The 113,950-nt window shown below is 45.3% G+C and carries 118 protein-coding genes, 1 tRNA gene, 1 other RNA gene, 1 pseudogene and 1 riboswitch (1 of these 122 cut by a window edge); of the genes and pseudogenes, 45 read left to right on the forward strand and 76 right to left on the reverse strand.

What is annotated here, in order from left to right:
* Positions 1-145: 145 nt before the first annotated feature.
* Both hemN and AOC20_RS06090 read right to left on the reverse strand, forming a co-directional pair.
* A complete protein-coding gene (gene hemN, locus AOC20_RS06085) occupies positions 146-1,561 on the reverse strand; it encodes an oxygen-independent coproporphyrinogen III oxidase (protein ID WP_215359340.1) in 1,416 nt (471 codons plus the stop codon).
* A 17-nt stretch (positions 1,562-1,578) separates the two neighbouring features.
* Complete coding sequence (locus AOC20_RS06090) at positions 1,579-3,192, reverse strand: NAD(P)/FAD-dependent oxidoreductase (protein ID WP_215359342.1); 1,614 nt, start codon at positions 3,190-3,192, stop codon at positions 1,579-1,581.
* 121 nt (positions 3,193-3,313) lie between these two features.
* On the opposite strand from AOC20_RS06090, the gene AOC20_RS06095 reads away from it, so the two are divergent.
* Both AOC20_RS06095 and AOC20_RS06100 read left to right on the forward strand, forming a co-directional pair.
* Positions 3,314-3,859, forward strand: coding sequence for a YaeQ family protein (locus AOC20_RS06095; RefSeq protein WP_215359344.1), 546 nt, complete (start codon positions 3,314-3,316; stop codon positions 3,857-3,859).
* Positions 3,860-3,868: 9 nt separating this feature from the next.
* A complete protein-coding gene (locus tag AOC20_RS06100) occupies positions 3,869-4,285 on the forward strand; it encodes a putative toxin-antitoxin system toxin component, PIN family (protein ID WP_215359346.1) in 417 nt (138 codons plus the stop codon).
* On the opposite strand, the gene AOC20_RS06105 is transcribed toward AOC20_RS06100, so the two are convergent.
* Positions 4,280-5,278: an LLM class flavin-dependent oxidoreductase gene (locus AOC20_RS06105; RefSeq protein WP_215359348.1), complete on the reverse strand. Its 999-nt coding sequence runs from the start codon at positions 5,276-5,278 to the stop codon at positions 4,280-4,282. The two genes, AOC20_RS06100 and AOC20_RS06105, sit on opposite strands and share 6 nt — an antisense overlap.
* Before the next feature lie 33 nt (positions 5,279-5,311).
* On the opposite strand from AOC20_RS06105, the gene AOC20_RS06110 reads away from it, so the two are divergent.
* Genes AOC20_RS06110 through AOC20_RS06120 form a run of 3 tightly spaced genes read left to right on the forward strand, consistent with a single transcriptional unit; the run spans position 5,312 to position 6,156 of the window.
* Positions 5,312-5,533, forward strand: a complete 222-nt coding sequence (locus tag AOC20_RS06110; protein WP_215359350.1) for a hypothetical protein — start codon at positions 5,312-5,314, stop codon at positions 5,531-5,533.
* 15 nt (positions 5,534-5,548) lie between these two features.
* Complete coding sequence (locus AOC20_RS06115) at positions 5,549-5,749, forward strand: SlyX family protein (RefSeq protein ID WP_215359352.1); 201 nt, start codon at positions 5,549-5,551, stop codon at positions 5,747-5,749.
* Positions 5,750-5,808: 59 nt separating this feature from the next.
* A complete protein-coding gene (locus AOC20_RS06120) occupies positions 5,809-6,156 on the forward strand; it encodes a phage holin family protein (RefSeq protein WP_072583858.1) in 348 nt (115 codons plus the stop codon).
* A 37-nt stretch (positions 6,157-6,193) separates the two neighbouring features.
* Here AOC20_RS06120 and AOC20_RS06125 read toward each other — a convergent pair whose 3' ends face one another.
* Positions 6,194-7,993, reverse strand: a complete 1,800-nt coding sequence (locus AOC20_RS06125; protein WP_215359354.1) for an AsmA family protein — start codon at positions 7,991-7,993, stop codon at positions 6,194-6,196.
* A gap of 66 nt (positions 7,994-8,059) precedes the next feature.
* Between AOC20_RS06125 and AOC20_RS06130 the strand changes: the two genes are divergently transcribed.
* A complete protein-coding gene (locus tag AOC20_RS06130; RefSeq protein ID WP_215359356.1) occupies positions 8,060-8,404 on the forward strand; it encodes a zinc ribbon domain-containing protein YjdM in 345 nt (114 codons plus the stop codon).
* Positions 8,405-8,455: 51 nt separating this feature from the next.
* Here the strand turns inward: AOC20_RS06130 and AOC20_RS06135 are convergent, their stop codons facing one another.
* Positions 8,456-8,671, reverse strand: a complete 216-nt coding sequence (locus AOC20_RS06135) for an HP1242/YdcH family protein (protein WP_215359358.1) — start codon at positions 8,669-8,671, stop codon at positions 8,456-8,458.
* Between the two features lie 216 nt (positions 8,672-8,887).
* Between AOC20_RS06135 and AOC20_RS06140 the strand changes: the two genes are divergently transcribed.
* Complete coding sequence (locus tag AOC20_RS06140; RefSeq protein ID WP_215359360.1) at positions 8,888-9,766, forward strand: hypothetical protein; 879 nt, start codon at positions 8,888-8,890, stop codon at positions 9,764-9,766.
* Between the two features lie 31 nt (positions 9,767-9,797).
* On the opposite strand, the gene AOC20_RS06145 is transcribed toward AOC20_RS06140, so the two are convergent.
* The 5 genes from AOC20_RS06145 to AOC20_RS06165 all read right to left on the reverse strand — a co-directional run bounded on the left by AOC20_RS06145 (position 9,798) and on the right by AOC20_RS06165 (position 12,481).
* The gene (locus tag AOC20_RS06145) at positions 9,798-10,061 is read right to left on the reverse strand and encodes a hypothetical protein (protein WP_215359362.1); all 264 of its coding nucleotides are present in this window, start codon (positions 10,059-10,061) and stop codon (positions 9,798-9,800) included.
* A gap of 98 nt (positions 10,062-10,159) precedes the next feature.
* Positions 10,160-11,203 (reverse strand): ACR3 family arsenite efflux transporter, encoded by a 1,044-nt coding sequence (arsB, locus tag AOC20_RS06150; protein WP_215359365.1) that lies wholly within the window; start codon positions 11,201-11,203, stop codon positions 10,160-10,162.
* The gene (locus AOC20_RS06155; protein ID WP_215359367.1) at positions 11,200-11,679 is read right to left on the reverse strand and encodes an arsenate reductase ArsC; all 480 of its coding nucleotides are present in this window, start codon (positions 11,677-11,679) and stop codon (positions 11,200-11,202) included. The genes arsB and AOC20_RS06155 overlap by 4 nt, the downstream gene beginning before the upstream one ends.
* Before the next feature lie 17 nt (positions 11,680-11,696).
* Positions 11,697-12,158, reverse strand: coding sequence for an ArsI/CadI family heavy metal resistance metalloenzyme (locus AOC20_RS06160; RefSeq protein WP_215359370.1), 462 nt, complete (start codon positions 12,156-12,158; stop codon positions 11,697-11,699).
* On the reverse strand, positions 12,155-12,481 hold the full coding sequence (locus tag AOC20_RS06165) for an ArsR/SmtB family transcription factor (protein ID WP_215359372.1): 327 nt from the start codon (positions 12,479-12,481) through the stop codon (positions 12,155-12,157). The genes AOC20_RS06160 and AOC20_RS06165 overlap by 4 nt, the downstream gene beginning before the upstream one ends.
* A 162-nt stretch (positions 12,482-12,643) precedes the next feature.
* On the opposite strand from AOC20_RS06165, the gene AOC20_RS06170 reads away from it, so the two are divergent.
* A complete protein-coding gene (locus AOC20_RS06170) occupies positions 12,644-12,934 on the forward strand; it encodes a serine/threonine protein kinase (RefSeq protein ID WP_215359374.1) in 291 nt (96 codons plus the stop codon).
* Entirely contained in the window at positions 12,934-13,707 is a 774-nt protein-coding gene (gene ppk2 / locus AOC20_RS06175) for a polyphosphate kinase 2 (protein WP_215359377.1), read from the forward strand. The genes AOC20_RS06170 and ppk2 (AOC20_RS06175) overlap by 1 nt, the downstream gene beginning before the upstream one ends.
* 4 nt (positions 13,708-13,711) lie before the next feature.
* Here the strand turns inward: ppk2 (AOC20_RS06175) and ppk2 (AOC20_RS06180) are convergent, their stop codons facing one another.
* The gene (gene ppk2 / locus AOC20_RS06180) at positions 13,712-14,617 is read right to left on the reverse strand and encodes a polyphosphate kinase 2 (RefSeq protein ID WP_215359379.1); all 906 of its coding nucleotides are present in this window, start codon (positions 14,615-14,617) and stop codon (positions 13,712-13,714) included.
* Positions 14,618-14,667: 50 nt separating this feature from the next.
* Positions 14,668-15,462 carry a lysophospholipid acyltransferase family protein gene (locus tag AOC20_RS06185; protein ID WP_215359381.1) on the reverse strand — a complete coding sequence of 265 codons (795 nt, stop codon included), beginning with the start codon at positions 15,460-15,462 and terminating at the stop codon, positions 14,668-14,670.
* A gap of 104 nt (positions 15,463-15,566) precedes the next feature.
* Here AOC20_RS06185 and AOC20_RS06190 point away from each other — a divergent pair, with 104 nt between their 5' ends.
* From AOC20_RS06190 to AOC20_RS06205, 4 genes are all read left to right on the forward strand, one after another.
* Positions 15,567-16,376: a UDP-2,3-diacylglucosamine diphosphatase gene (locus AOC20_RS06190; RefSeq protein ID WP_433915449.1), complete on the forward strand. Its 810-nt coding sequence runs from the start codon at positions 15,567-15,569 to the stop codon at positions 16,374-16,376.
* Complete coding sequence (locus AOC20_RS06195; protein ID WP_215359383.1) at positions 16,373-17,401, forward strand: glycosyltransferase family 4 protein; 1,029 nt, start codon at positions 16,373-16,375, stop codon at positions 17,399-17,401. Before AOC20_RS06190 ends, AOC20_RS06195 begins: the two co-directional genes overlap by 4 nt.
* A gap of 11 nt (positions 17,402-17,412) precedes the next feature.
* Positions 17,413-17,817: a diacylglycerol kinase gene (locus AOC20_RS06200; RefSeq protein ID WP_215359386.1), complete on the forward strand. Its 405-nt coding sequence runs from the start codon at positions 17,413-17,415 to the stop codon at positions 17,815-17,817.
* 204 nt (positions 17,818-18,021) lie between these two features.
* Positions 18,022-18,786, forward strand: a complete 765-nt coding sequence (locus AOC20_RS06205; protein WP_251373183.1) for a GNAT family N-acetyltransferase — start codon at positions 18,022-18,024, stop codon at positions 18,784-18,786.
* Positions 18,787-18,846: 60 nt separating this feature from the next.
* Here AOC20_RS06205 and AOC20_RS06210 read toward each other — a convergent pair whose 3' ends face one another.
* The 8 genes from AOC20_RS06210 to AOC20_RS06245 form a co-directional block, all read right to left on the reverse strand.
* Positions 18,847-20,328: a Ppx/GppA phosphatase family protein gene (locus AOC20_RS06210; RefSeq protein ID WP_215362228.1), complete on the reverse strand. Its 1,482-nt coding sequence runs from the start codon at positions 20,326-20,328 to the stop codon at positions 18,847-18,849.
* 193 nt (positions 20,329-20,521) lie between these two features.
* Entirely contained in the window at positions 20,522-20,734 is a 213-nt protein-coding gene (locus AOC20_RS06215) for a GDCCVxC domain-containing (seleno)protein (protein WP_251373068.1), read from the reverse strand.
* Positions 20,735-20,789: 55 nt separating this feature from the next.
* On the reverse strand, positions 20,790-21,506 hold the full coding sequence (locus AOC20_RS06220) for an MgtC/SapB family protein (protein WP_215359389.1): 717 nt from the start codon (positions 21,504-21,506) through the stop codon (positions 20,790-20,792).
* Between the two features lie 4 nt (positions 21,507-21,510).
* Complete coding sequence (locus AOC20_RS06225) at positions 21,511-23,256, reverse strand: alkaline phosphatase (protein ID WP_215359391.1); 1,746 nt, start codon at positions 23,254-23,256, stop codon at positions 21,511-21,513.
* 96 nt (positions 23,257-23,352) lie between these two features.
* Positions 23,353-24,699, reverse strand: a complete 1,347-nt coding sequence (locus AOC20_RS06230) for a DUF2252 domain-containing protein (RefSeq protein ID WP_215359393.1) — start codon at positions 24,697-24,699, stop codon at positions 23,353-23,355.
* A 146-nt stretch (positions 24,700-24,845) separates the two neighbouring features.
* On the reverse strand, positions 24,846-25,286 hold the full coding sequence (locus tag AOC20_RS06235; RefSeq protein ID WP_215359395.1) for a tautomerase family protein: 441 nt from the start codon (positions 25,284-25,286) through the stop codon (positions 24,846-24,848).
* 21 nt (positions 25,287-25,307) lie between these two features.
* A complete protein-coding gene (locus AOC20_RS06240; protein ID WP_215359397.1) occupies positions 25,308-25,808 on the reverse strand; it encodes an arsenate reductase ArsC in 501 nt (166 codons plus the stop codon).
* 27 nt (positions 25,809-25,835) lie between these two features.
* Positions 25,836-26,012 carry a hypothetical protein gene (locus AOC20_RS06245; protein ID WP_215359399.1) on the reverse strand — a complete coding sequence of 59 codons (177 nt, stop codon included), beginning with the start codon at positions 26,010-26,012 and terminating at the stop codon, positions 25,836-25,838.
* 345 nt (positions 26,013-26,357) lie between these two features.
* Here AOC20_RS06245 and AOC20_RS06250 point away from each other — a divergent pair, with 345 nt between their 5' ends.
* Positions 26,358-26,837 (forward strand): MgtC/SapB family protein, encoded by a 480-nt coding sequence (locus AOC20_RS06250; protein WP_215359401.1) that lies wholly within the window; start codon positions 26,358-26,360, stop codon positions 26,835-26,837.
* A gap of 82 nt (positions 26,838-26,919) precedes the next feature.
* Complete coding sequence (locus AOC20_RS06255) at positions 26,920-27,120, forward strand: hypothetical protein (protein WP_215359403.1); 201 nt, start codon at positions 26,920-26,922, stop codon at positions 27,118-27,120.
* Here AOC20_RS06255 and phoR read toward each other — a convergent pair.
* The 8 genes from phoR to AOC20_RS06295 all read right to left on the reverse strand — a co-directional run bounded on the left by phoR (position 27,117) and on the right by AOC20_RS06295 (position 34,937).
* On the reverse strand, positions 27,117-28,430 hold the full coding sequence (phoR, locus tag AOC20_RS06260; RefSeq protein WP_215359406.1) for a phosphate regulon sensor histidine kinase PhoR: 1,314 nt from the start codon (positions 28,428-28,430) through the stop codon (positions 27,117-27,119). The genes AOC20_RS06255 and phoR overlap by 4 nt on opposite strands.
* 57 nt (positions 28,431-28,487) lie before the next feature.
* Complete coding sequence (gene phoB / locus AOC20_RS06265; RefSeq protein ID WP_215359408.1) at positions 28,488-29,201, reverse strand: phosphate regulon transcriptional regulator PhoB; 714 nt, start codon at positions 29,199-29,201, stop codon at positions 28,488-28,490.
* Between the two features lie 17 nt (positions 29,202-29,218).
* Positions 29,219-29,926 carry a phosphate signaling complex protein PhoU gene (gene phoU / locus AOC20_RS06270; protein WP_215359410.1) on the reverse strand — a complete coding sequence of 236 codons (708 nt, stop codon included), beginning with the start codon at positions 29,924-29,926 and terminating at the stop codon, positions 29,219-29,221.
* Between the two features lie 13 nt (positions 29,927-29,939).
* The gene (gene pstB, locus AOC20_RS06275) at positions 29,940-30,785 is read right to left on the reverse strand and encodes a phosphate ABC transporter ATP-binding protein PstB (RefSeq protein WP_433915471.1); all 846 of its coding nucleotides are present in this window, start codon (positions 30,783-30,785) and stop codon (positions 29,940-29,942) included.
* Complete coding sequence (gene pstA, locus AOC20_RS06280) at positions 30,785-31,651, reverse strand: phosphate ABC transporter permease PstA (RefSeq protein WP_215359412.1); 867 nt, start codon at positions 31,649-31,651, stop codon at positions 30,785-30,787. Before pstA ends, pstB begins: the two co-directional genes overlap by 1 nt.
* Entirely contained in the window at positions 31,648-32,637 is a 990-nt protein-coding gene (pstC, locus tag AOC20_RS06285; RefSeq protein WP_215359414.1) for a phosphate ABC transporter permease subunit PstC, read from the reverse strand. The genes pstA and pstC overlap by 4 nt, the downstream gene beginning before the upstream one ends.
* A gap of 81 nt (positions 32,638-32,718) precedes the next feature.
* Entirely contained in the window at positions 32,719-33,741 is a 1,023-nt protein-coding gene (gene pstS / locus AOC20_RS06290) for a phosphate ABC transporter substrate-binding protein PstS (protein WP_215359416.1), read from the reverse strand.
* A gap of 182 nt (positions 33,742-33,923) precedes the next feature.
* Positions 33,924-34,937, reverse strand: coding sequence for a CorA family divalent cation transporter (locus tag AOC20_RS06295; RefSeq protein WP_215359418.1), 1,014 nt, complete (start codon positions 34,935-34,937; stop codon positions 33,924-33,926).
* Between the two features lie 111 nt (positions 34,938-35,048).
* Between AOC20_RS06295 and AOC20_RS06300 the strand changes: the two genes are divergently transcribed.
* From AOC20_RS06300 to AOC20_RS06310, 3 genes are all read left to right on the forward strand, one after another.
* Positions 35,049-35,879 (forward strand): hypothetical protein, encoded by an 831-nt coding sequence (locus AOC20_RS06300; protein WP_251373070.1) that lies wholly within the window; start codon positions 35,049-35,051, stop codon positions 35,877-35,879.
* An 83-nt stretch (positions 35,880-35,962) separates the two neighbouring features.
* Positions 35,963-36,382 (forward strand): MAM33 family protein, encoded by a 420-nt coding sequence (locus AOC20_RS06305; RefSeq protein WP_215359420.1) that lies wholly within the window; start codon positions 35,963-35,965, stop codon positions 36,380-36,382.
* Positions 36,383-36,486: 104 nt separating this feature from the next.
* Entirely contained in the window at positions 36,487-37,359 is an 873-nt protein-coding gene (locus AOC20_RS06310) for a hypothetical protein (RefSeq protein WP_215359422.1), read from the forward strand.
* Positions 37,360-37,681: 322 nt separating this feature from the next.
* Here AOC20_RS06310 and AOC20_RS06315 read toward each other — a convergent pair whose 3' ends face one another.
* Positions 37,682-39,370 (reverse strand): amidohydrolase, encoded by a 1,689-nt coding sequence (locus AOC20_RS06315; RefSeq protein ID WP_215359424.1) that lies wholly within the window; start codon positions 39,368-39,370, stop codon positions 37,682-37,684.
* A gap of 106 nt (positions 39,371-39,476) precedes the next feature.
* Positions 39,477-39,566 (reverse strand) — tRNA-Ser (locus tag AOC20_RS06320).
* 134 nt (positions 39,567-39,700) lie between these two features.
* On the opposite strand from AOC20_RS06320, the gene AOC20_RS06325 reads away from it, so the two are divergent.
* Together AOC20_RS06325 and AOC20_RS06330 are read left to right on the forward strand one after the other, a co-directional pair.
* Positions 39,701-39,946 (forward strand): AbrB/MazE/SpoVT family DNA-binding domain-containing protein, encoded by a 246-nt coding sequence (locus AOC20_RS06325; RefSeq protein WP_215359426.1) that lies wholly within the window; start codon positions 39,701-39,703, stop codon positions 39,944-39,946.
* On the forward strand, positions 39,946-40,371 hold the full coding sequence (locus tag AOC20_RS06330; protein ID WP_215359428.1) for a type II toxin-antitoxin system VapC family toxin: 426 nt from the start codon (positions 39,946-39,948) through the stop codon (positions 40,369-40,371). Before AOC20_RS06325 ends, AOC20_RS06330 begins: the two co-directional genes overlap by 1 nt.
* On the opposite strand, the gene serS is transcribed toward AOC20_RS06330, so the two are convergent.
* Genes serS through AOC20_RS06345 form a run of 3 tightly spaced genes read right to left on the reverse strand, consistent with a single transcriptional unit; the run spans position 40,372 to position 44,721 of the window.
* Complete coding sequence (gene serS / locus AOC20_RS06335) at positions 40,372-41,682, reverse strand: serine--tRNA ligase (RefSeq protein WP_215359430.1); 1,311 nt, start codon at positions 41,680-41,682, stop codon at positions 40,372-40,374. It lies immediately after the preceding gene.
* A gap of 36 nt (positions 41,683-41,718) precedes the next feature.
* Positions 41,719-42,402 carry an outer membrane lipoprotein periplasmic chaperone LolA gene (gene lolA / locus AOC20_RS06340; protein WP_215359432.1) on the reverse strand — a complete coding sequence of 228 codons (684 nt, stop codon included), beginning with the start codon at positions 42,400-42,402 and terminating at the stop codon, positions 41,719-41,721.
* A 6-nt stretch (positions 42,403-42,408) separates the two neighbouring features.
* Positions 42,409-44,721, reverse strand: a complete 2,313-nt coding sequence (locus AOC20_RS06345; protein WP_433915450.1) for a DNA translocase FtsK — start codon at positions 44,719-44,721, stop codon at positions 42,409-42,411.
* A gap of 39 nt (positions 44,722-44,760) precedes the next feature.
* Here AOC20_RS06345 and trxB point away from each other — a divergent pair, with 39 nt between their 5' ends.
* The gene (gene trxB / locus AOC20_RS06350) at positions 44,761-45,717 is read left to right on the forward strand and encodes a thioredoxin-disulfide reductase (RefSeq protein ID WP_215359434.1); all 957 of its coding nucleotides are present in this window, start codon (positions 44,761-44,763) and stop codon (positions 45,715-45,717) included.
* An 84-nt stretch (positions 45,718-45,801) separates the two neighbouring features.
* On the opposite strand, the gene vapC is transcribed toward trxB, so the two are convergent.
* The 4 genes from vapC to AOC20_RS06370 all read right to left on the reverse strand — a co-directional run bounded on the left by vapC (position 45,802) and on the right by AOC20_RS06370 (position 48,858).
* Positions 45,802-46,200, reverse strand: a complete 399-nt coding sequence (gene vapC / locus AOC20_RS06355; RefSeq protein WP_215346719.1) for a type II toxin-antitoxin system tRNA(fMet)-specific endonuclease VapC — start codon at positions 46,198-46,200, stop codon at positions 45,802-45,804.
* Positions 46,200-46,433, reverse strand: coding sequence for a type II toxin-antitoxin system VapB family antitoxin (gene vapB / locus AOC20_RS06360; protein ID WP_215359436.1), 234 nt, complete (start codon positions 46,431-46,433; stop codon positions 46,200-46,202). Before vapB ends, vapC begins: the two co-directional genes overlap by 1 nt.
* 62 nt (positions 46,434-46,495) lie before the next feature.
* Positions 46,496-46,693 (reverse strand): hypothetical protein, encoded by a 198-nt coding sequence (locus AOC20_RS06365; protein WP_215359438.1) that lies wholly within the window; start codon positions 46,691-46,693, stop codon positions 46,496-46,498.
* A gap of 104 nt (positions 46,694-46,797) precedes the next feature.
* On the reverse strand, positions 46,798-48,858 hold the full coding sequence (locus AOC20_RS06370) for a sodium-translocating pyrophosphatase (protein WP_215359440.1): 2,061 nt from the start codon (positions 48,856-48,858) through the stop codon (positions 46,798-46,800).
* Between the two features lie 183 nt (positions 48,859-49,041).
* Between AOC20_RS06370 and ppa the strand changes: the two genes are divergently transcribed.
* The 3 genes from ppa to glnK all read left to right on the forward strand — a co-directional run bounded on the left by ppa (position 49,042) and on the right by glnK (position 51,653).
* Complete coding sequence (gene ppa / locus AOC20_RS06375) at positions 49,042-49,578, forward strand: inorganic diphosphatase (RefSeq protein ID WP_215359442.1); 537 nt, start codon at positions 49,042-49,044, stop codon at positions 49,576-49,578.
* 44 nt (positions 49,579-49,622) lie between these two features.
* The gene (locus tag AOC20_RS06380; RefSeq protein ID WP_215359444.1) at positions 49,623-51,242 is read left to right on the forward strand and encodes an NAD+ synthase; all 1,620 of its coding nucleotides are present in this window, start codon (positions 49,623-49,625) and stop codon (positions 51,240-51,242) included.
* Between the two features lie 72 nt (positions 51,243-51,314).
* Positions 51,315-51,653 carry a P-II family nitrogen regulator gene (gene glnK, locus AOC20_RS06385; RefSeq protein ID WP_215359446.1) on the forward strand — a complete coding sequence of 113 codons (339 nt, stop codon included), beginning with the start codon at positions 51,315-51,317 and terminating at the stop codon, positions 51,651-51,653.
* A 58-nt stretch (positions 51,654-51,711) separates the two neighbouring features.
* Here the strand turns inward: glnK and AOC20_RS06390 are convergent, their stop codons facing one another.
* Together AOC20_RS06390 and AOC20_RS06395 are read right to left on the reverse strand one after the other, a co-directional pair.
* Complete coding sequence (locus AOC20_RS06390) at positions 51,712-52,773, reverse strand: helix-turn-helix domain-containing protein (RefSeq protein ID WP_215359448.1); 1,062 nt, start codon at positions 52,771-52,773, stop codon at positions 51,712-51,714.
* A 78-nt stretch (positions 52,774-52,851) separates the two neighbouring features.
* On the reverse strand, positions 52,852-53,481 hold the full coding sequence (locus tag AOC20_RS06395) for a response regulator transcription factor (RefSeq protein WP_215359450.1): 630 nt from the start codon (positions 53,479-53,481) through the stop codon (positions 52,852-52,854).
* Positions 53,482-53,701: 220 nt separating this feature from the next.
* Here AOC20_RS06395 and ilvD point away from each other — a divergent pair, with 220 nt between their 5' ends.
* Positions 53,702-55,393 (forward strand): dihydroxy-acid dehydratase, encoded by a 1,692-nt coding sequence (gene ilvD, locus AOC20_RS06400; protein ID WP_215359452.1) that lies wholly within the window; start codon positions 53,702-53,704, stop codon positions 55,391-55,393.
* A gap of 86 nt (positions 55,394-55,479) precedes the next feature.
* Here ilvD and AOC20_RS06405 read toward each other — a convergent pair whose 3' ends face one another.
* The 16 genes from AOC20_RS06405 to AOC20_RS06480 all read right to left on the reverse strand — a co-directional run bounded on the left by AOC20_RS06405 (position 55,480) and on the right by AOC20_RS06480 (position 70,170).
* Complete coding sequence (locus tag AOC20_RS06405; RefSeq protein ID WP_215359454.1) at positions 55,480-55,968, reverse strand: copper chaperone PCu(A)C; 489 nt, start codon at positions 55,966-55,968, stop codon at positions 55,480-55,482.
* An 80-nt stretch (positions 55,969-56,048) separates the two neighbouring features.
* Positions 56,049-56,636: a hypothetical protein gene (locus AOC20_RS06410; protein WP_215359456.1), complete on the reverse strand. Its 588-nt coding sequence runs from the start codon at positions 56,634-56,636 to the stop codon at positions 56,049-56,051.
* 72 nt (positions 56,637-56,708) lie between these two features.
* Positions 56,709-57,086, reverse strand: a complete 378-nt coding sequence (locus AOC20_RS06415) for a DUF2946 family protein (RefSeq protein ID WP_215359458.1) — start codon at positions 57,084-57,086, stop codon at positions 56,709-56,711.
* A 24-nt stretch (positions 57,087-57,110) separates the two neighbouring features.
* Positions 57,111-57,527, reverse strand: a complete 417-nt coding sequence (locus tag AOC20_RS06420) for a DsrE family protein (protein ID WP_215359460.1) — start codon at positions 57,525-57,527, stop codon at positions 57,111-57,113.
* A gap of 68 nt (positions 57,528-57,595) precedes the next feature.
* A complete protein-coding gene (locus AOC20_RS06425; RefSeq protein WP_215359462.1) occupies positions 57,596-59,572 on the reverse strand; it encodes a TonB-dependent receptor in 1,977 nt (658 codons plus the stop codon).
* A gap of 12 nt (positions 59,573-59,584) precedes the next feature.
* A complete protein-coding gene (locus AOC20_RS06430) occupies positions 59,585-60,064 on the reverse strand; it encodes a copper uptake system-associated protein (protein WP_215359464.1) in 480 nt (159 codons plus the stop codon).
* Positions 60,065-60,144: 80 nt separating this feature from the next.
* On the reverse strand, positions 60,145-60,516 hold the full coding sequence (locus tag AOC20_RS06435; protein WP_215359466.1) for a DUF2946 family protein: 372 nt from the start codon (positions 60,514-60,516) through the stop codon (positions 60,145-60,147).
* 12 nt (positions 60,517-60,528) lie between these two features.
* The gene (locus AOC20_RS06440) at positions 60,529-60,876 is read right to left on the reverse strand and encodes a hypothetical protein (protein ID WP_215359468.1); all 348 of its coding nucleotides are present in this window, start codon (positions 60,874-60,876) and stop codon (positions 60,529-60,531) included.
* 60 nt (positions 60,877-60,936) lie between these two features.
* On the reverse strand, positions 60,937-63,120 hold the full coding sequence (locus tag AOC20_RS06445; RefSeq protein ID WP_215359470.1) for a TonB-dependent receptor: 2,184 nt from the start codon (positions 63,118-63,120) through the stop codon (positions 60,937-60,939).
* A gap of 35 nt (positions 63,121-63,155) precedes the next feature.
* Entirely contained in the window at positions 63,156-63,335 is a 180-nt protein-coding gene (locus AOC20_RS06450) for a hypothetical protein (protein ID WP_215359472.1), read from the reverse strand.
* Positions 63,336-63,416: 81 nt separating this feature from the next.
* Positions 63,417-63,788: a DUF2946 domain-containing protein gene (locus AOC20_RS06455; RefSeq protein WP_215359474.1), complete on the reverse strand. Its 372-nt coding sequence runs from the start codon at positions 63,786-63,788 to the stop codon at positions 63,417-63,419.
* Positions 63,789-63,891: 103 nt separating this feature from the next.
* The gene (locus tag AOC20_RS06460) at positions 63,892-65,391 is read right to left on the reverse strand and encodes a tripartite tricarboxylate transporter permease (protein ID WP_215359476.1); all 1,500 of its coding nucleotides are present in this window, start codon (positions 65,389-65,391) and stop codon (positions 63,892-63,894) included.
* A 41-nt stretch (positions 65,392-65,432) separates the two neighbouring features.
* Positions 65,433-65,960, reverse strand: coding sequence for a tripartite tricarboxylate transporter TctB family protein (locus tag AOC20_RS06465; protein ID WP_215359478.1), 528 nt, complete (start codon positions 65,958-65,960; stop codon positions 65,433-65,435).
* Positions 65,961-66,044: 84 nt separating this feature from the next.
* A complete protein-coding gene (locus AOC20_RS06470) occupies positions 66,045-67,043 on the reverse strand; it encodes a Bug family tripartite tricarboxylate transporter substrate binding protein (protein ID WP_215362238.1) in 999 nt (332 codons plus the stop codon).
* Between the two features lie 305 nt (positions 67,044-67,348).
* On the reverse strand, positions 67,349-67,816 hold the full coding sequence (locus AOC20_RS06475; RefSeq protein ID WP_215359480.1) for a cyanophycin metabolism-associated DUF1854 family protein: 468 nt from the start codon (positions 67,814-67,816) through the stop codon (positions 67,349-67,351).
* On the reverse strand, positions 67,813-70,170 hold the full coding sequence (locus AOC20_RS06480; protein ID WP_215359482.1) for a cyanophycin metabolism-associated ABC transporter: 2,358 nt from the start codon (positions 70,168-70,170) through the stop codon (positions 67,813-67,815). The genes AOC20_RS06475 and AOC20_RS06480 overlap by 4 nt, the downstream gene beginning before the upstream one ends.
* 205 nt (positions 70,171-70,375) lie before the next feature.
* On the opposite strand from AOC20_RS06480, the gene AOC20_RS06485 reads away from it, so the two are divergent.
* Complete coding sequence (locus AOC20_RS06485; protein ID WP_215359484.1) at positions 70,376-72,568, forward strand: cyanophycin synthetase; 2,193 nt, start codon at positions 70,376-70,378, stop codon at positions 72,566-72,568.
* On the forward strand, positions 72,569-75,139 hold the full coding sequence (cphA, locus tag AOC20_RS06490; protein WP_215359486.1) for a cyanophycin synthetase: 2,571 nt from the start codon (positions 72,569-72,571) through the stop codon (positions 75,137-75,139).
* Positions 75,140-75,231: 92 nt separating this feature from the next.
* On the opposite strand, the gene AOC20_RS06495 is transcribed toward cphA, so the two are convergent.
* A complete protein-coding gene (locus AOC20_RS06495) occupies positions 75,232-76,236 on the reverse strand; it encodes a class 1 fructose-bisphosphatase (RefSeq protein ID WP_433915451.1) in 1,005 nt (334 codons plus the stop codon).
* A 163-nt stretch (positions 76,237-76,399) separates the two neighbouring features.
* Here AOC20_RS06495 and AOC20_RS06500 point away from each other — a divergent pair, with 163 nt between their 5' ends.
* Positions 76,400-76,603 carry a type II toxin-antitoxin system VapB family antitoxin gene (locus tag AOC20_RS06500; RefSeq protein ID WP_215359488.1) on the forward strand — a complete coding sequence of 68 codons (204 nt, stop codon included), beginning with the start codon at positions 76,400-76,402 and terminating at the stop codon, positions 76,601-76,603.
* A 2-nt stretch (positions 76,604-76,605) separates the two neighbouring features.
* On the forward strand, positions 76,606-76,989 hold the full coding sequence (locus tag AOC20_RS06505; protein ID WP_215362242.1) for a type II toxin-antitoxin system VapC family toxin: 384 nt from the start codon (positions 76,606-76,608) through the stop codon (positions 76,987-76,989).
* Positions 76,990-76,992: 3 nt separating this feature from the next.
* Here the strand turns inward: AOC20_RS06505 and pepN are convergent, their stop codons facing one another.
* From pepN to AOC20_RS06530, 5 genes are all read right to left on the reverse strand, one after another.
* Positions 76,993-79,602, reverse strand: coding sequence for an aminopeptidase N (pepN, locus tag AOC20_RS06510; protein ID WP_215359490.1), 2,610 nt, complete (start codon positions 79,600-79,602; stop codon positions 76,993-76,995).
* Positions 79,603-79,647: 45 nt separating this feature from the next.
* Positions 79,648-80,223: a TMEM165/GDT1 family protein gene (locus AOC20_RS06515; RefSeq protein ID WP_215359492.1), complete on the reverse strand. Its 576-nt coding sequence runs from the start codon at positions 80,221-80,223 to the stop codon at positions 79,648-79,650.
* A 104-nt stretch (positions 80,224-80,327) separates the two neighbouring features.
* A complete protein-coding gene (gene ald / locus AOC20_RS06520; protein ID WP_215359494.1) occupies positions 80,328-81,446 on the reverse strand; it encodes an alanine dehydrogenase in 1,119 nt (372 codons plus the stop codon).
* A gap of 12 nt (positions 81,447-81,458) precedes the next feature.
* On the reverse strand, positions 81,459-82,841 hold the full coding sequence (locus tag AOC20_RS06525; protein ID WP_215359496.1) for an amino acid permease: 1,383 nt from the start codon (positions 82,839-82,841) through the stop codon (positions 81,459-81,461).
* Positions 82,842-83,087: 246 nt separating this feature from the next.
* Positions 83,088-83,837: a tRNA threonylcarbamoyladenosine dehydratase gene (locus AOC20_RS06530; protein WP_215359498.1), complete on the reverse strand. Its 750-nt coding sequence runs from the start codon at positions 83,835-83,837 to the stop codon at positions 83,088-83,090.
* 22 nt (positions 83,838-83,859) lie between these two features.
* Between AOC20_RS06530 and pdxH the strand changes: the two genes are divergently transcribed.
* Positions 83,860-84,495, forward strand: coding sequence for a pyridoxamine 5'-phosphate oxidase (gene pdxH / locus AOC20_RS06535; protein ID WP_215359502.1), 636 nt, complete (start codon positions 83,860-83,862; stop codon positions 84,493-84,495).
* A 12-nt stretch (positions 84,496-84,507) separates the two neighbouring features.
* On the opposite strand, the gene msrA is transcribed toward pdxH, so the two are convergent.
* Positions 84,508-85,080, reverse strand: a complete 573-nt coding sequence (msrA, locus tag AOC20_RS06540) for a peptide-methionine (S)-S-oxide reductase MsrA (RefSeq protein ID WP_215359504.1) — start codon at positions 85,078-85,080, stop codon at positions 84,508-84,510.
* Positions 85,081-85,129: 49 nt separating this feature from the next.
* Here msrA and AOC20_RS06545 point away from each other — a divergent pair, with 49 nt between their 5' ends.
* A complete protein-coding gene (locus AOC20_RS06545) occupies positions 85,130-86,527 on the forward strand; it encodes a coniferyl aldehyde dehydrogenase (protein ID WP_215359507.1) in 1,398 nt (465 codons plus the stop codon).
* A gap of 5 nt (positions 86,528-86,532) precedes the next feature.
* On the opposite strand, the gene leuE is transcribed toward AOC20_RS06545, so the two are convergent.
* Positions 86,533-87,210, reverse strand: coding sequence for a leucine efflux protein LeuE (gene leuE, locus AOC20_RS06550; protein WP_215359509.1), 678 nt, complete (start codon positions 87,208-87,210; stop codon positions 86,533-86,535).
* 241 nt (positions 87,211-87,451) lie between these two features.
* On the opposite strand from leuE, the gene AOC20_RS06555 reads away from it, so the two are divergent.
* Positions 87,452-88,981, forward strand: coding sequence for a DEAD/DEAH box helicase (locus AOC20_RS06555; protein WP_215359511.1), 1,530 nt, complete (start codon positions 87,452-87,454; stop codon positions 88,979-88,981).
* A gap of 2 nt (positions 88,982-88,983) precedes the next feature.
* The gene (locus tag AOC20_RS06560) at positions 88,984-89,556 is read left to right on the forward strand and encodes a chorismate--pyruvate lyase family protein (RefSeq protein WP_215359513.1); all 573 of its coding nucleotides are present in this window, start codon (positions 88,984-88,986) and stop codon (positions 89,554-89,556) included.
* 16 nt (positions 89,557-89,572) lie between these two features.
* Here AOC20_RS06560 and AOC20_RS06565 read toward each other — a convergent pair whose 3' ends face one another.
* Both AOC20_RS06565 and hemC read right to left on the reverse strand, forming a co-directional pair.
* Positions 89,573-90,397: a uroporphyrinogen-III synthase gene (locus tag AOC20_RS06565; RefSeq protein ID WP_215359515.1), complete on the reverse strand. Its 825-nt coding sequence runs from the start codon at positions 90,395-90,397 to the stop codon at positions 89,573-89,575.
* Positions 90,398-90,411: 14 nt separating this feature from the next.
* Complete coding sequence (gene hemC, locus AOC20_RS06570) at positions 90,412-91,377, reverse strand: hydroxymethylbilane synthase (protein ID WP_215359517.1); 966 nt, start codon at positions 91,375-91,377, stop codon at positions 90,412-90,414.
* Between the two features lie 43 nt (positions 91,378-91,420).
* On the opposite strand from hemC, the gene argH reads away from it, so the two are divergent.
* The 3 genes from argH to AOC20_RS06585 are packed head-to-tail and all read left to right on the forward strand — an operon-like array spanning position 91,421 to position 94,922.
* A complete protein-coding gene (gene argH, locus AOC20_RS06575; protein ID WP_215359519.1) occupies positions 91,421-92,839 on the forward strand; it encodes an argininosuccinate lyase in 1,419 nt (472 codons plus the stop codon).
* Positions 92,840-92,844: 5 nt separating this feature from the next.
* Entirely contained in the window at positions 92,845-93,396 is a 552-nt protein-coding gene (locus AOC20_RS06580; protein WP_215359521.1) for a TRAP transporter small permease subunit, read from the forward strand.
* Positions 93,393-94,922 carry a TRAP transporter large permease gene (locus AOC20_RS06585; protein ID WP_215359523.1) on the forward strand — a complete coding sequence of 510 codons (1,530 nt, stop codon included), beginning with the start codon at positions 93,393-93,395 and terminating at the stop codon, positions 94,920-94,922. Before AOC20_RS06580 ends, AOC20_RS06585 begins: the two co-directional genes overlap by 4 nt.
* A 46-nt stretch (positions 94,923-94,968) precedes the next feature.
* Here the strand turns inward: AOC20_RS06585 and AOC20_RS06590 are convergent, their stop codons facing one another.
* From AOC20_RS06590 to AOC20_RS06605, 4 genes are read right to left on the reverse strand one after another with little or no spacing between them, the layout of a single operon-like run.
* Positions 94,969-97,236 (reverse strand): arginine/lysine/ornithine decarboxylase, encoded by a 2,268-nt coding sequence (locus AOC20_RS06590; protein WP_215359526.1) that lies wholly within the window; start codon positions 97,234-97,236, stop codon positions 94,969-94,971.
* A complete protein-coding gene (locus AOC20_RS06595; protein ID WP_215359528.1) occupies positions 97,233-98,147 on the reverse strand; it encodes an ion channel in 915 nt (304 codons plus the stop codon). Before AOC20_RS06595 ends, AOC20_RS06590 begins: the two co-directional genes overlap by 4 nt.
* 13 nt (positions 98,148-98,160) lie before the next feature.
* On the reverse strand, positions 98,161-98,727 hold the full coding sequence (gene dcd, locus AOC20_RS06600) for a dCTP deaminase (protein ID WP_068948880.1): 567 nt from the start codon (positions 98,725-98,727) through the stop codon (positions 98,161-98,163).
* 39 nt (positions 98,728-98,766) lie between these two features.
* Positions 98,767-99,609 carry a formate dehydrogenase accessory sulfurtransferase FdhD gene (locus AOC20_RS06605; protein ID WP_215359530.1) on the reverse strand — a complete coding sequence of 281 codons (843 nt, stop codon included), beginning with the start codon at positions 99,607-99,609 and terminating at the stop codon, positions 98,767-98,769.
* A gap of 153 nt (positions 99,610-99,762) precedes the next feature.
* On the opposite strand from AOC20_RS06605, the gene metG reads away from it, so the two are divergent.
* The 4 genes from metG (at position 99,763) to panC (ending at position 103,453) form a co-directional block, all read left to right on the forward strand.
* On the forward strand, positions 99,763-101,433 hold the full coding sequence (gene metG, locus AOC20_RS06610; RefSeq protein ID WP_215359532.1) for a methionine--tRNA ligase: 1,671 nt from the start codon (positions 99,763-99,765) through the stop codon (positions 101,431-101,433).
* Positions 101,434-101,536: 103 nt separating this feature from the next.
* Entirely contained in the window at positions 101,537-101,725 is a 189-nt protein-coding gene (locus AOC20_RS06615; protein ID WP_215359534.1) for a DUF3460 family protein, read from the forward strand.
* Entirely contained in the window at positions 101,718-102,605 is an 888-nt protein-coding gene (locus AOC20_RS06620) for a segregation and condensation protein A (protein WP_215359536.1), read from the forward strand. Before AOC20_RS06615 ends, AOC20_RS06620 begins: the two co-directional genes overlap by 8 nt.
* A complete protein-coding gene (gene panC, locus AOC20_RS06625) occupies positions 102,602-103,453 on the forward strand; it encodes a pantoate--beta-alanine ligase (RefSeq protein WP_215359538.1) in 852 nt (283 codons plus the stop codon). The genes AOC20_RS06620 and panC overlap by 4 nt, the downstream gene beginning before the upstream one ends.
* 20 nt (positions 103,454-103,473) lie before the next feature.
* On the opposite strand, the gene AOC20_RS06630 is transcribed toward panC, so the two are convergent.
* The 7 genes from AOC20_RS06630 to AOC20_RS06660 form a co-directional block, all read right to left on the reverse strand.
* The gene (locus AOC20_RS06630; RefSeq protein WP_215359540.1) at positions 103,474-103,659 is read right to left on the reverse strand and encodes a hypothetical protein; all 186 of its coding nucleotides are present in this window, start codon (positions 103,657-103,659) and stop codon (positions 103,474-103,476) included.
* A 31-nt stretch (positions 103,660-103,690) separates the two neighbouring features.
* The gene (locus tag AOC20_RS06635; protein WP_215359542.1) at positions 103,691-104,623 is read right to left on the reverse strand and encodes a methionyl-tRNA formyltransferase; all 933 of its coding nucleotides are present in this window, start codon (positions 104,621-104,623) and stop codon (positions 103,691-103,693) included.
* A gap of 1 nt (position 104,624) precedes the next feature.
* Complete coding sequence (gene frc, locus AOC20_RS06640) at positions 104,625-105,872, reverse strand: formyl-CoA transferase (RefSeq protein ID WP_215359544.1); 1,248 nt, start codon at positions 105,870-105,872, stop codon at positions 104,625-104,627.
* Positions 105,873-106,012: 140 nt separating this feature from the next.
* Positions 106,013-106,441, reverse strand: a complete 429-nt coding sequence (locus AOC20_RS06645; RefSeq protein WP_215359546.1) for a PAS domain-containing protein — start codon at positions 106,439-106,441, stop codon at positions 106,013-106,015.
* Between the two features lie 105 nt (positions 106,442-106,546).
* Positions 106,547-107,797, reverse strand: a complete 1,251-nt coding sequence (gene frc / locus AOC20_RS06650) for a formyl-CoA transferase (protein ID WP_215359548.1) — start codon at positions 107,795-107,797, stop codon at positions 106,547-106,549.
* Between the two features lie 82 nt (positions 107,798-107,879).
* Positions 107,880-109,589, reverse strand: coding sequence for an oxalyl-CoA decarboxylase (gene oxc, locus AOC20_RS06655; RefSeq protein ID WP_215359550.1), 1,710 nt, complete (start codon positions 109,587-109,589; stop codon positions 107,880-107,882).
* Positions 109,590-109,794: 205 nt separating this feature from the next.
* Positions 109,795-110,412 carry a Crp/Fnr family transcriptional regulator gene (locus AOC20_RS06660; RefSeq protein ID WP_215359552.1) on the reverse strand — a complete coding sequence of 206 codons (618 nt, stop codon included), beginning with the start codon at positions 110,410-110,412 and terminating at the stop codon, positions 109,795-109,797.
* 82 nt (positions 110,413-110,494) lie between these two features.
* Positions 110,495-110,709: riboswitch (cobalamin riboswitch) on the forward strand.
* 143 nt (positions 110,710-110,852) lie between these two features.
* On the opposite strand from AOC20_RS06660, the gene AOC20_RS06665 reads away from it, so the two are divergent.
* The 5 genes and pseudogenes from AOC20_RS06665 to AOC20_RS06685 form a co-directional block, all read left to right on the forward strand.
* Positions 110,853-112,985: a TonB-dependent receptor gene (locus AOC20_RS06665; RefSeq protein ID WP_215359554.1), complete on the forward strand. Its 2,133-nt coding sequence runs from the start codon at positions 110,853-110,855 to the stop codon at positions 112,983-112,985.
* 104 nt (positions 112,986-113,089) lie between these two features.
* A complete protein-coding gene (locus AOC20_RS06670; RefSeq protein WP_215359556.1) occupies positions 113,090-113,377 on the forward strand; it encodes a serine--tRNA ligase in 288 nt (95 codons plus the stop codon).
* Positions 113,358-113,585: pseudogene (locus tag AOC20_RS09795) on the forward strand (cell division protein ZapA); the annotation flags it as partial. The gene AOC20_RS06670 and the pseudogene AOC20_RS09795, both read left to right, overlap by 20 nt.
* Positions 113,586-113,672: 87 nt before the next feature.
* Positions 113,673-113,891: non-coding RNA, 6S RNA (gene ssrS, locus AOC20_RS06680), on the forward strand.
* Positions 113,892-113,950, forward strand: the 5' end (the start) of a protein-coding gene (locus AOC20_RS06685; RefSeq protein ID WP_215359558.1) for a sulfite exporter TauE/SafE family protein. It continues 760 nt past the right edge of the window; only the first 59 of its 819 coding nucleotides appear in the window; it begins with the start codon at positions 113,892-113,894; the stop codon falls past the right edge of the window.

Raw genomic sequence — 113,950 nt, forward strand, 5'->3', positions numbered from 1 at the left:
TATCGATGCAATCATTTTCGAATTGATACAGACTGGGCAATTTGATGCAAATCAAAAGACAAGCATCTGAGAAATTTTTATTGGCTAAAAAGCAACAGAGTTTTTGTGCTTATTTGATCTAGATCAAATCGCCACTGTTTTAACTCTAAAGAACCTTGGAGTAGGATCCTTTTGCTTGAGATTCTCTAAGATGTCGATCAAAGGTCATCGCCACACGTCTTGCTAAGAGACGGCCTTTAGTGGGAACCAAAATACTTTCACCTTCCCAATCCATCAGCCCAGCATCCTCAAGATTCTTAAGCTCTTCTATCTCGACTTTAAAGTAGGTCGGGAAATCAATTTGATGTGATGCTGCGAAAACCTTGGTATCCAAAGAAAACTGGCACATCAACTCACCGATGAGTTCGCGGCGCAGAAGATCATCTTTATCAAGCTGCAACCCTCTGAGCACTGGCAGGTGATTGCTATCCAATGCCTCGTAGTACTCGTCTAGAGTACGAACATTTTGTGAGTAACAGTCATCTACTTTGCCAATCGATGAAATTCCAAACGCTAAAAGATCACATTCTGCCTGTGTGGAGTAGCCCTGAAAGTTGCGATGGAGCTTTCCTTCTTTTTGGGCAATCGCCAGCTCATCATCCGGCTTAGAAAAATGATCCATGCCAATAAAGACATAACCAGCGTCAGCTAAACGGGCAATCGTATTCGAGAGAATATCCAGCTTATCAGCAGCAGCTGGTAAGTCAGCTTCAGCAATGCGGCGTTGTGGCTTAAAAATATGGGGTAGATGTGCATAGTTATAGACCGATAAGCGATCTGGATTCATAGCCAATACTGCGTCTACAGTTTCTTTAAAAGTTTCTGGCGTTTGCTTTGGTAGACCATAGATCAAATCGACACTTCTCGATTTAAATCCATATTTTCTAGACCAGTCCATGACTGCTTGAGTTTCCTCAATTGTTTGCACACGGTGTACGGCTTCCTGTACAGCCAAGTTGAAGTCCTGTACACCCAAACTGATGCGGTTAAAGCCTAAATCCGCTAAGAGCGCAATATCTTGCTCAGTCACACGGCGCGGATCAATCTCGATTGAATATTCACCGCCAGGTAACAACTCAAAATGCTCTCGGGTGTGATGCATTAACTCAGTCATCTCATCATGCGACAGAAATGTCGGCGTACCACCACCCCAATGCAATTGAGTAACTGGAATCCTTTTCTGAGCACCCATGGCTTGAGTAACCATTGTCATTTCCTTAGCAAGGTACTTGATGTACTTAGCGCTACGTCCATGATCCTTGGTAATAATCTTGTTACAACCACAGTAGTAACAAATATTCGGACAGAATGGCAAATGAAAATATAAGGAGAGAGGCTCGTTTGCTTTAGCAACTCGATTGAGGGCGCCTAAATAGTCAGCCTCAGAAAAATTACTGTGAAAACGATCTGCGCTGGGATAAGAGGTATAGCGCGGTCCATTGATATCAAACTTTTTCAACAACTCTGGATGAAATAAGACTTCTTTTTCTTCCGCTGCTAAATGGTTGGTTGCTGAGCTCATGAAGTGCTTGTGTGGGTTTACTTTGACAAATAGTCGAGCGCTACTGCTTCAGCCACTTTAATCCCATCTACACCTGCAGACAAGATTCCACCAGCATAGCCAGCGCCCTCACCCGCTGGATATAGACCTTTGATATTGAGACTTTGGTAATCATTGCCTCGAGTAATCCGTAATGGAGAGGATGTGCGTGTCTCTACCCCAGTTAGTACGGCGTCTTTCATTGAGAAGCCTTTAATTTGCTTTTCAAAGGCAGGAATCGCCTCCCGAATCGCCTCAATGGCATACGCTGGCAAGCTATCTGCCAAGTCGGTTAAATGAACGCCAGGTTTGTAAGAAGGCAAAACGCTACCAAATTCTGTCGATGGCTTGCCTTCCAGGAAATCACCGATCAGTTGCCCTGGTGCCTCATACGTTCTGCCGCCTAATTCAAATGCCTTGGATTCTATTGCTCGCTGAAACTCGATGCCAGCCAGTGGACCCCCTGGGTAATCCTCTGGAGTAATTCCCACAACAATGCCAGCATTAGCATTACGCTCATTACGAGAGTATTGGCTCATGCCATTGGTTACAACACGATTGGGTTCGGAGGTGGCAGCCACGACTGTTCCGCCTGGACACATACAAAAGCTATAGACCGAACGGCCATTTTTAGCATGATGAACCAGTTTGTAATCTGCTGCACCAATCAGCTCATTGCCAGCATGGGGGCCAAGGCGTGCTTTATCAATTAATGACTGCGGATGCTCAATCCGAAAGCCTACTGAAAATGGCTTGGATTCCATAAAGACACCTGCTTGATGTAAGACCTCAAAAGTATCGCGCGCACTATGCCCCAGTGCTAGGATGACATGGCTAGCAGGTAGGTCAGGTTGCCCCTCTATCTTCACCCCAGTGATGTGCTCGTTCTCGATATCAAAGCCGATGACTTTTTGCGAAAAACGAATCTCACCACCAAGGTCAATAATTTCTTGGCGCATCTTCTCGACCACGCCTACCAAGCGGAAGGTTCCGATATGGGGTTTGGCTACATAGGTAATTTCTTCTGGTGCACCTGCTTTCACAAACTCGTGAATAACTTTGCGTCCATAAAACTTCGGATCTTTAATTTGACTCCAAAGCTTACCGTCAGAAAATGTACCAGCCCCACCCTCACCAAACTGCACATTGGATTCTGGATTCAGCACATTTTTACGCCACAAGCCCCAAGTATCTTGTGTACGTTCACGTACTTTTTTGCCACGCTCAAGAACGATGGGTTTAAAGCCCATTTGCGCTAAAACAAGAGCGGCAAAAATTCCGCAGGGCCCAAATCCTACGATCACTGGGCGAAGTGCCTTTCCGTCAGCAATAGATTCAGGTGCTTTTGCAACAAAGTGATAGCTCGTATCCGGGGATGGTCTTACATGTATATCGCCAGAAAATTGCTTCAGTAGCGCTTCTTCATTTTTGACTGACAAATCCACTGTATAAATAAATGACAGCGCCACATTTTTACGAGCGTCGTAGCTACGCTTAAAAACCTGAAATTGAACTAAATCCTTGGCTGCCAAATGGAGGCGCTTCAGAATGGCCATCTCCAAAGCTTCAGGAGCATGGTCAATTGGCAGGCGCAGTTCAGTAATACGGATCATGGGTTCTACGATACACAGTAATTTGAGGCTTTTTCAGGCTCATCAAGAGCCATAAGGCAAATAATACTGGTTGTGGACCCAGGTGATGCTATATGCCCAGTCATAAAGGCGATAATGCGTCATGGCTCTACGCGCAACTATTCACAAAGCCGACCTTCACGTCGCAGATTCTGACCGTCATTACTATGGCAGTCACTCCCTAACCATTGCTAAGCACCCCTCAGAAACTGAGCAACGCATGATGATTCGGATCATCGCCTTTGCATTGCAAGCCCATGAGGATCTGGTATTTACTAAGGGTTTAAGTGATACCGATGAACCCGATCTTTGGATTAAGGATCTCACTGACGCCATCAAACTATGGATTGAGATTGGCCAACCAGATGAGCGCCGCATTCTCAAAGCCTGTGGTCGCGCCGATCAGGTCATCGTCTATTGTTATGGTGGCCACACCAGTAAGATTTGGTGGGATGGCATCGCCAATAAACTGACGCGTGCACGTAACTTACAAGTAGTTTCGATTCCAGCAGAGCAGGCAGAAGAACTCAATAAGCTAGTTGAACGCAGCATGGTTCTCCATGTCAATATTCAAGATGGTGAAGCATATGTTTCTTCAGATAAAGGGCAAGTCACTATTACCCCTGAGATTTGGCGTAACAATCAATAGACTTGGAATATGAAAGTAGTTATTTTTGATACCAATGTCTTATTGGATCTATTTGTCTTCAATGACTTTAGGGCGCTTCATTTAAAGCAAGCACTTATCGCAGGAGAAGTGACGGCTCTAGCCACTCAAAGCACTTTGGAGGAGTTCGCAGATGTGATTGCACGCCCTTTGTTCTCTCTTGATGAAGCACTACAAGAGCAAATACGTCAGCAGTGGCATGGTCTAGCGCAAATACAGGACGATAAAAACTTAAACAAGGCCCCCTGGGTATGCCACGATCTTGATGATCAGGTTTTCTTAGATCTCGCCTATACAGCTAAGCCTTGCATCTTGATGAGTAAAGACAATGAAGTCCTCCGATTTGCTAATCCGGCAGCAAAAGAACAAGTAGTAATCACTGCGGACTACTCAGCGCTAGAGTTATAGCCCCTGCGCAGCCTGCGCGGCAATCTCAAAAGATTTGAGGCGCGCCTGATGATCAAAGATTTGACCAGTGAAGATGAGTTCATTCGCACCAGTAAGATCCAACCAACGTCGCATTCCCTTTTGAATAGTTTCTCGTGATCCAACAACGGAGACCTGAAGGGTATGATCTGCTGCTGCCTGTTCATGAGGCTCACAAAATTCATTCATGTCAGCGATGGGGGGTGGTAACTGCCCTCTCGTATTCCTACACATTCTGACGACGTTCTGCTGCAGCGTGGTGAATAGATGTTGAGCCTCTTCATCAGTATCAGCAGCCACGACATTCATTACGAAAGCTGAATACGGCTTAGCCTGCTGAGCAGACGGCTTAAACAGATCACGATACATTTTCATCGCCTCTAATAATTGCTCTGGCGCAAAGTGGGAAGCAAACGCATAGGGCAAACCAAAGTGCGCTGCCAGCTGAGCGCCATATAAGCTCGATCCCAAGATCCAGATGGGCACATTGGTATTCAACCCCGGAATCGCCTTCACCGACTGCCCTTCTTGCAGGGGGCCAAAGTAATGCTGTAACTCACGGACATCTTGAGAAAAGCGATCATCACTACCCAATAAATCTCGACGCAAAGCCCTGGCAGTCATTTGATCAGTACCGGGCGCCCTTCCCAATCCAAGTTCAATACGACCAGGATATAAAGACTCTAAGGTGCCAAATTGCTCAGCAATCACCAGGGGAGCATGGTTAGGTAACATCACGCCGCCAGAACCCACTCGAATATGATTAGTACCAGCGGCAATGTAGCCGATGAGCACAGCAGTTGCTGAGCTCGCATTACCGGTCATATTGTGATGCTCTGCCACCCAATAACGGGTATAACCGCATTTTTCAGCATGTCTTGCCACATCCAAAGAGTTCCGCAGCGCATCCGCAGCAGTAAATCCTTGTGGGATAGGAGATATATCTAGAATGGAGTATGGGATGGGATTTGCCATCGCTAGATCATACCGAGAAAGCACAATGTTGACATGAGTAAACCCAAAATGGCCGATCCTGATGATGGCCTCTTTAAACCAGGTAGCAAACTTAAGCACATTAAAACTGGCGGCTTTTATAAAGTCATCTTTTTAGCTAACGTAGAGGCGACATTGGAGCCAGCATATGTTTATGAGTCCATGCAGTCCCATGATTTTTGGATTCGACCTAAAACGGAAATGGAAGATGGGCGCTTTGAGCTCATCTCAGAATAAGAAAGACAAGCGTAAATGTCAGAAGAACGAATTACTAATCTCGAGATCAAGTTGAGCTTTACTGAAGACCTCATCGAAAAGCTCAATGAGACTGTTTACAAACAGCAGCAGCAAATTGAATTTCTGTATCGTGAACTAAAAGCAATCAAAGAGCAGGCTAGCAGTAGTGGCGGCGGGGGTGGTAATCTCAAAGATGAAATCCCACCCCACTATTAATCAACTGCTAATATAGTCACAGTGCAAAGGCCGTAAATAACCTATCTGAGGAATTACTCATGAGTAACTTAACGCTATTTCTAGTCCAATGGGGCTTAACTTCTTTATCCCTTTGGGTTGCTAGCTATATCTTTAGCGGCTTACGTTTTGCAGATGGCGGCTCACTGTTGATCGCTGCCCTGCTCTTGGGGTTTGCCAATGCCATCGTTAAGCCATTGCTGGTTCTCTTTACACTGCCACTTACGGTAGTAACAATGGGTCTGTTCTTGCTAGTAATTAATGCCTTGGTATTGATGCTAGTTTCTGCAGTGGTCAGCGGCTTTACGATCTCTAGCTTCTGGACCGCTTTCTTTGCCAGTATCTTTATTTCTTTATTCAGCCTCTTTGTGAGTGGCTTGGTTTTCTAAGAAATATTGTCCATGGGATGGCTATTACTAGCCGTCCTTAGTTGCCTGTAGGATAAATATCAGACCAAGAATGCAGCGCTGTTTTACAAGGCTGTACTTTGGTCGCTAGTGATTTAGCATTCTCAGCAGCAATGCTAAGGCCGCCAGTTAAAAAGCCTAATCCAATAGAGACGGCACTATTAACTACCCCAGTCTTATTCACTCCAACTTGTGGGTTTTGCAGAGTTCCCTCAACTTTTACAAGCCCGCCTAGATCAATTCCTGTTGTTAGGCCAGATTTTTCTGTTGGGCTGATATTGATATCTAGCGCCTCACTGTTGAGATTAATCGAGCCCGATAGAACGATATTCAAACGATCCGTTACAAACCCGACCGAATCCTTGATGTTCACTATGCCATTCTTGATTGGTAAATAGGCAACGGCACACTCCAAAGTAGTCTGGGTAGATTTTTTATATAGCGGATTCACTGCATCAAACACTGTAATAACGAAGTCCCCGCCCTTGTTGATAAACTTTGCATCTAATGCGCCCTGGCCTACCGAAACCTGAATCGCTCCAGAGGCTCGACTTACAAATTGATGGGGGCTTATGCCACTCCCTTTCACATTCCAAGCAACCTGCGTAGCGGCACCAGAAACTCTTGCATGCGAATCTGTAAGCGGAACGATTTGCTCTAAGCTAAAGTCCTTGGCCATTCCTCTAAAGGAAATTTTAGGTGATGGGCTGCTAAATTCCGATATTGAAAGTTGCCCCTGAGCTTTGCCTTTACCCACATTGAAACTCAAATCATTTGCGTCAATTCTGTCGTTCTTAAATTGCAAGGTAGTTTTAAAATTCGTAAATGGCGCTTGATCTGGCACACCAAGTTCAGCAATATCGATCTTGATAGAGCCGTCAGCTAGCGGCAGCATATCAAAGGGTAAGGCATCGTCGGAGAAAAAATACTTGCCCTGCGCCTGATGTGTAGTAGTGGGACCGGCTTTTCCGGCAGCGCCAGCAACTACAGCCGATCCCGCTAAAGGAGCTAAATCAAAAGATTTGGAATTTAAATTAATTTTAAATTGCGCCATTGTTTGAGGCTGCTTGTCTACCTCTCCTGTAATCGCGAGCGACTTTCCATTCAAGGTGAGAATGAGGTCTAAATCCATTTTTACTGGAGCCTGGCCCCAAGCAAAGTAAGTATTGCGAATAGAACCTGACTTCCCTTTGAGATTAAGGGTGTAGTTAGCATACTGCGCATCGATATTGATCGTAGCCTTTCCATAACTATTACCTATAGATGCTTTGGGCAAATTAATTACCTTTACTGCTTGATTAACATCTTGATAGCTTATGCGTGCATCCATAACATCTAAAGTCTTTAATGCCACAAAGGTGCTGCCAGTAGAGCTGGAATTACTAGCCTGATTTGGAGGGCTACTCGCTGCCAGTGCCGGGGGAGTCAAATTCCAATTTCCCTCACCTGCTTTATTGGTTTGTAAATTCATCTCTAGGCCAGATACGCCAATTCTATTGATCTCAACATTACCGCTTAAAAGTGGCCATATGCTGATGTCGAGCTCAATCTGCTTGAAAGTAAGGAAATTGGGATTGCTTGCCCATGAAGCATTACCAATAGAAATCTGCTCAGCTTTGACGCTGATGGACGGAAAAAGACTCAGACTTACCGGTCCGGTGATTTTCAAATCCCGCCCAGTAGATTCTTTGACCGATGAGCTCAGGAGCTTAGTTAATTGCGCGGGGTTAATAAAAGACGCAGCATACCAAGCACCTAAGGCTGCAATAGCAAGGCATGCCATCAAGGCAATTAGCGAAATTTTGAGTGTTTTATTCACATGCCCATTCTAAATCTTATAAAGATGAGTAGTGGAGTCTGGTGGGCCCTAGACTAAAATACGCCAATGAGTACAGATAACTTGCCGAAGTGCCCTGCTTGCCAGGAAGATATGACCTATCCCGATGGGGAAAATTACGTTTGCGCCCAGTGTGGCCACGAATGGCTAATAGCAGGTGCTGTTGAAGAGGTAGAGACCGGTTTAATCGTCAAAGATGCCAATGGCAATCTCTTGGCCGACGGTGACACTGTTACCTTGGTTAAAGATCTCAAGGTGAAAGGTTCATCTACCACCCTTAAAGTTGGTACCAAGATTAAAGGGATTCGTTTGGTGCCTGGAGATCATGAGGTCGATTGCAAAACAGAAGCAGGCAATATGCTGCTCAAGGCCTGCTTTTTGAAAAAAGCCTAGTTCTTCACGAATCTAGGCTTTTCATATCCGAATGAATGATCACCCCTTGATTTAAGCGCTCGCCTTTTTTAAGACCGCATAAATCTGATCCTTTAGTAAAAGCTTTTCTTTTTTCAAGGTCTCAATTTCTTCTGGGGTACTTGGCTCGCTATGCGCCTCCATTCTTTGAATCTTGTGATCTAAATTATTGTGCTTATCAAACAAATGAGAAAAGTGCCGGTCTGAAGTTTTCAACTTAGTAATGAGTTCACGATATTCTGGAAACATAGATCCTCTGGATATTTAGGTTGTACAAAACTGCCTGTTTTTAGTGTAGCAACTGTGCCATCCAAGAACAATGGCAAAGATCATTTTTTTATTCGCCCCCTACTCTTGTAATCCGCAGGAAAAACCCCATATAGGAAAGGCGAATTCCCTTAGGAATTTGCAGTAATATCAGCTAGTGCATTAGGCACATAACTACCAAAAGAAGGGTAATAAACCATGGCTACAAAGAAGTCTCCAGCAAAAAAGAAAGTAGCTACCAAGGTGGTAACAAAAGCCCCTGCAAAGAAAGCTGTTAAAAAAGTTGCCGCTAAAAAAGTTGCAAGCAAAAAGACAGCCCAAAAGGTAGTGAAAAAACCAGTAGCCAAGAAAGTGGCTACAAAGAAGCCTGCCACTAAAAAAGTAGCGGCTAAGAAAACAACGGCAAAGAAACCTGCAGCTAAAAAGCCAGCAGCGAAGAAAGTTGCCAAGAAGGCTGTTAAATCAACTTCATCTAAAGCAACAAAGGTAGACCAATACGGTCTAGAACAAGATGATGAGTTTTATGGCCTGTATTTTGCAAAGTCCACTAACAAAGGATTGGTTGAAGTAAAGCCGTGCACCTTCTCCTTGATGTATTGGTGGAAAGGTCTACTCGGCTATCCTGACATGATCGAAATCTCTAAAGGAAGCAATACTGCCATGCTGCAGTTTGAATCTACTTTTGGTGGCGGCGATTCTGGCGAGACTGAGTTAACCGAAAAGGATGTGCTGGACATCGATCACATCATTGAAGTGGATGAAGAGGAAATGATGATCTCCCTCTACTCCTATGTTCCTATTCCAGTACCAGAGAAGCTGGTAGGAGCCCTGAGCCTTGCGGTTCTCAATATCAACCCAGAAACTCGCTATGGCAATCTAGAAATCTGCCCTACCGAGAATGAAGAAGGTGTAACAGAGCATTTCTTGCGCTATCGTGCAGCAACCTATTTGCGCGGGATCAAGTCTGGCAAAGTAGAAGCGATTGAAAGCATGGTAACCAATGGTTCTGAATTCTTTGGCCTTGCTTTAGATGCAATGTGTGTCAATAAGTCTATTAAGAAGTGGTTGCTGAGCTAACAAGTTCAAAACTAGCAATCCACATGAGGGCTTATCTACACAAGTAGATGTATGTCAAAGGAAAACGGTCATTGACCGTTTTCCTACTTTCCAGAATTGTCACGGTTCTCTTGCCCTGCTTCTTGCACTCCACTAAAGCAGCTTCCTGAGCTTCAGATTCTTTTGCAGCCTTAGGCGCATGTACCCCAATGGTGCCATCAGATTGTTGATAGACGCCAAACTCACTATGTGGGGTTGAGCAGGCGATCAAGCCAAACACTAATCCCAATGCGGCAACGATTTTTACAATTTGCATTCTGATTCCAGTTCGATAGAGGGCAACCCTTCTGTAATGCCAATCTTAGCATTTTGAAGGATATGCCTATCTCTTCGAACGATATTGCCTGCGGCTGTTCAAGCTTTAAAAACCCTATCTTGAATCCACAGTGCAACTGACACCAACCCCACCATAATCGGAACCTCTACCAGAGGACCAATAACGGCCGCAAATGCTGCCCCGGAGTTAATGCCAAATACCGCGATCGCTACAGCGATAGCTAATTCAAAGTTATTACTAGAGGCAGTAAACGACAAAGTACAGCAGCGCTTGTATTCAATACCCATCTTGATGGTAATAAAGAATGTCAGCAAGAACATCACTAGGAAAAAGATGAGCAATGGGATGGCGATGGTAATAACATCCATCGGCAGCTGCAAAATCAACTTCCCTTTCAAGCTAAACATGACCACAATGGTAAAGAGTAAAGCTATCAAAGTCAGCTTACCGATATTAGGCACAAAGACATCCTGGTACCAAGTCCTTGACACAAACTTCAGCATGACATAACGCGTCAAGAACCCAGCTACGCAAGGAACTCCAAGATAGATAGCCACTGTTTTAGCAATCTCTCCAACAGTGATATTGACAACGGAACCTTCAAACCCAAAGTACGGCGGCAACACAGTCAAGAAAACGTAAGCGTATAGACTAAAGAACAGCACCTGGAAGACAGCATTAAACGCTACTAGTCCTGCCGCATACTCAGTTGAGCCTTTAGCAATGTCATTCCATACAATCACCATGGCAATACAAGGCGCTATTCCAATTAATATCAACCCGGCCATGTACTCTGGCTGATTCGGAACAAAGATCAGAGCCAAGAAAAACATCAAGGTAGGTGCCACAATCCAATTGAGCAAAAAAGCGATACCAAATATTTTCTTATCCCTAAATACATCGGGCAACTCTTCATACTTCACCTTGGCAAATGGTGGATACATCATCAATATCAAACCAATGGCGATCGGAATATTCGTAGTGCCCGATTGAAATGAATTAATGAACCCCTCTACTCCAGGAATAAAGTATCCAAAGCCAATACCTACTGCCATGGCAGAAAATATCCACACTGTGAGGTATCTATCTAAAAAGGAAAGCTTACTAGTAACGGTACTCATGACTTGGTATGGATTTCTTTTAGGCTCATTGAGTCTAATTTTTCCAATGGCATTGCAGCAAGAATATCAATACGCTTCTTGAGTCCGTTCATGACTTCAACAAAAGCAGCCTTCTTCTCCATATCGGTGCCCTCAACTTTGGATGGATCAGGAAAGCCCCAATGTGCAGTTGCCGGAGTACCAGGCCAAAATGGGCACTGCTCACCAGCTGCGTTATCACAAACGGTAATAATGAAATCCATCTTCGGGGCATCAGGGAGACCAAAAACGTCCCAACTCTTAGACTTCAACTTTGCAGGGTCCATACCCATCTCGACAGCCATTTGCCCTGCAATGGGGTTAATGCTGCTGCCAGGGGTTGAGCCAGCCGAATAACCGACAAACTGACCACTGGGATGAGTAGATGCCAGTGCCTCACCCAGAATTGAGCGAGCAGAATTATGCGTACATAAAAATAAGATGTTGTATTGCTTCATTACTAGTCCTTAATTAATTAACAGCAAGATTTTTTTGCGATAGATGAAACTGCAACAGTAGCTAAGGGTGTCGGCACACAGCATGCCTCATCCTCGCTTGGGGCATTATTAAAAACGGGGATTGTATTTAGAGTGTGAAATGTTTCCCAAGGAATACCAGCTGGGTCATTTACCCAATACTTATCAGAGTTTGCATAGCAACAGCTTGTCCCAGTCTCCTCTATTACCGCACCATCAATTACATCTAGTCGAGCTTTCATCTCCTTGAGCTCAACGTCGCTTTCTACCTGAATACCTAAATGATTAATCCCCACCGAGGCACCACGAGCCGAAATAGCAAAATTTACCTTAGGATCTTCTAGCTGCCATTTAGCGTAATCACTTTTAACAACGGATGGTACGCAGCCAAACATCTTTTCGTAAAAAGGAATGGAGGATTGGATATCGGCTACACCCACATGAATATGAATTCTCTTCATTTGCAAATCACTTTCTTTTTATTAGTAGCTTCACAAGAATTTCCACCACAGCAGTTTTCTAGCAAGAATCCACTCAACTCTTGCACCAAGTTAGCATTTGGACGGTAAATCAGATTACGACTTTGGCGCTCTACCGCTAATAGCTCAGCACCAACCAATTCCTTTAGATGAAAACTCAGTGTGGCATTCGGAATTCCTAGCTTTTCGATAATTTGGCTAGGCGTTAATCCAATATCACCTCGCTGAACAACCAAGCGAAATATGTTTAAACGGGTTTCTTGGCCTAAGGCTAGAAAGGCTTTGATGGCATTTGAATTTTTCATATTTCTAATTATATAGAAATATATATTTCAGGATTATGACAAGCCACCCCATTTAAGAGGCATATAACTGTCATAAACGCTTGAAAGTGCTGCAAATAAAACGTAGGATTGGCTCAAGGGTTTGTAAATAGCGCAAATCCATCAATTTACCCAGGAACCGTCATGAGCCAAAAGAAGTTAGTGAAGCAGTTATTAAAGAAGCTCGATAAATTAGAGTCCGATAGAGAGAAGCTCATCGATAAGCTTGCAAAAGCATTAGACAAACTGGATAAAAAAGTAGCTGCGAAGAAGGCGCCTGCAAAAAAGGCAGCAGCTAAAAAGGCTCCTGCAAAAAAAGTACCGGTGAAAAAAGCGGCTGTGAAGAAGGCTCCCGCCAAAAAAGCTCCGGCCAAGAAGGCAGCAGCTAAAAAGACCCCTGCCCCTAAAACGGCAAACACTAGTACAGCTAACTAATGGGTCAGAAAGCTAAGGAAAAACAGGAGGAGGCGAGCTATGAGTCGCAGCTCCGTGAGCTCCAGATTCAGTTAGTTAAACTGCAAAATAGTCTCATCAGCAATGGCGATCAAATAGTCGTCATTCTGGAGGGTCGTGATACCGCAGGTAAGGATGGCAGCATTAAAGCGATCACTCAAAACTTAAGCCCACGAGAAACGCGGGTTGTCGCTCTAGGGAAGCCATCCGATACCGAGTCGGCAGAATGGTACTTTCAACGCTACGTATCTCAATTACCTAAAAAGGGAGAAATCGTTCTCTTCAACCGTAGCTGGTACAACCGCGCCGGGGTTGAGCGTGTCATGAATTTTTGTACAAAAGATCAATACAAAACCTTTATGGATACGGTGAATGATTTTGAATCCATCTTGGTAAGGTCTGGCATTACTCTGATTAAGTACTATTTAGATATTTCTAAAAAAGAACAGGCGCAACGTCTTAAGGACAGAGAAGATGATCCACTCAAGCAATGGAAAATTAGCCCGATTGATCAGCAAGCGCAAAAATATTGGAACGCTTACAGTAAATGTCGTAATGAAATGCTAGAAAAAACTAGTCCTCAGGATGCGCCTTGGACGATAGTGAGAGCTAACGATAAAAAGTTAGCCCATTTGAATTTAATTCGAGATTTACTCTCTAAAGTGACCTATCCAGGAAAAGCCAAAGACCTACTCAAAGCCGATAAAGAAATCGCCTTTCAGTGGGACGGCAAGCTAACTAAATTAGAAAAATAAAGTGCTAGAACACTTCCGGAACATACATATCCGGAGGAACCGGTCCACGCAGATAGTCTGGATTATGAACACGCTCCGGTAATGAGATCATTGGATGGTCGATTTCTTGATACGGAATCTGACTTAAAAGGTGGCTAATGCAATTTAAGCGTGCTTTTTTCTTGTCATTGGCCGCAACAACCCACCATGGCGCTTCTGGGATGTGAGTACGCTCCAACATCGTTTCTTTAGCCTTTGTATAAGCCTCCCACAAGCGACGGGCCTCTAAGTCCATTGGACTGAGCTTCCATTGCTTTAGTGGATCATGAATACGCATCATGAAGCGGTTGTATTGTTCATCATCGGAAATAGAGAACCAATACTTAATGAGAATGATCCCTGAGCTAATCATCATGCGCTCAAGATCAGGAACGGTTCTTAAAAATTCTTCGTATTCGTAATCAGTACAAAAACCCATTACCTTCTCAACGCCTGCACGGTTGTACCAGCTGCGATCAAAGAGAACGATTTCACCGCCAGCAGGTAGCTGTGAGATGTAGCGCTGAAAATACCACTGGGTCTTTTCGCGCTCGTTAGGCGCTGGTAAAGCGACAACTTTGCAAACGCGGGGATTGAGTCGTTGGGTGATACGCTTAATTGCCCCACCCTTACCAGCAGAATCACGACCTTCAAATAAAACTGCAACCTTGACCTTATTGGCGACTACCCAATCTTGGAGTTTTACAAGCTCACCTTGCAATCTAAACAACTCTTTAAAGTAGACGTTGCGGGGGACAGAAGACTCACTATCACCATCTGGAGATAAGCGATCATCATCAAGCTCCATTTCAAGCTCTTCGTCCATGCTATCCAGAATTTCTTCTTGAGCACGGCGATACCACTCCGCCATTTCTTTATGCTTCGATGTCATTTAGTTCCGCTCCTTGACAATACTTATAAAGAGGAATGATGACACTTTTATTACATAAAGCATTGGTCACCCTTTAAATAGCTTGAAATAGCCTCTTGACTATGTAAAGCCAGCCATTTTCGATCTTTAGGGGCTTCTGGAGCAGCGCCCGAAGGAGCCAGAAAGACTAGCTCTACGACTTGCTGACGATCACGCAAAATCTGAGCCATAGACTCTAATAGCCCCATCTCGCCTACAAAAGCCACTACATCACTATTTTTGCCTGTGAGCGAGGATTTATAGGAAATCGCTAGAGAATAGACAGGCACCCCCGCGATCACTGCAGATTCAAATAAGTTAGGCTTAAATGGCAGAACGCTCTCCCCTATTGTGGAGGTTCCCTCCGGAAAGATGCACACAGACTGAGTTTCAAGAACTCTAGCTACCTCGTTAGCAACCTGCTTTCCATGACGAGAGTTATCACGCTTGATAAAGACCGTTCCCAGTTGCTTTGCCATCCAACCAAAGATGGGCCAACCCTCTACATCAGACTTGGCAACAAATCGCACAGGCTTAAAAGCGTTAATCGCATGGATATCCATCCAAGAGATATGATTCGAGGCCAGTAGATATGGAGTAGCAGGCAGTATTTCTGGGTTTTTCAACCTTAACTCAATCCCAAAAATACTGAGTAACTTTTTGGACCAATTCTGAATATGCTGATTTTTAGCTTCCTGATTCGCAAATGGGAACCGAAAAGATAAGGTCAGCAAGCCCGCAACAACATGAACCCATACCCTCACCCATGACCATAGCGCAGCTCTATGCTGCGATGGGGGAGGTTTTTGAAGGGGAATTTGACTCATATGGAGTAAGAATATAAATGAAGTTTAAAAAATACTTGCATCGTCATAAAACTGTCTTGTAACTGTCATGCTGCTTTCATACTCTGTTGGCTTAATACTGTTTCATGATGCATTACAAAGCGATCTGGATTTCAGACGTACACCTCGGAACATCAGGGTGTCAGGCAAACTACCTTCTCGATTTCCTAAAGCACAACGAAGCAGAGAAATTCTATCTTGTTGGTGACATCATTGATGGCTGGAGACTGAAAAAGTCCTTCTATTGGCCTCAATCTCATAACGATGTGGTGCAAAAACTCCTACGTAAAGCCCGTAAAGGTAGTGAAGTCATCTATGTCCCAGGTAATCATGATGAGAGTGCCCGTCAATTCTTTGGCCTTTCCTTTGGTGATGTCAAAGTAGTTGAGGAAGTCATTCATACAACCGTAGATGGTAGAAAGCTGTGGGTAACGCATGGCGATCAGTTTGATGGCGTGATGCAATATGCCAAGTGGCTTGCCTATGTTGGCGACAACTTGTATTCATTCATTCTCTACATCAATCGTTATTTCAATATGGTTCGCGCCAGAATGGGACTGCAATATTGGTCACTTTCTCAATACCTCAAGCATCAAGTAAAGAACGCCGTTAGTTATATCGCGGATTTTGAACACATCATGGCTAGAGAAGCCCGTTTACGTGGTTGTGATGGTGTGGTCTGCGGACATATTCATAAAGCGGAAATTCGTGAGATTGACGGCCTTCTCTATTGCAATGACGGCGATTGGGTCGAGAGCCTGACTGCCTTAGTTGAAACTCATACAGGTGAACTGAAAATCATTCACTGGACACATATCAAGGGCGAGCCAGTCGAGACGCCACAAATTGCTGCTCAACCCACTATCGAATCACTTATTAAAGAGGCTGCACTATGAAAATCATGATCATTACCGATGCATGGGATCCACAAGTTAATGGAGTTGTTCGCACACTAAAACAGACTCGTGCCGAGTTAGTTGCCATGGGTCATGAAGTGGAGATGATCACACCTAACGGCTTTAAATCAATTCCGTGCCCAACCTATCCTGATATTGCCCTCTCTTTATTTCCAGGTAAAGAAGTAGCTCGCCGTATTAAAGAATTCGCTCCAGACGCGATGCATATTGCTACTGAAGGTCCACTAGGCTTATCAGCCCGTGCTTATGCCGTCAAAAACCGTTTACCATTTTCAACCGCTTATCACACACGCTTTCCAGAGTACGTTAAAGCGCGCACCGGTATTCCACTCGCAATCACTTATGCATTTCTTCGCTGGTTCCATGGGCCATCTATGGCAGTCATGGCGCCAACAATTGTCGTTAAAGATGATCTTGAAAAATATGGCCTAAAGAATGTGGTGCTCTGGTCAAGAGGCGTGGATTTAGATATTTTCAAGATGCAGGATTCGAAAGCATTAAACACTGCACATCCAATCTTTTTGTATGTTGGGCGTGTTGCTGTGGAAAAGAATATCAATGCATTTCTAGAGATTGATTTACCAGGTTCAAAGTGGGTAGTAGGAGATGGTCCAGCGATGGCTGGTATCAAAGAAAAATATCCAGAAGTGAACTATCTGGGAGTACTACAGCAGCATGAGTTAGCAAAAGTATATGCGGCCGCAGATGTATTTGTATTTCCAAGTAAAACAGATACCTTTGGCTTAGTTTTACTGGAAGCAATGGCCTGCGGTACTCCAGTTGCCGCCTATCCAGTTACCGGTCCGATTGATGTGCTGGGCACCTCTAATTCAGGCGCCATGAATGAAGACTTACGTGAAGCATGCATGCAAGCCCTGAAGATTCCTCGTGAGGTAGCTCGCGCCCATGCCGAGAAGTTTTCGTGGAGAGCGGCTTCTGAGCAGTTTGCCAACCACCTCAAGCCAGTACCCACTACAGATGTGCATGTTACTGCCCTCGCCTAAGCAAAGAAATAATGAACTCTCCCTATCACATAGACCAAAATCCCCATAAGGGCAATCGCGGTCTTGCAAGAGCATGGCATGCAGCCAAAAACTCTTGGTGTGGCCTTGTATACGCATTTATGGAAGAAAGTGCTTTTAGACAAGAGCTCACCCTGTTTGCCATACTCACGCCGATTGCTATTGCATTACCTATCAATCTGCTTGAAAAGTCCCTGCTGATTTCTTCGCTCATGATGGTACTCGTCATCGAACTCTTGAACTCTAGCGTTGAAGCAGCCATTGATCGCATTTCCTTTGATCACCACGATCTATCCAAGCGGGCAAAAGATTTTGGCAGCGCCGCTGTCATGCTCGCCCTCTTTGTCGCAGCGCTGTTATGGGCTGCAGTATGTATTCCACTGATCTTTCAGGTCTAACAATTTTAATACTGTCATCAACTAAGGCTAACTATGTCTGATATCCCTAATCCAATCGGCTCATTTGAGATTTTCACACCCAAGAAAGTAAAAGCTTTCAAGCGAAGCATGCCAAATGCTTTCCAGAAACTCTCAAAAAAGTTTGCTAAGAAATTGGCGAAGAAGCTCTTTGGGAAGAAGTTCGTCACCAAGACAAGAGCCGAGATGAGAGAAGCAGATATTGCTCCTATCGTCCAGATAGATAAACCGAAAAAGCCTGCGTTCAAAATCGTCTGGGCTACTACCCCGGGTGAAGTCAAAGAAGCGCAAAGACTCCGCTATAAGGTATTTGCTGAGGAAATGGGTGCTAACCTGCCCCGCAATGCAGATGGCCTAGATGTGGATGAATTTGACTCCTATTGCGATCATTTATTGATTCGTGATCAAGACAGTCTTAAGGTTGTTGGTACCTATCGTGTATTGCCTCCACATAAAGCACAAGAAATCGGTCGCCTCTATTCTGATTCCGAGTTTGATCTTTCCCGCATCGATCATCTCCGACCAAAATTGGTAGAACTGGGTAGATCATGCGTCCATCAAGACTATCGCTCCGGTGCAGTCATCATGGCGTTATGGAGTGGCTTAGCTCAGTACATGCAAAAGAATGGTTACGAAATCATGTTGGGATGCGCGAGTATTCCGATGGCTGATGGCGGCCACTTTGCTGCGAGTCTCTATAACTCCCTAGGCAATGATCAAATGGCTCCAACTGAGTTCCACGCCTTCCCACGTTTGCCATTGCCATTAGACAAGCTCAATGGCGGCTTAGATGTGCAACCCCCACCCTTGATCAAAGGTTACCTGAAGCTTGGAGCAAAAATTTGTAGTGCTCCAGCCTGGGATCCAGACTTCAACACTGCAGACCTACTGACGATGCTCCGCCTCTCAGAGATTAATCCGCGTTACGCAAAGCATTTCTTAGGTTTATAACTTGAGAAGTGTTGGTCCCAAATTAAAAAGCCACCTTAAATTGAGGTGGCTTTTTTAATATTACTTAAAACTCACTTGGTACGATCGACCTACTCGTTCCCATTCAGCTGCTTCCTTAAGTAAACTAAATTCAGTCAAGGGATGTTCTGCGATCCACTCCTGAGGCAGGCTAACTAGATAGGAGCCATCATGCTCAGACACCTTGACCTTCGGAAATTGCGTATCGTTACGTCCTCGGCAAAGTACTTGGGCCAATCGTAAGCAAAAGAGCATGCGCCAATCATGAAAGCCAGCATTATTTGCCAACTTACCTAATTTACCGGTGTGCCCAATAAGTAGTGCCGCAAGTCTTGCTTGATCATTTTTGGAGAAACCTGGCATATCAGCATTGCCTGCAATGTAGGCAGAATGTTTATGGTATCCATTATGAGATATCGATAGGCCGATCTCATGTAAATTTGCCGCCCACTGAAGCAAGGCTACATTGTCGGCTCTACTCTCGACTTCAGGCTTAGGTAATTGCTGCAAGAAATCAGCGGCCAATTGCCCCACTCTAATAGCCTGATCTCGGTCTACTGTATACCGCTGCATAAATTGCTCTACAGTGACATAGCGCATGTCATGATGTTGTGAGCGGCCCAGTAAGTCATAAATGACACCACTACGTAAAGCGGCATCTGTCACTTCCATCGCTTCAATACCCAACTCATCGAATGCCGCCAACATAATCGCAAGGCCACCTGGCCATACCGCCCTGCGGTCATCTTTTAATCCAATCAATTCGACTTGATTGACATGCTCGTACTTTAGTAAATGTTTTTTGAGATTCTTTAAGCCTTCGCGGGTAATGAGTCCACTCCCCTCATTAACGCGCCCCATAGTCAAACCATCACTATGCCCATTCAGATTATTGAGACCAATGAGTTCTGCCAAGGCCCTGGCCGTACCTGACGAACCAATCACCTGATTCCAGCCACTTTTTAAATAAGCACCCGAGATCACTTGAATTTCTCGGCGGGCAGCCAGTTCAGCCTCTTTAAATGCATGCGCATCAATATTGCCCTTAGGAAAAAAGCGCAGGCTATGCGAGACGCAACCAATATAGAGACTCTCCATCAGCTTAGGCTCATACCCTTTGCCAATAATGAACTCGGTTGAACCCCCACCAATATCAATCACGAGCCTATTGCCCTGGACAGCAGGCACCTCATGTGCGGCGCCAATATAGATCAGCCTAGCCTCTTCTACACCAGCAATGACCTCAATCGGAAATCCCAGAGCCTCTTCTGCATCCCTCACAAATTGCTGGGCATTTTTAGCAACGCGCAAGGTGTTCGTAGCGACTGCCCTGACATTTTGCGGATCAAATCCACGGATACGCTCACCGAAGCGCCTAATCGCGATGAGTCCCCGCTGATACGCATCATTACCAAGCAGCTTATTTTCAGTAAGACCGGCAGCAAGACGCACGGTCTCACGCAGAGTATCTATAGGACGTAGTTGGGTGCCAGAAGGTGTATTGACTGCTTGAGCTACTAGCATCCGAAAACTATTCGACCCCAAATCCACAGCAGCAACGAGGTCTGTGGAATTTACGGAAGGATCTAACGGATTGCTGGCCAAAATGTTCCCCAAAAATGGAATGCTGCTTCAATTGTGTCTATTTTATGTAAAAACGATGACACATTGATGAAAAACGCAGCAAGCCTATGTGGCTGGGGTGATCGAACCCTTGCTAGGCAGCTAAGTTTTGCTCTGAACTTGAGCAGTCGCGGTTACCAAAGCTGCATAAGATGCAGCAATCACCTGACTTCGGCTTCAGAATCGCGCTACAAGAGCGGCAGCGGTAAAAATGATGGGAGGTGCCACGCTCAATATGAATGGCCTCTGAAGCATCACAATGCGGGCAAGTTACGATAGATTCAAAATCTTGGATAGTCTTATTCACAATGCAATACTGAAGGATGAATGTTTCAATATTGTGTCAAAAGCAAATTCAGCGCTTAATCTGTTGTGCTCGGACTCCAGAAGGCCTGAGTTACAAATTCCTGATCAGCAATCTTCGCGATGAGCTTGTCCATCTCATCTCCATCTACCGCAGATGCGGTTAATACCGCCTGGATTTCAACATCATCATTTCCAAATTGATGGACTTCAATATCTTGGGTTTGGAAGCCTGCATCCTCAAGGGTCTTAATGAATTGTTTCAAAGCATGCTTTTGGGCATGCTTAGGAGTGATGATGTAGACAGAATTCGTTACTTCAACCGCTTCGGTATCCAACGGCTGACGATTAATCAGACTTACTACCGGACGCAATAAGGTGTTTGCAGCCAATACAAAAACCGTTGCTAGGCAAGCCTCTAGTATTAAATCTGCACCTGCACAAGCACCAACTGCACCCGATGCCCATAGGGTTGCTGCAGTGTTGATACCTCTAACATTACCCTCTTCCCGCATGATGACGCCAGCACCTAAGAATCCGATACCAGAAACCACATAGGCCATCACATGCACGGCACCCTCATTTCCAGTCAGACGATTGGCAGCATCCACAAAAATAGCCGCTCCAATAGCTACCAAAATATTGGTCCGCAAGCCTGCTGTTCGCTGACGGTACTGACGCTCTAAGCCGATTAATCCACCGAGAATAAAGGCAGCACTCAGACTAACTGCCGTATCGATGAGCGATCCGTAGTTAATGTTGTTGATGAATTCCATGAAATTATTTTGCTCCAAGGCCTAAGGACTGAACCATCACTTTAAATACTTCAGTATTGTCCATAAATCCTTTGAACTTTTCCGAACCTGGGCCCATCGCATTGAGAACGGCATCATCAGCGGTATGAACCCCCACTTCTTGCTTCAATGGCAAATTACCGCCTACATGAATCGCATCTTCTTGCAATTGAATATATTTCGGATTCGCCACGTATTGACCCGATGCATCTTTAATAGCAGGAACAAAGGTGCCATCTAATTTAGGGTGCATAGTCTCATAGTGATCAGGATAGTTGCCATAAAAGAATGCAATACGCTTCGAGACATCAATCTGATTTGGGTAACCTTTGATATCTGCCTTAGGGTAGTTAGGGTATCCAGCTGCTGCATAAACGCCCACTTTTTCACGCAAGGGGCCAGGTTTATCGTCGTGTACTACCCCACTAATAGAGCCACTATGAGTATGATCAGGGGTCACAATAATTAAAGTATCAGGGTGTGTTTTAGCAAAATCTTTTGCTATTTGTACTGCGTTACTGAGCATGATGGTATCAAACGCGGCGCGCTCCCAATCTAAAGGGTGATTGAACTTATCAATCAATGCTGCCTCTACCATTAAGAAAAATCCATTCGGGTTTCTGGACAGTACATCAATCGCTGATTGAGTCATTTCAGTTAAATCAGGCTGGTCTGGATACTGCTCCACAGTATTCTTTTTCAGATACAAACGATCTAATGAGCCATCCATATTGTCGGGATGAAAAACCCCAAATAGCTTCTTTGTGGATTTGCTTTGCGAAGCAGCCAGCAACTCTTGCTTTGTAAATGCCAATTGATAGCCATCCGCTTTAAAGCTATCCACTAGATTCTTCTCGTCTTTGCGTTTAGAACCTTTAACCGATTGAGGATAAAAATAAGCTGAGCCGCCACCCAGAATGACTTCTGCATCACTCGCTTTTAGTTGATCAGCAATATATTGCTTGTCTGCTCTACGTCTAGTATGGGCAACGACTGCAGCTGGGGTCGCATCCTGTAACTCAGCATCTGAAACAATACCTACGGCCATTTTAGTATTGCGCTTAATAAGCTCTGCAATCGTTTCTACTTTAGGATGCGAGAGATTATCGGTAGCGCGCGAGACATACACACCCATCGCATTCACAGCGGTCTTATGCCCAGTTGTATAGGCACTCATAGAGTTTGCAGAGTCTGTAATGAGTGAATCGGAGCCGGATGTACCAATCATGGCGGTACTGGGCATATCATCAAAAGCTAAGCGACCTTGATATTTGCCCTCCGTGATTCCTTTCGATAAAACTCTAGCAGTGGTTCTGTTAGCAATTGTCATACCATCGCCCACAAAAAGAATGACATTCTTTACGCGACGTGGCCCGCTTGCATATACCTCCCAGCTGACCTGTAATTGCTCTTGTGGTGTACGGGCTTTTATTTCGTATTTACCAGGCTTTGTTATCTGAACGTCACGAAATAAAATTGAACTGCCTTTGCCATTTTCATTAGCAATGAATTCCGGTTTACTTCTAATGACTTTATTGATTGGGCTGCCATTGAGATCAATGAGAACATCGCCTTGATTAACAACGGAGTTAAATTCAACCTTGATATCAAATTTTGACCCAGCCAAAATAGATGCCTGATCAATGGGATATATCACCCCAGCCTGAACTAGGCTAGCAAAGGCCCCCAAAAGAATAAAAGTAGCATGCTTGATTAATTGAGAGGCATTCATAGGAGGCAATTTGGTGGATAAATTGGGTCAAATTAGACTATCTACCAAAATAATGACAAATCAATGACTGCAAACTATGCACTCAGGTGCCACTGTCTATAACTTAGCCACCTTGAGTCTGCCACTTTTTACAGCCTTGCAGAATTGCCCGTAATCTTGCTCATTCTGCTTTGCATAGGATTTAGCAAACGAATACATTGCCTCGGTAAATTCTTTTGACTCATCGCAATAACCTGCAATCATGGCGGCATCACCGGAGCGAGCATGCCCAAGGGCAAGAGCCCAACCATACAGCTTTGAATAATCGGCGAAATTTTTCAGAGAAATTCCCCCTGGACCAATCGAAATTCCACCCTTCATGTCGCGCAGTTGACGAATATAAAATCCTTCACTTCGATCAATATCAAACTGCATGGAGCCAAAACTGAGGAAAATATCTGGGGCACCTTGCAATAATCTTTGTCCTGCAACAACACGCTTACCCATGTCACGATAAATAGATTCACCTAAATAAGGACTGAGGACGGATTTTTGCGCTTCTTTATATTGCAGAAAGAGTGGATCGCATTCACCATCACCCTCAAAGTAAAGAACCATACAATTTGTTCCCACACTGCCAACACCCACAACCTTGCGGGCAAAGTCTTTTAGGCTATAACGCTCAAAAAGAATTTTTCGATCAGCAAGCAAAGTACTTGAATAATTTAATAAAGCCTTATCAATCAGTGATTCCAAGGGCATTCCATAGGCATTCTTTTTAAAATGCTCAATCAAGGGAGGTTTATTGATGATTCTTCTATCCTTACCTACCAGCGTGGTGAGTTTTTGCAAAACCTGAATATTCCCCTGCCCCTTTGTTTGTTTGAGATAAGCGTCAAGTACTTTTTGATGCTCCTTACCAAACTGTTTACGAATCTGTTCTTCGCTGATAAATTGCTGCGCCAAATCTAGGTAGGGCATGTTGGCATATTCAGTCATGCGTTTTTGATATTCAGTACAAATACGCATCACAATTTTTTTACTGGTAGCTTTATCACCACCATTACTCTCGCAAGCAATCACAGCGCTTGCCACAAGACGTTTCAGATCCCACTCCCAACTGCCAGGCAAAGTTTCATCAAAATCATTAATGCCAAAAACTAGGCGATGCTCAGCCGTTCCAAATAAACCAAAATTGGAGACATGCATATCTCCACAAAGCTGAACGGTAATACCAGTAGTAGGCTGATTAGCGAGATCTTGTGCCATGATGGCTGCGCCACCACGATAAAAAGCAAACGGTGACTGCAACATACGCTCATACCGAATGGGAATCAAAGATTCGATACGCTGCTTCGCTTGGGCCTCTAATATGCTTACTGGATCGATTCGATGCTTAGGGGGTATGTAGGTACCCTGATCAGAAAAGCTAACTAATTTGCGCAAGGCTTTGCCATCCGCCATGCGTTTTTGAATGCTAGGACGAGGGTCCTTGAAAGATTCTACTGATCTTAGTACAGCAAATCTTGGCTTTTTCTCAACAGACATGGGTTAAAGGCGCTCAAATGTTAAGCCCCCATCTTAATACCAAGCGCTCAATATGGCGCAGACTAGGAATTTAAGTAATTAAGCTTCTTTTGTATAGTCGCTGGCAGGGTGGAAAACCATATCTTGTCATCCCCTACTGCAGGCAGAATCTGGCCATATTCAATCATCTGACCCGGGGAAATTTCGTCAATATAGGCCCAAATTTGATGCCCAGCCAATTTACTAGTACTTTGTATAGCAATTTCTAATTCAACAAGCAATTGCTTTTTCATCTGCTCGCTTCTACCGAGGCGAATTTGCCCGTTGAGAAAAATATGAGGCTCATCTAGTAGAACGCCTCCAATAAAGCAATCGTGCAAATCCAATTCTTTAAAGATTACTTGGGCAAAATAAGCCTCTGCTCCAGTAACATCAGCATGAATTCTCGTGATTGCTTGGGCGATCGTATATTTTTGATGCGTATTTAAAGATAGTCCAGCCGTATAAATACTATAGGTAGCCATACAATCCTCAAAGAAGCAGCATTAGATTTTAAATTGTTGATGAATCAAAGATAGCTCATCTTTGATTTGTAGATGGTCCAATTTTTCAATTGGTAAATCACTTAATAACTCAATGCGATTACGCAAACCCATTTCTACTTTTCTAAATGCAGACCACATATCCGCTTCATTACTATCGATCAGAGCAGGATCAGCAAAGCCCCAATGGGCAGTGGCAGGATGACCAGGCCAATATGGACATTCCTCACCCGCAGCCGAATCACATACAGTGATAATAAAATCCATATGCGGTGCATCCTCTCTGCCAAATTCGTCCCAACTCTTACTTCTCAATAATTCAAGCGGGTAACCCATCTCCCTGCAAAGCTTCAAGGCAATAGGATGTACATAGGATTTTGGTGTTGAGCCGGCTGAGTAACCAATAAAACGCCCATGACTCAGCGTCGTTGCAAGCGCCTCACCTAGAATGGATCGAGCTGAATTACCGGTACAGAGAAATAAAATATTATATGGACGATTCATATCTTCAGAACTTACCAAGGTCGAACCTTAAATGATTTCGTCAAGTCGTAAAGAGTATTTGTTATCTAGCACAAAATGATTTTTGCGCTGATCACGTAAATTATTTTGATATTGAAATTGTTGTTCTTTGAGATTCGATTGAAGTGGGTCTTTGACTTCCTTGCGAAATACTTCATACAGATATTTATTTAAATTAGAAGTCATGCTAACCCTTTTCTCTTGATTCAAAAATAACCCCTCAATCCTAAGAGGGGTTTATTGCACTTTTATTAAAGCGTAAAGCTATTAGCTACCTAACTGATGATGGGAATAGCGCTTTGTATAAGCTAAGCGTGCTTCACTCCACGATTGCAACATAGCTAAAATTATCTTTTTCATATCGACTCCTTTGTCTTAAGTAGAAATTGGCGCACCCTTTTGAGGTAAACCAAGTTAGATATTTGCTGCAGTTGAATTCTTCACTATTGATGTGACAGAGTGATTGCTCTTTTATGACACTTTTGAAATCACTGAGATACACTGAGTCATCAGACTTTTACTGGAGAGCAAGTGGGAACCAACTGGGAGCTTTACAGCACAATTGCACTGCGTCTAGGCTTAGCCTTATTTGTCGGCGCGACGCTTGGCCTTAACCGCTGGCTTCACCATAAGTCAGCAGGTATTCGTACGCATTCACTTGTGGCCATAGGGTCAGCCACTGCCATCATGTTGATCGCGGACTTTGTACAGGACGATGCCCAGTCTGTCAGCCGGGTACTGCAGGGGTTAATCACTGGTCTGGGCTTTTTGGGTGCTGGGGTGATTATTCACGAACAAAGGTCCCGGAAAGTGCATGGCCTAACCACGGCCGCCAGCCTCTGGGCATGTGCCCTGATTGGGGCAAGCTTTGGGGCTGGAAAGTACGCCCTCGGGGCTCTGGCTTTAGGGGCTATATTGCTGACGCTACTGATTGGCGGCCCTCTGGAAAGGCTGATGACCCGCCTCACTGGGGTTAAGCAAGAGTCGGAAATCTCAGGAAATCCGGACTAAACCCCCTTAAAACCCCTAAAAAAGAGGTTTTGTCATATTACTTTGTTAGAGTCTCATTTTTGATCATCTAATAGATAGAAAAATGAGCAAATATACATATGAAGATGCTGTAAAACAGCTACAAGAATCTGGTGCTATTGGCTTGGTGGACTTAAAGAGTCTCCCGCATGATGATTTAAACGAACTTTTCGAAGAGATTAAGGTTTGGTGTCTATATGCCAACGGGAAACCTGAAAAGCTTCCTAAAGAATCCAAGAAGAAGAAAAAGAAAAAGAAGGACTAGCTCTTCAGCTCCGCGGCAGTAAGGCGCTCTTTGGGAAAGCGCAACATAAAGGTGCTCCCCCTGCCCGGAGTACTTTCAATAATCAATTGAGCCTGATGGCGACTAGCAATATGCTTCACAATCGCTAGACCTAAACCTGTACCACCCGTATCTCGAGAGCGGCTTCGATCTACACGATAGAAGCGCTCTGTTAAACGCGATAGATGTTCCGCTGCAATACCAGGGCCGGTATCCGTTACCGAAAACTCTCCCTGACCTTCTGCATTGACATTCCACTTCACATGGATTTCGCCGACATCAGGGGTATAGCGAATTGCATTTGATACCAGATTACTAAATGCCGACAAAACTTCGCGCTCTTCACCCAATACATCTTGCTTAGATAAGACATCAAAAGAGAAAGAATGTTTTCCTAGCGAGAGTGCTTCTGCATCATTTTTTAGTAAAGCCATCAAGGTCGGTAACGAAATCGGTTTAGAAACTGCAGGTAATGAATTTGATTCTAGATTGGCTAAGGTTAGGAGATCCTCAACCAAACTCTTCATGCGCAGTGCTTGCGCCATCATCATTTCAAAATACTGATCTTGCTGTTCTTTTTTAAGATCTAAGGTCTGTACAGTTTCCAAAAAACCCATCAAAACCGTAATAGGTGTTCTCATCTCATGTGAGACGTTAGCCACAAAGTCGCGACGCATGGCATCCGCTTTTTGCAGATCAGTGACGTTTTGAACTAATAGCAAATGACGCTTTTGCCCAAATGGAAAGGCCTGCAACATTAAGCTGATGCTACTACTAGGGCCCATTCTCTCCATCAGCAAGGGCTCATCAAAATTTCTTTTGGTGATGTATTGAATAAACTCTGGTCTACGTATTAAAAAATTAATACGCTGCATGACATCACGTTTATAAGTGAGCCCGAAAAAACTCTCAGCAATGCTATTGCACCACTCAATTTGATCGTTTTCATCCAACATCACAATGCCGTTAGGTGATGCCTGAAAAGCTTCTATAAAGTGATGATGTTGGCGCTCAATCGTCAGGAGTTTTTGTTTCTGATTTTTAATCAAGCGCTGTAGCCTGAAAAAAACTTCTTCCCAATATCCACTTGGTAGCGACATCGATTCTAGAGAATCGTTGAGGATGTATTTTCTGAGGTTTGCTAAATTGATGTATGAGTAAACCAATGGAACGGAGAGTATGAATATTCCCAGCGGAATAGCCCATTGAGCCCCCCAAAATTCTAGGGCAATAAAAGCCGCTATGAGGGCGAGGCAAACTAGAAAGGCGAACCGGGTTAATGCGGAAATCATGCTGCAATCTTAGTCGATCTGTAAGCCGATCTTTAAGAAATGCAAAAAGTAGTAATTTTACGACTCTGTAGGCGTCTTAGTGATACGGTATCCGCTGCCACGAACTGTTTCAATATATCGGTCGCAATCTACCGGAGCTAAAGCGGCTCTAAGGCGCTTTATATGAACGTCTACTGTGCGCTCTTCGATGTACACCTCATTGCCCCAAACATTGTCTAATAAGCTAGCGCGAGAATGCACACGCTCGGGGTTGGCCATGAAAAACTGTAATAGCCTGTATTCGGTTGGCCCTAATGGAATAGGCTTAGGGTCAATATCCGGCCAAATAGCCAGTACACGATGAGAGCTTGGATCCAATTTAATGGGGCCAATACTCAAAGGGCCAGTATCTTCAATTGGGGACTGTCTACGCAATAAGGCTTTCACCCTCGCTACCAACTCTTTAGGCGAGAAAGGCTTAGTCACATAATCATCCGCCCCAGAATCTAAGCCCAAGACTTTATCAACCTCTTCACTTTTAGCGGTGAGCATTAAGATAGGCAGACCCCTAGTTCGCTCTTGAGACCTAAGCTCTTTGGCAAATTGAACGCCGGATTTACCAGGGAGCATCCAGTCCAAAATCAGCAGGCTCGGCAAGCGATCCTTCATAATCGCTAGCGCTAAATCCGTCTGCATGACTTTCTCAACCTCAAAACCAGCGTGAGTCAGATTGATTGCGATTAATTCAGCAATTGATGGCTCATCTTCAACGATTAGGATGCGATGCGTCATATCTGATTGCTGGTTATTTATTGCTTATTAGCTTCACGCACTAAATCTTCATGCGGTATGTGACGGACATCAGAGCCCTTTGCAATATAGATCACAAACTCGGCAATGTTCTTGGCATGATCACCAATACGCTCAATCGCCTTAGCAATCGTCAGCATATCTAAGCCTGTACTGATGGTATGCGGATCTTCAGACATATAAGAAATCAATTTACGTACAAAGCCCCTGAATTCCTCATCAATCTGACGATCTTCAGCTACTACTTCAGCAGCAGCAACCGTATCTAGGCGAGCAAATGCATCCAAGCTACGACGCAATAAGGTAATGGCCATCTGACCAGACAAGCGAATCTCTGCCACGTTAATCTTGTAAGGAACATTAGACTCAATCAGTCTTTTCGTTCTTTTTGCTACCCTCTCAGCCTCGTCACCCGCACGCTCAAGATTGGTAATCGCCTTTGAAACAGCCATTACTAAACGCAGATCACGAGCTGTTGGCTGACGACGTGCAATCAGTTCGGTGCACGCTAAGTCAATTTGAATTTCTAGATCATTAACTAGCTTTTCGTTCTCAATGACCACATTGCAAGTGTCAAGGTCCATTGAAGTAAAAGCACGCATTGCTGTGGAGATTTGAGACTCGACCAATCCACCCATCTCAAGCAAGCGGCTTGAGAGTGAATTTAAGTCGGCGTCAAATTGTGATGATAGGTGTTTATCTGGCATTTAATGTCTCCAATTAACCGAAGCGGCCGGTAATGTAGTCTTCTGTTTCTTTGCGCTTAGGCTTAATAAATATTTCGTCTGTCTTGCCGTACTCAATGAGGCTACCTAAGTACATATAAGCAGTGTAATCGGATACGCGAGCAGCTTGTTGCATATTGTGAGTCACGATTGCAATGGTGTACTCATGCTTCAGCTCATTAATCAATTCTTCGATTTTGCCAGTTGAAATAGGATCCAACGCAGAAGTAGGCTCATCCAACAAAATCACGGATGGCTTGACTGCAACGCCTCGGGCAATACACAGACGTTGCTGTTGACCGCCGGAGAGAGATAAGCCACTTTGATTGAGCTTATCTTTAGCCTCGTTCCATAATGCCGCCTTGTTCAATGCCCACTCAACGCGCTCGTCCATTTCAGAGCGAGAAAGCTTTTCATAAAGACGCACACCAAAAGCGATATTTTCATAAATCGACATTGGAAATGGCGTTGGCTTTTGGAAAACCATACCAATACGGGAACGCAGTAAGTTCAAGTCCTGGCCTGGCTCAAGAATGTTCTGACCATAGAAGTTAATCTCACCTTCAGCACGCTGACCTGGATACAGATCGTACATACGATTTAAGGTGCGCAATAAAGTAGATTTGCCACAACCAGAGGGGCCAATAAAGGCGGTCACTTTGCCCTGCTCAATATCTAGATTGATGTCTTTTAGACCTTGGAACGTGCCGTAGTAAAAGTTTAAGTTTCTGACTTCAAGCGCGTTAATAGCTGCCTGTGCTGGTTGTTGATTTGTTGTATCCACTCTACCCCCTTGACTATCGATCTTATTTAAGTCAAACATTGTGTTCATATTGCTCATCATGCTTGTACCTTCTCACGGAATACCACTCGCGCCAAAATATTTAGACCAAGAACAGCAAATGTAATTAACAACGCTGCTGCCCATGCTAAATCAACCCAATTGTCATATGGGCTCATCGCAAATTGGAAAATGACCACCGGCAAATTCGCCATTGGTGCATTCATATTGGTCGAGAAAAATTGGTTGTTTAGCGCTGTAAACAATAAAGGTGCCGTTTCACCACTAACCCTTGCTAATGCAAGCAGGATGCCAGTGATTACGCCACTTTGAGCAGCGCGTAAGGTGATCATAAATGCCACTTTCCACTTTGGTGTCCCAAGAGCATAAGCAGCTTCACGCAAACTACCCGGCACTAAGCGCAACATATTCTCAGTAGTTCGAACCACTACAGGGATTGCAATTAGCGCCAAGGCAATAGTACCTGCCCAACCTGAGAAGTGACGGACCTGAGCCACCACAATTGCATATACGAACAGACCGATCACAATTGAAGGGGCAGAAAGCATGATGTCCGTAACAAAGCGTGTAATAGAAGCAACTTTACTTCTATCGCCATACTCAGAAAGATACAAGCCAGCTAGTACCCCAATCGGCGTACTAATTAAGGTGCAACTCGCCACAATCATGAGACTGCCAACGATGGCGTTGGCTAAGCCGCCACCCTCTGAGCCCGGAGCGGGTGTGCTGTTCAGAAATACACCTAAGTTAATTGATGAGAATCCCTTAATAAATAGAACGCTCAATATCCATAACAAGAAAATCATGCCAAGAGCCATAGCTCCAGTAGAGAGCACTAGGCCAATCTTATTGGCACGCTTACGTCTAGCAAAAATTGCGGGATTGATATTTGAAATGCCGTTCATGTTTTAAGTCCTTGCTTTTTCTCCATATTCATTAACATCCACTTAGCAATCGCTAAAACTACGAATGTAATCATGAATAGAGCGAGACCGAGAGCAAATAAAGAGGAGTAATGTGGGCCAAGTTCAGCCTCTCCAAACTCGTTTGCCAATGTCGATGCAATTGAATTTCCAGGGGCAAACAAAGATGCTGAAAGACGATGGGCATTACCAATCACAAATGTAACGGCCATTGTTTCTCCGAGCGCCCTACCTAATCCCAACATCACGCCACCAATGACACCAGCCTTGGTGTATGGAAGCACAACATTTTTTACGACTTCCCAAGTGGTACAGCCAATTCCGTAAGCCGACTCCTTCAGAACTGGAGGAACGATTTCAAATACATCACGCATTACCGACGCAATAAACGGCAGAATCATCATGGCTAGAATCAAACCGGCACACAAGATACCAATACCGTTAAATGCGCCTGAGAATAAAATTCCCAATCCAGGAATCTGGCCAAGAGTGGCCGCCAAAGCTGGCTGAATATAGTCCCCGAAAAGTGGTGCGAATATAAACAGGCCGAACATTCCATAAATAATCGATGGCACGGCAGCGAGTAGCTCAACTGCAGTACCCAGTGGTCTGCGTAATGGGCCTGGGCATAGCTCAGTTAAGAAAACTGCAATGCCAAAACTCAGCGGAACTGCAATCAATAAAGCTATCAATGAAGTGACTAAGGTGCCATAAATTGCAATTAATCCACCAAATTCACCATTAACAATATCCCACTCTTTTGTAAAAAAGAATCCAATACCAAATTTGTCTAAAGCTGGCCAAGCATTAATAATCAGGGAAATGATGATGCCTACCAGAGCAATCAGCACTGACAGTGCAAAAAATTGTGTAATCCCGTGAAATAAAAAGTCTTGAATTCGCTGTAACTTAGCAATCCTGAGGGCCTGTGGCGTTGGTGCAGAGTGCGACTGAGATGATTCAATCATATTTGAGCTTAATTAAATTAAAAACAGCCCCACCCTCGGTGGAGCTGTTGTGTGAGAAACCAAAAAAATCAGTTCCAAATATTACTTAGTTACAACTTTTGTGAACACATTCTTACGGATGTAGTCCGTAGTGACATCTGGCATTGGAACGTAATCCAACTCTTCAGCCATTTTCTTGCCATCTTTAAATGCAAAGTCAAAGAATTTGATTACTTCAGCTGCATTAGCCTTGTTCTCAGGATTCTTGTAAAGCAAGATGAAAGATGCACCAGTGATTGGCCAAGACTTAGCACCAGAAGCATTGGTAATAAATGTACCCATACCTGGGATCTTTGACCAGTCAGTACCAGCAGCTGCAGCCGCGAAAGTAACATCGTCAGGTTGAACAAATTGACCATCTTTATTCTTCAAAGAAACGCTAGTCATTTTGTTTTTCTTGGCATAGGCATACTCAACGTAACCAATTGCACCCTTAACACGTGATACGTTGGCAGCAACACCTTCGTTACCCTTGCCGCCAACAGAAGAAGCGGCAGGCCACTTAACTGCAGCACCTTCACCAACAGCATCTTTCCAGTTCTGACTTACTTTAGCTAAGTAGTTTGTGAAAATAGCGGTTGTACCAGAGCCATCAGCACGATGAACTACGGTGATTGCCAAGTCAGGCATTTTCATCCCAGGATTATTCAAGACAATACGTTTGTCGTTCCAATTAGTGATAACGCCCTGGAAAATATCAGACAAAGTGTCTGGGGATAACTTGAGTTCGTATGGCTTTACACCTTCTACGTTAATTACTGGAACAACACCACCAATAATTGCTGGGAATTGAACCATGCCGTCTTTTTCTAAATCATCAAATTTCACTGGATTGTCAGTTGCACCGAAATCAACAGTTTTTGCTTTGATTTGCTTGATGCCACCAGATGAACCAATAGACTGATAATTCAAGTTAGAACCAGTTTTAGCTTTGAACGCTTCTGCCCACTTTGCATAAATTGGGTATGGGAATGTTGCACCAGCACCTGTCATATCAACAGCAAATGCAGTTGGAGCAAGCGAAATCGCGCCAATAACGAGCGCTTTTTTCAAGAATAATTTCATTTGAACAGTCCTTATTTAGGGAATTACAAAACAATGCAATAGATGGAAGATACGGACTGTGTATGACGCTTTGATGACATTTCGTCAAAAAAGTATAAATACTTAATAAAATCAGTAGTTTATGAAATTTAACCGTCTAGAAAAAACCCATTATTTTGTGGGTCTTTAGCACTGAGGACGCTTTAGATAATTCGCTTGAGCTTAAGCGCACCATAGACTGCACCACCCGCGATGGACATCACAATCATGACTTCATAAAAGGATCCCCTCAATCCAGGGAGGTCCTCCATATTCATACCCATAATTCCAGATATGAGAGTCATTGGCAAGAAAATGACAGTCATTACAGATAAGACCTGCAAGTTTTTAGCATTGAATTCGGCCACGTGTGCCGCCTGCTCATCTTGTAGGACCTTAGCGCGGTCGTAAAGACTGGATATGTCCTGTACTAGATAGGAAAGTAAATCCAAGTCATCTGTAAGTCGACTTTTATTCTCGTCCGAAAACCAATATGGCAGTCGTTTTAAGAGTCGATGCAAGGCAATGAGCTCTGGAGAAAAATGTCTTCGTAAACGGCTGCACTGTATTCGAATCCTGCCCAAACTTTCATGCTCAGGAAATTCTTTACCCTTGAGTAAGTTTTCCTCAAGAATATCCATATCTCCTGACAAATGAACCAATAGCGTTCTCAACTGTTCAGCTCGCAGGTCCAATAATTCATGAAACAACTCAATGGCTGAGCTTGGATTAATGTGACCGCTTCTAAGGTCATAACGCAGTTTATCGGTGGTTCTTAAGGGGTTATTTCGTAAAGAAATCATTAGCTTAGGCGTAATAATGGCCCAAAGAGTGCCTAAACTTCCATCTACTTGCTCCTCCCCAAACTCTTGATGAAAGTCATTCATCACCATCACCAGGCAATCATCTAGCTTCTCAATGCGCTCCATACGGCTCAAGTTCACGCCTTCTTCAATCATCTCTGTCACACGCTCTGGCACCAAGCTCGTTTTTTCAAGCCAACGTTGTACCTGGGAGTTAGATAGATTTAAGTGAAGCCAAATCGATATGTCTGGGTCTTCAATGGATTGCGCAATTTCAAATAATGGAATCTCATAGCCATTACCAGTTTTGGGCATAGCCCATGCAAATACCACTCCAGCAATTGGGAAGAGATTTAGAGTTGCGTCAGTTTGCATGCGCAAATTGTATGACAAATGAAATCGATCTTTATATGAGGTATGACATCAATTTGTCATATGAATTGGCTAAACAGATTGTTTCGTTTTCATAGTCAGATGTCTTACTCAATGAAATCATTTCTGCTGGGTTTATTACTGCTGCCCACACTCGCGCTCGCTTTTGAGCCATTAAACACAGATGACGCTGGCACAGTTAAGGCTGGCGGCAATCAGATTGAGCAGTACTTTTTCTTCATCAATCGATCTGATGGGCCTCAGTCTGCTGACATTATTACGCCAGGTGAAGAATATGCTGGCAATGCCGATGCGAGAGCCTTTCCATTTACATACACCAGAGGCCTGAGTGAAACTGTTGAAGCCTCTTTTTCGACCACCTATTACAACCAGCCTAGCGGTAACTATTCTCGATTTGCGAACTATGTATTTGCCAGCAAGTGGCGCTTTCACGAGGATACTGAGAATCGGTATGCCTTAGCTATCAAACCGACTATTGTTTTACCGGCAAGCACACAACAGCAAGTTAACGGTCTTGGCTTGGCAGCGCTCAATTATGGCGTTAATTTCATAGCCTCCAAATATTGGGATGAGATCGAAGTCCACGTCAATGCATCCTATATGCGTGCTCCTTACAACACAAACTACAGCATTGGGCATACAGCAGACAATATCCGCACCAATATATTTCTGCTTTCCATCGCGCCGGTATGGTCGGTTTATCAAAACCTCAAATTAGCACTTGATCTAGGAGCAACCACCAATCCACCTACCAACTCTCAAAATTTAAGTTACTACGCCCTAGTTGCCGGCATTTACTCTTTGACTGACAGCCTTGATTTAGGCGTATCTTATATGCGCACCGGCATGAATTATGGTGAAACTTTTGCAGTGCAACAGGCTGGCGCAAGCAGAAGTGAAGTTGGGCTTACCTGGAGATTTTGAGCATCAGTAGCCTATATGTGAAATTGTCATAAACATGGTGGAAACTGAGGCCTATCACCTAGCTTTTTTCATTGGAGCGATCTATGCACTATCAAATCATTCCCCTAGAAATGGGCTCCCTAGTAGAGCGCCAAATCTTTCAACAGGCTAATAAAGAGATCAAGTGCGGAATGGTGTGGAAACTAGGCTCCGTTCTCACAAGTACCAAGCCTAGCTTTGTCAAAAGCTATGATCCGAATATCGGTATTTGCATTGAAGACATACCCGGCGCAAAAATTAGCAAAACTTACGGGGGCGAGAAAGTGATTTACTTTTCGGATACGGTTAACGAGGATGAGCAAGATGAGTTAACAGACATCTTCTACCAAAGTAATAAAAAATACTCTAAGAATTATGTAGATGTATTTCATGATCTTGGTTGGACAGAGGTCAGCTCTGAATCTTATATATTTGGGCAGCTTGAAATTAAGGAGTTAGACAGGACTCCAACTTTGTATAAATAAAAATGCGCCTTATTAAGACAGTCACCTTCAGCATTCTCTTAATTTGCTCTTTTGGAGCTTTAGCTCAACCATCTGAGTCATTTAAGTTCATAGCTCTGGGTGATATGCCCTATAGACTCCCAGATGACTATCTTCGTTACGAGCGACTAATTTCTGAAATCAACCAGAAAAAACCGAGTTTTAGTATCTTTATTGGTGACACGAAATCAGGATCCACCCCTTGTAGTGATGAATACAATCAAAAGGTAAAGAGCTACTTTAATCAATTTATTTCACCATTGATCTACAGCGTTGGGGATAACGAATGGACTGATTGCCATAGACCGCTTGCTGGTTCTTACGATCCAATTGAGCGATTGAATACTCTTAGAAGCGAATTCTTCAATTCCCAAAAGAGTTTTGGTAAACAAAAGATTAGCCTCACTAGACAATCGGATACCAATTCTCGCTATCAGAAGTTTGTTGAAAACGCCTATTGGATAAAGAATCAATTTTTATTTGTGAGCATACATATTCCTGGATCCAACAATAACTTCGAGGCTGATGAGCGATCAAAAGCAGAATATGAGGAGCGCAACCGAGCTAATTTAGAGTGGATAGAAAATGCTTTTGCACTTGCTTCGAGCAAAGGATACCTCGGAATTATCTTTAGTTATCAGGCCGATATGTTTTATACGGCAGCACAGGCAATCAATGCAGATAGCGGTTATCGCGACACATTACATTCTCTCAGTAAGAATGCACAAGAATTCAAAAAACCCATCCTTTTAATTCATGGTGACAGTCATCGACTTATTCTTGATCAACCATTGAAAACAATTAATCAAAAACAGATACTCGAGAATGTTCTACGCTTGCAGATTATGGGTGCCGAGCAGGTGCAAGCAGTCGAAATTCAGGTAGACCCAAAGTCTGAGCAGCCCTTCAGTTTTACCCCTATTTTGCTAAGGCAGAATATGAATCAACCTAAACCGTAAATCCACTTACCCGATTAGGACGGTGCCCTTCTGTTAAATGGCACAAATTGAGCTCATTTCAGCCCATGAAATGTCATGAAACTCACACAAAGGTGTCATATTTCAGCTGTAAAGTATAGAAATACTTATGGGAGATGAAGTGTAATTCTCTCGCCATTGTTTGCGAATAGTTTGTGCTAACAGCCCATAGGTAACCAAATCACTCATGATCTTGAGCTTGCTATGAGTCAAGCATGCTGCCTGCGCAATTCCACTCTGCTCTTATAAAATTAAAGCCACCCGAGGGTGGCTTTTTGGGCAACTACTGTCAAACATATAACAACTACTGTCGAACATATAAATCTTTTCCATTCTTGACGGTCTTCACCACCTGAATATCCTTGATTTCCATGGGATCTACTTTTAATGGATTGCGATCAAGCTGCACCATGTCGGCTAGCTTTCCAGGCGTGAGACTGCCCTTCGTCGCTTCTTCTTTGTACTGATATGCAGTAACAGAAGTAAAACCACGTAGTGCCGTGTATGGATCAATACGCTGATCAGGACCTAAAGTACCGCCTCCATAAGCCTTGCGATTTACAGCCGTCCAAATGGTAAACAAAGCGCTTGGACCTGATGATGGCGTGTCATTATGAAGGCCAAATTGCATACCTTTTGTTTTGACTAAATTGAGTGGCACCATATTGCTAGCTCTCTCATCCCCTAGGATCTTTCTGTATATATCGCCGTACATCCAAATGTGGTTAGGCATAAATTGGGGAAGAATTTTTTGAGCCTTATATTGATCCAGTTGATCATCGCGAACAAAGAAAGAATGTGAAATAACGGATCTACGATCTTCAGTAACGCCTGTTTGTTGTATTGCCTTGGCAATTCCAGTAAGCGTCATATTAATACCAGCATCACCATTGGAATATCCGAAGTACTGAATATTTTTTTCGTAGGCGAGCTTTGCGTATTTGTTCACTAAATCTTGAGAGGCAACAGCCATCCCGCGCCAATTTTTTGGGAATCCTGTGGTATCGATGTAAGGCTTAGTGAAATAAGCCAAACGCAATTGTGGTGCGCCATCTGTTGAAACGAGTATTCCAGCCACTTTAAAACCACCATCGCCCTTGGTATAGATGCCGAAGGGATAATTTTTATTAGTTGCAAGCAATTGATCGACCACATCATACGTAGGCAATGCAATCAGATCTAAGCTAATCACATCGCGATCAACCGCCTGGCGCATATTGCTAAGGTCTTGAATCGTACTTTCATAACTTTGCGCAGTGGTGTATCCATTAGAGGCATAAATCTTTTCTGCTTTGCGATACGTTTCCATGGTTAAGTCACGGGAATACTTACCAAATACCTTTGCTGTGGTATCTAGATTAGGATCCCCAATTAATTCACCAGTAAGTTTTCCAGTTTTTGGATCAACCGGAAGCATGCCTTGTGTAACTTTAGTATTTTTAGTGATTCCCAATTTCTTTAAACCCGCCGTATTGACAATCCCCGTCAGAGTTGAAATGTTATTCACAAATACCGGTTGATCAGGAAACGCTGCATCTAATTGCGCAATCGTTAAAGGGCCATCAGTCAAAAAAGCATCAGCGTACTCCGAACCAATAATCCAACCATTAAATGGTCTGGCCTCTGATTTCAATCGACCTATTAATTCCTGGGTTGTATGAGGCGGCTTAGAAGAAAAATAACCCAGATTAACGCTCAAGGTATTCTGCGCAATCAATGTAAAGTGACCCCAGGCATCGATAAAGCCCGGCAATAAGGTTTGACCTTTCAAGTCATTCATGATGGCATTGCTTCCAGCCTCACTGATGGCGTCTCGCATATTGCCAGCATAGGCAATCTTCTTACCTTTCACCACAACTGCCTCAACATATTGGGGTGTATCACCCTCCATCGTCAGTATGTCGCCATTGAAATATACGCTTGCAGTATCAGCAAATGCGTGGGCAGCAATCAAGATAAGACATGCAGCAAATGTATTTTTTATGAATTTCATGGGTGAACTGGTCTCTATTAAGCCGGAGGATTGGCAGATTCGGTGATGAAACGATCATACCAAAGGGAATTTCTGAGCATGCCAGGTGGTGGGGGATGCTATTTGCTGGCGGAGAGGGAGGGATTCGAACCCTCGGTAGGTTTGACCCTACGCCTGATTTCGAGTCAGGTACATTCGACCACTCTGCCACCTCTCCGAACCGAGGAATCATTATAGCTATCGATATATAAAGCCATGCAGCCGGTATTGCCTTATCGATTGACTGGAAAATATAGAAATGATCCTTTACTATAGATATACATTAATGTATATCTATACAAGGACCAGTGCATGAATATCCAGATTTCAAAGTGGGGCAATAGCTTGGCACTTCGCATTCCAGCATCATTCATTAAAGAAATTCAACTGAAAGATGGCGACAGAGTTGAAGCTACTCTATCAAGCGACGGAGCATTGGTCATCAGACCTCAAAAGCTTGATCGAAAAACCCTGTCCAAAATGGCCAAGGAATTAAGAGGTTCGATGAAAATGGGTACATCAGTAATGGATGAGGTTCGCTCTGGAGCTCGCTACTAATGCTCTATGTTGACACAAGCATATTGGTTGGTTTTTGCACCCACGAAGGAAAAAGTTCCGCCATCCACAAATGGTATGACAACACTAAAGATACAAAACTGATCTCGTCTACTTGGACGTTTACTGAATTTGCTAGCGCCTTAAGCATTAAAGAGAGAACTAGTCAGATTACTTCCAAAGAGAGTAAGAATGCTTGGAAGCTTTTTGAAGCTTTATGTGCTAATGACATTGAATTGCTACCAATAGAAAATAAAGTCTTTTACTCCGCTGGACTTTTGGTATTAGAAAGTGCATCCAAATTACGTTCTGGCGATGCACTTCATCTCGCTACCGCAAAAGCTTTCAAAGCTAAGTCAATCATCACTCTCGATAAAGTACTCGAGAAAAATGCCATACGCTTAAAAATGAAAGTATTAACTATTTAATTAAATGGGCTTTAGGACTTCTAAGCCACCCAAATAAGGTTGCAGTGCTTTCGGAATAGCAATACTGCCATCCACTTGCTGTTTGTTCTCTAGTAGCGCAACCAATGCTCTACCCACAGCAAGACCGGAACCATTTAAGGTGTGCACCAACTCTGGCTTAGCTTGACCCTCTTTAAATCTTGCTTGCATACGTCTTGCTTGGAAGTCGCCCATGCTGGAACATGAGCTGATTTCTCTATAGGCCTTTTGTGAAGGCACCCAAACTTCTAAGTCATACGTCTTGGTGCTACCAAAACCCATATCACCAGTGCAGAGCAATACTTTTCTATATGGCAACTCAAGAAGCTCCAGGATTCTTTCTGCATGCCCCGTTAAATCTTCAAGCGCTTGCATAGAGTCTTCTGGTTTGGTGATTTGCACCAACTCTACTTTGTCAAACTGGTGCTGACGAATCATGCCACGTACGTCACGACCATAACTACCCGCTTCAGAACGGAAGCATGGTGTATGCGCTACAAATTTCATTGGCAAGTTATCAGCGTTAACAATTTCGTCGCGCACTAAATTAGTAACAGGCACTTCCGCAGTTGGTATGAGATAGAAGTTTTCAGTCTTCGCTTCTCCATTGCCATCCTCACCACCCATTTGACGGGGAACTTTAAATAAGTCCTCTTCAAACTTTGGCAACTGGCCAGTACCGCGCATAGAAGCGGCATTAACCATATATGGCGCATAGACCTCTTGATACTCATGCTTAGTGGCATGCGTATCAATCATGAACTGCGCCAAGGCGCGATGCAATCTAGCGATTGGTCCTTTGAGAACTACAAAGCGTGAGCCGCTAATCTTGGCTGCCACTTCAAAGTCTAGGCCCAATGGACCGCCAAGATCTACGTGATCTTTAATCTCAAAATCAAAAATGGGCTCTTCACCCCAACGCTTTACCTCTGTGTTTTCAGTTTCATCTTTACCGGTGGGTACAGATTCATCAGGCAAATTCGGGATGCCCATCAAGAAGTCGGAAATCTCTGCCTGCAGCGTGCTTAATCTGGCTGCACCAGCTTCCATATCGGTATTGACTTGAGCTACTTCAGCCATCTCAGCAGAGGCATCCTCGCCCTTGCCTTTTTTCATACCAATAGCCTTAGACAATTGATTACGTTTGGCTTGCAATTCTTCAGTGCTGGTCTGTAAGGATTTACGCTCGGACTCAAGTGCATTGAATTTATCAACATCCAATTGGAATTTACGAGTAGCTAGGCGCGCAGCAACTGCGGAGATATCTTTACGGAGTAATTGCGGATCAATCATGTGATGCTCTGTGGTTTAGGGTTCTTGGTTTTAGCTCTAGTTTAAGCGTAAGACTTCAGCTCCAGCTGGTGGTGTGAAGGTAAAGCGATTGGCTGGCAAATTAACGTTGAGCTGGATCTTATCCAGAGTCACTAGAACAACACTGCCCAAACCATCGGTTAGCTCCAAAGCTTTAGGCAAGCCATTAACCATGCCAATCGAAATCTTGGTATAGGGCAGGTCATTTTTATCTTTAGCCTTAGGGTCTTTTTTAGGCGTCAAGTTCACCCACTTCATACCCAAGCGCTCTTCACCTTCTATTAAATCAAAGTGTTGATCGAGTGAAGTTTCACCAAAGAGAATGGCTGCAGGCGTAGAGGCCAATGCCTGCCCTGCCGGACGAAATGTCGCCTGATTTAAATCCTTGTCCCACAAGATTAATTGCTTACCGTCAGCAATCAGTTTTTGCTCATACGGTTTTTGGGTTTCCCAAACAAATCGTCCTGGACGTTGAAACACAAAGTGACCTTGCGTTTGGCGTACGACTTTCAAACCTTTGTCTTGTGGTTCGTTGGCCTTAGGTGCTCGCAACTGCTGTTGCACAAAATCCCCTTCAGCAGTTTTAGAGTTGCGCACAAATTGACGTAACTGCTCTGCACCACTATCTGCTTGTGAAAGCGCTGCTCCTGAAAACAGGAGGCTTGCAATTGTCAGAATTGCTGAAATGAGAAATTGAGGCATGGCTACTTACTCTGAAGGGCGATGCAAAATCTCGCGATTGCCGCCATTGCCCATCTTGGATACTAGACCTGCTTTTTCCATATCTTCAAGAAGGCGAGCGGCGCGGTTGTAACCAATGCGCAAATGACGCTGCACTAGTGAGATTGATGGGCGTTTATTTTCTAGGACGATAGCAACGGCTTGATCATAAAGAGGATCTGCTTCGCCACCACTCTCACCAGTTAAGGCATCCACATTAGACTCATCTGCACCTTCGAGCACGCCATCGATGTAATTGGCCTCACCCTTCTCTTTGAGCCACTCGACTACGCGATGCACTTCATCGTCAGATACAAATGCACCATGCACACGTACCGGCAATCCAGTACCTGGCGCCATGTAGAGCATGTCGCCCATACCGAGCAATGCTTCCGCGCCCTGCTGATCCAAAATCGTACGGCTATCGATCTTCGAGCTCACCTGGAAAGAAATACGCGTTGGTACGTTGGCTTTAATCAAACCAGTAATCACATCAACGCTTGGACGCTGTGTAGCAAGAACTAAATGGATGCCAGCTGCACGTGCCTTTTGTGCAATACGTGCGATGAGTTCTTCAATCTTCTTACCAGAGACCATCATCAAGTCAGCCAACTCATCAATCACGATGACTATCACCGGTGCTTTGTAGATTGGCTCTGGATCATCCGGAGTCAAACTAAATGGATTGGTGAGCTTCTCACCTTTTTCTTCTGCTTCCAGAATCTTTTTATTAAAGCCGGCTAAGTTACGCACCCCAAACTTACTCATGAGTTTGTAGCGACGCTCCATCTCATTAACAGCCCAGTTGAGCGCGTTGTAAGCCTGCTTCATATCGGTTACTACCGGGCAGAGCAAATGCGGGATCTTGTCGTAAATTGCCATCTCGAGCATCTTCGGATCAATCATGATCAAGCGTACTTCATCAGGCTTAGCCTTAAAGAGCAGCGACAAGATCATGGCATTGATACCAACAGACTTACCAGCACCAGTAGTACCAGCAACCAAGCAGTGCGGCATCTTTGCTAAGTCAGCCACCATTGGGCTACCAGAAATATCTTTACCCAAAGCAAGGGTCAGTAATGAGTGGTTGTCGTTATATACCTGCGAAGTCAGAATCTCTGACAAGTACACAGACTGACGTGTTGGATTTGGTAATTCCAAAGCCATACAGGTCTTGCCTGGGATGGTTTCTACCACGCGCATACTGACCACACCAAGTGAGCGGGCCAAGTCGCGTGACAAATTCACAATCTGACTACCCTTTACACCAATTGCTGGATCAATCTCATAGCGAGTAACTACTGGACCAGGATAGGCAGCAATCACAGTTACCTGAACATTAAATTCAGCTAACTTGCGCTCGATTAAGCGGGAAGTAAATTCAAGTACATCAGCAGAGATGGTTTCTTTTGCTTCAGGAACGGGATCTAATAATGCGAGTGGCGGCAATTCAGAATCAGGAATATCTACGAACAAAGGCTGTTGCTTCTCACGCTCTACACGCGCACTCTTTGGTATCTCAATCGGAGCTCGAACAATTTGTACAGGCGCAGCCACTTCAACGCGGCCGCGGAACTCTTCCACAAACTCTTCGCGCTCTTCAGCAGCAGCTTCGCCTAACTTGCGATCTTCCTCGCTATCGCGACGTTCGCGAATACGCAGAAAACTCACCTCTAGGAAGCGCCCTACTTTTTCAGCGATATCCAACCAAGAAAAATGCAGAAATAAGGATAAGCCGGCACAAAGCCCAAATAGCAGAACCAAGGTCGCACCAGTAAAGCCGAGGGACATTTGCAAGGGATCGCCAATCAGCTCACCCAAGATGCCACCAGGCGGCCTAGGAAGCTCCCAGGACAATGAATGCATCCGAATAGACTCAAGACCCATACTACAGATTAACGTCAGGCCAAAGCCTAACCAACGCATTAATAAGGAGTCTGGCTTGGCATCTGGATCTGGCGGCAAAGGAATGCTCCAAAGCTCACGCCATCCATTGAGAACGCGGCGCCCAAAGAGAGCTACCCACCAAAAGGCTGAAATCCCGAAGATATACAGCATTAAATCGGCTAAATAAGCGCCAAAACGACCGCCCAAGTTCCTAGGATCCTCGAAACTGGCATGGGACCAGGCTGGATCAGCCTTGGAATAAGTCAGCAGAATGGCAAATAAGCCCAGGCACAGGCCCAGGGAGATGAACCAGCGGGCCTCTAATAAGAGGCGGGGCATCCTGCCCTGCCCGCCATTCTCAGGGGGCTGGGGGCTCAAAGGAGCCTTGGACTTCGGGTATGCGGTTCTTGCCATGTTCTACCGATTGTAATCAAGCAAATCTATAATTTGAATATGACTACAAATACCCCAAAACACTCCAAAGTTCTAATCCTCGGATCTGGCCCCGCCGGCTATACAGCTGCAGTCTATGCTGCCCGTGCCAATTTAAACCCTACCCTCATTACTGGGCTGGCTCAAGGCGGTCAATTAATGACCACTACCGACGTGGAAAACTGGCCAGCCGACGCTGATGGCGTTCAAGGTCCAGAGTTGATGGAGCGTTTTTTAAAGCATGCTGAGCGCTTTAATACTGAAATCATTTTTGATCATATTCATACGGCAGCTCTCAAAGAAAAGCCGATTCGCTTGGTTGGCGATTCTGGAACTTACACCTGTGATGCCTTGATTATTTCTACTGGTGCTTCTGCTCAATATATTGGCTTGCCAAGTGAAGAAGCATTCATGGGTCGTGGTGTTTCTGGTTGCGCAACTTGCGATGGCTTCTTCTATCGCAATCAAGACGTATGCGTAGTAGGCGGCGGTAACACTGCTGTTGAAGAAGCTCTCTACCTCACTGGTATTGCTAAGAAAGTCACAGTGATTCATCGTCGCGACAAATTCCGTGCCGAGCCAATCTTGAACGATCGCTTAATGGCGAAAGTGGCTGAAGGCAAAGTGGAGCTGAAATTGAACGCCACTCTGGATGAAGTGCTTGGCGATGAAAAAGGCGTCACTGGTGTGCGCATTAAGAAACAAGATGGCAGCACTGAAGACATCGCCGTAACTGGCGCCTTTATCGCCATTGGCCACAAGCCGAACACTGAACTCTTTGTTGGTCAGCTCGATATGAACAATGGCTACCTCAAGACCCACTCAGGACTTGAAGGCAATGCTACTGCTACTAATATCCCTGGCGTATTTGCTGCAGGCGACGTACAAGACCACATCTACCGTCAAGCGATTACTAGTGCTGGCACAGGCTGTATGGCTGCATTAGATGCGCAGCGCTACTTAGAAACATTGGAATAAGAATCCAAGTTGTTTCTTTGTAGTTCAGCAAATTAATAAAAAAACGCCTAGCAATGCTAGGCGTTTTTGTTTTAGGAACAATGCTTAAACCCAGTTTTCAAGAGCAAGGTTTGGAACCCTCTTAAACTCAGACATATTGTTGGTAACAAGAGTTAGGCCGTGACTTCTGGCGTGAGCTGCAATATGAATATCATTTACTCCAATGGGCTGACCCGCACGCTCTAGAAAAGCCTTAATTTGCCCATAATGCTGAGTTGCAGCTATGTCATAGGGCAAAACTTCTAAGTGGCTAATGAAGTCTTCAATAACATTGAGGTTTTTTTCTACGTTTGCACTTTTTTCGGCGCCATAAATTAGCTCTGCCAATGTAATTGCTGATATAGCCATACGATTAGCATTTTTGTTGAATACTTTAAGCGCCTCTAGTGGTTTTTGCTTTATGACATAAATAACAATATTTGTGTCCAATAGGTACTTAAGCATTAGAGAGACTCTCTATCGCCTTGCTCCTGGGAGCCTCTTTCGTTCATGAAGTCTTCACTTACACCCGCTTCACCCAAGAAGAAGTTGTCCCACATATTTTCTATAGGTGCAATGATGCGCTCACGACCTTTTGAGCGCACGTTAACCTTGCGCACATTTTCTGGCAATCGCATTTCTGCAGGCATTCTTACCGCCTGAGTACGGTTGTTGGTAAACACTGTTGAAATAGCCAAAATTTGACCCCTCCATATGTATATAGCAATTGTATATCGCACTTAGCCTAATTTCAAGCCCTTTAAGAGGAAACTTTATCTATACGAGGCTTCGGAGAACTTCTATTTAACATTTCCCACTCCAGATCATCTTCCCCTTCATGCACCAAGATTTGCATCTCTGTAACAAGATTTAATGCCTCAATATCGACAAAACCCTTTGGAAAGGTTTTGGAATTTGCAAGATCCACGCGCACTTTAATTAACTCAATTTTTTGCATGCGTTAAATAATAATTAAACCAATGACCGCAATATCAAAATGGCGATACCAATAAAAAAAACGCCTAGCATGCTAGGCGTTTTTGTTTGTTACGGCTTGATTGCTTAACGTGAGACCACTGGCAACAATGGCACGATGAGTAGTGCCACGATATTGATGATCTTAATCAGCGGATTAACAGCAGGACCCGCAGTATCTTTGTATGGGTCGCCTACGGTGTCACCAGTAACTGCCGCTTTATGCGCTTCAGATCCTTTACCGCCGAAATTACCTTCTTCGATATATTTCTTGGCATTGTCCCAAGCGCCACCACCGGTACACATCGAGATCGCCACAAATAAGCCGGTAACGATCGTACCCATGAGTAAGCCACCCAATGCGGCAGGTCCTAACAAGAGACCAACCACGATTGGAGCAACTACTGGTAGAAGTGAAGGCACAATCATTTCTTTAATGGCAGCAGAAGTCAGCATATCTACAGCCTTGCCGTACTCTGGCTTTGCAGTGCCCTCCATGATTCCAGGGATATCGCGGAACTGACGACGTACCTCCTCCACTACTGCACCAGCACAACGACCTACTGCTTCCATGGCCATCGCACCGAACAAGTAAGGAATCATGCCGCCGATAAAGAGGCCAATGATCACCATGTGGTTGGACAAGTCAAAAGATACTTGCTGACCAATTCCCTCTAATGCGTGGGTGTAGTCAGCAAACAGCACAAGTGATGCCAAACCTGCTGAACCAATCGCATAGCCTTTGGTCACTGCCTTAGTGGTGTTGCCAACTGCATCTAATGGATCGGTAATGTCGCGTACAGATTGTGGCAAACCTGCCATCTCTGCAATGCCGCCAGCGTTATCGGTAATTGGACCATATGCATCGAGGGCAACCACAATTCCTGCCATCGACAACATGGCTGTTGCAGCAATCGCAATGCCATACAAACCAGCCAACCAATATGCCGCAAAGATTGCGGCGCAAACAAATAGCACTGGATAAGCAGTGGACTTCATTGAAATGCCTAAGCCTGCAATGATGTTGGTGCCATGACCCTTAGTGGATGCTTCAGCAATATGTTGTACGGGCTTGAACTGGGTACCGGTGTAGTACTCGGTAATCCATACCAGACCTGCCGTCAGCAACAAGCCCACTACGGTTGAGCCAAACAAACGCCATTGGCTGCCAGGGATACCTAAAGCATCATCCGGCATGATGAAGTTCGTTACGAAGTAAAAAGCGATGAGTGATAAGCCGCCTGCAATGATGAGACCTTTATATAAGGCAGGCATGACGTTTCTCATACCTGGAGTGGCTTTTACAAATGAACAACCAATGATGGAGGCGATGATCGATACACCACCAAGCACTAATGGATAAATAATCGCAGCAACCGGTGCGCCTGTAACCATGAGTGAACCCAAAACCATCGTTGCAATCAAGGTCACCGCATAAGTTTCAAATAAATCTGCCGCCATACCTGCGCAGTCGCCGACGTTGTCACCAACGTTATCAGCGATCACTGCGGGGTTACGTGGATCATCTTCCGGAATACCGGCTTCTACTTTACCAACTAGGTCAGCGCCAACGTCTGCACCCTTAGTAAAGATGCCGCCACCTAAGCGCGCAAAGATTGAAATCAAAGATGAACCGAATGCTAAACCAATCAATGGATGCAACACAGAGGAAAGATCTTGTCCAGCACCAATCGACACCAAAAACATAAAGAACAAGCCAACACCTAAGAGGCCAAGTCCAACTACCAGCATGCCAGTAATAGCGCCGCCCTTAAATGCCACATTGAGCGCTTCGTTCATGCCCTTGGTAGCAGCCTCTGCGGTACGCACGTTTGCACGGACAGAGACGTTCATGCCAATAAAGCCACATGCGCCTGAAAGAACCGCGCCGATGACAAAGCCAATCGCAGTCGCAAAATCGAGGAAGAGCGCCATCAAAATAGTCAGGATTACCCCAACAACAGCGATCGTTTTGTATTGGCGTGACAAATAGGCTGCCGCACCCTGCTGAATCGCCTCGGCAATTTCTTGCATTTTGGCGTTGCCCGTACTTTGCTTCAAGATCCAGCCGCGCATTACAAAACCGTAAATCACAGCTATAACACCGCACGCCAAGGCAAAATACAAGCCTAAAGTGACATTACTCATGCTTGAACTCCCTAAAGTTAATCATTTGTTAATCTTTATTGTTTTGCAGATCCTGCACTTAGGTAGACCCGGTTCCCGAAAGCTTTAAACTATGGTCTTTAAGCTTTACCAGTATGTAACAGAATCACCCCTGCGCCCCCTTTAAAGGATCAGGGTATTTACTAATCATTATTCGGAGTATTTATGAGTCTCGACAAAGTCAAGCCAGGCAAAAAGATCCCTGAGAGCTTTAACGTCATTATTGAAATCCCAATGAACGCGGATCCAATCAAGTATGAAGTAGATAAAGAGTCTGGCGCAATTTTCGTTGACCGTTTTATGGGCACTGCAATGCACTACCCATGTAACTACGGTTACATCAACAAAACCATCGCTGGTGATGGCGACCCAGTTGATGTTCTCGTAATTACTCCATTTCCATTGATCCCTGGTGTGGTTGTGAGTTGCCGCGCAATTGGCGTGTTGCAAATGGAAGATGAAGGTGGTCAAGACGCTAAGTTGTTGGCCGTTCCAGAAGACAAAATTTTGCCTATCTACACTCATTGGCAAAAACCAGAAGACATCAACCCATTACGCTTAAACCAAATTCAACACTTCTTTGAGCACTACAAAGATCTCGAGCCAGGTAAATGGGTCAAAGTTAAAGGTTGGGGCGGCATTGCAGAGGCTCATCAAGAAATTCTGGAAGGCATCGATCGCTACAACAAAGAGCACGCTTAATTTATTTATTTAATTCATTATTAGCAAAGGCTTTGTGATTCGGAGTGAGCGCGCAGAAAATTGCCCTAGCCCAGATCAACCCATTACTGGGTGATTTGGCTGGCAACGCGCAACTCATTCACAAAGCCGCTCTAGATGCCTATTCCCAAGGCGCCAAACTCGTAGTAACCCCGGAGCTCTCGCTCACCGGCTATCCCCCAGAAGACCTATTACTCCGCCCTGCTTTTATTGAAGCGGCGCAAGAGCAGCTTGAACTCTTAATGAAAGAGCTCGCTCAGCACTCTGGTCTGACCGTTATTGTGGGACACCCCAAAAAGACATCCGCAGGTTTGCAAAACTATGCATCCGTTTTACAAAACGGCAAAGTCATTGCAGGCTATGCAAAACAAGAATTACCTAACCATGAAGTATTTGATGAGGTACGCTACTTCGTGCCCGGCAATCAAGCCTGTGTATTTGAATGCGAAGGTATTCGTTATGGATTAATTCTGTGTGAAGATGCCTGGCATGCTGGTCCAGCTAAACAGGCGCATGCTGCTGGTGCACAAGTATTACTTGTACCAAATGCATCTCCGTATCATTTGAAAAAAGAAGCGCTACGTATTGATGTGTTGCGTGGCCATATCGCCCAAACCAAAATGCCGCTGGTCTATGTAAATGCCGTTGGCGGACAAGATGAATTGGTTTTTGATGGTGGCTCATTTGCTTTAAATAGCAAAGGTGAAGTTGTGATGGCGATGCCCCAGTTTGAGACTGGCTTAGGCATTGTTGCAACCTCTCCATCCGCTGAATTAGAAAAAGGCTTAATTACCCCGCCCCAGTCTGTTGAGGCGCAGGCCTACCAAGCACTGGTCTTGGGTGTTCGTGACTATGTCACCAAAAATCGCTTCCCTGGCGTGATTATTGGACTATCTGGCGGCGTGGACTCAGCATTGGTTCTAGCAATTGCTGTAGACGCTTTAGGTGCCGACAAGGTGCGTACAGTCATGATGGCTTCACGCTATACCGCCGACATCTCTTGGATCGATGCTCGCGAGATGGTACAGAACCTAGGCGTGCAATACGATGAGATTCCGATTAGTGGACCAGTCGATGCTTTAGAGACTTCTCTAGCAGAACAATTTAAAGGTTTAAAAGTAGACGCCACTGAAGAAAATATTCAGGCACGTGTGCGGGGCACCCTGCTCATGGCTCTGTCTAATAAAACTGGTCGACTCGTTTTAACTACCGGTAACAAAAGTGAAATGGCAGTTGGCTACTGCACTCTCTATGGAGATATGGCCGGTGGCTTTGCAGTCATTAAAGATATTGCTAAGACTTTGGTGTATCGCTTGTGCGCCTATCGCAATAGTATTAAGCCAATCATTCCAGAGCGCATTTTGACTCGCGCCCCTTCAGCAGAATTACGCCCCGACCAAAAAGATCAAGATAGCCTGCCTTCTTATGAAGTATTGGATGGCATCGTTGAGCGTTACATGGAACAAAACCAATCCATCGCCCAGATTATTGCCGCAGGCTTTGATGCGGAGAGCGTTGAAAAGGTCACTCGCCTTATTAAGCTCAATGAATATAAGCGTCGTCAGGCACCCCCAGGGGTCCGTGTAACGACCCGTGCTTTTGGCCGGGATTGGCGCTACCCAATCACATCGCAATTTAGAGCCTAGACTCCCTGAAAATAGCCGTTTTTTGGCAAGGTATTGAAGTTCTAGGTATGATTACTGCATTAGGGGGAATAAATGAAATTAATTACATCCATCATTAAGCCGTTCAAGCTCGACGAAGTCCGTGAATCCTTGGCCGAAGTAGGCGTTACAGGCCTTACCGTGACTGAAGTCAAAGGTTTTGGCCGTCAAAAAGGTCATACCGAACTCTATCGTGGCGCTGAATATGTTGTCGACTTTTTGCCTAAGGTAAAAGTAGAAGCTGTAGTTGCTGATGACCGCGTAGACGCTGCTATCGAAGCCATTACTAAAGCTGCTCGTACTGGCAAGATTGGTGACGGAAAGATTTTCGTTACTGCAGTTGAACAAGTGATTCGTATTCGTACCGGTGAAACCGATAACGCAGCAGTTTAAGGATCGATTAAACGTATTACCCAAACCAGCGGCTTAAAAGCCGCTGTTTTTATTTGAATCAACGTAATTGAGAGTCTGTGGAGGGAACTGGAGCTGCAGGCTGAACAATTTCAGCTGGCTCCAAAATAATGGTCTTGCTACTCGTATTGCCCGTACGCACCTTCGCACCTTGGAAATACAAATCCACTTGATTTAATCCACCAGTTAAGACCTTGAACGGTGGCTTGCCATACATACTGGCTCCAACACCAGGCTCAAGCATTTTGTTTTGAGTTTTACCGGTAGCATCGACCACACAAACAGTTTGCGCAGTCTTAGATTGCAAATACACCATGTCACCCGCTTTTTTAGGTGCGTCTGGTTTGTAATTGAGAGCAGAAGCATCCGCAGGTGGGCACTCGGCTGATACGGCTGCCGCTACTGGCTGAGTAGCCGGAGCAGGAACGGCGGTTGCGGGTTGGGTAGCTGGCGCAGGTTCAGCAGGCGCACTTGCAGGCGGCGTCTCTGGCGCAACTTCTTGAATAATGACTACCTCTTCTTTGACTGGCTCAGGAAAAAATAGCGGACGTAAGTTCACCACGGAAAAAATCACTGCTGCTGCAATTGCCAATAAAAGGATGATTTTCTTTTTGGGATCAACAGATGCTTTTGACTTCACGCTGTAATCAATAACGTTTGGCGTGATTTTCTTAGCATCACTCTTTTCAGTTTTTGACTCTGTAACTTTCGCTACTGGCGCAGCTTCTTTTTCTGCTGTTTTTTCTTTTACTTCATTTGAGTCTTGAGCTTTTTCAGGCTTTGCTTTTTTTTCTGCTGCAGAGGCTTTTGTCTCCTCCTGCAATTTGTCTTCTACTTCGGCCGGGTTAACAGGTTGCGCCACTCCAGAAAAATCAAATGCCTCTTCTGGTTTTATTTTTAATAATTCAGCAACCTTTTTTGCTGCCGTGAATTTAACTTGTGCGCCATAGAAACTGCTACTTTCACCACTCTCAATTTGCTCTATTTGGCGAACCGAGAAGCATGACATCCCAGACAAATCTTTCAGGCTTAAACCAAGACTTTCTCTAGCCTTAGTAAATGCTTCTTTACGAATCTCTGGAAGTTTGTCTAATTTATTCACTACGCTGTAACCATCTCATATGGAAGTAACATGATTGATAGTAATACCAAAACGGTGCAAGGGTAATTAGCCGCCAAGCTAATTATTTAAAGGGTGGCTCTCAAGATTGGACTCAAGGTACTTCTTCACTAAAACCTGCACTGAATCCGCGTGCATTTTGTCCATCACCCTAGCCTTGTGAACCTTAATCGTGGCATCGGTTGTTCCGAGTTTTACGGCAATATCCTTGTTTAAAAGGCCTTTAACGAGCCATCCGCACACTTCACGCTCTCTTGGTGTCAGGCTTTCGTAATCCTTCTTAGCCTCAACATCTAAAGAAACACGCTTGAGCTGGCGACTATCAAAGTCAATTGCATCTGCAACCGCTTTTAAGAGCTCTTCTAGGTTAAATGGCTTAAATAAGAAATCTACCGCACCCTTCTTCAGCCCCTGAACAATTTGATGGGGGTGGCTTTGACCGCTAACAAAGATGATGGGGGTCTTACGACCGAACTTCAGGAGCTTTTCCTGCAAATCAAGACCTGTCATATCTGGCATTTGCATATCCAAGAGAATGACTGCTGGGGATACCGGCACAGACTTCTCTAAGAACAGGGTTGCAGAGGCATAGTCTTCAACCAAATAGCCTAGTTCCCGCATCATTCTTGAGAGAGAAATGCGCATCGATTCATCGTCATCAATTAGGTATATGTGGCCGACTTTAGTCATTGAATTCAAAGGAAAAAGTAATAGATGAGCTAATGTACTGCAGTGCTTTTCAGGAAGCTATTAGCTATCTAGCTAATATTGAGACTTAAATCAATGATTTCATTGGTATATTTGTATTGCATTGCAACATTTAGACTCTCCACTGCCTCCATGGGACCCTCAAATCCATCTCACGGCACAATAGAGCCTTTCGACACAAACCTTTTCTGGAGTAATAAGCATGAAACGCCTAAATGAACGCTCGCGCATGGTCACCGAAGGGGTCGCTCGCGCACCAAATCGTTCAATGTATTACGCAATGGGTTACGAAGAAAAAGATTTCGTAAAGCCAATGGTTGGCGTTGCGAATGGTCACTCCACTATCACCCCTTGTAATAGTGGCTTGCAAAAATTAGCTGATGCTGCGGTTGAGGCTCTTGAAGCAGCAGGCGCAAAAGCACAAGTATTTGGTACGCCAACAGTTTCTGATGGTATCGGCATGGGTACTGAGGGTATGAAGTATTCCCTCGTATCTCGCGAAGTCATTGCTGATAGTATTGAAGTGTGTGTCAATGGTTTGTGGCAAGACGGTGTAGTCGTTATTGGCGGTTGCGATAAAAATATGCCGGGCGGCATGATGGCTTTAGCCCGTACAAACGTTCCTGGTATTTATGTTTATGGCGGCACGATTAAACCAGGTCATTACAAAGGCAAGGAACTGAATATTGTTTCTGCATTTGAAGCAGTTGGTGAATTTACTTCTGGCCGACTTAGCGAAGAAGATTTAAAAGGCGTTGAGCAGCATGCTTGTCCAGGCAGTGGCTCCTGCGGAGGCATGTATACAGCAAACACCATGAGCTCCTCATTTGAAGCTTTGGGTATGAGCCTCCCCTACTCCTCCACAATGGCTAACGTTGATGCCGAGAAGGTTGCAAGCGCAGCCGAGTCAGCACGTGTCTTGGTTGAAGCGGTTAAAAACAACCTGCGTCCACGCGACATCATCACTAAGAAGTCTATTGAGAACGCTGTAAGCGTCATCATGGCTGTTGGTGGGTCCACCAATGCGGTATTGCATTTCTTGGCCATTACTAGCGCAGCTGAAATTGATTGGACTATTGATGACTTCGAACGTATTCGTAAGCGCGTTCCTGTAATCGTGGATATGAAACCCTCTGGCACTTACTTAGCAACTGATTTACATCAGGCTGGTGGTATTCCACAAGTGATGAAGATTTTGCTCGACGGCGGATTGCTCCATGGCGATTGCATGACCATCACTGGTAAGACAATTGCTGAAGTATTAAAAGATGTTCCATCAGTGCCACGCGCTGATCAGAAAGTGATTCGTACTTTAGATAATCCTTTGTACAAGCAAGGTCACTTGGCTATTCTCAAAGGCAATATCTCTCCAGAAGGTTGCGTTGCGAAGATTACCGGCTTGAAGAACCCATCTATTACCGGCCCAGCTCGTGTATTTGATTCTGAAGATGATGCGATGGCAGCCATCATGGCGCAAAAGATTAAGGATGGCGACATCGTAGTAATCCGCTATGAAGGCCCTAAGGGTGGTCCTGGTATGCGCGAAATGCTTGCCCCCACTTCTGCCCTGGTTGGTCAAGGTTTAGGCGAGTCCGTAGGCCTCATTACCGATGGTCGCTTCTCAGGTGGCACATGGGGCATGGTAGTTGGCCATGTAGCGCCTGAAGCGTATGTCGGCGGCACAATCGCCCTCATTAACGAAGGTGACTCCGTCACAATCGATGCGCATCAGCTGCTGATTCAACTCAACGTAGATGAAGCAGAAATTGCAAAGCGTCGTGCAGCCTGGAAGCAGCCGAAGCCACGTTATACCCGTGGTCTGCTAGCTAAATACGCAAGTCTTGCAAGTAGTGCTAGTAAAGGCGCTGTAACGGATTTGGATTTAGAAATCTAAATCGTTTCGCCCAAAGAAAAAGCCCCTAAGTAAAACTAGGGGCTTTTTTATTACTTCAGCATTACTACTGAATCTGAATCCAAATCTTAGTGCTTCATCGCTCCACCATGACCAGCACCTGGATTACCCATCGCATTCACAGGCATCTTCACTTCTACTTCGCCAGCTTTAGCAAATTTGAGTTTGACTGGAACAGTCTCACCAGCAGTCAATGGCGCCTTAATGTTCATGAACATGAGATGCAAGCCGCCTGGCTTTAATTCCACAGAACCGCCAGCAGGCACTGCAATATCTTTTACCTGACGCATCTTCATCACATTACCATCCATCGCCATTTCGTGCAGCTGGACTTCACCTGCTACTGGTGAGCTAGCAGATACCAATTGATCAGCAGCACCTTTGTTTTCAATCTTCATAAAACCACCAGCAGCCTGCTGCCCCGGAACAGTAGAACGGGTATAGGCATTTTCAATTTGTACGCTACCCACTTTTGCGTTTTGCGCATTTGCCAAACCACCAAAACCAAAGCCAATTGCTGCGATCAACAATGCCTTTAATAAAGTATTACTTTTCATTCTTACTCCTCCTATTTAAATTCAATCTTCAACCAAACCTTATTACCATACTTTAACTCGAACCTAGAAAAATAGCCTGCTTATGCTGCCAGTCTATCGTAATAACTATGAGAGTTACCACGCTGAAAGATGCCTCTCTTGCTGGCTAACTCACCCTTTAAAACCTCCAAGCGCTCTTCAATCATGGCATAGACTGGCCTGAGAGATTTCGCTTGATCTGACAATAAGCTGCTGAGCTCTCTTTTAGAAAAAGCACTCATGCCGGCAGTGCCCATTAAAGCAAAGATACCCGTACCTAATTGACGTTTGTACTTTTCAATATCATTAATCTTCTTGTGCAGGACGGCCAAATCCTTTAAGTGCGCTCTTCCTAGCTTTTGAGGGACATATCCAAGATAGCAATCATCAAAGCTCTGAATGAAAGCGCTATCAGAAGGTAAATCTTTGGGGAGCTTAACCACAAATGCTCTTCTCGATGATTGATTAATCCAGATATAGCGAATCAACTCTACACAAGAATAGCGATCTATAGGCTTACGCGACGGAAACCGATTGTCACAATAGTGGCCTTCTATCTGCTCAGCTGGCAGCAACACTTCCTGTGAAACCTTAGAAATAATCTGTTTTGCTGTGGCCCCATTTTCAGGGCGCTCAATAATGGCGTACATCAATACCTCCTCATAAATCAACGGCAATCATTCTTGCCAAATGACATAGCAAAGCCATGTCAACTCAATGATTTAGGATTCGGCAGGTGGCGCTCTAGAAGGAAGCCTGACCCATGCAGACAGTATCTGAGGGGCTTGATAAGTGGATAGCGATTGAGTGACGTAGCTTTGTGGAGCCACAAACTCAAATGCACCAATGCTGGGTAATAAATAGATTGGCTGGACTACGCAGTATGGGCAGTGGCTGCCCATGGCAGGAGATGAAGAAGACTCCTCATCCCCAATGACCTGGGTCATTTTGGTGCCGCTGGCAGTACAAATCTCAATAACAAAGCCTTGACCATTGCTGGCCAAAGATAAAGCCTGTGAAACAGCAGGCGCAAGCGCACCCAGCAAGATAGCCAAAGCTGCCATCCAGTGAACGAGCTTGCGGTGCTTAATGAAATGCATTTTCAGAAATCAAATTATTTCTAATTACCAGCTCATTGTCTTAGTGCCGTCTTTGAACAAGGCATCGCCAGTTACTTTAGGGCTTCCCAGTTTTACGCCAGAGATCAAATCAGCCTCAGTAAAACCGGCTTGCTTTAAGCACATTGGGCACATGATGACTAAAGCGCCGCTAGAAATCACTTCCGACAAAGCTTGTTGCTGATCAGCAAACTTAGAAGAGCCAGCCTTGACTCCCAACATCACGGCTTTGTCGTTCAGGAAGATAGTCAAAGGATGGCCATTAGCAGAATGATGCTTGCCAAAGTTAATAGCCATACTTGCACGATGCATGTCATTAGTCGAGAGATTGATGAATAAAGGATCATTGGGGCCAGCCAGCGCCGATAAAGATAAGACTGCCAAAGCAGCAACAAATAAGGCTTTAAGTGACTTCAAGAGCATATACTTCTCCAAAAAAATAAGTACGTTAATTATTTTCGCGACTTTAAATCTTTATCCCTTGATATACATCAAAAGCTAGCTGATAAACCAACTGACCCCCAGGTTCCTGGCATTGGGTAGCCTTGGCGGTAGCTATATTGCTGATTGAAAATATTCTCCACCATTACAAATACCTCACCCTTCTTGCCTAACTCTGGGATGGGATAGGCAATCCTCGCATTCGCAACACCAAAGCCATCAATTCTGGTGGTGTTGGTAAAAGCTGCATTTCGACTAAGGTTTTGCGCATAGAAAGAACTTTGATACTGCGCATCCACAGAAACACGGAACTTATAAACATAGCCAGTAATCGCCGCATTAAATGCATTTTGCGGCATATAAGGGAGACTTGTCGTGCTGTTGTTGTTGAGATAGGTCCAACCTAAAAAGCCAGTGAGTTCAGGAATAATTTCTCGCTGACCAGAGAGCTCGACACCTTTGGTGGTGTATTGACCCACGGTTACCCAATTCACTATCGGAGCGGTTTCGGTAAAGGTGTAGCGATTAGAAATCGTGTCCTGGAACAAACTCAAATCAATCCTGGATTTCTTATCTGGATAAAACTTACCACCAACCTCTAAGTGATTCATTTCTTCAGGCGAGAGATTGGCCCAAGAGTTGTTAGCGGTAGCGCCAAATCGTTTTGCCCAAACTGCATTGGCGGCATTCATGGCGGGCCCCTCTAAGCCTGGGTAGTTAATGCCTTTAGAAGCATTAGCAAACAGAGTTACCGCATCAGAGATTAATGAGATACCGCCGTATGGTGCTGATTTAGCAGCGTAGTAATTATTTTGGTAGGTTCTAACTCCGGCAGAAGGCTGCAAAGACCAAGCATCGCTCAGTCTAAAGTTATGACTCAAGCCAATATATGGAGAAGTTAGTTTAAATGTCGGAAGATTAGTTTTTACTGTAGGGGGATTTACTGGTGTAGGATCGCCGGGGAAAAAAGGTAATCCTGCGGCCGGACTAGTCTGGGTCACGCTTCCGTAGGTAGTGTCATAGTCCAATCCAGCCACCAAATTACCGCCAGACCATGGGGTAATGTTTTCTTTCCAGCGAAAGCCTTGCATAGTGAATGGGTTATTTTCTGTACCCCAACCACCTTGACCATTGTCATTATTAATATTTCCTTTGCCGGTATTGCTATAGAAGCGGAATTCGCCCTCGACTAAGTCATAGCGATGCTTAATAAAAGCAGTAACCATTTGCGCCGCAGAATCATAGGTTGGCGCAATTGCTGGGGCTGGAAGCGTATTGTTGCCTGGATCAGAGGCAGTATTGTTAATTGCCATACCGCTTACACCAACAGACCAATTTTGATCTAGCTTAAATCCTAAGCCGCCCATGATGTTGCTTAATTGGCCACTAGCATTTGCTCTTTGACCATTGGATTTTGAGAATCCTTGGGCAATATTGAAATCAACATCGTTATATCGACCGGCCATATCCACCTGTTCAATCACGGTGTTATATGAGCCATAAGAAACACGGGCATTACCCGATACGCCATTGCCAGGGCCGGCTGTCTTCGTATTCATATTGATAGATGCGAAGTTATTACCCGTTACTTGTGGCTGCGCACTCTTATAGATTGTGATGTCTTTCATGCCATTAACTGGCAATAAATCTAGCAAGGCATGATTCCAAATCGGCATATACATTGGAACGTTATCGATATAGGTCTTGATCTCGCTACCAGGACGACTGAGGCCCATGCCACGAATAAATACCGAACCACCTTCAGCTCCACCAAATGATCCGACTGGGTTGTAACGTGATATTTGAGTTCCTGGGGTATTACGCAATGCCGAGGCCAAGTCAGCTGCATGCAAATCTCGAATTGTTTCATCGGTAATGACTGCTGAGGTGCTTGAGAATTTATCAATCTCAATCTCAGCGATATCCGGCTTGGCAGTCACCACAAGATTGGGGACTGATTGCGCATATACCTGGGTTGCTAGCATCAAAGATGCCGCTAAAGCTAATTTAGTTTTTTTGAGTTTCATACGTATTCTGAATTAATGTTTTGAATTTGGTGTGCGCTTGGCGTCGTGAGCCATATTCACAACGCCATCAAAAGAATCGAGTTGTTTAATTTGCTGGGGGCTAAGCTTGGCTTCAGCATCTTTGAGTTTTGCAGTAATGTTGGTCGCAATCTCCCTAGAGATGCCAATTGCGGCAATCCCCTCTGGGTCTTTAAATCCAGAACCTCCACAGGCAATGATTTCCCACTCGTTATGCTTTCTGCGCAGAAGTGCACGACCGCCCTTTTGTCCTTGAACCCAATCAGCAATGGCAACCTTGCCCTCAATCACAATAGGACTGGTTTTAACTTTTAAGTTAGGCTGATCAAAAGACTTAGAAATAAGTGCCTTGATCTTTTCTTGGCTTACTTCATTAGTTTGAGAATGGGCAAGAACGCTCCCAAAAACGGCGAACAGGAAAATGCCTAAACAAATTTGTTTTGCTGAAGAAAATTTCTTCTGAGATAAAAACATGTACTTCTCCACACAACATGACTGCAACCACAGATTGACTTGGTTGCTAACTACATAGCTAAGCTATGCCCTAAAAAGATTTAGGCTTGTGTAGGAGGCGCTGCTGAGGGAGGTGTTACCCAAACCGCGAGTGGTTTAGGGGATTGATAGAAAAGCGCTGGTAACAGAGATAAAGTTTGCGGCGCTTCAAACGTGAGATTGGTATTAAATGCTGGAGTGATACTGTTTTGAGCAACACAGTATGGGCATGGTCGAGCCTGTTCTGCAGCCTCCTGCCCTTCGGTTTGCATGCTAACCTGCAGCTTACTACCATCAACCGAACAAATCTCCATGGCAAAACCTTGACCGTGCTTCGCAAGCGAGACCGCTTGGGAAGCGGCTGGCGCAAGCGCACTCATTGCGATTGCAAAAGCGGCAATCCAGTGAATGGGGCGGTTTTTATGGAGATTCATGATGATGGAATTTTATCGATTATTTTGATGTTCCGCTCCAAGCACCACGCCTTGCACTAAATTGATGCGGGTAAACCCGTAATTCTCTAGGCAAGTCGGGCAAATAATCACGGTTGCCCCCTTTGCTATTGCTTGTTTAATCGCAACTTGTCCTTTAGAAATAGGTCCTGATCCAACCTCAATCCCAAGAATGACTGCCTTGTCATTCAAATAAATAATGATTGGAAAACCATGCTCCGAATATTGGCGACCAGCATCCAATGCCATTACCACTTTATCTGAATCATTAGTGGCCAAATTAATGTAGATCGGTTCTTTGGCCGCAAAAGCTGATAAAGACAAGGAGATGGTCGCCAACATAGTCAGCATTCTGAACACTCTAGAGATCATCTCCTGCCTTTCTTTTCTCTTAATTACTGATTAGAACTTCATATTGGCTGAAACATAGAATGTTCTGCCCATGCCAGCAACTGCATTACCCCATGGAACACCATTCATGGACATCGTATTACCCTGACCTAGATATGCCCCGCCCTGTGGTAATGCGTAAAGCTTGTTAAGCAAATTTTCAATGCCAAAGTTCACGCGATATTTCTTATCGTCATAAGATGCACGTAAGTTGTACAGAGAGTATCCGCCAGTAGCAATCTCATTTCTAACGGTATTGAGGTTTGTCTTAGCTGCAACAAACTGCCCTTCAATAGTATTGGTCCAGTTGGCACCTAGGTACTGCACCAAGCCAACCTTGCCATTAAGCGGCATGATGTTGTAAAGGTTGGTGCCTGCCGTTACGTTTTGACCACGAGTATAGGAAGCCAAACCCGTCATCTGGAAATTACCTAACTGCGGCAATTTACCCAGCATGACATTGCCCGATAAATCAAGCCCATAAAGTTGGGCATCTTGATTTACATAATTAAGAACGTTGTATTGATTGGCCGCGCATGTATTTCTCACCATAGCACTGCCGCCTCTTACAACACATGTTGCATCAATGTAATTACTAACATAGGTATAGTAAGGATTTGTTTTAAAGCCCCAAACCTCTTTATTGGCGTCATGCCAATCACTTGCCAGGCTGATAGTGTTAGCTACTTCTGGTGCTAAAGAAATATTGCCTACATAACCATTGCCATCGCCAACAAAGTTATTCATGATTGCTGCCATTGGCGTGGTTGCCCAAGTGTAGCGCTCATAAAGATTTGGCGATCTAGTTTTACGAGAATAGCCCGCCTCATAATTCTGCGTTTTATCTGTGTTGTAACGTGTTAATGCAGTCAAGTCCCAGTTGTAATTTGTTTGCATATGTTGCTGAGCATTGAATGTAGCTGCATTTGGTCCATAACCATACATGGCCATATTGTTATAGCCCTGAACGTTGTCAGCATTTGTTCCAACTTGCTCTACACGCACACCGACTAGTCCCATCCACTCTTGAGTCCATTGCTGCTCAAGTTCACTAAATAAGGCCAGGCGGTCTCTTGTGCCATTGTTAATATTTTGAAATGTATTTGGCCCCATCATCCCCGTGGTGGAGTATGCAGCAGGCCACCAGTCATTTAATTTATAACCCTGCCATTCCGCACCCAATCTCACTAACTGAGTATCGGAGAGTGACATAGTGCCCTTAATGATGGCTCCATTCGTCGAGCTAGTTGCTAGCATTGGCATTGCTGGCGAAGTTCTTGCTCCCGTGTTGTCATCCATCTGATGGTTAACCATCTGGTTATAGGCTTGAGCCTCTAGAGTGCCCCAGTCATATTTGCCGGTGTACTTTAAGTTAAATTGCTCGCTTTGATTTTTAGTCATATCCATACGTTGGTTTGAATAACCTTCAAATGGAATAAATTGATAACCTGCCTTAAATTCAACCAAGTGATTATCTTTTTGCCATGCTAGATTGAGCTGTTGATTAGTGGCGATATATCTTGATGCTCCGACTGTGCTTGGTGATATGCCGTTACCAGGAGCTTTAAAGTTTCCACCTGCCGTATAATTACCCGCCTTAACAGAATCAATGGTGTAGTTAGCACTAAATTCATCAGTAGCCCCTGTGATATTTAGATTGCCGCCAATCGCGCTTGCATTGCTACTATAGGAAGCACCAACCTCACCCTGCGCTAAATTTTCGCCCTTATTAGCGAACACGGGAGGAAGAGACTGCACAGAAACCACGCTCCCCAAACTATCGCCACCAGCACTTACTGGCGAAAGGCCAGTAATTACTTTGACACTACCCACATTGGATGGGCTAATGTATGACAAGGGAGAATTCATATGATTCGGACATGAAGAAATCAAGTCCACGCCATCAACCTTCGTTTTTACACGATCATCTGCTAAACCATGTATCGATGGCAATCCAGAGACGCCGCCGCCGGAGTACATACTGACGCCAGGAATATTGAGCAACATCGCTGCAGTGTTTGGTGTATTTACGCGTGACTGATTAAGTTGCTTGCCCGCGAGGATTGTTTGGGTGAGTGGCGCCTCCTGAATACCCGTCACTGTCAAGGTATCTATAGTGGGCGCAGTTTGACCGTATGCATTAGTTAGCATCAAAGATGCAACTAATGCCATAGGCGTTACTTTTAATGCGTTCATGATTACTCCGTGTTTTTTAATGATTTGAATGCGTTCTATTTCTGAATTGGCGCAATGGGCGTGAGCACGAGCTCGTAGCTACCTATTGAGGTATGAGCACTTGTTGCACTCGAAATAATGAGGTAGCTGGCATATAAAAGCCAAATGGCGAGCCCGATAGCAATACCGATATACACGCGCTTTAGGCGCAGTGAAATTTTTTCAGATAAATACATTTACTTCTCCACACAATATTTCTGCAACTTGGCTGATGCCCTGTTGCCAACTACATAGCTAGGCTATGCCCTAATTTTTAATTAGGCCGTTACTGGTGGAGCTGCTGAAGGTGGGGTTACCCAAACTGCGAGTGGCTTGGGTGACTGATAGAACAGTGCAGGCAACAAAGCTAAAGTTTGCGGCGCTTGGAATGTGAGGTTGGTATTGAATGCTGGTGTGATGCTATTTTGAGCAACACAATACGGACATGGCTGAGTTTGTTCTGCTACTTCTTGATCTTCGCCTTGCACATTGATTTGCAGCTTACTGCCATCAACCGAACAAATCTCCATCGCAAAACCTTGACCATGTTTCGCAAGCGAGACCGCTTGTGATACCGCAGGTGCAAGCGCACTCATTGCGATTGCAAAAGCAGCAATCCAGTGAATGAGGCGGTTTTTATGGAAATTCATGATGGGTGAATTTTATCGGAATTTTGTATTTCTATTATTTCTTGCATGAAAAAAGGGGCTGACGCCCCTTTTTCCTTTGAAATCGCTATTTCTAGCGAGTTACTTATGCTGCTGCAGCCTTTTTCTTGCCTACAAACTTGCCAATCAATGGCCAGAAGAGGAGCACTAAAGCTAAAGATGTAATACCGCCCACCAATGGGTTAGAGAAGAAAATATCTAAGCTTCCCTGTGAGAACAACATGGATTGACGGAATGAATCTTCTGCACGATCACCCAATACCAAGGCCAAGACCATTGGAGCCATGGGGTAATCGAGTTTCTTAAAGACATAACCAAGAACACCGAAGCCCATCATCAACCAAACGTCAAACATGGCATTATGAACAGTGTATGCACCCACCGCACAAATCACAATAATGACTGGTGCAATGATTGAGAATGGAATTCTCAAGATAGAAGCAAACAATGGCACGCAAGTTAATACAACAAACAAGCCAGCCAAGTTACCCAAGTACATACTAGCGATCAAGCCCCAAACAAAGTCTGGCTTCTCAACGAATAGCAATGGACCAGGTTGTAGACCCCAGATCAATAAGCCACCGAGCAATACCGCTGCTGTTGGTGATCCTGGAATACCGAGAGACAACATTGGGAGCAGTGCTGCAGTACCAGCAGCGTGAGCTGCAGTTTCTGGAGCAACAATACCTTCCATCTTGCCGGTACCAAACTTGTCGCCTTCTTTGGATACACGCTTAGCAACGCCGTAAGCCATGAAGGAAGCAGGTGTTGCGCCGCCTGGAGTAATGCCCATCCAGCAACCAATTAAACAGCTGCGTAATGAAGTAGCCCAGTACTTAGGCAATTGCTTCCAAGTTTCCCAAACCACTTTGCCGCGAATCTTCGCTGCAGCACCTTGGAATGCCAAGCCTTCTTCCATAGACAGGAGAATCTCGCCAATACCGAACAAGCCGATCACAGCGATCAAGAAGTCAAAGCCACGCATCAATTCTGGGTTACCGAATGTCAAGCGCAACTGACCTGTAACGGTATCCATACCTACGGTAGCCAATGCAAAGCCCAACATCATTGCTGAAATAGTCTTGAATGGCGATCCCTTATTCATCCCTACGAAACTACAGAACGTCAGTAAGTAGACCGAGAAGAATTCTGGCGGACCGAATTGGAGGGCAAACTTCGCCACCAATGGTGCCAAGAAAGTAATCATCACGATTGCAAAGAAAGCACCTACGAATGAAGATGTGAAGGCTGCGGTCAATGCTTCACCAGCTTTACCATTACGGGCCATTGGATAACCGTCAAAGGTTGTCGCAACCGACCATGGCTCGCCAGGAATATTAAAGAGCACTGATGTAATCGCTCCGCCAAACAACGCGCCCCAGTAAATACAGGACAACATGATGATTGCGGAGGTTGGCGGCATTGTAAATGTCAACGGCAACAGAATCGCAATACCGTTTGCACCGCCTAAGCCTGGTAACACACCGATGATCACACCGAGGGTTACACCAACTAACATCAGCAATAAGTTAAAGGGTGTCATTGCAACGGCAAAGCCGTTGAATAGAGCGCTAATTTCTTCCAACTTGAACTCCTTATTTAATCTTTTTTAATAGTTATTCTTTTTTATTGCACACCCAAGAACTCGAGCGGGTTAAACCAGGCGCCGTGTGGCAATGGAACTTGGAACCAGTACTCGAACATCAGGTAGAGGGCAGCGCTCACACCTACAGATACAGCAACTGCCTTCCAAATTGGATACTTGCCTAACCACACCATAAAGAGCGCGATATAAAGGGCAGAAGAAACATAAATACCAATCAATTGCACACCCAACACAAATACGATAGCCGGTAAAAGTACCGCCATCACTTGCTTTAAGGGCTCTCTATCGACAAATGATTCTGTTTTCTTTTTCTTATTAACGATAGCTGCTTGGTACAGGGTGACTGTGCTTGAAAGCAAAATAATCAAACTGATATAAAAAGGGAAATATCCTGCCTCAGGACCATCCGCACCCCAGCTAGCGCCTAATTTCAAGCTACCGACCATGACTGTCAGGCCAATCGCAATGAATACTAGCGCAGTGATGATATCCATCGCTCTAACGCTGATTGCTGATTCTTGATTTGAATTATTTGTATGTTCAGACATTTTTATATTTTTAATAAAGTTAATTAACGCACTTACTTAAAAAATAGGACCCCCTACTGGAGGTCCTATCTTATTTTCACAATATTACTTAGCTAAGAAGCCAGCTTCAGACATCAACTGCTTATGCAAAGCTTCATTTAATGTGAGCCAGTTTCTGAACTCTTTACCAGTCATAAATGTCTGATTGAATGCACCATCAGCCATGAACTTTTTCCACTCTGGTGTAGCGCGTACTTTCTTAAACAAGTCGATATAGAAATCAACTTGCTCTTGAGTTACACCTGGAGCCATAAAGATGCCGCGCAACATAACGTAGTCAGTTGGAACGCCTGCTTCTTTACAAGTTGGTACGTCATACCATGATTGGGTATCAGTCACTTTCTCTTTGTATGGCATACGTGTGTCATCAAATACGCACAATGCACGTAATTTATTTGCACGCCATTGAGCAACTGCTTCAATTGGGTTGTTCACAGAGGAATCGATGTGATTACCAACCAACTGAACCGCAACGTCGCCACCCCCTTTGAATGGGATGTAAGTGAACTTAGCACCAGTTGCTTTTTCAATCGCTACAGTAATGATCTGGTCTTCGGACTTGGAGCCTGTACCACCCATTTTGAACTTGCCTGGACCAGCAGCTTTGGCTGCGTCGATATATTCCTTAGCAGTCTTATATGGCTTTTCAGCGTTATCCCATAAAACGAATTGGTCAAGTGCCAACATCGCTACTGGAGTAATGTCCTGCCAGTTGAATGGAACACCAGTTGCCAATGGAGTGGTAAACAAGTTTGAAAGTGTGATCACAATCTTATTTGGATCGCCTTTAGCTTCTTTCATTGCCAAGAAACCTTCTGCACCAGCACCTGCACCCTTGTTCACAGGAATAACAGCCTGCTTCATCAAGTTATTTTTTGTGATGATGCCTTGAATCATACGAGCCATTTGGTCAGCGCCGCCGCCAGGTCCCGCAGGAATAATGAACTCAACAGGCTTGGTTGGCTCCCATGCTGCAAATGCAGGTGAAACACCAGCTACGCCGAGGGCAAGCGCGGTAGAAATCAAAGCCCCTTTTAACTTCATCTTCATAAAGTAAGTCTCCGTTGTGGTTAACCAATTTAAATTTGGCTTATCTAATGTGAAGACGATTTTTAAACAAGATGTGCAAGCAGAACTTGACTGCCATCAATAATTTCAAAAACGTTCCACATGGGCTTCTCAAATCTAGTAGAAACCCTTATAAATCAAGCCAAAGACCGTAGATAGTGTACTTACATCTGAAGATAAAAACTGCATTTTTTGCACGAAAAATGCACATGTGAATAATGATTCAATTACGTAAATTAATTTAAGGGTTTTCCCTTAAGTTAAATGCAGAACAGCGCTGATTAACGGAAGCGATCCAGCAGTTTTTTACTGACTTTATCTAGCTCAGTGGAATCTTTGATCAAGAACTGCAGACCGTTAGAGTCAGCAATGAGCAAGGTATTTCCAGCAATCCTACGAATGTCGTCCTCACCCTTCAAACGAATTCGAGTTGGACCCCGATCAGTTTCAATATCCCAAATACTAGGAGTGGCAAAGGTAGATACCTTGGTAATTTTTTCAATTACCGGCATAAATTCACGCTCTTCCAACTCTTCTTCGATCAAGCCTAACTCGGCTTCAGAAATCGCAGCTGTATTTGGGAACCAGCAAAGCTCTTTGCCAGATTGATTCATGATGGCAATACCAGCGTCCGGCGCAGTGATCGGAAACGCCCTCACAGGATAAACGCCAACATGTCGTTCTCCTTTGCCATCAATGAAGATAAGACGTCCTAATGCATCACGTTCGAGTTGATGGTTTTGACTCATACTCCACCCCCAATATTCTTGGCTGCTTCTTGAAGTTGCTCTTCTTGCTGCTCTTCTTGTTTCTCTGTTTGATCCTCTTCCAAGCTTTCGCCAATTGCGCCACCTTCCACCAACTCAGCGGCATGGCGTAACTGCGCTTGATACAAGGTGTAATAGGCGCCTTGCGCTTCCATTAACTGATCATGCGAGCCAATCTCTACAATCTCGCCTTTATCCAAAACAACTAAGCGATCTGCTTTTCTTAAAGTGGATAAACGATGGGCAATCGCAATCGTCGTGCGGCCTTTAACCAAGTTATCTAAGGCGCGTTGGATTTCTTTTTCAGTGGTGGTATCAACCGATGACGTTGCTTCATCCAAAATCAAAATACTAGGATTAATGAGTAATGCACGCGCAATCGAAATACGTTGACGCTCACCACCAGACAAGGATTGACCGCGCTCACCTACCAATGAGTCATAACCCAAAGGAAGGCGGAGAATAAATTCATGGGCGTGTGCTGCGCGAGCGGCCTCAATAATTTCTTCACGTGTTGCATCTGGCTTGCCGTAGGCAATGTTCTCTGCAATCGTGCCAAAGAATAAGAATGGCTCTTGCAATACCAAACCAATACGCTTGCGATAGTCAGCGATAGCAATGCTGCGAATATCGCGCCCATCTAAAGATACCGAACCGGAGCTCACATCATAAAAACGGCAAATCAAGTTCACTAAAGTACTCTTACCGGAACCGCTGTGCCCCACTAAGCCAATCATTTCACCAGGAGCGATGTCTAAATCAATACCCTTGGAAACCGCACGATTACCGTAGCGGAAGCCCACGCCACGCAGAGAGATACGTCCTTTGACTTCACCTAATGGCGCTGGATTAATTGGTTCTGGCACGCTAGATACGTGGTCCAAAATATCAAAAATTCGCTTAGCACCAGCAGCAGCTTTCTGCGTATGAGAAACAATGCGGCTCATCGAATCAAGACGAATATAAAAACGGCCAATGTAAGCCAAGAATGCAATCAAGACACCAACGGTAACCTTCTGATGTGCAACCTGCCAAATACCAAAACCCCACACTACTAGTAAGCCAGTCTCCGTTAACAAGGTGACTGTAGGTGTGAACAGACCCCACACGCGATTCACGCGATCATTAATTTGTAGGTTGTGTTTATTGGAATCAACAAAGCGTTTGAGTTCGCGATCTTCTTGAGCGAACGCTTTCACTACACGAATACCAGGAATCGTATCGGCCAAGATATTGGTGACTTCTGACCAAATACGATCAATCTTTTCAAAGCCAAAACGCAAACGATCACGCACTACATGAATCATCCACACAATAAATGGCAATGGTGCCAGGGTAACCAATGCCAGCAAGGGATCAATCGATACCAAGATCGCTGCAGTCATCGTAATCATCAAGACATCGGTAGCAAAATCCAACGCATACAAAGACAGAAAAACGCAGATGCGATCGGTCTCTGCGCCAATACGGGCAATCAAATCACCGGTTCTCTTACCACCAAAATATTCCAATGAAAGCTTCAATAAATGCTCAAACGTAGTGTTACGTAAGTCGGCACCAATACGCTCGCTCACTAAAGCCAGCAAATACGTTTTCCACCAACCTAAACCCCAGGCAACGATGGCAGCAACAAACAAAGCTCCGAGATACATGCTAGCCAAATGAAAATCGATCGGATTACCCTTCTCATACGGAATCAACACATGATCCATCAACGGCATCGTGAGATAAGGCGGTATTAAAGTCGCGCCCGTGGAAAGTAGCGTCAATACAAAGCCAAGCAGTAATTGCTTTTTGTATGGACGGGCAAAACGCCACAGCTTGAAAAGCGTCCAAGTAGATGGCGGCGCATCCTCCTCGGGGTCACATGTTGGACAGGAGTCAGAATTGGCTGGTTTTGGACTTAAACAAACTGGGCAAACCTGTTTGTCGTACTCACTCACCTCGCCATTGCTAATTTCTTCACCACGAGTAAGTTGTCTAAAACTAGACTGCAGCCGAAGCACCTGAGGATTGACGGCCAAGGTGAAATTCCAAGACTTGAGTAATTGATCGGCAGTTTCTAGGCGCAAATGCCCCACTCCAGCATGATCACCGTGGACTAAATGGGCGTTTTGAGCCAGTTCCCAGGACTCAAATACCATGCCGTCCGTCCAAAATAAGCCCTGCTCGCTGAGCAAAAGAAGGCTTTTTTCAAAGCGTAATTCAGCGTCAAGATCGAGCTCAACCCATGCTAGTAAGGCATCGGGGCTCTTTACTGGGGAGGTTTGATCGGCTAAAACCGCTTCCCAATAGCTTGGCAGCACGGGAGCAAAAGGTAGGATTGGTGGCTTCATTGACCTTAAAAGTATAGTGGAGCTGAATTATTTAGATTTATTGCTCCTGTCAACTTTAGGAGGTCAAAAGCCGTTAAATTGTCTAAATAGGCCTTTTTATGTATTTTTGCTAATTTTGTACGTTTTTTGATAACTACTAGAAACAGAGAGACCGTCTGACGCGTCAACGCCAAAACCCTTGGCGCCGGCCATCGCAACACTGCATATGCCCCAATTACTAGATAAATCCATTGAGATTCTGAGCGTTAAACATCTCCGTGGCCCCAATATGTGGACCTACCATCCTGTTATAGAGGTATGGCTCGATATTGGCGATTTAGAGGACTACCCCTCTAACCTGATTCCCGGCTTTTATGACCGCCTAGTGAAAGCGCTTCCGAGCCTCGTTGAACATCGCTGTAGCTATGGCGAAACTGGCGGATTTTTAAAGCGCGTTGAAGAAGGTACTTGGCCAGCCCATATATTGGAACATCTGACCTTAGAATTACAAAACTTAGCTGGCATTCCTGGTGGCTTTGGTAAAGCCCGTGATGGCGATAGGCGTGGCGTATACAAAGTCATGGTGAGTGCCATCAACGAAGAGGTGACCCTCACTGCACTCAAATATGCTCGCGATCTCTATCTGGCCTTAGCGCAAGACAACAAAGATTGTGTAGCTGAAGCGCAGACCATTATTGAAAATCTCCGCGAACTCGGTGACGACCTCTTGCTCGGTCCAAGTACCGCATGCATTGTGAATGCAGCTGAAGAGCGTGGCATTCCATCGATTCGTTTGTCTGAAGGCAACTTAGTTCAATTGGGTTATGGCGCTAAGCAACGCCGTATCTGGACTGCAGAGACTGATCAAACCAGCGCAATTGCTGAAACTATTTCTCGTGATAAAGATTTAACTAAGAGCTTACTGCGTAGCGCTGGTGTACCCACACCCGAAGGTAGAACTGTAACCAGCCCTGATGACGCCTGGGAAGCTGCACAAGATATTGGCCTGCCAGTAGTAGTGAAGCCAATTGACGGCAATCACGGTCGCGGTGTTTTTATTAATCTGTATACCCAACAAGAAATTGAAGCTGCTTACGCAGTGGCAATTGATGAAGGTAGCGAAGTATTGGTTGAGCGCCACATTGTTGGCGATGAGCATCGTTTACTGGTGGTTGGCAATAAAGTCGTTGCTGCCGCAAAAGGTGAAACTGTTTGGGTTACCGGCGATGGCAAACACTCTGTTTATGAACTGATTCAGATTCAAATTAATTCCGATCCTCGTCGTGGCTCCGCAGAAGAGCATCCTCTAAATCCAGTAAGGATTGATTCAGCAGTTGAGCTAGAGTTAGCGCGTCAAAAACTCACCGGCGAAAGCGTACCTGCAGCAGATCACAAAGTACTCATTCAAAGTAACGGCAACGTTGCGTTTGACGTTACCGATTTAATTCATCCTGATGTAGCCAGTCAAGTGGCTTTAGCAGCCCGCGTTGTTGGTCTAGAAATTGCAGGCGTTGATTTAGTAGCGCAAGATATTAGTAAGCCACTGGCCGAACAAAATGCCGCCATTGTTGAAGTCAATGCTGGACCAGGTTTATTGATGCACTTAAAGCCTGCTAGTGGCAAACCACAGCCAGTTGGCAAAGAAATTGCCAATCATCTCTTCCCTCCAGGTGCAGACTTCCGCATCCCGGTGGTTGGTATTTGTGGCGAACAGGGCAAAACCCCAGTCGCTGAAATGATTGCCCACTTTTTGCGTTTAACCAATGTGTATGTTGGTCTCTCTTGTAGTAAAGGCTTGTTTTTTGGTAACCGCGCTATTCCAAACTCGAATACATCTAATTGGGAAAATGCGCGTCGCACCCTTCTCAATCGTGCTGTAGAAGCCGTCGTAATTGAGAACAATCACTTATCCATGCTGATTGAAGGCTTAGCCTACGATCGCTGCCAGGTTGGCGTTGTGCTCAATGTCGATCCTCAGGCTAACTTCCCGCAGTATGCAATCTACGATGAAGATCAAGTATTCAGTATTGTTCGCACACAAGTAGATGTCGTACTGCCAACTGGCGTAGCTGTTCTAAATGCCGATGATGCAATGTGCGTTCAAATGGCAGAGCTTTGCGATGGCGAAGTAATTTTCTTTAGCGAGAATCCTGACTCTGAGATTATCAAAAATCATTTGCTAAATGGTGGTCGTGTAGTTGCCATCGGTAAACAACAAATTACTCTGAAGTCTGGCAAGTTGGATCAGAAATCAATTCCTGTTCCACGCCATTCAGAAGCTAACAGCACTTCTCCCTGGAAAACTAAGAATTTAGGAGCGGCAATTGCTGCAGCCTGGGCCTTAGACATCCCGTTTAATGTTATTGAAGCAGGCGCAGAAACATTCGTGCCTGATGCCACAACCGCTACAGGGGCTTAATTGGAAATCACCCGTATCCGTATGTTGCGCGGCCCAAATTTATGGAGCCGCCACACTGCTTTAGAAGCAATTGTTTCTTGTGATGAATCAGAACGCTCTATTGACTCAATCCCGCAATTTGAAACCAAGATTCGTGAGCGCTTTCCGCAACTCGGCAGTATGCGTCGCGGTGGTCATAATGAAATACTGTCACTTGCTCATGCCCTTGAGCATGCAGCACTTGGCCTCCAAGCTCAAGCAGGTTGTCCAGTCACTTTTAGTCGTACCGTACAAACTATAGACATTGGTGTCTATCAGGTTGTTGTGGAGTACACCGAAGAAGTTGTAGGTCGCATGGCCTTTGACTTTGCCTTTGCTTTAATTCAGGCAACTCTCAATGACGCTCCTTTTGATCTCGCGGCCGCCCTCTCTGAACTAGAAGCACTTTATGAAGACGTCCGCCTCGGCCCCAGTACTGGCTCGATTGTTGATGCCGCTGTTCAGCGCAATATCCCCTATCGCCGTATGACTGAAGGCAGCATGGTGCAGTTTGGCTGGGGTAGTAAACAGAAGCGTATTCAGGCCGCTGAGACCAGTAATACCAGTGCAATTGCTGAAGCGATTGCTCAAGATAAAGAACTCACCAAGAACTTACTCGCTGCCGCTGGTGTATCCGTTCCCATTGGTGAAGTGGTAACTACTGCTGATGATGCTTGGCGTGCCGCACAAAAAATTGGTGGGCCGATTGTGCTCAAACCCAAAGATGGCAATCAGGGTAAAGGCGTTGTAGCGAATATTCAAACTGAAGAAGAGGTACGTGCGGGCTTTATTGTTACGCAAGCCTTTGGACGTGAAACTATTGTGGAGCGCTACCTGCCAGGCGCTGACTACCGCTTACTCGTTGTGGGTAACCGCCTTTCCGCAGCTGCACGCCGTGAGCCTGCACAAGTAGTTGGTGATGGTACGCATACCGTTGCTCAATTAGTTGAAAAAGAAAATCAGAATCCATTACGGGGTGATGGCCATGCGACAGCTCTCACCAAAATTCGCTTTGACGATATTGCACTAGCGCATCTCGCTGGCAATGGACTTACGCCGCAATACGTCCCGAAGACTGGTGAACGCGTGCTCTTACGCAACAATGCCAACCTGAGTACTGGTGGAACAGCTACTGATGTGACTGACGATGTTCATCCAGATGTAGCGGCGAGCGCTGTGGCTGCTGCTCAAATGATTGGCCTAGATATTGCTGGAGTAGATATCCTCTGTGAATCGATCTACAAACCATTGGAGCTACAAGGCGGTGGCATTGTTGAAGTCAATGCAGCCCCTGGTTTGCGTATGCATTTAAAGCCCTCTTATGGCAAAGGTCGTCCTGTTGGTGAAGATATCGTCAATATGATGTTCCCACATGGTGAGGATGGCAGAATTCCGGTGGTTGCAGTTACAGGTACTAATGGCAAAACGACAACCGTGCGCCTGATTGCTCACCTCTTAAATGAAACTGGTCTTCGCGTTGGTATGACTGGTACTGACGGTGTTTATATCAACCATCGTTTAATCGATACCGGTGATTGCAGTGGTCCTAAGAGTGCTCGCAACGTACTAATGCATCCCGATGTAGATGCAGCCGTTCTGGAAACAGCTCGCGGTGGACTGTTGCGTGAAGGCTTGGGTTTTGATCGCTGCGAAGTGGCAGTTGTTACCAATATTGGTGAAGGCGACCATCTTGGACTGAACTACATTACCAGCGTTGAGGATTTAGTAGTTCTCAAACGTGTGATTGTGCAAAACGTTGCACCCACAGGTGCTGCCGTCCTCAATGCTGCAGACCCCATGGTTGCCATGATGGGCGACAAGTGCTCTGGTCGAGTAATTTTCTTTGCACAAAATCAACATCACCCTGTAATCACGGCACACCGCGCTAAAAACAAGAAAGTGATTTTCTTTGACGGCGCTTACATTATTGCCTCTAAAGGGTCACGTGTCATGTACCGCTTCCCTGTAAGTGAAATTCCGCTTACTCAAAATGGCGTGCTCGGCTTTCAAATTGAAAATGCTATGGCTGCCATTGGTGCAGCTTGGGCGCTTGGCCTGGATGCAGAAAAAATTGCACGTGGTCTTCACAGCTTTGAAAGCGATCCCAATTCAGTTCCAGGTCGCTTTAATCAATTTCAACATAATGGCGCCACAGTAATTGCCGACTACGGCCATAACCCCGATGCGATGCGTGCTCTCACAAGCGCTGTTGAGGCAATGAAGCCTAAGAAGAGCCATGTGGTGATTAGTGGTGCAGGTGATCGTCGCGATGAAGATATCCGCGATCTCACTCGTATCTTAGGCAATGCTTTTGACAACGTGATTCTCTATCAAGATGCATGCCAGCGTGGCCGTGAGGATGGTGAAGTATTACGATTGCTGCAAGAAGGCCTCGTTGGCGCAACCAAGGCAAAAGAAGTGAAAGAAATTCATGGCGAGTTCAAAGCGATTGATACTGCCTTGAGTGAGCTCTCCCCTGGCGATATTTGCTTAATCCTGATTGACCAAGTAGAGGAGTCACTAGCCTACCTCAAGGAAAAGGTAAAGCCGTAATCGGAATGGCTTACCCACTTCTGAATGCTCTTCAGAACAATAAAAAACCCAATCAAGTGATTGGGTTTTTTATTTGAACAGATTGATTTAGCTTATGCGTGATAACTCTGAATACGATCAATCTCTTCTTTGGAGCCCAGCATCACTGAAACGCGCTCATGCAAATCGGTTGGCTGTAAATCCATTATTAAATCTGTGCCGTTAGTTGAAGCACCACCTGCCTGCTCTACCAAGAAGCTCATTGGGTTAGCCTCATACATCAAACGCAACTTTCCTGGCTTGTGGGGCTCACGTTGATCCCATGGATACATAAAGACTCCACCGCGGGATAAAACGCGGTGCACATCAGCGACCATAGATGCAATCCAGCGCATATTGAAATCCTTATCGCGCGTTCCACTCACACCAGCCAAACACTCTTCAACGTAGCGGCGCACTGGATCAGCCCAGTGACGCATATTAGACATATTGATCGCAAACTCCTTAGTCGCATGCGATATCTTGACTGAATCTTTGATCAACAAGAACTCGCCAGTCACTTTATTGAGAGTAAACATCACCACACCATCTCCCAAAGTCAAAGCCATGGTGGTTTGAGGCCCATAGACCACATAACCTGCTGCAACTTGATGGCGTCCTGATAACAAGAAGTCTGAGGTCTGCAAGGGAGCATTTGAATCCTGCTTTTGCAGGATAGAAAAAATTGTTCCAATTGAAACGTTCACATCAATATTAGAGGAGCCATCGAGTGGATCAAATAGAAGGAGGTAATCACCCGTACCCTGAACTGGAACTGGTAACTCCATTTCTTCAGAAGCTAAACCAGCAAGTGACTTGCAACCCTGAACACCCTCAATTAGTAAATCATTGGCAATGATGTCAAGCTTTTGCTGAACTTCGCCCTGTACGTTCCCAGTACCAGCAGAGCCCAACAAGCCAATCAAGGCGCCCTGCGCTACTTCATGACTCAGAGTAGAGCAGGTATTGACTACCGCAATCAGCAACTCTTGCAATCCAGCAGGAATAGGAGTGCCTGATGGTTTTGCGGAGGTCAAATATTGCTTGAAATGAATATGGGTACTCGAGGACAAAGGCATCTCTCCAAAACTCTATTGAAATTAGGATCTATTTTGCCCTGTTCTCAATGCCAATCTGAAAAACTGACTATTTCTTCAATAAACCGCTCTCTTTACAACCAACCCTGCTATCTTTGATGTTATTTTTGATGTTATAATGCATCATTATTGATGAGGAGTAACCATGAGAACCACTGTCACCATTGACGACGACCTTTACCAGAGGGGATTGGATCTCGCTGATCCCGAAATGGATAAAGCAGACCTCTTCAGGGAGGCAATTAATGTCTTCATAAGAGTGCAAGTAGCAAAGAGATTGGCAGCGCTGGGCGGAAAAGCCCCGCAGATGAAAACTATTCCTCGCCGCAAAATGAAGGATGGTCAGTGATTATGACCATGGTTTTAGTTGATACATCTGTTTGGGTGGCCCACTTTAGAAAATCAAATGAATCGTTTGAATCCCTTTTGATAAACGACCAAATTCTTTGCCATCCCTTGGTTTTAATTGAATTGGCATGTGGTTCACCACCTGCCCCACGCGCTAATACCTTAAGTTATATTAAAAAATTGCAACAAGCAACTGTGGCTACCCCAACTGAAATATTAGACTTTATTGAAAAGCATCAGCTTCAAGAATCTGGATGTGGCGCAATCGACGTTTCGCTTCTTGCATCAACCCTGCTTTCAGAAAACGCTCAGCTCTGGACTTTCGATAAAAGCCTGGAAAAGCTTGCGGTTCGCTTGGGTGTTTCGTACAGCAATAAGCTCCATTAGTCCTTAGTTACCCAGCGCTTTTCCTATGACCTCCCTCACATCTGGAGAGAGTGTCTGGCAAGCAGAAACCCGCTCCAGAGCCGCTTTCATGAGATCTTGGTAGGGCTGGGCAAACAAACGCCAGCGATCCAAGGCTCTGGCAAGACGAGCTGCTACCTGAGGGTTGATGGGATCGAGAGCTAGGACACTGTCTGCCCAAAACTCATAACCGCTACCATCCGCCTGATGAAAGCTTGCTGGATTATTGGCACAGAATGCATGGATCACGCTGCGCACTCGATTTGGATTATTTAATTTGAACGCTGGGTGTTCACGCAATTTCTTAACCTCAGCTAGCGTAGATTCCAAACCGTCTACTGGAGGCCGACTTGATTGCAAACCAAACCACTTATCAATGACCAAGGCGTCATTTGCAAAGCGATTGTAGAAATCAATCAAGCACTCTTTAGCCTGCTTTGCACCATGAACCACCAATGCGGATAAAGCTGCATAGCGATCCGTCATATTGTCAGCAATTTGGTATTGATTGGCAGCCATTGGAGCCCATATTGCTGGAGCAGCCTCAAGCAACATGCTTAAGGATAAGTTCTTGAGAGCCCGCTTACCTGCATCGGCCCCATCAGACTTAAATGGGCCGGGAGTTTGCATTTGCTGATACAAGGCAGCCCACTCCAGCTGGAGCTGCTTAGCGATCTCCCCGCGGAAAGCACGTCTTGCCGAGAAAATTTGCTGCGGATCAACACTCTTGCATTGCTCATATAAATAAGACTCTGCGGGTAGCGTTAAAGCGAGATCTTTAAATGCAGGGTCTAGGTTGGGATCAAGCAAGATATTGCGATAGGCCTCAATCAATTGAGCGTCCGGCAAGCGATTGTTCAAAATCATTTGCATTGCCAACTTCTGTCCGGCCTCCCAACGATTAAAGGCATCGTCATCGCTGGAGAACAAAGTCAGAAGATCTGCTTCAGACTGCTCAAAATCTAAATTAATCGGCGCAGAGAAGTTGCGATTAATCGAAAGTACGGGACGCTCTTCAATATTGTCAAAGGTCCAAGTTTGACTTTCTTGCGTCAACTCCAATAACTGTTCTTTCTGATCATTTGCTTTAGTTAGCAAGCGCATTTTCAGCGGAATATGAAAAGGCTTCTTCTCTGGCTGACCAGGACTTGGTGCGCAGCTCTGGGTAAGTGTGAGTTGATATTGTTTTTTGGCAGCATCGTAACTTTCTTGCACCTTCACCCGGGGGGTACCTGCTTGGCTATACCAATTTTTAAACTGGGTTAGATCTTTGCCATTGGCATCTGCCATCGCCGCCAAGAAGTCATCGCAAGTAACTGCTTGGCCATCATGGCGCTGGAAATACAGATCCATGCCCTTACGGAAACCATCTTTACCCAGAAGGGTTTGATACATTCTGACTACTTCAGAACCCTTCTCATACACGGTAACGGTATAAAAATTATTAATTTCTTGATATTCATCTGGGCGAATCGGATGTGCCATCGGACCTGCATCTTCTGGAAACTGAAGCTGACGCAATAACCTGACATCCTCGATACGCTTCACTGCTCTACCAGATTCACTGCCCATTTGATCAGCCGAGAATTCTTGGTCTCTAAATACAGTTAAGCCCTCTTTAAGTGATAACTGAAACCAATCCTGACAGGTAACGCGGTTACCAGTCCAGTTGTGGAAATACTCATGCGCTACAACACTTTCAATATTGGCAAAGTCTGCATCTGTAGCAGTCTCCGGTTGCGCAAGAACAAACTTGGTATTGAAAATATTCAATCCCTTATTCTCCATCGCGCCCATATTGAAATCACTTACCGCCACAATCATGAAACGCTCTAAATCCAATTCAAGTCCAAAGCGCTTTTCATCCCAGTGAATCGAGGCAATCAGAGAGTCCATGGCATGGCGAGTCTTTTTCAGATCATGCGGCTCAACCCAGATCTGCAAAAGCTTCTTGGCTCCGCTACTAGTGGTAATAGTCTCTTCAATACATTCCAATTTGCCCGCCACCAGAGCAAATAAATAGGAAGGCTTTGGAAAAGGATCTTCCCAAGTCGCGCTGTGCCAGCCATTGGGGAGTTTTTCAGTATTTAAGAGATTGCCGTTAGATAGTAATACCGGGCACTCTGCCTCACGAGCTCGTAATGTCACCCGATAGCGCGCCATGACATCTGGGCGATCCAAGAAATAAGTAATCTTTCTAAAGCCTTCTGCCTCGCATTGGGTAAAGAAGTTTCCATTGGAAACATACAGACCCATCAAGGTCGTATTTTTTTCAGGTACACAGACAGAGATAATTTCAACAACAAATTTTTCTTTACCCTCTTTTGGTAAAGAATGAATCGTGAGCGTTTCTGGAGTTAATTCAAATTCACGATGCGCCTGGCCGTTGATGCGCAAACTCACAAACTCTAGTTCATGCCCCACCAAGACTAAGGAGGCTCCTGGCACAAAGCTTTTCCCTGGCAACACTTCAATACGACTCTTGATAATCGTTCGCGCCGGATCTAAAGCAATGTCGAGCTCGACTTGATCGAAGGTATAGACAGGCGGGAGGTATTCGAGCCGACGAAAGCTCTGCGGGAGATCAGTTTTCATGATCTTATTTTAAGTCTTGGCGGGAAGACTTGCTCCCCTAGGTACTTACGCCCAAATTAGGGTAGCTAAGCCAATAGCAATAAAGGTCACAGCAGCTACTGCGTGCACCCATTTAATCGGCATACGTTTAGTGAACTTCTGACCAATCCAGACCGCTGGGGCATTGGCCAACATCATCCCCAGTGTGGTTCCAATGGTTACTGAAACCACGTCATCGTAGCGAGCTCCCAAGGCAATCGTCGCAATTTGCGTCTTATCACCCATCTCAGCCAAAAAGAATAAGCCCACTGTCAGCATAAAGACTTGAAGTGCCTTATCAGCCACCTTAGATCCTGCGGCATCATCAATATGATCTGGTACGAGCAACCACAAACCAATTCCCAGGAAACTCAAGCCTAAGATCCAGCGCATTACATCTGGTGAAACCAAGGTGGTTAACCAGTGCCCCAAGAAGGCGGCACAGGCATGATTTGCAATCGTGGCAATGAAAATGCCTGCAATGATTGCTAAGGCTTGCTTAGGGTAGCGAGCTGCAAGCATCAGTGAAAGAAGTTGGGTTTTATCCCCCATCTCCGCTAAGGCAACTACCCCAGTAGAAAGGGTTAATGCTGAAAAATCCATTAATTGAAAATCCGATAGGTTGAGCAATGTCTTGCTGAATAGACATAGTGTATATCCCCACACCTACCGGACAAATTAAATACTAGGTTACTTGCACTACCCACCTAAGCAACTAAAAGCTCCTCTGCCAATGCGAAGTCCAATCCTTGCGCCATTGCAACTGGCTTTGAGGTCAATACCCCTTTATGAACACTCAGACCATTACGCAAATGATGGTCAATCGATAGTGCCTTCATCACCCCACGATTTGCTAATGCCTCTACAAAAGGATAGGTCGCATTCGTTAAGGCAAATGTTGATGTCCGTGCTACCGCTCCAGGCATATTGGCGACACAATAATGTAAAACCCCATCCACTAAAAAGGTAGGGTCTGCATGGGTTGTTGGCTTAGAAGTTTCAAAGCAGCCACCTTGATCAATGGCAACATCCACCACCACTGAACCTGGCTTCATTTTTCGAATCATGTCATGAGTTACTAGCTTTGGTGCAGAGCCACCTGGAAGTAAAACCGCACCAATCACCACATCAGCCTCGCAAACTTCTTGCTCAATTAGCAAGCTATCTGAGTAAAAAGTTCTGACTCGATTACCGTAGAACATATCAATCTGCCTTAAGCGCTCAATATCCCGATCAAAGATACAAACATCCGCACCCATACCTACCGCTATTTGCAAAGCATTTCGCCCCACAACTCCACCGCCCAAAATAACAATCTTGGCAGGAGAAACACCAGGTACACCAGCCATCAAAACCCCAAGACCACCATTCGTCTTTTCTAAATGCGATGCGGCAGCCTGAATAGACATGCGACCCGCTACCTCACTCATTGGGGCCAATAGAGGTAGAGCGCCATTCATGGCGGTAACAGTTTCATAAGCGATACAGGTTGCGCCCGATTGCAATAAGGCCTTAGTCTGCTTAGGATCTGGCGCCAGATGTAAATACGTAAATAGAATTTGATCTTCGCGCAACATGGCGCACTCCTGTGCTTGAGGCTCTTTTACTTTGACAATCATCTCTGCTTTATGAAAAACTTCTGCAGCACTATTAATCAAGCTAGCACCAGCGAGTCGATAAGCCTCATCACTTAAGCCAATCTGCTCGCCTGCGCCGCGTTGTATCAATACAGAATGTCCTTGCTTACACAGTCCGCTGACATTGCCCGGTGTTAAACCAACTCGGAACTCATTATTTTTTACTTCTTGAGGTACGCCAATAATCATTGCTATCTCCTATTATTTAAATTCACGCTCAATTACAGTTTTGCGATGTAGGCCCGCAACATAAAACATTACGAGATACACGCCCAATAAGCACGGCCCCACCACTAATGCGACCTGTGCATCCTCGTGAAAGCCCATCAGCACGACTACTAAACCAATAAATGCCAAAGCAAACCACGAGGAATACGGCCACCAAGGAGTGCGATAAGCCAACTGCGCTACTTGGGATTTTGATAATGAGCAACGGAACTGAATCTGCGTAATTAAGATTGCGATCCAGACCATTAAACCAATAAACGTCACTGCAGCCATCATGTATTGGAAGGCCTTATCGGGTACAAAATAATTGAGGACGACGCCCAACATGCACACTCCCACCGTACTCATTACTGCACGGTGAGGAACGCCGTACTTAGACAACTTTGAAAAAGACCTAGGGGCATATCCATTAGAAGATAAGGAGTACAACAAACGCCCGCCACTAAAGATGCCTGCATTACAAGAGGACAATGCTGCAGTAATCACAACAAAGTTAATCAAGCCTGCTGCTTCACGTAAACCCAATCTCTCGAACATCACTACAAATGGACTGCCATGCTGCCCCACTTGATTCCACGGGAAGATGGCCAGGATCACGAGAATTGCACCCATGTAAAAAATCAGAATGCGCCAAGCCAAAGAATCAATTGCCATCGGAATTGTTTTCTGCGGGTTCTCTGCCTCTCCAGCAGAAAGACCAATCATCTCTATACCAACGTATGCAAATAAGACCATCTGCAGTGAGAGCAACATGCCGCTGATACCATTCGGGAAGAAGCCGCCGTGTTGCCATAAATTACTCAGGCCAATCGGCTGCCAGTCATTGGTAAAGCCAAATAAGATGACTGAGCCTCCCAGTGCAATCATTGCAACGATTGCCACCACTTTGATCAGGGCGAACCAAAACTCGAACTCACCAAATACTTTGACCGCAATGAGGTTGATTAAACCCATCATCACTATCGAGGAAAGCGCCCAAATCCACTGCGGAGTCTCCGGAAACCAAATTCCCATATAAATACCGACTGCTGTGACCTCAGCAATACCGACTACGATCCAATAGGTCCAATAGCCCCAACCCACCATATAACCCGCTAGCGGGCCAACATAGCTATTGGCGTATGCCGCAAACGAACCTGCTACTGGTTCGTGTACAGCCATTTCGCCAAGCGTGCGCAAGACAATAAAGGCCACGATACCCGCAAGTAAATAGCCCAGCAGAATGGATGGGCCAGCAATTTGAATGGCGCTTGCTGATCCAAGAAATAATCCTACGCCGATCGTGGAACCTAATGCCATCAAACGAATATGGCGTACTTTGAGATGGCGTTTTAAGCCTGTGTGTTCAGTCTGCAAGAGAGATCTCCTTTCGATTTGCTGTTGGCGATATACCAACGAAGCAAAGTCTAGGGAGGAGTAGTAGCAGGCACTAGAGGGGAAAAACTACTAAAGTGATTAATTGAATAAATATATGCAAGCAAATAAAAAAATGTCTTTGAAATCAAGACTGCTCTTTTGTATAAATTATTTCTGACTGCAAGATAATCAGTAATTTCTTACAGGGAATCCCCTTAAGGATTTGCGGTGCTTTTTGAAAAAAGCTTACTGCGTTGAAATGAGATTGAGAATTTCTGCCGCAGCGGCTAGACCACAAGCGGCTGTGACCATCACCGTGGAACCATAACCAGAACAAGCCAAACCACCGCTAGAAGCACCAGCCCGTGGTTCATGCGAGTAGATCGCACGAATGCCTATTTTCTTTTTCAGATTTCTAGAGAAACCATGATCTTGTCTAAGCCCTTGACGAACTTTAGCCAATAAAGCATCTTGTTCAGTGCGCGACAGGTCATCACAGCGCACTGAGGTTGGGTCTGATTTTCCACCTGCTGCGCCACACATCACTAAGGCACGATTATTGTTGACAGCCCAAACTGATAAAGCAATTTTAGTTTGAACAGAGTCCGTAGCATCCAATACCAATGCATTTGATGGGATGAGTCGATCTAGATTTTCTGGCTCTAGGAATTCATCGCATGAGGTTAGCTTGATCTCTGGATTAATTTGCAAAATACGTTGTGTCATTGCCTCCACTTTTGCCTTGCCATACTGACCTTCTAAAGCATGCAGTTGACGATTAGTATTGCTCTCAGCAATGTGATCAAAATCAATTAAAACAAGATGCCCGATACCAGTGCGAGCTAGAGCCTCTGCTGCCCAAGACCCAACCCCTCCGAGACCGGCCACAACCACTGTTGCATTGAGAAAGCGCTCACGCAGTTCTGGTCCATAGAGTCGCGAGACCCCACCAAAACGTCGATTTTCTAAGCTGCCTTCTATATTGTCATCTGCCATAGCTTCTCTTTATACTGAATAAATGGACTCTATTGCACAACTCCGCAAAAACTATACCTTTGGTCAGCTCACAGAGACTGAGGTTCCGCATGACCCCCTGCAGCTTTTCAGGCTTTGGTTTGATCAAGCCGTGAAAGCAGAGTGCCCAGAACCCAACTCCATGACCCTAGCAACAGCGGACCAAGCTGGCAATCCATCAGCCCGTATTGTCTTACTAAAAGGTGCAGATCAGAACGGCTTTACTTTTTTCACTAACTACGAGAGTCAAAAAGGCAGAGACTTAGCTGTGCGCCCACAGGCTGCCCTACTCTTTCATTGGCATGAGTTAGAGCGCCAAGTCCGCGTTCAAGGTGTTGTAGAGCGAGTAAGCGCAACGGAAAGTGATGAGTACTTTCATTCACGCCCAGCTGCCTCCAGAATCGGCGCATGGGCCTCTCCACAAAGTGCCACTATTCCGAATCGTGAGTTCTTGGAAGAGGCTGAAAAGCGCTTTAAGACGGAGTTTGGAGAAACACCTCCACGTCCAGAGCATTGGGGTGGCTATCGATTGCACCCTACTGAAATTGAATTCTGGCAAGGGCGCCCCTCTAGACTGCACGACCGCATGCATTACAAATTAGAAGGCCTCGAATGGCGAGTCAATCGCCTAGCGCCTTAAAAAGTCGAACCCTCAGGAGTACTGCTGAGCTATCAGTGATTTAAATTTAGCTCTAAATTTAGCCAACTTGGGAGCGACTACTGCCATGCAATAACCTTGATTGGGGTGTTGCTGAAAATAATTCTGGTGATAGTCTTCTGCTGGATAAATCGTTGGCGCAGCATCAATCTCGGTCACCACTGGATTAGAGTAGATTTTTGAATCCTCAAGCTCTTTGACCACTTCATGCGCAGTCTTTGACTGTTCAGCGCTATGGGTAAAAATGACTGAACGATATTGCGTGCCATGATCATTACCCTGGTAATTCAAGGTAGTCGGGTCATGAATCACAAAAAAGATTTCCAGTAAGTCTCTAAATGAAATCACCTGCGGATCAAATAAGATATCGACAATCTCGGCATGCCCTGAAACACCAGTACAAACCGCCTCATAGGTAGGATTGGGCCTTGCACCCCCAGCATAGCCAGAGACGACCGATTTGACCCCAGTAATTTGCTGATAAACCGCCTCAAGACACCAAAAACAGCCCCCACCCAAGGTGGCGCGCTCTAGAACAGGTTCATTTTTATCTAAGTTTGTATCCATGGCTTTATCCTAATGCCTTATTTAAATGCTTGCCAACTATTAATCCACTATGAATCGCTTCACTATCCAGCTCGATGAAATTAAAGCAGCCTACGCTGCAGAACCAAATCCTACGATTGAAGTGAGGTTGGAACGTATTGGTCGCATTGAAAAGATGCTTGAAGCAAATGAAGAAAAAATCTGCAAAGTGCTTACCGCAGACTTTGGCGTTCGCCACTCCATAGAAACCCGCCTTGCTGAATTTCAGATGGTGTATCAAGCCTGCAAATACACTCGTAAACACCTGAAGGAATGGATGAAGCCCGTGCAAATGGAAACCCCTTCTTTTATGGGATCTTCGCAAGCATGGATTCAAAGTCAATCATTAGGGGTTATTGGCATCATGAGCCCATGGAATTACCCAATTCAATTAGCACTCATCCCAGTAATCGCAGCACTTGCTGCTGGCAATCGTGTTTGGCTAAAACCTTCTGAGCGCAGTTCACGTACCTCTGGATTTTTAGCAAGCTTGATTCAGGAATATTTTCACTCTAGCGAATTTTGTGTAACTACTGGCGGAGCTGATGTGGCCGAGCAATTTGCAGTGCTACCGTTTGCACATCTCTTTTTTACAGGATCAGAAGCGATTGGCAAAAAAGTGATGCGCGCTGCCGCAGAAAACCTTACTCCCGTGACTCTTGAGCTAGGAGGCAAAACCCCAGCCATGATTGATGTCTCAGCCAAACTCAAGGACGCAGCTGCAGCCATTGTTTACGGAAAGCTACTCAATGGAGGTCAAACCTGCATTGCGCCAGATTATGTATTAATTGATGAAACAAATCGCGATGCATTTATTGAAGAACTGAAAACAGCTGCACAAACTCAATTTAGCAATCCAGAGGAACTGACTGGCCCAATTGATGAGCAGCAGCTGGAATATTGGCAACATCTCGTTAGCGATGCCTCAGATCGCGGCGCAAAAGTAATTCCCTTGCTAAATAACCCTGGTGCTGGCGCAAGACCATTTGAGCCCATTGCATTAGTTAATGTCCCGCCGGAAGCTCGCGTCCTTCATGAAGAAATCTTTGGGCCTATTTTGCCGATCGTGACAGTAGCTGATACGTCAGCAGCAATTGCTTATGTAAACAACAAACCAAATCCTTTAGCGCTCTATTGGTTTGGTAAAGATAAAAAGAATATGCAGCGAGTATTAGGAGAAACTCGCTCTGGCGGCGTCACCATTAATGATGTGTTCTTGCATGCGACAGTTGAGTCACTTCCCTTTGGCGGCGTTGGTACTAGCGGCATGGGTTCGTACCACGGCAAAGCTGGCTTTGATACTTTCAGCCATCAAAAGTCGATTCTGGAAGTGCGTGGTCTATTGGGTACCAATCTACTAAAAGGCACTAAACCTGCGCGCCCTCCTTACAGCAAAAGCACTGAGCGCTTGATCAAACGCCTTAAATAAAAAGGCTAAGTAATTACCAGGCGTAGTGCAAAAGCAATAAACAGCAAGCCAGCCATCATCCAAAGAGCTGCAGCAGATCGAGGGCGACTCTCAAAGTACTTGGAGAAGAATTGACCTGCGCAGATCAGGGCGCCCAAATAGGTCATGCTCATGATTTGCAAAACAATTGCCAGGTACATGAATGTATACCCAGGATTAGAAGTGTCTGGACGAATGAATTGCGAGAAGAAGGCAATAAAGAAAAAGATCGCCTTCGGATTGGTTAACGAGAGTGATAATGCTGCGAGCATTGGATGCAGCCGCATTAAACGTACCTGGATTTCATAAGTCTTTGCTTGTGCCCCCAAGGACCAGCGCTGCATCCCGCTGCGTAACAAACCAAAACCCATCCAGGCTAAATACAGTGCACCTGCTCCACGCACTAGACTAAAGATGACTGGAGACGACATCAAAAGTGATGCGGCACCTAATGCAACCGCAATCATCAATAAAGAGTCTCCTACAAATATTCCGAATGCACCCCATGCGCCAGAGCGCCATCCTCTTTGTGTAGCAATAGTTAGAACATAAAGAGAGTTAGGTCCAGGCAACAAGATGATGAGCAAGGTGCCCAGCAAGTAGCCCGAGAAATCAACAATGCCTGCATTTGCTGGCGATAAGAGCTCCAAATTGATCCATTCCATTTCTACATCATAATTAATTCGGGAAAACCCTTGTAATCTGATGCTCAAAATGCCATAATAGGAGGCTTTTTAAAGCAATTTGATTCATCGCCCCCCAGCTCTATTTCAGCGATTAGTTTAGAAGTCGTAAACACAACAACGCTGCCGCTTGTCTGATGGTCGATGCCTTTGACCATCGCACCCTATAAAAAACCATGGGTGCAACATACGGAGACATCCCTTAAAGGGGATGTGTAATAGCATGACTTTTTCTAAAGAAACTAAAATCGAGTCGAAAGACTCAAAGAGCACTGGAACAGAATTCCAGAATTTTGCCCTAGCGGCATCACTCCTTAAAAACGTTGCTGAACTGGGTTATACCCAAGCCACTTCCGTGCAAGCTCAGGTTATTCCTGCAGCCTTAGCTGGTGGTGACTTATTGGTCAGCAGCCAAACCGGTAGCGGTAAAACCGCAGCCTTTTTATTGCCTTTGATTAATCAACTCATCGAAGACAACCCGAACAACTCACCTGTACCAGGTCGCGCACAACCTAAAGTGTTAGTGCTCTGCCCTACTCGTGAATTAGCTCAACAGGTTGCCGCCGATGCAGTGAACTTAGTTCGTGGCATGAAAGGTATCCGTATCGCAACTGTGATGGGTGGCATGCCTTATGGCAAGCAGATCCAGGCATTGAAAGGTGCATTGTTAGTTGTTGCAACCCCAGGTCGTTTGCTCGACCTGTGTGACAGCAAAGCAATTCGTCTAGATGATGTTAAACAACTCGTTATCGATGAAGCCGATCGCATGCTCGACATGGGATTTGCTGATGACCTCGAGGCTATTGATAAGCGTTGCGCAGGCCGTAACCAAACGTTGATGTTCTCTGCAACTTTCGCGCCAAAGATTATGTCTCTAGCAAATGAGTTGACTACAGATGCTAAGCGTATCGAACTTGCTCATGCAGGTGAGAAGCACGCCAACATTGAACAGAAGTTACATTGGGCTGACAGCATGTCACACAAGCATAAATTGCTAGAGCACATTTTGGCTGATGCCGATTTGGATCAAGCGGTTGTGTTTGCTAGCACTCAGGTTGAAAGCGAAAAAATCGCCGACACATTGCGTGCTAACGGTTATGAAGCAACTGCCCTGCATGGTGCAATGCCTCAAGCTGTGCGTATGCGCCGTCTCGAGTCTTTACGTAAAGGCCATACCAAAATTTTGGTTGCCACTGACGTAGCGGCTCGTGGTATCGATGTGCCACGTATTAGTCACGTGATTAACTTTGGCTTGCCAATGAAACCAGAAGACTATACGCATCGCATCGGTCGTACAGGTCGTGCAGGTCGCAATGGTGTTGCTATCACTTTGGTTGAACATCGTGATCGCGCTAAGATCCGCAATATCGAGCGTTTTACACAGCAAGATATCGTTGCCTCAGTCATCGCTGGTCTTGAGCCACAAGCTAAGCCTAGTTTTGGTGGTGGCGGTGGTCGCCCTGGTGGCGGTCGCTCAGGCGGTGGCTTTGGTGGCAATCGCTCTGGCGGTGGCGGCGGTGGTCGTTACGGTTCAGGCGCTCGTTCAGAGTCTCGCTTTGGCGGTGGCGGTAGCGGTGGTGGCAATGCTGGTGGTCGCTCAGGCGATTCACGTCCAGCACGCTCTGCTGACTCACGTCCTGCGCGTTCTGCTGACTCACGTCCGGCACGCTCTGGTGACTCACGTCCAGCAGGTGGTCCGCGTTTTGCTAAACCAAAAGCTGGCGGTCAACGTCGCAACTTTAGCGGTAGCTAAATATGATTCACCGAAATCGCCTCCGTTCTGCATGGAATCGAGTCGGTTCCGGTGAAATCCATCGGGCGCCACGCAAGTGGCAACCTTGGCTAAGCGATACCGGGTCTCTCACCCAAAAAATTGAGCAAGCAATTGGGCAAAAACTCGAAGTTCAGGTTTTGCGTGACTGTCCTCAATCACTCAATAGCGACGAAAGTCGCTATTTTCATTTCAAGCTCAGACGTTGCAGGGTACGCGAAGTGCTACTCTGCTCCAACGGGATCCCCTTGGTAATGGCGCATAGCGTCATACCCACTTTAAGCTCTAGCGGGAGCAATCATGGCGTTCTACGCCTGGGTAAAAAGCCTCTAGGGGCCGTCCTTTTTGCCAAGACACGCAAATACTCGCAAGCAAAACCTCCGCGCGATATTGCACGCTTAGATAAAAGTAGCGAATTATGGAAAAAGTGCTCTAAGCATTTTTCTGGTTTGAGCTCGCCCTTATGGGCACGACGTACTCTTTATCGCCTAAAGGGTCATCCACTATTAGTGAATGAAATTTTCTTGCCTGCTTTATTGGATGCTACGAAGGATTAGCTCTTCACCGTTACTTTTAGATTGTTAGCCAAGCTAAAGTAGATTTAATTAAGGCTTCATCACCAGGCTCACTGGTAAATACCTCACCAAATCCAATTAACTCGGCTGCATCGGCAATATTGTGATGCGGGCATAGCGCGCTAGCAGTATTCAGATTATGTGCAAATTGATCTTTAATCACCTCGCCTAGATAACGAACCGCTTCAGATGATGTAAGTAGCCAAAGTGATTTACTAAAGTCCATTTCGCGTATCGCATGCCAAGCCGGATTATCAATATCCAAGGGCACACGGGCGTAGGTTGAGATCGCTTCTACAGTAGCACCCGCTTTTTGCAATGTGTCCGCTAGCCAATCACGACCGCCCTCACCTTTAAAGATCACTACTTTTTTATTCTGCCAATTCCACTGCAGGGATTGGAGTTCATGCCATAAGCCTTCTGAATCCCAATTCTCATTATTTTTGGGAATAATGACGAGGGTAGGATTCTCTTCTAATCCAATGCCGTGATTTTTCAAAGCCAGCTGACTGCTACCACCCATCACACCAATCGGAATAATCTTCTTAGAAAAGTCTTGCCAATCGCGCTCTAATAAACGCATCACACTTTCAATGGCATTGGGGCTAACAAAGATAGCAAGATCTGCATCACTTAATGTTGTAGCGATATGGTCAGCCAAGTTCTCATCGGACTTTGGAGCAATAGTGAGCAAAGGTAATGACAATATCTCAGGGAGACTTCGTTTTCCCACTCCGCTGGCCTCGATTGCACGAGTGAGCACTTCAATCAGCTGACGAGCTTGGCCGCTAGGTCTGGTAACGACAATTGTTTTAGTGCTCATCGCTACCAATACGTTTATTTAGAAATCTTTGGGATTAAGTCTGCTGCGCCCTGCGATAGCAGATCCTGTGCAACAGCGAGTCCCAATGCTTCTGCATCCTCAACCGACTCAACCGACCCACTGCCATTTGCTAGGCAAATGGCTTTGCCATCGACGCTTGCAACAAATGAGCGAATATTCATTCGATTTTGATCCCATACAGCGTGTGCAGCTAGAGGCACCTCACATGAACCACCTAATTGACGAGAGACCATCCGCTCAGCAGAAACAGCAAACAGAGTTGGCAAATCATTTAATGGAGCAAGCCATTGCTTGATATTGGGATGCTTGCTTAGTGTTTCGATACCAAGAGCGCCCTGACCTGCAGCAGGTGTGTAAGGATCGTATGGCAAGAATGCACGGATACGTGACTCTAGGCCTAAACGTTTTAAACCAGCAGCAGCCAAAATAATGGCTTGGTACTCGCCTTTATCTAATTTACCCATGCGGGTATCTAAATTACCTCGTAACGGTTGAATCTCGAGGTGCGGAAACTTGGCACGCAAAACGGATTCACGTCGCAAGCTCGATGTACCAACAATTGCTCCAGGAGGGAGATCTTCTAAGCTAGCGTAATCATTAGAAACAAAAGCGTCTCTTGCATCTTCTCTTGCCATCACACAGGAAAGGTCAAAACCCTCCGGCATCACCATAGGGACGTCCTTTAAAGAGTGCACCGCCAAATCTGCACGACCATCCTCGAGAGCGGTTTCGAGCTCTTTGACAAAAAGGCCCTTACCGCCCACCTTGGAGAGCGCTCTGTCCAAAATCTGGTCGCCACGGGTAGTCATCCCCAAAATCTGGACATCGCAGTCCGGATAGAGCTTTTTAAGGCAATCTCGGACGTGCTCAGCCTGCCACATGGCTAGGCGACTTTCACGGGAGGCAATTACGAGGCGCTTTGGGGCTGCCGATGGGGTGGAATTCAGGGTTTGGGACATAACATTTAAAATAATCAAAGACCTACACCAATATACTGTGTTTATGAGCTCATCAAATAATTCCTTAGACAACAAAGCCCAAGCTTGGTCGGCCCGTTTTGCCGAACCCGTTGACGAACTAGTACAGCGTTATACAGCCTCTATCGGCTTTGATCAACGCTTTGCGATGGTAGATATCGCCGGATCCTTGGCTCACGCTGAGATGCTGGCCACCCAAAAAATCATTAGCACCAAAGATTTAGCCGATATTCAAAAGGGAATGGCGCAAATTAAGAGTGAGATCGAGTCTGGTCAATTTAATTGGCAACTCGCTCTTGAGGACGTTCACCTCAATATTGAAGCTCGCCTTACTGCCTTAGTTGGCGATGCCGGCAAGCGTCTGCATACCGGTCGCTCACGCAATGACCAAGTAGCAACGGATTTACGTCTGTGGTTGCGTGGCAGCGTCGATGACATTGCTGTGACTCTGAAATCTTTACGTGTGGCATTGTTGGATTTGGCTGAGAAGCATGCTTCAACCATCATGCCTGGTCACACCCATTTACAAGTAGCACAGCCCATTACTTTTGGCCACCACTTGATGGCCTACTATGAAATGTTTAGTCGTGACGCAAGTCGCTTAACTGACTTGCGTGCTCGCTTTAATCGCTTGCCTTTGGGTGCGGCAGCATTAGCAGGAACTACTTACCCAATCGATCGCGAGCAAGTCGCCAAGACGCTTGGTTTTGACGGCATTTGCAATAACTCTTTGGATGCCGTATCCGATCGTGACTTTGCTATTGAGTTCTGCGCCTTCTCATCGATTTTGATGATGCACGTATCACGTCTATCCGAAGAACTGATCCTTTGGTTAAGTCCACGCTTTGGCTTTATTGATCTACCAGACCGCTTCTGCACTGGCAGCTCAATCATGCCGCAGAAGAAAAATCCTGACGTACCAGAATTAGCTCGCGGTAAGACTGGACGTGTGTATGGCGACTTGATTTCTTTGTTGACCTTGATGAAGGGTCAGCCCCTCGCCTACAACAAAGATAACCAAGAAGATAAAGAGCCTTTGTTTGATGCGGTAGATACCGTGCAAGATACCTTGCGTATTTTTGCTGACATGGTTCCACACATTGAAGTCAAAGCTGAAGTGATGAAGAAGGCTGCTGAAGAAGGTTTTGCAACAGCAACCGACTTGGCTGACTACTTAGTGAAAAAAGGTTTGGCTTTCCGTGATGCACATGAAGCTGTTGCTCACGCAGTGAAAGCCTGTGTTGGCAGAAACTGTATGTTGACCGACCTTAGCCTCTCTGAACTGCGCTTTGCTTGCGGCCTAGATAATCGCCCTGAGTTAATGAGTGATGATGTGTTTGCTTTGCTGACAGTAGATGGCTCCGTTCAATCACGTCAACATGCTGGTGGCACCGCCCCTGCTCAAGTTCTTGCAGCTATTAAACGGGGTCGTGCAGACCTCTAAAGTGCATGGGGTTTTGGTCCAAACTTTCTGCAGGCATTGATCGTGTAAACCAGCTACTGGGTAAGGCAGCCAGCATCATGATTTTGCTGTCGTGCGTAGTATCGGCAACCAATGCTCTGCTGCGCTATGGATTAGATATCAGCAACAACTGGCCACTAGAACTTCAGTGGTATCTCTTTGCTGCCGCAGTCATGCTGGGCGCCTCCTACACTCTTAAACGCAATGAGCATGTTCGGGTGGATTTAATTTACTCACAGCTTTCTGATCGCGGTCGCTTGTGGGTTGACCTCTTTGGGTTAATTTTCTTCTTGATGCCAGCTTGCAGTTTGTTTACATGGCTCTCATGGACCACTCTTTTTTATCCATCTTGGTTGGTGATGGAGCATTCATTAAACTCCGGTGGATTAGCACGCTATCCCATTAAATTTGTAGTCCCATTTGGATTTTTCATGCTGAGCCTACAGGGCTTATCTGAAATCATTAAGCGTATCGGCGCACTCAAAGGTGAAATGACTTTGCCCGCCGAAGACCTTCGTTACGAAAAGCCCATGCAATGATTCCATTGGAGTGGATGCCGCCCTTGATGTTTGTAGGGCTTATCGTCTTTATGTTGATCGGCTTTCCAGTTGCCTTTTCACTAATGGCGGCAGGATTATTTTTCTCTCTCATTGCAATTAGCGAAGGCTTTTTTGGAATGGCGTTTCTGCAGGCCATTCCTCAGCGTATCTTTGGCAGCGTGCTCGCCAATGATTTATTGCTAGCCATCCCCTTCTTTACCTTTATGGGCGCCATCCTGGAGCGCTGCGGGCTTGCCGAAGAAATGCTGGATTCCATGGGCCAGCTCTTTGGGCGGGTGCGGGGTGGGCTGGGTTACTCCGTCATCATTGTTGGATTTATTTTGGGCGCAATTACTGGTACTGTGGCCGCCCAGGTAATCGCTATGGCGATGATCTCGTTACCGGTGATGATGCGTTACGGCTATAACATGCGCTACGCCACGGGTGTTTTAGCGGCCTCTGGAACCATTACTCAGCTCGTACCTCCATCTTTAGTACTGATCGTATTGGCAGATCAACTCAAAACACAAAGCGGCAGCGCTGATGTGGGCAGTATGTATTTGGGCGCTTGGGGTCCATCACTTCTGCAGATCGCCCTCTTTGCGCTCTACACCTTCTTTTTAAGTCGCATCCGTCCTGACTATTTGCCACCAGTTCCAGAGAGCGAACTGACCCTGAGAGGCTGGGCCCTTTGGAAAAAGTGTCTGATGGGAATCATTCCATCGGCTGTTCTTATTTTCTTAGTGCTAGGCACCATCATGACCGGTATTGCAACGCCAACTGAGTCTGGGGCCATGGGCGCTATGGGCGCACTACTTCTGGCTTGGATTCGAAGGTCAAAGATTGCAAATCTAAGGGGGCTGATTCAGGAGGCTTATCAAAACACCATGCGCATTACTGCCATGGTTGTTTTCATTTTGATTGGATCAACTTGCTTCTCAGTGGTTTTCCAAGGTGTGGATGGTGGCTTCTGGGTTGAAGAATTATTCTCCAATCTTCCCGGTGGCTGGGTTGGCTTTTTGGTTGTTGTGAATTTATTTGTTTTCTTTTTAGCCTTCTTCTTAGATTTTTTTGAGATCGCATTCATTGTTGTGCCAATGTTGGCGCCAGTCGCAGTCAAGTTATTAGCGCCGGTACTTTTGGCATCTATGAACGGCAATCCTCAGGCAGCAACCAGTGCCGCCCTGGTTTGGTTTGGAGTCATGCTTTGCGTGAACATGCAAACCTCTTTTATGCACCCCCCATTTGGCTTTGCCCTCTTTTATCTCAGAGGTGTAGCGCCCAAGGAAGTGAAAAGCAGCGATATCTACTGGGGTGCTCTGCCTTGGGTAGCCCTGCAATTAGTGATGGTTGCGGTGGTGATTGCTTTCCCTGCCCTGGTGACCACTTTCCTAGATAAACCTGCTGCAGTCGTAGAGAGTCAGGATTTTAATTTCACTAGTGAAGAAAATAAACCAGACACACCATCAGCGAAAGTGGATGAGGATGCACCGGTAAATTTTCAGCTAGATAAGCCAGTTAAATAAAAATGCCCCGCATCTGCGGGGCATCGTATTGCAACTTAAAGCTGGATTAAAGAGTAATGTCGCGCTCTTGTCTGACACAATCCACGTAGTATTCACTCTTTCCGTCAGTACTGGTTTTTACTAAACCATGGATATCTGTTTCAAATCCTGGGAACTTCTCATTAAAGTCTCTAGCAAAGTAGAGATAGTCAACGATGCGCTTATTGAAGCGCTCACCAGGAATAAGCAAGGGGATACCAGGCGGATAAGGTGTGACCAACATTGCAGTAACGCGACCATCTAACTGATCAAGAGGCACTCGATCCACTTGCTTATGCGCCATCTTGGCCCATGCCTCTGAAGGCATCATGGCTGGCTCCATATCCGATGTGTACATCTCAGTAGTCATGCGAGCAACATCTCGACCTTTATAGAACTCATGAATTTGCTGGCAAATATCTTTTAGACCAACGCGCTCATAGCGTGGGTGCTTAGCTACAAACTCAGGTAATACTTTCCATAATGGTGCGTTTTTATCAAAGTGGTCTTTGAACTGCTGCAATTCTGTAACGAGCGTATTCCAGCGACCTTTTGTAATACCGATCGTGAACATGATGAAGAAGGAATACAGACCGCACTTCTCCACGATAACGCCGTGCTCAGCAAGGTATTTAGTAACGATGCTCGCCGGAATGCCCATGGAACCAAAGTTACCCTCAATATCTAAACCAGGCGTGACCACTGTTGCCTTAATGGGGTCGAGCATGTTGAAATCTTTGGCCAACTTACCAAAGTCATGCCAAGTGGCTGATGGCTCCAAGATCCAATCTGAGCGCTCACCAATACCCTCTTCAGCCAAATGATCTGGACCCCAAACCTTAAACCACCAATCTGCACCAAACTTATCATCCACTTCGCGCATAGCACGACGGAAGTCCATTGCTTCCGCAATCGATTCTTCAACTAGAGTTGTACCTCCAGGAGATTCCATCATGGCTGCAGATACATCGCAGGAGGCAATGATGGCGTACTGCGGGCTAGTAGAGGTATGCATCAAATAGGCTTCATTGAAGCAATCACGATCCAGCTTGGTATCTTCTGCGTCCTGTACCAATACTTGTGAAGCTTGAGACAAACCAGCTAATAACTTGTGAGTCGACTGAGTCGCAAACATCAGACTCTTCTTGGTTCGCTTGCGATCCGAGCCAATCGCATGCATGTCTTTATAGAAAGGATGGAAAGCAGCGTGCGGCAACCAAGCTTCATCAAAATGCAAGGAGTCAACTTTGCCATCCAGCATTTCTTTAATCATCTCAACGTTGTACACAATACCGTCATAGGTACTTTGCGTTAAGGTCATAACGCGAGGCACTACATTTTTATCTTTAATAAAGGGATTGGCGTCAATTTTCTTCTGAATATTTTTCCACTCAAACTCTTCCTTCGGGATAGGGCCAATAATGCCCAAGTGATTGCGAGTGGGCATCAAGAAAATGGGAATTGCACCCATCATCGTGATGGAATGAATCACGGATTTGTGGCAATTACGATCCACCAAAACCACATCGCCAGGAGCAACTGTCGAATGCCAAACAATCTTGTTTGAGGTTGATGTGCCATTGGTTACAAAGAACAAATGATCCGCATTAAAGATGCGGGCGGCGTTGCGCTCACTCTGCAACACTGGACCTGTATGGTCTAGGAGTTGACCCAATTCCTCGACAGCATTACAAACGTCAGCGCGAAGCATATTCTCACCAAAGAACTGGTGAAACATACGGCCTACCGGGCTCTTTAAGAAGGCAACGCCTCCGGAGTGCCCTGGGCAGTGCCAAGAGTAAGAGCCCTCAGAAGCGTAGTTAGTTAATGCGCGGAAAAATGGCGGCGCCAAAGAATCTAAATACACCTTAGCTTCCCGAATGATGTGACGTGCCACGAATTCTGGGGTGTCTTCATTCATATGAATAAAGCCATGTAACTCACGTAAGATGTCATTCGGCATATGGCGAGAGGTGCGAGTCTCACCATATAAGAAGATCGGAATATCTTCATTACGTTTGCGTACTTCGGTAATGAATGCACGTAAGTTATTGAGTGCCGGGAGATCGTGATCCTCAGAATCAGAATCAAACTCTTCATCATCAATAGAAACGATAAAGGTAGATGCGCGAGAGGCTTGCTGGGCAAAGGATGTAAGATCGCCGTAGCTGGTTAAACCAATCACTTCCATGCCTTCTGTCTCAATAGCCTCGGCGAGGTCGCGAATACCAGAACCCGAAATATTTTCGGAGCGAAAATCCTCATCAATAATGATGATTGGGAAACGAAATTTCATAAAAACTCCCCTGCTGTGCGGTCCGAAGTATTCGGAAGCCACTTCTCAAAATTAGTAAGGTCAATTATCCGGTCGCCATCTGGCAATACTGTGACAATATCGATAAATGTTGCATTCTGCTGCACATCTTTGGGCAAGTAAACATGTCGCGCATAGACTTGATTGGCCAAGCTCTCGTGATAACCGGTAAAGGTAATCAGAAGATGCCACTGCTTTTCAATCGCTGCTTTACCCAAATAATCTTTTAAAGCGCTGTCTTCATCAACGCTGTGCATAGCAGTCCAGGTTAAAGAGAACACTGGACTCTCTGAGCGATGTAAAGGTAATTCAACAGAGCGCCGATAACGTTCACCCTCGGCTGTCATACTTTCTGCAATTAACCAGAGTCGCAATTGCGCCTCCACAATATGAGAGCTACGATCATTAGCCACGCGAAATTTAAATGTTTGCACGCCATTATGACTACCAACTACAGCCACTTTTGAAAAGCGTACGCCGGCGGTTGGCCGCGTAAAACGTGCAAAGGCCAAACCAGTAGTTAAGGCGGAATATACAATTCCAAAAAAGGCTTCAAAAGTCACAATCGCGTTTGGCCAAGTGCCAATAGGTGTCATACGTCCATAGCCAATGGTGGCCATTGTTTGCACGCTGAAGAAAAAGACATCTAATAAAGATCCAGCCCCTGCGTTGGAAACAGCACCATCACCACAGGCTAAGTAAGCAAAAGCAAATAGCAGATTGGCCCCAAGGTAAACAATCACGACTAGCAACATGAAGCTAGTCCAGCTGGTACCTAATAGCCAGTGATAAAAGTTATTTTCCGGGCGCGCTATTTCAGTGCGTGAGAGTGTGGCGCGATATTCATCTAAGTTAATCCGCGCAGGACTACGACTGAAAATAAATTTACGCACTGCCGTAAATGGCTTAGGTCTTAGGCAGGGTAACGCCCCGCTGACCTTGATACTTACCACCGCGATCTTTATAAGAGGTGCCACATACCTCATCACTCTCAAAGAAGAGTACTTGCGCGCAACCCTCACCCGCATAAATCTTGGCAGGCAATGGGGTGGTGTTTGAAAACTCTAATGTGACATAACCTTCCCACTCGGGCTCAAATGGCGTCACGTTCACAATAATTCCGCAACGCGCATACGTACTTTTACCAACGCAAACAGTTAAAACGCTGCGTGGAATCTTGAAGTACTCAACCGTTCTTGCCAATGCAAATGAATTGGGTGGAATGATACAAACATCACCTTTGAAATCAACGAAAGATTGCTCATCGAAATTCTTCGGATCAACTATGGTGCTGTTGATATTAGTGAAGATCTTAAATTCGTCTGCGCAACGTATGTCATAGCCATAGCTTGAAGTGCCATAACTTACGATTTTGTTACCGGCGGCGTCTTGGCGAATCTGCCCAGGTTCAAATGGGCTGATCATGCCTTGTTCGCCCATGCGGCGGATCCAGTGGTCAGATTTAATAGTCATGGACGAATTGTAAAACCTTCGTCCAAGCTACCCACGAATTTATTGGGGTTTTTGGGTAAAAACGACCCTCTCAGGGGCGTTATAGATCTCGAAGTGTTTACCGGAACAACGGGAGAGGATGGTGAGATTCGTCTTGCGCGCCAACTCCAGACCCATCAAGGTCACCCCTGAACGGGTTAGCAGGAAGGGTATGCCCATTTGAGCCCCCTTAATGACCATCTCCGAGGTTAAGCGTCCAGTGGTAAAGAAAATCAATTCCTTACCCTGTTTATTGGCTAACCACATGAGCCCAGAAATTGAGTCGACCGCATTATGACGGCCAACATCCTCAATAAAATGCAAGAGGCGCACCCCATCCTTGCCATCTCGCTCAAAAACAGCGCAGGCATGAACTGAGCCAGACTTCTTATAAATCGAATCATGGGTCCGTATAGAGTCGATCAATGTAACTATTGCCTCCTGGGATAGTGCCGGACCTTCGGGAAGCTGAATCGAATCCATCTCTTCGATCAAGCCACCAAACATGGTCCCTTGGCCGCAGCCTGTCGTTACGACCCGCTTACTCGTCAGGGCATCAATATCAACCGTACTTCGACGAGTTTTGACAGCAGCAGAATCCGTCTCCCAATCTACTTGAATGCTCTCAATATCATCCGGGGACTCTACGAGACGCTGATTACGTAAATAACCCAGGACCAAGGCTTCTGGAGCGCTTCCTAGGGTCATCAGTGTCACGACTTCACGTTTATCCAGATAAATGGTTAGAGGGCGCTCACCAGGAATATGGGTCCTTTTAAGGCGGCCCATTTCATCCATGACCTCGACCTCATGCACCACAGGCACTGAAGCGTTAGACATCTGAATGTTTGGTTTTGCTGCCATAAAAACTCTCTAAGGGTCGGGCTAAATTGAAGTTTATCGGGATTTATCAATACTCCACGGTGCTTTACTTTAACCGCAGACTAAAATCAGTGCATAAGCCAGCATAATTGAGTGCTAAACCCTGATTAACCTTCTTATTTAAGTCCGCATTACATGAGCAGTTCCCAACGTCGCCTTCTTGTTACTTCCGCCCTACCGTACGCCAATGGTCAGATCCATATTGGCCATTTGGTGGAGTATGTCCAGACCGATATTTGGGTGCGCTATCAAAGGATGCGTGGTCACGAAGTTCACTATGTTGGCGCAGATGACACACACGGCACCCCCATCATGTTGCGTGCTGAAAAAGAAGGTATCACCCCAAAAGAATTAATCGCCAATGTTTGGAAAGAACATAAGCGTGACTTCGATAACTTCCTCATTTCGTTTGATAACTACTACACGACGGATAGCCCTGAGAATGAAAAGTTATCGCAAGACATTTATCTCAAGTTACGTGATGCGGGATTAATTGAAAAGCGCGCGATTGAGCAAGCCTACGATCCCGTAAAGGAAATGTTCTTACCGGATCGCTTTATTAAAGGAGAGTGCCCTAAGTGTGGCGCCAAAGATCAATATGGCGACAACTGCGAAAAATGTGGCGCAACTTATTCGCCTACGGATTTAAAGAATCCTTTTTCAGTAGTTAGCGGTGCAACCCCAATCAAAAAGATTTCTGATCACTACTTCTTTAGGTTATCTGACCCACGTTGCGAAGAGTTCTTGCGCGAGTGGACCCAAGTCAAAACACCTTTGCAGCCTGAAGCTCGCAATAAGATGAAAGAATGGGTCGGTCAGCCAGGTGAGAGCAAGCTAGGCGACTGGGATATCTCCCGCGATGCCCCGTATTTCGGGTTCGAGATCCCTGATGCACCTGGTAAATACTTCTACGTATGGCTCGATGCGCCGATTGGTTATTACGCTAGCTTTCTCAATTATTGCCAAGCCAAAGGCCTTAATTTTGATGAGTGGGTAAAGCCTGATACCACTACTGAGCAATACCATTTCATTGGTAAAGATATTCTGTATTTCCACACTTTATTCTGGCCGGCAACATTGCAGTTCTCTGGTTATCGTACGCCGACCAATGTGTTTGCCCATGGTTTCTTAACCGTTGATGGCGAGAAGATGAGTAAGTCTCGTGGCACTTTGATTTCTGCAAATAGCGTAATTGAGTGTGGCTTTAATCCAGAGTGGTTCCGTTACTACTTCGCAACCAAACTCAATGACAGCATGGAAGATTTGGACTTAAATCTTCAAGACTTTGTTGCGCGAGTAAATAGTGACTTGTTGGGTAAGTACATCAATATCGCAAGTCGAAGCGCCGGCTTCTTGGTAAAACGTTTTGGTGGCGTTGTTTCTGATGAAGCCATGAACAATCCGCTCCTGAAAGAAATTGCTGGTGCTAGTGAAAAAATTGCAGAGCTCTATGAGGGACGCGAATTCGCAAAAGCATTGCGCACAGTAATGGAGCTCGCCGACAAAGTGAATGGTTTTGTAGATGAGAACAAGCCATGGGAAATCGCGAAAGACCCAGAACGTGAAGCGGATTTGCAGCGTGTTTGCAGCATCACCTTAGAAGCATTCCGCATGCTCAGCCTGTATCTAAAGCCGGTAATCCCTCAGGTAGCTGCTGGAGTGGAGGAGTTCCTTTCCTTGTCACCCCTTTCCTGGGCCGACATTAATACCCCCCTTTCCAGTAAGAACCCGGTCAAGCCGTATAAGCACCTCATGACCCGTGTGGAAGCCCCACAAATTGAGGCTTTGCTGGCGGCAAACTTATAAAAAGCCCCCTAAAAAGCACCTATAATGTCGGTTGTAGTCCCTAGGTAGCTTTTTGCATTAATTGCTTAAGTTATTGAATTTATTGAGTATTTTAGGAAATGCCATGGCAAGATATCAATCTGAATTCACCCAGTTCTTAAATGAACTCAAGACCGATCATCCAAACCTCGAGGCTGAACAGCAAGCAGGTCGCGCCCTCCTTTGGGATAAAGAGCCTTTGAGCGTTGAAGATCAGCGCCGTGCCAAAGCAGCAAAACTCAAGCAACGCGCTTACGTTTATTCGAATGACTAACTCAGGTAGTTCGTCGGGCAATGAGCCTATGGCTCAGCCAATATCGGATTTACTAGATAGCACTCCATCGGTTACCGATGGCATGTCTGCTGCATTCGCTAAGCTATATGGCGAACCCCTATTTAAGCTTCCTACTGATTTATATATTCCACCAGATGCACTGGAAGTCTTTTTAGAAGCATTTGAAGGTCCATTAGATCTGCTGCTGTATCTCATTCGCAAACAGAATTTCAATGTATTAGATATTCCAATGGCACAGGTGACGCAACAGTACCTGAGCTATATCGATCAAATTCGTCACCACAATCTTGAACTGGCTGCCGAGTATTTGCTTATGGCCGCGATGTTGATTGAAATTAAATCCCGCATGCTCCTGCCAATGAAGAAGGCGGACAGCGAAGAAGAAGTAGAAGATCCGCGCGCAGAATTAGTTCGTCGCCTTTTGGAGTACGAGCGTATGAAGCTTGCGGCCCAAGAGCTCGATCAAATCCCACAACAAGGTCGCGACTTCCAAGTAGCCCATGGCTATGTGGATACGACTATTGCGATTGCTTGGCCAGATGTCAATGTAGATGACTTACAAATGGCTTGGCGTGATGTACTACACCGCGCCAAACTCACTCAGCATCACACCATTACTCGTGAAGAATTATCAGTGCGCGACTTTATGACACGCATCTTGCGCCGCTTACAAAGTACTAAATTTGTAGAGTTCGGTGAGCTATTTGAAGATGCCATCAAGTCTGGCAAAGGCATTCCAGTGGTGATTGTGAACTTCATTGCGATGCTTGAACTCTCACGTGAAGCCCTAGTAGAAATCACTCAGGCTGAGCCTTATGCGCCAATTTATGTGCGTCTCGCCTATACCCCTGTTGCATGAAAATTATTAGCGACATTCAAGAATTACGCGACCATTTAAGAGGTCAAAACCGGGCTTCATTTGTACCAACCATGGGGAACCTTCACGAAGGCCACCTCTCATTGATGCGCTTAGCAAGACAGCATGGCGACCCTGTAGTAGCCAGCATCTTTGTCAATCGCTTGCAGTTTGGGCCTAACGAGGACTTTGATAGCTACCCTCGTACCATGCAAGCGGATATTGATAAGCTAGAAAAAGAGGGTGTATACATTTTGTTTGCACCTTCTGAGCGTGATCTATACCCTCAACCCCAAGAATATCGCGTAGATCCACCGCAACAGTTGGGTGACATCCTTGAGGGAGAGTTTCGTCCCGGGTTCTTTAAAGGCGTATGTACGGTTGTTCTCAAACTCTTTTCTTGCGTCCAACCTAAGGTTGCCGTGTTTGGCAAAAAAGATTACCAGCAGCTGATGATTATTCGTCAGATGGCTAAGCAATTTGCTCTACCGGTTGACATTATTCCGGGTGAGACCATTCGTGCGGAAGATGGCCTTGCCCTCTCCTCACGTAATGGCTACCTTTCAGCTGCAGAACGCGCTGAAGCTCCTGAATTAATGAAAGCACTCAAAGAAGTTCGGGAACGTGTACTGCAACTTAAAGATCGCAATACCCAATCCATTTCGGAGATTGAAAGGGCTGCTGTTGCTTCTATTGCAGGCCGTGGCTGGCAGCCTGATTACATCGCCATTCGCCAGCAAAGTGATTTAGCACCAGCATCGAATGATCAATTACAGACTGGTGAGCCACTCGTCATCTTGACGGCTGCTAAGCTTGGTAAAACACGCTTGATTGATAACTTAGAGATTTAATCTTTAGATTTCCTTGCGACTTACTCGTCCCAAGGGAATCTCTCGCGCGATAGCTGCTCCATGATTTCGCGCTTACTAAGTCCAGCTCTCCGTGAATGACGATTTTCAGGCTCAGTCGAGCCATCACTTTCGGTAAGAGTTTTAGGCTGATCTTTTTTAATCTCCTCCATATTGGGAGATATTGTTTGAGCGCTTTCTTCAGTCATCGCTAGATTCAGTGATCGCTTTTGAAAAGCTCTACAGCGTAAAGAACTGCCCTACTTCGAGATTTAACTCTTTAGCTAATTCAGCGCCAGTAACCTTACCCGCAGACCCTTTAGCCTTAAGGACTTCAATCTGCCCACCATGACAGGCGATAAAAAAAGAATCTAAAGTAATCTGAGTCACTTCACCAGGCTTACCTTTGACATCACCAAATGTCGCGGCTACATGCTTGTGGCAGTCGTATATCTGGACTTTTTGCTCACCAAACTTTGTCCATGCACCGGGTGCAGGATTGCAAGCACGAATGAGGTTATAGATTTGACTGATGTGGCTTGCCCAATGAATCTGAGCAGCATTCGCATCAAACCAACCTTCGTAGTTGGCTTGGGATTCATCTTGTACTATTTCTTGGTGCTTGCCTGCGACTACTAAGTCAGCAGCCTCAAGCAATGCCTTAACGCCTATCGGGAATAGATGATCAAAGTAGATTTTTCCTAGTGTGTCATTAGGTCTAATGGTTACTTCTTTTTGCAAGATTACTGCGCCCTCATCCAAGCCATCGGATGGGCGGAAGATCGTTAAACCAGTCTTCCCCTCACCCAAGGCAATAGCCCAATTAATGGCACTCGGGCCACGGTATTTAGGCAGCAAAGAGGGATGGTATTGAATGGTTCCATGTTTTGGAATCTTGCAGAGCTCTTGCGGCACAAACTGAATGACATAAGCCATCACACAGATATCCGCATTGCTATCAATCAAGGCCTGAGCGGCTTCAGGACTCTTGAGGGAGGCAAACTGCAAGGGATTTAAACCCCTTGCTAGGGCAACTTCTTTTAAGACTTCTGGTTTGCTTGATTTGGGATTATCGGGAGGACAGAAGACGGCGACTACTTCATCGCCGCGATCTAAAAAAGCCTCTAAAGCAGCTTTACCAAAATCCGCACTCCCAATCAAAGCAACCCGCATCTTAGATCACCTTATCGTGACGTAATGCAATCAATTCATCAGTTGAGTAACCTAACTCACTAAGAATTTCATCAGTATGCTCACCGAGCAATGGCGAACGAGTCACATCAGTTGGGCTATCAGACATCTTGATTGGATTACCAACGGTAAGATACTTGCCGCGTATGGGGTGATCCACTTCAACCACAGTTCCAGTTGCACGTAATGCAGGCTCTTCAGCAATCTCTTTCATGGACAGAATTGGGCCACATGGAATATCGTATTTATTCAATACGTCCATCACCTCAAACTTCGTCATCGTCATGGTCCACTTTTCGATCTCGCCGAAAATTTCCATGAGGTGTGGCAAGCGTGCCATTGGTGATGCAAAACGCACATCAGTAATCCAATCTTCACGACCGATTACTTTGCAAATTGCTTCCCAAACTGGAGCCTGAACGATCACATACATATAGGCATTTGGATCCTTTTCCCAGCCTTTGCATTTCACAATCCAGCCTGGCTGACCACCGCCAGAAGCATTGCCTGCTCGGGGTACAGAGTCGCCGAACTCACCGTTCGGGAACTGTGGATACTCTTGCATGAGGCCAACACGCTCTAAACGCTGTTGATCACGCAACTTCACACGGCACAAGTTCAATACTGCATCTTGCATCGCTGCCAATACTTTCTGGCCACGACCAGAGTGAGTACGTTGATACAGAGCAGTCACAATACCAAGCGCTAAATGCAAACCAGTTCCGCTGTCGCCGATTTGCGCACCAGTCACCATTGGAGGGCCATCATCAAAACCAGTGGTTGATGCAGAACCGCCTGCGCATTGCGCAACGTTCTCATACACTTTGCAATCTTCGTATGGACCAGGGCCAAAGCCTTTTACAGAAGCCATGATCATCATGGGATTGAGCTCTTGAATACGCTCCCAAGAAAATCCCATACGATCCAGGGCGCCTGGCGCAAAGTTTTCAACTAAAACGTCGCACTCTTTAATCAAGCGCTCCAGAATCTCTTTACCTTTTTGGGTTTTGGTATTTACGGTGATAGAACGCTTGTTATGGTTCAACATCGTGAAATACAAACTGTCGGCATCAGGAATGTCGCGCAATTGACCACGTGTTGCATCCCCTTCGCCTGATTTCTCTACTTTGATAACGTCCGCACCAAACCAAGCCAGTAACTGAGTACAGGTTGGGCCTGATTGAACGTGCGTAAAGTCGAGGATTTTGACCCCTTCTAGTGCTTTTGCCATGGTTTAAGTCCTAATAAGAATGAAAATTTTGAATTGAGGCAATTTTACCAGTGGGAAATAGGTAAAAATGGAGCATGCCCAATTTTTGGGCACAATTACCGTCTAAGCCTGTATTGGCGTCAATATAGAACTATATGCGGCTATGTCTGAGGATTTTCAAGATCAGAGAGTCGCTTTTTGAGGGCTCTTTCTTGGGCAAAGCGCTCGGTGTCATCCCGAATGATCGCCACCACCCCATTAGCCTTGCCAGAGGCATCAAATAGCATCCCAACGGTAAAAGCAATCGAAAGTGTTCCGCCATTTTTATGCTTTGCTGGCACCTTCAGTAAAGATGTGCCGTAACGAGTTGTGCCAGTCGCCATGGAATGGCTGTAGCCCTCATTGTGCTTTTGAAGTTGACGCTCAGGAACAATGAGATCTAGTTTCTGACCAAGCGCCTCTTCTTCTGAATAGCCAAAGATTCGAGTGGCAGCTGGATTCCATAGAATGATTTTTTCATGGGCATCAGCAACTACAACGGCATCTCCAACACACTCTATCAGCTGCTGTAAATCAACGCTTGTTTTCATATGAATAGTCTACAGAGTTTTTCAGCTGCTGATTGATAAATCTGCAGGAAATAAAAAAGGCGCTCACGAGGAGCGCCTTCAAATTAAAAGCGAATGTTATCGTTATTAAACTGCTTTAGCTGTATGCAACTTAGCGATGTCATCGGCACTATAGCCAAGGTCAGCCAATACTTCGTCAGTGTGCTCACCTAACACTGGTGATGGACCAACTTCGATTTCCAAATCAGAGAACTTGATTGGGCTACCGATAGTTAAGTACTTACCACGTACCTTGTGATCAACTTCAACAATAGAACCGCTCTTACGCAAGTCTGGTGAAGCAGCTAATTCTTTCATTGAGAGGACTGGAGCACATGGAATATCGAACTTGCGGAGAATGTCCACAGCCTCGTACTTGGTCTTGTCTTTGAGCCAATCTTCAATGGTTGCGAAGATATCAAAAATCTTGTCTTGACGAGCTTCAGCAGTCATATATGCTGGATCAGTTGCCCACTCTGGTTTGCCCAAAGCTTTAGTAATTGGCTCCCAAGCATGACCTTGAATGGTGAAGTAGATGTATGCGTTTGGATCTGTTTCCCAACCCTTACACTTCAATACCCAACCTGGCTGACCGCCACCACCAGCGTTACCGCCACGTGGAACTACATCAGTGAATGAACCGTGTGGGTACTGTGGATACTCTTCCAAGTAACCAACTTTGTCCAAACGTTGTTGATCGCGCAACTTCACGCGGCACAAGTTCAATACAGCGTCTTGCATTGAGCAAGATACTTTTTGACCCTTACCAGTCTTAGCGCGCTGCATCAAAGCAGTCAAGATACCGATTGCCAAGTGCATACCAGTATTGGAGTCACCCAAAGCAGCAGCAGAAACAGTAGGAGGACCATCCCAGAAGCCAGTTGTTGAAGCAGCTCCACCGGCACACTGAGCAACGTTCTCATACACTTTTAAGTCTTCATATGAGTGGCCATCGCTAAAACCTTTAACTGAAGCCATGATCATCTTTGGGTTCAATTCTTGGATACGCTTCCAAGAGAAGCCCATACGATCCAAAGCGCCTGGACCAAAGTTCTCAACCATTACGTCAGAAGTTTTGATCATCTTCTCTAAAACTTCTTTACCTTCTTGAGTCTTGGTATCCAAAGTCAAAGAACGCTTATTGCCGTTCAGCATAGTGAAGTACAAAGCATCTGCGCCAGGAATATCGCGCAATTGGCTACGAGTTACGTCGCCAGAGCCAGGACGCTCAACTTTAATTACGTCAGCGCCATACCAAGCCAATAACTGAGTACAAGCAGGTCCTGCCTGAACGTGTGTGAAGTCAATAATACGGATACCGTCTAATGGTTTAGTCATGTTTGTTTCTCCTTAAATGTTTCTTATTGGTTATTTAATTTAGTCAAAAAATATTAACTTTTTATTACCGTTTTTAAATATCTTATTTCTTAGCAGCTGCAGTAGATGGGTTCAAATTCGTTAAGCGTCCACTCTCAGTGCCTGCAGTTTCATCAATAACAGCATTGATGAGAGCTGGTTTACCGGCAGCAATTGCTTCTGTTAATGCCGCCTCTAATTCTGCTGGGGTAGTTACGTAGTAACCAACACCACCAAATGCTTCAATCATCTTGTCGTAACGCGCATCTTTAACGAACACAGTAGGAGCAACATCAGCACCGCCAGTTGGGTTTACGTCAGTACCGCGGTAAACGCCATTGTTATTGAAAATAACTGTTGTGATTGGCAAGTTGTAACGGCAAACTGTTTCAAGTTCCATGCCGCTAAAACCAAAAGCGCTATCGCCCTCTATAGCTACTGTGGGTAAGCCACTGGTTACTGCAGCACCAATCGCATAACCCATACCGATACCCATAATGCCCCAAGTACCGGAGTCAAAACGCTTACGTGGTTTGTACATATCCACGATTGCACGGCAATAGTCGAGTGTATTTGCACCTTCATTTACCAAGTTCACATCTGGGTTCTTCTTGATCACATCACGAATGACACGCAACGCGCCATGGAAGTTCATTGGGTTTGCTTCTTTGGCCAATGTTTCTGCCATCTTCGCAGTGTTCTTGTCTTTCTTCTCAGTGATCGCAGCGATCCACTCAGCGCTTGGCTTAGGAACAGCAGAAATCCCTTTTAACAATTCACTAACACATGAACCAATATCACCAATCAATGGTGCTGCAATTTGTACGTTGCTATCCACTTCGTTTGCTTGAATATCGATTTGGATAAATTTCTTAGGCTCTTTGCCCCAAGTCTTACCCTTACCGTGCGCGAGCAACCAGTTCAAACGTGCGCCGACCAATAAAACTGCATCAGCTTCAGCCAATACAAATGAACGCGCTGCAGAAGCAGATTGCGGATGGTTATCTGGCAACAAACCTTTAGCCATCGACATAGGCAAGTAAGGGATACCTGATTTTTCAACCAAGTCACGAATCTCTTTATCAGCTTGAGCATAAGCAGCGCCCTTACCAAGGAGAATCAATGGACGCTTAGCGCCCTTCAATACATCTAATGCGCGAGCAACTGCATCAGCTGCTGGGATTTGACGTGGAACTGGATCAATTACCTTAAAGATAGATTTCTTGGCTTCTTCAACAGGCATTGTTTGAGCAAGTAATTGAGCTGGTAAGTCTAAATACACGCCACCTGGACGACCAGAAACTGCAGCACGGATTGCACGTGCGAAACCAATACCGATATCTTCAATGTGATTAATACGATAAGCTGCTTTGCAATATGGCTTAGCTGCATTGAGCTGATCCATCTCTTCGTAGTCACCCTGTTGCAAGTCAACGATTTCACGCTCACTAGAACCAGAGATCAAAATCATTGGGAAGCAGTTCACAGTTGCATTTGCAAGTGCTGTCAAACCATTCAAGAATCCTGGTGCAGAAACTGTCATACAGATACCAGGCTTTTGTGTCATATAACCAGCAATCGCTGCAGCATTACCTGCATGCTGCTCATGACGGAAACCGATGAAGCGCAAGCCCTCGGCCTGAGCCAAACGACATAAGTCAGTAATTGGAATACCAACCAGGCCGAAAATTGTATTAAGGTCATTTGCCTTCAAGGCGTCAATGACGAGATGGAAGCCATCCGTTAGTTGTGTGTTTTGGTTATCTGTTGTCATAGAAATTTTGATAAAAATTGCGGGTTCCACTCTTTAAGAGTTGATGCAATCTAGCTTTCGCTAACGTCTCCAATGTAGTTATTAATCGCACTACGGGTTTTATATCCCGCTTAGGCTGAACTGAATATTAGGCTTGGGCAGGGGGTTCATCATTGACTTCGGTCAATTTCCCTCTAAATCCTGTAATTACAGGCATTTTTCCGACCTAGACAAAGAGCTCTTTATGCTTTGTTTTGAGCCGACTCAAAGTCTCAGGGGAGAGGTTGAGGTAAGCAGCTAGTTCCTTTTTAGGGAGAAGCTCAAATAAGTCCTCGTATTTACGTAAAAAACGCTCTACTCGGCCTGGAGCATCAAGCATATGCAAGGTAATGGTATGAGCCATGATTTCACTCATGAGGCGCATGACCTCAAACTCAAAGCTCTCCTTGAGGGGCTTGTGCTGCTCAAGGAATTCCGCCCACTTCTTCATTGGCATCCGAGCCACGCGAGCCTTAGTCACACAGGCAATACTGTAAGGGGCGGCAGTTTTTAAACGCCAAGCGGCATAACTAGTTTCAATATCTTTTTCGATGGCAAAACGCAAAATCATCTCTTTTGCATCCGCACTGGAAACAATGCGCTTGAGGATTCCATCCAGAACGAAATATTGCTCCATCTGGTGATCACCCTGGTGCAACAGGATTTCGGATTTTTTCAGGTCAGCAATCTCTAAATGGCGCTCTAAATCTGCCATTGCTGCAGGATCTAAGCTTTTTAAGACCGAGTTTTGACTTAACTGCAAACGAATCAGGTTTTTTTCGGGGTGCTTATCTAATGCCGTCATAAATCTTTGCTCCAAGACTGTCTATTGTAGGCTTTTTTACCCCTTGGAGCCTTGGATTCCTACTTCAAGCAGTCTAGATCCGCTAGAATAACGGGGTCGTGGTGCTTTATTGCAGTGCAATAAAGTTAAACGGGAAACACAAAACGTGTGCTGCCCCCGCAACGGTAGGTAAATGCGTCTTTATTTGCTTTCAAAGACGTCAGGAATCTGACAAAGCCACTGTGCGCGTCAATCGCATGGGAAGGCCAGATTCTGATATTTACTAGCCCGGATACCGGCCAAGACAGGTGGAATTTTGCGGACGGGGACCTTCGCGCGCCGATGAATGTGTTTGCCCTATGGTCTGACGCCACATTGACGCCTAAGCTCCTGCACGTGAAATTCTGTTCGACCCAGCTAACGGGGAAGTTAGCTAGGCAATCGATAACAGAAAGTTTTTCATGAAACAGCAGTTGAAGCAGAAAAAAATAGTACTCGCATGCAGCGCACTCATCACACTTAACCTGACCACTGCAGTATTTGCACAAACCAACCAATCGACCGTGATTGTGACTGGATCACGCTTTGAGGAAAACCTCAACGAGGTACCAGCAAACATCAAGATCATTACGCGGGATGAAATTGATAACTCTAGTTCAAATACGATTCCACAAGTGCTTTCTCAAATTGGCGGCCTGCTAATAAGAGGCCTGAATTCGAGCTCTTTAAACTTAGATGCCTCAGTAGATATGGGAGGCTACGGACCAACCGGCAGTAGTACAACCGTAATTTTGGTTGATGGTATTCGAGTTAACCCCATTGATTCTGGAGGCGTTGATTGGGCATCTATTCCAATCGATTCGATTGAGCGTATTGAGATCCTCCAAGGTGGGGCGAGCGTTCAGTATGGTAACGGCGCAGTTGGAGGTGTCATTAACATCATCACCAATGGCGGTAAAAAAAGTATTAACCAGGCCTCTGCTACCTATGGCACTTGGGGCACCTCAATCAACAATGCCATCTTTAGAAATACAGTTGAAAAAACAACTTATCAAGTCAGTGCTAACACGTCGAATACTAATGGCTGGCGACCCAATACAGCAGCGAACGCCTATTCTGTCGACGCAAAGATTTCGCAAGATCTTGGTGGAGGCGATCGCGTCTTTATTGATGGGTACTATGGCTACACCAATTCGCAACTAGCTAGTCCTGTGGTGGGATTAGTTGGCTCTGGCAATCCGCTTTCAGTGCGACCACAAAATGCTGGCAACAATATAACAACCAATAATTCTGGCTTTCGTCAGGGTCTGACTAAGACATTAAGTGAAAGTTATGTTGTAGAGGTTGATACCTCATACAACAACAAATCTTCTTTCTTTTACGTACCCCAAGCAGATTATTTTGCCAGCCCTGCCTTTGGCTCCGCTGGAAGCCCAATGAATAATAATTTACAAGGATGGCAACTCGCCCTATCGCCGCGCCTTAAGGCAAATTTTGGCGTTATCGGTACTTCGATTTTTGGATATGACTTCTCTAAAGCCAATCAAGCAGGCAGTAACAGCTATACACCTCAATCTCAAGGCATCATTCTCGCGAATCAATACGATGCTGCAAATAACCCCTTTGGAACCTATTACAACAATCTGACAAGCGACTCTCAGAGTGCAACTCAAATTAATAATTCGCTCTACATCATTCAAAAAATTCCGCTAACACGCATACTTGAAGCCAGCGGAGGATTTCGTCGGCAAGTACAACAAGCTTCTACCACTAGCTCTGCAATCACCGCAGCTAATGGAGCGGTTTCCAGCAATCAGCAATATGCTGCTAATGCTGGAGATGTGGCTCTGAATGCCAACTACCTTCCCGGACAGCGCATTTATGTGAAGTGGAATCAGTCATTCAGATTCCCCAATATCGATGAATATTGGGGCCTGCTTTACAACCCGACAACCCAAACGACATCAACTGTATTTAGCGGAATTTTGCAACCTCAAACCACTCAGACTTATGAAGTTGGGGGCAACTGGGAAGTCCTGAACTCAAAGATTACTTCATCCATTTTTAAATCGATGACGCAAAATGAGATTAGCTACAACCCTTCTACAGGCTATAACTACAACTCTATTTATCAAATTAATCGGGGCGGTATATTGTTGGACATTAATTCCAATATTTCTTCCTCATTAAACATTGGCGCTGGAGGAAAGTATCAGAAGTCTTACTACGCCAATGGGCCATTTTCCGGAAATGCTATTCCAGTTGTTCCTGACACTCTCCTCAATGCCAGAGCGAATTACTTAATCACCTCCAACTGGACCTTAGGTGGAGTAGTCAATTACGTAAGTGGCCAACATTACGATACGGGGCCAAGTTACTATAGCGCCACCCCTGTAATGCCTTCTTACGTAATCGGAGATATTTTTACTTCATACAAATACCAGGGAGTTGAGGCACGCCTTACAGTCAAAAACGTTGGCAACGCCCAATATGCTACTTATGGCACTGCGCCAAGCAATGTCTCCAGCAGATACTCTTACTACCCCAGTGAGCCGAGGTCGGTTTTTGTAACGTTGAAATACAACTTTAATTAAACACTCCAAGAGTGGTTTACCTGCTTTAGATCCTCAACCTCCTCATTGGAGGATCTAAAGTAGCGCCCTCACCCGGAGCCGGGAGCTAAGGCTACAATGACGATATGAGCGAGCAAAACTCCCCTCCCCAGAGCGTCTCACCTTCAGACTTAGATGTCTTGTCTGCAGCCATTGAGCGCCTAGCCACAAAAGTTTCCTTAATTCAAGATTCAGTAAAAAATCTTGCGCAAGATCGTGCGCTACAAGAAACCAAGATTGAAGATGCCCAAAAGCGTATTCAACATATCCTGAGCCGTTTACCAGAGCAAAGCGATGGTCGCCAACTAAACTTACTTGGCGAAGCTGTTCCACCAAATAATCCAGAGGATGACAATGAGCCAACAACGCATTGAAGTAAGTATTGCCGGCCAAAAAATCACCTTAGCAACCAGTGCTGAGCACGAAGCCTTATTACGGTCAGCATGCGTTTTGGTGGATGAGCAAATCCAACTCGCGATCAACGGCGGTAACCGCAGCATTGAACGTGCCAGCATGATGGCGGCACTGAAAATTGCTGGCGATTTAATTACCTTACAAAAAAATCAAACGCAACAAAGCACCTCCACCAATGTGAGCCCCGATGAAGTGACTCGTCTTCAGGGTCAAATTCGAGAGCTTGAAGATCAAGTGGATGCTTTGATGCAAACCCTTTCCCTGCCTGGTTCGCCAAGGCCAATAGTTCCTTGAACCGATGCGCAAGCATCCGGAACGATCTTTACCTTGTGGGCGTGAGCGTTTCGAAAGTTCACAGTGCCAACTTAGACTTGGTTACTCCCTGAACCTCTTAATGCACCCGAAGCAGAGTAGCCGTTCCACCTTGAACCTTAGGGTTCAGGATGACGGCCTAGCGGCTAAGGCGGGGAATTCATGTTACTGAGTGATATCGCGATGTTGATGCTGTGCGGCAGCATCTCTGGCTTTTTAGC

Origin of the sequence: Polynucleobacter ibericus, assembly GCF_018687955.1 — a bacterium.
Taxonomy (GTDB): Bacteria; Pseudomonadota; Gammaproteobacteria; order Burkholderiales; family Burkholderiaceae; genus Polynucleobacter; species Polynucleobacter ibericus.

What these genes read in the sequence shown, in the direction of transcription:
- AOC20_RS06130 (WP_215359356.1), top strand. Translation starts at nt 8,060, where the DNA reads ATGAGTACAGATAACTTGCCGAAGTGCCCTGCTTGCCAGGAAGATATG.
- AOC20_RS06475 (WP_215359480.1), bottom strand. Translation starts at nt 67,816, where the DNA reads ATGAGTCAAAACCATCAACTCGAACGTGATGCATTAGGACGTCTTATC.
- glnK (WP_215359446.1), top strand. Translation starts at nt 51,315, where the DNA reads ATGAAATTAATTACATCCATCATTAAGCCGTTCAAGCTCGACGAAGTC.
- AOC20_RS06170 (WP_215359374.1), top strand. Translation starts at nt 12,644, where the DNA reads ATGAGCCAAAAGAAGTTAGTGAAGCAGTTATTAAAGAAGCTCGATAAA.
- AOC20_RS06165 (WP_215359372.1), bottom strand. Translation starts at nt 12,481, where the DNA reads ATGAAAAATTCAAATGCCATCAAAGCCTTTCTAGCCTTAGGCCAAGAA.
- AOC20_RS06135 (WP_215359358.1), bottom strand. Translation starts at nt 8,671, where the DNA reads ATGTTTCCAGAATATCGTGAACTCATTACTAAGTTGAAAACTTCAGAC.
- AOC20_RS06440 (WP_215359468.1), bottom strand. Translation starts at nt 60,876, where the DNA reads ATGTTGGCGACCATCTCCTTGTCTTTATCAGCTTTTGCGGCCAAAGAA.
- AOC20_RS06195 (WP_215359383.1), top strand. Translation starts at nt 16,373, where the DNA reads ATGAAAATCATGATCATTACCGATGCATGGGATCCACAAGTTAATGGA.
- AOC20_RS06315 (WP_215359424.1), bottom strand. Translation starts at nt 39,370, where the DNA reads ATGAAATTCATAAAAAATACATTTGCTGCATGTCTTATCTTGATTGCT.
- AOC20_RS06240 (WP_215359397.1), bottom strand. Translation starts at nt 25,808, where the DNA reads ATGAATCGTCCATATAATATTTTATTTCTCTGTACCGGTAATTCAGCT.
- pstA (WP_215359412.1), bottom strand. Translation starts at nt 31,651, where the DNA reads ATGAACGGCATTTCAAATATCAATCCCGCAATTTTTGCTAGACGTAAG.
- AOC20_RS06405 (WP_215359454.1), bottom strand. Translation starts at nt 55,968, where the DNA reads ATGAAAAGTAATACTTTATTAAAGGCATTGTTGATCGCAGCAATTGGC.
- phoB (WP_215359408.1), bottom strand. Translation starts at nt 29,201, where the DNA reads ATGACGCATCGCATCCTAATCGTTGAAGATGAGCCATCAATTGCTGAA.
- AOC20_RS06665 (WP_215359554.1), top strand. Translation starts at nt 110,853, where the DNA reads ATGAAACAGCAGTTGAAGCAGAAAAAAATAGTACTCGCATGCAGCGCA.
- AOC20_RS06230 (WP_215359393.1), bottom strand. Translation starts at nt 24,699, where the DNA reads ATGGCGGATGGCAAAGCCTTGCGCAAATTAGTTAGCTTTTCTGATCAG.
- AOC20_RS06485 (WP_215359484.1), top strand. Translation starts at nt 70,376, where the DNA reads ATGCCCCAATTACTAGATAAATCCATTGAGATTCTGAGCGTTAAACAT.
- AOC20_RS06220 (WP_215359389.1), bottom strand. Translation starts at nt 21,506, where the DNA reads ATGGAATTCATCAACAACATTAACTACGGATCGCTCATCGATACGGCA.
- AOC20_RS06365 (WP_215359438.1), bottom strand. Translation starts at nt 46,693, where the DNA reads ATGCAAAAAATTGAGTTAATTAAAGTGCGCGTGGATCTTGCAAATTCC.
- AOC20_RS06560 (WP_215359513.1), top strand. Translation starts at nt 88,984, where the DNA reads ATGATTCACCGAAATCGCCTCCGTTCTGCATGGAATCGAGTCGGTTCC.
- AOC20_RS06450 (WP_215359472.1), bottom strand. Translation starts at nt 63,335, where the DNA reads ATGTATTTATCTGAAAAAATTTCACTGCGCCTAAAGCGCGTGTATATC.
- argH (WP_215359519.1), top strand. Translation starts at nt 91,421, where the DNA reads ATGAGCTCATCAAATAATTCCTTAGACAACAAAGCCCAAGCTTGGTCG.
- AOC20_RS06100 (WP_215359346.1), top strand. Translation starts at nt 3,869, where the DNA reads ATGAAAGTAGTTATTTTTGATACCAATGTCTTATTGGATCTATTTGTC.
- AOC20_RS06200 (WP_215359386.1), top strand. Translation starts at nt 17,413, where the DNA reads ATGAACTCTCCCTATCACATAGACCAAAATCCCCATAAGGGCAATCGC.
- AOC20_RS06255 (WP_215359403.1), top strand. Translation starts at nt 26,920, where the DNA reads ATGAGCAAATATACATATGAAGATGCTGTAAAACAGCTACAAGAATCT.
- AOC20_RS06310 (WP_215359422.1), top strand. Translation starts at nt 36,487, where the DNA reads ATGCCCTATAGACTCCCAGATGACTATCTTCGTTACGAGCGACTAATT.
- AOC20_RS06140 (WP_215359360.1), top strand. Translation starts at nt 8,888, where the DNA reads ATGGCTACAAAGAAGTCTCCAGCAAAAAAGAAAGTAGCTACCAAGGTG.
- AOC20_RS06455 (WP_215359474.1), bottom strand. Translation starts at nt 63,788, where the DNA reads ATGAATTTCCATAAAAACCGCCTCATTCACTGGATTGCTGCTTTTGCA.
- pstB (WP_433915471.1), bottom strand. Translation starts at nt 30,785, where the DNA reads ATGAGCAATATGAACACAATGTTTGACTTAAATAAGATCGATAGTCAA.
- AOC20_RS06120 (WP_072583858.1), top strand. Translation starts at nt 5,809, where the DNA reads ATGAGTAACTTAACGCTATTTCTAGTCCAATGGGGCTTAACTTCTTTA.
- trxB (WP_215359434.1), top strand. Translation starts at nt 44,761, where the DNA reads ATGACTACAAATACCCCAAAACACTCCAAAGTTCTAATCCTCGGATCT.
- AOC20_RS06110 (WP_215359350.1), top strand. Translation starts at nt 5,312, where the DNA reads ATGAGTAAACCCAAAATGGCCGATCCTGATGATGGCCTCTTTAAACCA.
- AOC20_RS06635 (WP_215359542.1), bottom strand. Translation starts at nt 104,623, where the DNA reads ATGCGGGTTGCTTTGATTGGGAGTGCGGATTTTGGTAAAGCTGCTTTA.
- AOC20_RS06300 (WP_251373070.1), top strand. Translation starts at nt 35,049, where the DNA reads ATGAAATCATTTCTGCTGGGTTTATTACTGCTGCCCACACTCGCGCTC.
- arsB (WP_215359365.1), bottom strand. Translation starts at nt 11,203, where the DNA reads ATGAGTACCGTTACTAGTAAGCTTTCCTTTTTAGATAGATACCTCACA.
- hemN (WP_215359340.1), bottom strand. Translation starts at nt 1,561, where the DNA reads ATGAGCTCAGCAACCAACCATTTAGCAGCGGAAGAAAAAGAAGTCTTA.
- AOC20_RS06295 (WP_215359418.1), bottom strand. Translation starts at nt 34,937, where the DNA reads ATGCAAACTGACGCAACTCTAAATCTCTTCCCAATTGCTGGAGTGGTA.
- AOC20_RS06660 (WP_215359552.1), bottom strand. Translation starts at nt 110,412, where the DNA reads ATGACGGCATTAGATAAGCACCCCGAAAAAAACCTGATTCGTTTGCAG.
- frc (WP_215359544.1), bottom strand. Translation starts at nt 105,872, where the DNA reads ATGGCAAAAGCACTAGAAGGGGTCAAAATCCTCGACTTTACGCACGTT.
- AOC20_RS06435 (WP_215359466.1), bottom strand. Translation starts at nt 60,516, where the DNA reads ATGAATCTCCATAAAAACCGCCCCATTCACTGGATTGCCGCTTTTGCA.
- AOC20_RS06555 (WP_215359511.1), top strand. Translation starts at nt 87,452, where the DNA reads ATGACTTTTTCTAAAGAAACTAAAATCGAGTCGAAAGACTCAAAGAGC.
- AOC20_RS06420 (WP_215359460.1), bottom strand. Translation starts at nt 57,527, where the DNA reads ATGCTCTTGAAGTCACTTAAAGCCTTATTTGTTGCTGCTTTGGCAGTC.
- AOC20_RS06115 (WP_215359352.1), top strand. Translation starts at nt 5,549, where the DNA reads ATGTCAGAAGAACGAATTACTAATCTCGAGATCAAGTTGAGCTTTACT.
- AOC20_RS06415 (WP_215359458.1), bottom strand. Translation starts at nt 57,086, where the DNA reads ATGCATTTCATTAAGCACCGCAAGCTCGTTCACTGGATGGCAGCTTTG.
- AOC20_RS06205 (WP_251373183.1), top strand. Translation starts at nt 18,022, where the DNA reads ATGAGAGAAGCAGATATTGCTCCTATCGTCCAGATAGATAAACCGAAA.
- AOC20_RS06210 (WP_215362228.1), bottom strand. Translation starts at nt 20,328, where the DNA reads ATGCTAGTAGCTCAAGCAGTCAATACACCTTCTGGCACCCAACTACGT.
- AOC20_RS06505 (WP_215362242.1), top strand. Translation starts at nt 76,606, where the DNA reads ATGACCATGGTTTTAGTTGATACATCTGTTTGGGTGGCCCACTTTAGA.
- AOC20_RS06305 (WP_215359420.1), top strand. Translation starts at nt 35,963, where the DNA reads ATGCACTATCAAATCATTCCCCTAGAAATGGGCTCCCTAGTAGAGCGC.
- AOC20_RS06160 (WP_215359370.1), bottom strand. Translation starts at nt 12,158, where the DNA reads ATGAAGAGAATTCATATTCATGTGGGTGTAGCCGATATCCAATCCTCC.
- AOC20_RS06670 (WP_215359556.1), top strand. Translation starts at nt 113,090, where the DNA reads ATGAGCGAGCAAAACTCCCCTCCCCAGAGCGTCTCACCTTCAGACTTA.
- AOC20_RS06615 (WP_215359534.1), top strand. Translation starts at nt 101,537, where the DNA reads ATGGCAAGATATCAATCTGAATTCACCCAGTTCTTAAATGAACTCAAG.
- ilvD (WP_215359452.1), top strand. Translation starts at nt 53,702, where the DNA reads ATGAAACGCCTAAATGAACGCTCGCGCATGGTCACCGAAGGGGTCGCT.
- AOC20_RS06225 (WP_215359391.1), bottom strand. Translation starts at nt 23,256, where the DNA reads ATGAATGCCTCTCAATTAATCAAGCATGCTACTTTTATTCTTTTGGGG.
- dcd (WP_068948880.1), bottom strand. Translation starts at nt 98,727, where the DNA reads ATGACTATTAAATCTGACCACTGGATCCGCCGCATGGGCGAACAAGGC.
- ppk2 (WP_215359377.1), top strand. Translation starts at nt 12,934, where the DNA reads ATGGGTCAGAAAGCTAAGGAAAAACAGGAGGAGGCGAGCTATGAGTCG.
- leuE (WP_215359509.1), bottom strand. Translation starts at nt 87,210, where the DNA reads ATGGAATGGATCAATTTGGAGCTCTTATCGCCAGCAAATGCAGGCATT.
- AOC20_RS06630 (WP_215359540.1), bottom strand. Translation starts at nt 103,659, where the DNA reads ATGACTGAAGAAAGCGCTCAAACAATATCTCCCAATATGGAGGAGATT.
- AOC20_RS06545 (WP_215359507.1), top strand. Translation starts at nt 85,130, where the DNA reads ATGAATCGCTTCACTATCCAGCTCGATGAAATTAAAGCAGCCTACGCT.
- AOC20_RS06430 (WP_215359464.1), bottom strand. Translation starts at nt 60,064, where the DNA reads ATGTTTTTATCTCAGAAGAAATTTTCTTCAGCAAAACAAATTTGTTTA.
- AOC20_RS06465 (WP_215359478.1), bottom strand. Translation starts at nt 65,960, where the DNA reads ATGTCTGAACATACAAATAATTCAAATCAAGAATCAGCAATCAGCGTT.
- phoU (WP_215359410.1), bottom strand. Translation starts at nt 29,926, where the DNA reads ATGCCAGATAAACACCTATCATCACAATTTGACGCCGACTTAAATTCA.
- AOC20_RS06480 (WP_215359482.1), bottom strand. Translation starts at nt 70,170, where the DNA reads ATGAAGCCACCAATCCTACCTTTTGCTCCCGTGCTGCCAAGCTATTGG.
- AOC20_RS06090 (WP_215359342.1), bottom strand. Translation starts at nt 3,192, where the DNA reads ATGATCCGTATTACTGAACTGCGCCTGCCAATTGACCATGCTCCTGAA.
- AOC20_RS06425 (WP_215359462.1), bottom strand. Translation starts at nt 59,572, where the DNA reads ATGAAACTCAAAAAAACTAAATTAGCTTTAGCGGCATCTTTGATGCTA.
- ald (WP_215359494.1), bottom strand. Translation starts at nt 81,446, where the DNA reads ATGATTATTGGCGTACCTCAAGAAGTAAAAAATAATGAGTTCCGAGTT.
- AOC20_RS06245 (WP_215359399.1), bottom strand. Translation starts at nt 26,012, where the DNA reads ATGACTTCTAATTTAAATAAATATCTGTATGAAGTATTTCGCAAGGAA.
- AOC20_RS06585 (WP_215359523.1), top strand. Translation starts at nt 93,393, where the DNA reads ATGATTCCATTGGAGTGGATGCCGCCCTTGATGTTTGTAGGGCTTATC.
- AOC20_RS06105 (WP_215359348.1), bottom strand. Translation starts at nt 5,278, where the DNA reads ATGGCAAATCCCATCCCATACTCCATTCTAGATATATCTCCTATCCCA.
- AOC20_RS06515 (WP_215359492.1), bottom strand. Translation starts at nt 80,223, where the DNA reads ATGGATTTTTCAGCATTAACCCTTTCTACTGGGGTAGTTGCCTTAGCG.
- vapC (WP_215346719.1), bottom strand. Translation starts at nt 46,200, where the DNA reads ATGCTTAAGTACCTATTGGACACAAATATTGTTATTTATGTCATAAAG.
- AOC20_RS06580 (WP_215359521.1), top strand. Translation starts at nt 92,845, where the DNA reads ATGGGGTTTTGGTCCAAACTTTCTGCAGGCATTGATCGTGTAAACCAG.
- AOC20_RS06095 (WP_215359344.1), top strand. Translation starts at nt 3,314, where the DNA reads ATGGCTCTACGCGCAACTATTCACAAAGCCGACCTTCACGTCGCAGAT.
- AOC20_RS06330 (WP_215359428.1), top strand. Translation starts at nt 39,946, where the DNA reads ATGCTCTATGTTGACACAAGCATATTGGTTGGTTTTTGCACCCACGAA.
- pstC (WP_215359414.1), bottom strand. Translation starts at nt 32,637, where the DNA reads ATGATTGAATCATCTCAGTCGCACTCTGCACCAACGCCACAGGCCCTC.
- metG (WP_215359532.1), top strand. Translation starts at nt 99,763, where the DNA reads ATGAGCAGTTCCCAACGTCGCCTTCTTGTTACTTCCGCCCTACCGTAC.
- pstS (WP_215359416.1), bottom strand. Translation starts at nt 33,741, where the DNA reads ATGAAATTATTCTTGAAAAAAGCGCTCGTTATTGGCGCGATTTCGCTT.
- frc (WP_215359548.1), bottom strand. Translation starts at nt 107,797, where the DNA reads ATGACTAAACCATTAGACGGTATCCGTATTATTGACTTCACACACGTT.
- AOC20_RS06185 (WP_215359381.1), bottom strand. Translation starts at nt 15,462, where the DNA reads ATGAGTCAAATTCCCCTTCAAAAACCTCCCCCATCGCAGCATAGAGCT.
- AOC20_RS06235 (WP_215359395.1), bottom strand. Translation starts at nt 25,286, where the DNA reads ATGGCTACCTATAGTATTTATACGGCTGGACTATCTTTAAATACGCAT.
- AOC20_RS06395 (WP_215359450.1), bottom strand. Translation starts at nt 53,481, where the DNA reads ATGACTAAAGTCGGCCACATATACCTAATTGATGACGATGAATCGATG.
- oxc (WP_215359550.1), bottom strand. Translation starts at nt 109,589, where the DNA reads ATGACAACAGATAACCAAAACACACAACTAACGGATGGCTTCCATCTC.
- AOC20_RS06620 (WP_215359536.1), top strand. Translation starts at nt 101,718, where the DNA reads ATGACTAACTCAGGTAGTTCGTCGGGCAATGAGCCTATGGCTCAGCCA.
- AOC20_RS06470 (WP_215362238.1), bottom strand. Translation starts at nt 67,043, where the DNA reads ATGAAGTTAAAAGGGGCTTTGATTTCTACCGCGCTTGCCCTCGGCGTA.
- AOC20_RS06500 (WP_215359488.1), top strand. Translation starts at nt 76,400, where the DNA reads ATGAGAACCACTGTCACCATTGACGACGACCTTTACCAGAGGGGATTG.
- panC (WP_215359538.1), top strand. Translation starts at nt 102,602, where the DNA reads ATGAAAATTATTAGCGACATTCAAGAATTACGCGACCATTTAAGAGGT.
- AOC20_RS06410 (WP_215359456.1), bottom strand. Translation starts at nt 56,636, where the DNA reads ATGTACGCCATTATTGAGCGCCCTGAAAATGGGGCCACAGCAAAACAG.
- AOC20_RS06565 (WP_215359515.1), bottom strand. Translation starts at nt 90,397, where the DNA reads ATGAGCACTAAAACAATTGTCGTTACCAGACCTAGCGGCCAAGCTCGT.
- AOC20_RS06530 (WP_215359498.1), bottom strand. Translation starts at nt 83,837, where the DNA reads ATGGCAGATGACAATATAGAAGGCAGCTTAGAAAATCGACGTTTTGGT.
- AOC20_RS06605 (WP_215359530.1), bottom strand. Translation starts at nt 99,609, where the DNA reads ATGGCAGCAAAACCAAACATTCAGATGTCTAACGCTTCAGTGCCTGTG.
- hemC (WP_215359517.1), bottom strand. Translation starts at nt 91,377, where the DNA reads ATGTCCCAAACCCTGAATTCCACCCCATCGGCAGCCCCAAAGCGCCTC.
- AOC20_RS06345 (WP_433915450.1), bottom strand. Translation starts at nt 44,721, where the DNA reads ATGGCAAGAACCGCATACCCGAAGTCCAAGGCTCCTTTGAGCCCCCAG.
- AOC20_RS06325 (WP_215359426.1), top strand. Translation starts at nt 39,701, where the DNA reads ATGAATATCCAGATTTCAAAGTGGGGCAATAGCTTGGCACTTCGCATT.
- AOC20_RS06590 (WP_215359526.1), bottom strand. Translation starts at nt 97,236, where the DNA reads ATGAAATTTCGTTTCCCAATCATCATTATTGATGAGGATTTTCGCTCC.
- AOC20_RS06155 (WP_215359367.1), bottom strand. Translation starts at nt 11,679, where the DNA reads ATGAAGCAATACAACATCTTATTTTTATGTACGCATAATTCTGCTCGC.
- msrA (WP_215359504.1), bottom strand. Translation starts at nt 85,080, where the DNA reads ATGGATACAAACTTAGATAAAAATGAACCTGTTCTAGAGCGCGCCACC.
- AOC20_RS06495 (WP_433915451.1), bottom strand. Translation starts at nt 76,236, where the DNA reads ATGCCTTTGTCCTCGAGTACCCATATTCATTTCAAGCAATATTTGACC.
- ppk2 (WP_215359379.1), bottom strand. Translation starts at nt 14,617, where the DNA reads ATGACATCGAAGCATAAAGAAATGGCGGAGTGGTATCGCCGTGCTCAA.
- AOC20_RS06445 (WP_215359470.1), bottom strand. Translation starts at nt 63,120, where the DNA reads ATGAACGCATTAAAAGTAACGCCTATGGCATTAGTTGCATCTTTGATG.
- pdxH (WP_215359502.1), top strand. Translation starts at nt 83,860, where the DNA reads ATGGACTCTATTGCACAACTCCGCAAAAACTATACCTTTGGTCAGCTC.
- AOC20_RS06145 (WP_215359362.1), bottom strand. Translation starts at nt 10,061, where the DNA reads ATGCAAATTGTAAAAATCGTTGCCGCATTGGGATTAGTGTTTGGCTTG.
- pepN (WP_215359490.1), bottom strand. Translation starts at nt 79,602, where the DNA reads ATGAAAACTGATCTCCCGCAGAGCTTTCGTCGGCTCGAATACCTCCCG.
- AOC20_RS06370 (WP_215359440.1), bottom strand. Translation starts at nt 48,858, where the DNA reads ATGAGTAATGTCACTTTAGGCTTGTATTTTGCCTTGGCGTGCGGTGTT.
- ppa (WP_215359442.1), top strand. Translation starts at nt 49,042, where the DNA reads ATGAGTCTCGACAAAGTCAAGCCAGGCAAAAAGATCCCTGAGAGCTTT.
- AOC20_RS06645 (WP_215359546.1), bottom strand. Translation starts at nt 106,441, where the DNA reads ATGAAAACAAGCGTTGATTTACAGCAGCTGATAGAGTGTGTTGGAGAT.
- AOC20_RS06190 (WP_433915449.1), top strand. Translation starts at nt 15,567, where the DNA reads ATGATGCATTACAAAGCGATCTGGATTTCAGACGTACACCTCGGAACA.
- lolA (WP_215359432.1), bottom strand. Translation starts at nt 42,402, where the DNA reads ATGCCTCAATTTCTCATTTCAGCAATTCTGACAATTGCAAGCCTCCTG.
- phoR (WP_215359406.1), bottom strand. Translation starts at nt 28,430, where the DNA reads ATGATTTCCGCATTAACCCGGTTCGCCTTTCTAGTTTGCCTCGCCCTC.
- serS (WP_215359430.1), bottom strand. Translation starts at nt 41,682, where the DNA reads ATGATTGATCCGCAATTACTCCGTAAAGATATCTCCGCAGTTGCTGCG.